The 111,905-nt window shown below is 71.5% G+C and carries 106 protein-coding genes and 1 pseudogene (2 of these 107 cut by a window edge); 55 read left to right on the top strand and 52 right to left on the bottom strand.

The genetic code is table 11. The features are described from left to right. Both G3I78_RS04795 and G3I78_RS04790 read left to right on the top strand, forming a co-directional pair. On the top strand, window positions 1-2,792 hold the 3' portion of the coding sequence (locus tag G3I78_RS04795) for an AAA family ATPase (protein WP_164421519.1). It extends 91 nt beyond the left edge of the window; the window shows 2,792 of its 2,883 coding nt (coding positions 92-2,883); the start codon falls outside the window, past its left edge; its stop codon occupies window positions 2,790-2,792. 102 nt (window positions 2,793-2,894) lie between these two features. Then, complete coding sequence (locus G3I78_RS04790; RefSeq protein ID WP_164421518.1) at window positions 2,895-3,389, top strand: hypothetical protein; 495 nt, start codon at window positions 2,895-2,897, stop codon at window positions 3,387-3,389. Window positions 3,390-3,431: 42 nt separating this feature from the next. Here G3I78_RS04790 and fxsT read toward each other — a convergent pair whose 3' ends face one another. The 7 genes from fxsT to G3I78_RS04755 form a co-directional block, all read right to left on the bottom strand. Continuing rightward, window positions 3,432-7,631 (bottom strand): FxSxx-COOH system tetratricopeptide repeat protein, encoded by a 4,200-nt coding sequence (gene fxsT / locus G3I78_RS52770; RefSeq protein WP_275424784.1) that lies wholly within the window; start codon window positions 7,629-7,631, stop codon window positions 3,432-3,434. Further along, entirely contained in the window at window positions 7,628-8,443 is an 816-nt protein-coding gene (locus G3I78_RS04780) for an AAA family ATPase (protein ID WP_343243647.1), read from the bottom strand. The genes fxsT and G3I78_RS04780 overlap by 4 nt, the downstream gene beginning before the upstream one ends. Before the next feature lie 348 nt (window positions 8,444-8,791). After that, complete coding sequence (locus G3I78_RS04775) at window positions 8,792-10,333, bottom strand: hypothetical protein (protein WP_239157656.1); 1,542 nt, start codon at window positions 10,331-10,333, stop codon at window positions 8,792-8,794. Window positions 10,334-10,879: 546 nt separating this feature from the next. Further along, window positions 10,880-12,790, bottom strand: a complete 1,911-nt coding sequence (locus tag G3I78_RS04770) for an HEXXH motif domain-containing protein (RefSeq protein ID WP_164421514.1) — start codon at window positions 12,788-12,790, stop codon at window positions 10,880-10,882. A gap of 15 nt (window positions 12,791-12,805) precedes the next feature. Continuing rightward, on the bottom strand, window positions 12,806-13,015 hold the full coding sequence (locus G3I78_RS04765) for a hypothetical protein (protein ID WP_164421513.1): 210 nt from the start codon (window positions 13,013-13,015) through the stop codon (window positions 12,806-12,808). A 263-nt stretch (window positions 13,016-13,278) separates the two neighbouring features. Continuing rightward, on the bottom strand, window positions 13,279-15,252 hold the full coding sequence (locus G3I78_RS04760) for a peptidoglycan recognition family protein (protein ID WP_164421512.1): 1,974 nt from the start codon (window positions 15,250-15,252) through the stop codon (window positions 13,279-13,281). Between the two features lie 290 nt (window positions 15,253-15,542). Further along, window positions 15,543-16,682, bottom strand: a complete 1,140-nt coding sequence (locus G3I78_RS04755; protein ID WP_164421511.1) for an aminoglycoside phosphotransferase family protein — start codon at window positions 16,680-16,682, stop codon at window positions 15,543-15,545. A gap of 253 nt (window positions 16,683-16,935) precedes the next feature. On the opposite strand from G3I78_RS04755, the gene G3I78_RS04750 reads away from it, so the two are divergent. Then, entirely contained in the window at window positions 16,936-18,429 is a 1,494-nt protein-coding gene (locus G3I78_RS04750; protein ID WP_164421510.1) for a hypothetical protein, read from the top strand. A 142-nt stretch (window positions 18,430-18,571) separates the two neighbouring features. On the opposite strand, the gene G3I78_RS04745 is transcribed toward G3I78_RS04750, so the two are convergent. Then, a complete protein-coding gene (locus G3I78_RS04745; RefSeq protein ID WP_164421509.1) occupies window positions 18,572-20,002 on the bottom strand; it encodes a PP2C family protein-serine/threonine phosphatase in 1,431 nt (476 codons plus the stop codon). 425 nt (window positions 20,003-20,427) lie between these two features. Here G3I78_RS04745 and G3I78_RS04740 point away from each other — a divergent pair, with 425 nt between their 5' ends. Continuing rightward, window positions 20,428-20,841: an SsgA family sporulation/cell division regulator gene (locus tag G3I78_RS04740; RefSeq protein ID WP_164421508.1), complete on the top strand. Its 414-nt coding sequence runs from the start codon at window positions 20,428-20,430 to the stop codon at window positions 20,839-20,841. An 83-nt stretch (window positions 20,842-20,924) separates the two neighbouring features. On the opposite strand, the gene G3I78_RS53105 is transcribed toward G3I78_RS04740, so the two are convergent. Together G3I78_RS53105 and G3I78_RS04730 are read right to left on the bottom strand one after the other, a co-directional pair. After that, window positions 20,925-21,110 carry a hypothetical protein gene (locus G3I78_RS53105; RefSeq protein WP_203614696.1) on the bottom strand — a complete coding sequence of 62 codons (186 nt, stop codon included), beginning with the start codon at window positions 21,108-21,110 and terminating at the stop codon, window positions 20,925-20,927. 58 nt (window positions 21,111-21,168) lie between these two features. Continuing rightward, a complete protein-coding gene (locus tag G3I78_RS04730; protein ID WP_164421507.1) occupies window positions 21,169-22,266 on the bottom strand; it encodes a chemotaxis protein in 1,098 nt (365 codons plus the stop codon). Window positions 22,267-22,355: 89 nt separating this feature from the next. Between G3I78_RS04730 and G3I78_RS04725 the strand changes: the two genes are divergently transcribed. Then, the gene (locus tag G3I78_RS04725) at window positions 22,356-23,777 is read left to right on the top strand and encodes a basic amino acid/polyamine antiporter (RefSeq protein ID WP_164421506.1); all 1,422 of its coding nucleotides are present in this window, start codon (window positions 22,356-22,358) and stop codon (window positions 23,775-23,777) included. A gap of 56 nt (window positions 23,778-23,833) precedes the next feature. Then, window positions 23,834-25,078, top strand: a complete 1,245-nt coding sequence (locus tag G3I78_RS04720) for an arginine deiminase (protein ID WP_343243646.1) — start codon at window positions 23,834-23,836, stop codon at window positions 25,076-25,078. Window positions 25,079-25,105: 27 nt separating this feature from the next. Here the strand turns inward: G3I78_RS04720 and G3I78_RS04715 are convergent, their stop codons facing one another. Continuing rightward, entirely contained in the window at window positions 25,106-25,579 is a 474-nt protein-coding gene (locus tag G3I78_RS04715; RefSeq protein WP_164421504.1) for a PaaI family thioesterase, read from the bottom strand. A 67-nt stretch (window positions 25,580-25,646) separates the two neighbouring features. Here G3I78_RS04715 and G3I78_RS04710 point away from each other — a divergent pair, with 67 nt between their 5' ends. Next, the gene (locus G3I78_RS04710) at window positions 25,647-26,078 is read left to right on the top strand and encodes a MarR family transcriptional regulator (protein ID WP_164421503.1); all 432 of its coding nucleotides are present in this window, start codon (window positions 25,647-25,649) and stop codon (window positions 26,076-26,078) included. 48 nt (window positions 26,079-26,126) lie between these two features. Here the strand turns inward: G3I78_RS04710 and G3I78_RS04705 are convergent, their stop codons facing one another. Next, window positions 26,127-27,905, bottom strand: coding sequence for an alpha/beta hydrolase (locus G3I78_RS04705; RefSeq protein WP_164421502.1), 1,779 nt, complete (start codon window positions 27,903-27,905; stop codon window positions 26,127-26,129). 272 nt (window positions 27,906-28,177) lie between these two features. On the opposite strand from G3I78_RS04705, the gene G3I78_RS04700 reads away from it, so the two are divergent. After that, a complete protein-coding gene (locus G3I78_RS04700; RefSeq protein WP_203614369.1) occupies window positions 28,178-28,921 on the top strand; it encodes a chaplin in 744 nt (247 codons plus the stop codon). Between the two features lie 66 nt (window positions 28,922-28,987). Here the strand turns inward: G3I78_RS04700 and G3I78_RS04695 are convergent, their stop codons facing one another. Next, window positions 28,988-29,467, bottom strand: a complete 480-nt coding sequence (locus G3I78_RS04695; RefSeq protein WP_164421501.1) for a nucleoside deaminase — start codon at window positions 29,465-29,467, stop codon at window positions 28,988-28,990. Between the two features lie 33 nt (window positions 29,468-29,500). Beyond that, complete coding sequence (locus tag G3I78_RS04690; RefSeq protein ID WP_164421500.1) at window positions 29,501-30,700, bottom strand: MFS transporter; 1,200 nt, start codon at window positions 30,698-30,700, stop codon at window positions 29,501-29,503. A gap of 58 nt (window positions 30,701-30,758) precedes the next feature. On the opposite strand from G3I78_RS04690, the gene G3I78_RS04685 reads away from it, so the two are divergent. Genes G3I78_RS04685 through G3I78_RS04675 form a run of 3 tightly spaced genes read left to right on the top strand, consistent with a single transcriptional unit; the run spans window position 30,759 to window position 32,931 of the window. After that, complete coding sequence (locus tag G3I78_RS04685; protein ID WP_164421499.1) at window positions 30,759-31,136, top strand: MerR family transcriptional regulator; 378 nt, start codon at window positions 30,759-30,761, stop codon at window positions 31,134-31,136. Window positions 31,137-31,177: 41 nt separating this feature from the next. Beyond that, entirely contained in the window at window positions 31,178-31,954 is a 777-nt protein-coding gene (locus tag G3I78_RS04680) for a GNAT family N-acetyltransferase (protein ID WP_164421498.1), read from the top strand. A 53-nt stretch (window positions 31,955-32,007) separates the two neighbouring features. After that, entirely contained in the window at window positions 32,008-32,931 is a 924-nt protein-coding gene (locus G3I78_RS04675; RefSeq protein WP_164421497.1) for an NAD(P)-dependent oxidoreductase, read from the top strand. Here the strand turns inward: G3I78_RS04675 and G3I78_RS04670 are convergent, their stop codons facing one another. After that, a complete protein-coding gene (locus tag G3I78_RS04670) occupies window positions 32,932-33,813 on the bottom strand; it encodes a GNAT family N-acetyltransferase (RefSeq protein WP_164421496.1) in 882 nt (293 codons plus the stop codon). Between the two features lie 257 nt (window positions 33,814-34,070). Continuing rightward, window positions 34,071-34,334: a GlsB/YeaQ/YmgE family stress response membrane protein gene (locus tag G3I78_RS04665; RefSeq protein ID WP_164421495.1), complete on the bottom strand. Its 264-nt coding sequence runs from the start codon at window positions 34,332-34,334 to the stop codon at window positions 34,071-34,073. 232 nt (window positions 34,335-34,566) lie between these two features. Here G3I78_RS04665 and G3I78_RS04660 point away from each other — a divergent pair, with 232 nt between their 5' ends. Then, complete coding sequence (locus G3I78_RS04660) at window positions 34,567-36,006, top strand: hydrolase (RefSeq protein ID WP_164421494.1); 1,440 nt, start codon at window positions 34,567-34,569, stop codon at window positions 36,004-36,006. On the opposite strand, the gene G3I78_RS04655 is transcribed toward G3I78_RS04660, so the two are convergent. Both G3I78_RS04655 and G3I78_RS04650 read right to left on the bottom strand, forming a co-directional pair. After that, entirely contained in the window at window positions 35,999-36,544 is a 546-nt protein-coding gene (locus tag G3I78_RS04655; RefSeq protein WP_164421493.1) for a hypothetical protein, read from the bottom strand. The genes G3I78_RS04660 and G3I78_RS04655 overlap by 8 nt on opposite strands. A 43-nt stretch (window positions 36,545-36,587) precedes the next feature. Beyond that, window positions 36,588-37,169: a GNAT family N-acetyltransferase gene (locus tag G3I78_RS04650; protein ID WP_164421492.1), complete on the bottom strand. Its 582-nt coding sequence runs from the start codon at window positions 37,167-37,169 to the stop codon at window positions 36,588-36,590. 29 nt (window positions 37,170-37,198) lie between these two features. Here G3I78_RS04650 and G3I78_RS04645 point away from each other — a divergent pair, with 29 nt between their 5' ends. After that, entirely contained in the window at window positions 37,199-37,924 is a 726-nt protein-coding gene (locus G3I78_RS04645) for a phosphotransferase (RefSeq protein ID WP_164421491.1), read from the top strand. Between the two features lie 55 nt (window positions 37,925-37,979). Continuing rightward, window positions 37,980-38,747 (top strand): metalloregulator ArsR/SmtB family transcription factor, encoded by a 768-nt coding sequence (locus tag G3I78_RS04640; RefSeq protein ID WP_164422092.1) that lies wholly within the window; start codon window positions 37,980-37,982, stop codon window positions 38,745-38,747. Between the two features lie 66 nt (window positions 38,748-38,813). Here the strand turns inward: G3I78_RS04640 and G3I78_RS04635 are convergent, their stop codons facing one another. Both G3I78_RS04635 and G3I78_RS04630 read right to left on the bottom strand, forming a co-directional pair. Next, window positions 38,814-39,254, bottom strand: coding sequence for an SPW repeat protein (locus tag G3I78_RS04635; protein WP_164421490.1), 441 nt, complete (start codon window positions 39,252-39,254; stop codon window positions 38,814-38,816). Between the two features lie 155 nt (window positions 39,255-39,409). Continuing rightward, window positions 39,410-40,033, bottom strand: a complete 624-nt coding sequence (locus tag G3I78_RS04630; protein ID WP_164421489.1) for a sigma-70 family RNA polymerase sigma factor — start codon at window positions 40,031-40,033, stop codon at window positions 39,410-39,412. A gap of 137 nt (window positions 40,034-40,170) precedes the next feature. On the opposite strand from G3I78_RS04630, the gene G3I78_RS04625 reads away from it, so the two are divergent. Beyond that, complete coding sequence (locus G3I78_RS04625; protein ID WP_164421488.1) at window positions 40,171-41,214, top strand: MerR family transcriptional regulator; 1,044 nt, start codon at window positions 40,171-40,173, stop codon at window positions 41,212-41,214. Here G3I78_RS04625 and G3I78_RS04620 read toward each other — a convergent pair. Next, entirely contained in the window at window positions 41,189-42,562 is a 1,374-nt protein-coding gene (locus tag G3I78_RS04620; RefSeq protein ID WP_164421487.1) for a deoxyribodipyrimidine photo-lyase, read from the bottom strand. The genes G3I78_RS04625 and G3I78_RS04620 overlap by 26 nt on opposite strands. Before the next feature lie 78 nt (window positions 42,563-42,640). Further along, window positions 42,641-44,155 carry an SDR family oxidoreductase gene (locus G3I78_RS04615; protein ID WP_164421486.1) on the bottom strand — a complete coding sequence of 505 codons (1,515 nt, stop codon included), beginning with the start codon at window positions 44,153-44,155 and terminating at the stop codon, window positions 42,641-42,643. Between the two features lie 108 nt (window positions 44,156-44,263). Between G3I78_RS04615 and G3I78_RS04610 the strand changes: the two genes are divergently transcribed. From G3I78_RS04610 to G3I78_RS04600, 3 genes are all read left to right on the top strand, one after another. Beyond that, the gene (locus tag G3I78_RS04610; protein ID WP_164421485.1) at window positions 44,264-44,767 is read left to right on the top strand and encodes a MarR family winged helix-turn-helix transcriptional regulator; all 504 of its coding nucleotides are present in this window, start codon (window positions 44,264-44,266) and stop codon (window positions 44,765-44,767) included. A gap of 136 nt (window positions 44,768-44,903) precedes the next feature. After that, window positions 44,904-46,994 (top strand): MMPL family transporter, encoded by a 2,091-nt coding sequence (locus G3I78_RS04605; protein WP_164421484.1) that lies wholly within the window; start codon window positions 44,904-44,906, stop codon window positions 46,992-46,994. A gap of 74 nt (window positions 46,995-47,068) precedes the next feature. Beyond that, window positions 47,069-47,236 (top strand): hypothetical protein, encoded by a 168-nt coding sequence (locus tag G3I78_RS04600; protein ID WP_203614368.1) that lies wholly within the window; start codon window positions 47,069-47,071, stop codon window positions 47,234-47,236. Between the two features lie 9 nt (window positions 47,237-47,245). Here G3I78_RS04600 and G3I78_RS04595 read toward each other — a convergent pair whose 3' ends face one another. Further along, complete coding sequence (locus tag G3I78_RS04595) at window positions 47,246-48,223, bottom strand: LysR family transcriptional regulator (protein ID WP_203614366.1); 978 nt, start codon at window positions 48,221-48,223, stop codon at window positions 47,246-47,248. Window positions 48,224-48,556: 333 nt separating this feature from the next. Between G3I78_RS04595 and sfnG the strand changes: the two genes are divergently transcribed. The 6 genes from sfnG to G3I78_RS04560 all read left to right on the top strand — a co-directional run bounded on the left by sfnG (window position 48,557) and on the right by G3I78_RS04560 (window position 54,750). After that, the gene (gene sfnG / locus G3I78_RS04585; protein ID WP_164421481.1) at window positions 48,557-49,669 is read left to right on the top strand and encodes a dimethylsulfone monooxygenase SfnG; all 1,113 of its coding nucleotides are present in this window, start codon (window positions 48,557-48,559) and stop codon (window positions 49,667-49,669) included. A 13-nt stretch (window positions 49,670-49,682) separates the two neighbouring features. Next, on the top strand, window positions 49,683-50,900 hold the full coding sequence (locus G3I78_RS04580; RefSeq protein WP_164421480.1) for an acyl-CoA dehydrogenase family protein: 1,218 nt from the start codon (window positions 49,683-49,685) through the stop codon (window positions 50,898-50,900). Window positions 50,901-50,963: 63 nt separating this feature from the next. Then, window positions 50,964-51,518 (top strand): NADPH-dependent FMN reductase, encoded by a 555-nt coding sequence (gene ssuE, locus G3I78_RS04575; protein WP_164421479.1) that lies wholly within the window; start codon window positions 50,964-50,966, stop codon window positions 51,516-51,518. Between the two features lie 5 nt (window positions 51,519-51,523). Next, a complete protein-coding gene (locus G3I78_RS04570; RefSeq protein ID WP_164421478.1) occupies window positions 51,524-52,708 on the top strand; it encodes an SfnB family sulfur acquisition oxidoreductase in 1,185 nt (394 codons plus the stop codon). A 32-nt stretch (window positions 52,709-52,740) separates the two neighbouring features. Then, window positions 52,741-53,886 carry an LLM class flavin-dependent oxidoreductase gene (locus tag G3I78_RS04565; protein ID WP_164421477.1) on the top strand — a complete coding sequence of 382 codons (1,146 nt, stop codon included), beginning with the start codon at window positions 52,741-52,743 and terminating at the stop codon, window positions 53,884-53,886. 48 nt (window positions 53,887-53,934) lie between these two features. After that, window positions 53,935-54,750, top strand: a complete 816-nt coding sequence (locus tag G3I78_RS04560) for an alpha/beta hydrolase (protein WP_164421476.1) — start codon at window positions 53,935-53,937, stop codon at window positions 54,748-54,750. On the opposite strand, the gene G3I78_RS04555 is transcribed toward G3I78_RS04560, so the two are convergent. Then, on the bottom strand, window positions 54,747-55,793 hold the full coding sequence (locus tag G3I78_RS04555; RefSeq protein WP_164421475.1) for an acyl-CoA dehydrogenase family protein: 1,047 nt from the start codon (window positions 55,791-55,793) through the stop codon (window positions 54,747-54,749). The two genes, G3I78_RS04560 and G3I78_RS04555, sit on opposite strands and share 4 nt — an antisense overlap. Window positions 55,794-56,011: 218 nt before the next feature. Between G3I78_RS04555 and G3I78_RS04550 the strand changes: the two genes are divergently transcribed. The 4 genes from G3I78_RS04550 to G3I78_RS04535 all read left to right on the top strand — a co-directional run bounded on the left by G3I78_RS04550 (window position 56,012) and on the right by G3I78_RS04535 (window position 59,665). Beyond that, window positions 56,012-57,334: an aldehyde dehydrogenase family protein gene (locus G3I78_RS04550; RefSeq protein WP_164421474.1), complete on the top strand. Its 1,323-nt coding sequence runs from the start codon at window positions 56,012-56,014 to the stop codon at window positions 57,332-57,334. A 142-nt stretch (window positions 57,335-57,476) separates the two neighbouring features. Continuing rightward, window positions 57,477-58,220, top strand: coding sequence for a tRNA-dependent cyclodipeptide synthase (locus G3I78_RS04545; RefSeq protein WP_164421473.1), 744 nt, complete (start codon window positions 57,477-57,479; stop codon window positions 58,218-58,220). A gap of 98 nt (window positions 58,221-58,318) precedes the next feature. Further along, entirely contained in the window at window positions 58,319-59,203 is an 885-nt protein-coding gene (locus tag G3I78_RS04540; RefSeq protein ID WP_164421472.1) for an NAD(P)-dependent oxidoreductase, read from the top strand. 39 nt (window positions 59,204-59,242) lie between these two features. Further along, complete coding sequence (locus G3I78_RS04535) at window positions 59,243-59,665, top strand: PPOX class F420-dependent oxidoreductase (RefSeq protein WP_164421471.1); 423 nt, start codon at window positions 59,243-59,245, stop codon at window positions 59,663-59,665. Between the two features lie 37 nt (window positions 59,666-59,702). Here G3I78_RS04535 and G3I78_RS52765 read toward each other — a convergent pair whose 3' ends face one another. Further along, window positions 59,703-60,497: an IclR family transcriptional regulator gene (locus tag G3I78_RS52765; RefSeq protein WP_164421470.1), complete on the bottom strand. Its 795-nt coding sequence runs from the start codon at window positions 60,495-60,497 to the stop codon at window positions 59,703-59,705. Between the two features lie 357 nt (window positions 60,498-60,854). Between G3I78_RS52765 and shiA the strand changes: the two genes are divergently transcribed. From shiA to G3I78_RS04510, 4 genes are all read left to right on the top strand, one after another. Beyond that, a complete protein-coding gene (gene shiA / locus G3I78_RS04525; RefSeq protein ID WP_164421469.1) occupies window positions 60,855-62,195 on the top strand; it encodes a shikimate transporter in 1,341 nt (446 codons plus the stop codon). A gap of 146 nt (window positions 62,196-62,341) precedes the next feature. After that, complete coding sequence (locus G3I78_RS53100) at window positions 62,342-63,391, top strand: alcohol dehydrogenase catalytic domain-containing protein (RefSeq protein WP_164421468.1); 1,050 nt, start codon at window positions 62,342-62,344, stop codon at window positions 63,389-63,391. Beyond that, window positions 63,384-65,162: a sugar phosphate isomerase/epimerase and 4-hydroxyphenylpyruvate domain-containing protein gene (locus G3I78_RS04515; RefSeq protein ID WP_164422091.1), complete on the top strand. Its 1,779-nt coding sequence runs from the start codon at window positions 63,384-63,386 to the stop codon at window positions 65,160-65,162. The genes G3I78_RS53100 and G3I78_RS04515 overlap by 8 nt, the downstream gene beginning before the upstream one ends. A gap of 53 nt (window positions 65,163-65,215) precedes the next feature. After that, window positions 65,216-66,121 carry an aldo/keto reductase gene (locus tag G3I78_RS04510; protein ID WP_239157628.1) on the top strand — a complete coding sequence of 302 codons (906 nt, stop codon included), beginning with the start codon at window positions 65,216-65,218 and terminating at the stop codon, window positions 66,119-66,121. Window positions 66,122-66,125: 4 nt separating this feature from the next. Here G3I78_RS04510 and G3I78_RS04505 read toward each other — a convergent pair whose 3' ends face one another. Both G3I78_RS04505 and G3I78_RS04500 read right to left on the bottom strand, forming a co-directional pair. Next, window positions 66,126-66,581 carry a pyridoxamine 5'-phosphate oxidase family protein gene (locus G3I78_RS04505; RefSeq protein ID WP_164421466.1) on the bottom strand — a complete coding sequence of 152 codons (456 nt, stop codon included), beginning with the start codon at window positions 66,579-66,581 and terminating at the stop codon, window positions 66,126-66,128. Window positions 66,582-66,700: 119 nt separating this feature from the next. Continuing rightward, window positions 66,701-67,228, bottom strand: a complete 528-nt coding sequence (locus tag G3I78_RS04500; RefSeq protein WP_164421465.1) for a DUF1062 domain-containing protein — start codon at window positions 67,226-67,228, stop codon at window positions 66,701-66,703. A 323-nt stretch (window positions 67,229-67,551) separates the two neighbouring features. Between G3I78_RS04500 and G3I78_RS04495 the strand changes: the two genes are divergently transcribed. After that, window positions 67,552-67,944 carry a VOC family protein gene (locus G3I78_RS04495; protein WP_164421464.1) on the top strand — a complete coding sequence of 131 codons (393 nt, stop codon included), beginning with the start codon at window positions 67,552-67,554 and terminating at the stop codon, window positions 67,942-67,944. 35 nt (window positions 67,945-67,979) lie between these two features. Continuing rightward, window positions 67,980-69,053, top strand: a complete 1,074-nt coding sequence (locus G3I78_RS04490) for an adenosine deaminase (RefSeq protein WP_164421463.1) — start codon at window positions 67,980-67,982, stop codon at window positions 69,051-69,053. Here the strand turns inward: G3I78_RS04490 and G3I78_RS04485 are convergent. Together G3I78_RS04485 and G3I78_RS04480 are read right to left on the bottom strand one after the other, a co-directional pair. Continuing rightward, window positions 69,041-69,550 carry a DUF664 domain-containing protein gene (locus tag G3I78_RS04485; protein ID WP_164421462.1) on the bottom strand — a complete coding sequence of 170 codons (510 nt, stop codon included), beginning with the start codon at window positions 69,548-69,550 and terminating at the stop codon, window positions 69,041-69,043. The genes G3I78_RS04490 and G3I78_RS04485 overlap by 13 nt on opposite strands. A gap of 28 nt (window positions 69,551-69,578) precedes the next feature. Then, on the bottom strand, window positions 69,579-70,466 hold the full coding sequence (locus G3I78_RS04480) for a LysR substrate-binding domain-containing protein (RefSeq protein WP_164421461.1): 888 nt from the start codon (window positions 70,464-70,466) through the stop codon (window positions 69,579-69,581). Window positions 70,467-70,616: 150 nt separating this feature from the next. Between G3I78_RS04480 and mgrA the strand changes: the two genes are divergently transcribed. From mgrA to G3I78_RS04465, 3 genes are all read left to right on the top strand, one after another. After that, on the top strand, window positions 70,617-71,612 hold the full coding sequence (mgrA, locus tag G3I78_RS04475; RefSeq protein WP_164421460.1) for an L-glyceraldehyde 3-phosphate reductase: 996 nt from the start codon (window positions 70,617-70,619) through the stop codon (window positions 71,610-71,612). A gap of 144 nt (window positions 71,613-71,756) precedes the next feature. Continuing rightward, the gene (locus G3I78_RS04470) at window positions 71,757-73,013 is read left to right on the top strand and encodes an aminotransferase class III-fold pyridoxal phosphate-dependent enzyme (RefSeq protein WP_164421459.1); all 1,257 of its coding nucleotides are present in this window, start codon (window positions 71,757-71,759) and stop codon (window positions 73,011-73,013) included. A gap of 14 nt (window positions 73,014-73,027) precedes the next feature. Then, window positions 73,028-74,485: an NAD-dependent succinate-semialdehyde dehydrogenase gene (locus G3I78_RS04465; protein ID WP_164421458.1), complete on the top strand. Its 1,458-nt coding sequence runs from the start codon at window positions 73,028-73,030 to the stop codon at window positions 74,483-74,485. Between the two features lie 32 nt (window positions 74,486-74,517). On the opposite strand, the gene G3I78_RS04460 is transcribed toward G3I78_RS04465, so the two are convergent. Beyond that, on the bottom strand, window positions 74,518-74,901 hold the full coding sequence (locus G3I78_RS04460; protein ID WP_164421457.1) for a nuclear transport factor 2 family protein: 384 nt from the start codon (window positions 74,899-74,901) through the stop codon (window positions 74,518-74,520). 332 nt (window positions 74,902-75,233) lie between these two features. Here G3I78_RS04460 and G3I78_RS04455 point away from each other — a divergent pair, with 332 nt between their 5' ends. From G3I78_RS04455 to G3I78_RS04440, 4 genes are all read left to right on the top strand, one after another. Continuing rightward, the gene (locus tag G3I78_RS04455; protein ID WP_164421456.1) at window positions 75,234-75,644 is read left to right on the top strand and encodes a hypothetical protein; all 411 of its coding nucleotides are present in this window, start codon (window positions 75,234-75,236) and stop codon (window positions 75,642-75,644) included. Window positions 75,645-75,721: 77 nt separating this feature from the next. Further along, entirely contained in the window at window positions 75,722-78,055 is a 2,334-nt protein-coding gene (locus G3I78_RS04450; protein WP_164421455.1) for an FHA domain-containing protein, read from the top strand. Window positions 78,056-78,062: 7 nt separating this feature from the next. Beyond that, window positions 78,063-78,608, top strand: a complete 546-nt coding sequence (locus tag G3I78_RS04445) for a hypothetical protein (protein WP_164421454.1) — start codon at window positions 78,063-78,065, stop codon at window positions 78,606-78,608. Then, window positions 78,598-79,599, top strand: a complete 1,002-nt coding sequence (locus G3I78_RS04440) for a serine/threonine-protein kinase (protein ID WP_164421453.1) — start codon at window positions 78,598-78,600, stop codon at window positions 79,597-79,599. Before G3I78_RS04445 ends, G3I78_RS04440 begins: the two co-directional genes overlap by 11 nt. A 51-nt stretch (window positions 79,600-79,650) precedes the next feature. Here G3I78_RS04440 and G3I78_RS04435 read toward each other — a convergent pair whose 3' ends face one another. Beyond that, complete coding sequence (locus G3I78_RS04435) at window positions 79,651-80,928, bottom strand: streptophobe family protein (RefSeq protein ID WP_164421452.1); 1,278 nt, start codon at window positions 80,926-80,928, stop codon at window positions 79,651-79,653. 171 nt (window positions 80,929-81,099) lie between these two features. Between G3I78_RS04435 and G3I78_RS04430 the strand changes: the two genes are divergently transcribed. Together G3I78_RS04430 and G3I78_RS04425 are read left to right on the top strand one after the other, a co-directional pair. Then, window positions 81,100-82,395, top strand: coding sequence for a DUF6777 domain-containing protein (locus tag G3I78_RS04430; RefSeq protein WP_164421451.1), 1,296 nt, complete (start codon window positions 81,100-81,102; stop codon window positions 82,393-82,395). Window positions 82,396-82,482: 87 nt separating this feature from the next. Next, window positions 82,483-82,941, top strand: coding sequence for an ATP-binding protein (locus G3I78_RS04425; RefSeq protein ID WP_164421450.1), 459 nt, complete (start codon window positions 82,483-82,485; stop codon window positions 82,939-82,941). A 91-nt stretch (window positions 82,942-83,032) separates the two neighbouring features. Here G3I78_RS04425 and G3I78_RS04420 read toward each other — a convergent pair whose 3' ends face one another. Both G3I78_RS04420 and G3I78_RS04415 read right to left on the bottom strand, forming a co-directional pair. Next, entirely contained in the window at window positions 83,033-83,929 is an 897-nt protein-coding gene (locus G3I78_RS04420) for an RNA polymerase sigma factor SigF (RefSeq protein ID WP_164421449.1), read from the bottom strand. Window positions 83,930-84,149: 220 nt separating this feature from the next. After that, on the bottom strand, window positions 84,150-84,929 hold the full coding sequence (locus G3I78_RS04415) for a class I SAM-dependent methyltransferase (protein WP_164422090.1): 780 nt from the start codon (window positions 84,927-84,929) through the stop codon (window positions 84,150-84,152). Window positions 84,930-85,017: 88 nt separating this feature from the next. Between G3I78_RS04415 and G3I78_RS04410 the strand changes: the two genes are divergently transcribed. Beyond that, window positions 85,018-85,461 (top strand): helix-turn-helix transcriptional regulator, encoded by a 444-nt coding sequence (locus tag G3I78_RS04410; protein WP_164421448.1) that lies wholly within the window; start codon window positions 85,018-85,020, stop codon window positions 85,459-85,461. Between the two features lie 18 nt (window positions 85,462-85,479). Here G3I78_RS04410 and G3I78_RS04405 read toward each other — a convergent pair whose 3' ends face one another. The 3 genes from G3I78_RS04405 to G3I78_RS04395 form a co-directional block, all read right to left on the bottom strand. Further along, a complete protein-coding gene (locus G3I78_RS04405; RefSeq protein ID WP_164421447.1) occupies window positions 85,480-86,082 on the bottom strand; it encodes an ATP-dependent Clp protease proteolytic subunit in 603 nt (200 codons plus the stop codon). Window position 86,083: 1 nt separating this feature from the next. After that, window positions 86,084-86,707, bottom strand: a complete 624-nt coding sequence (locus G3I78_RS04400; protein ID WP_164421446.1) for an ATP-dependent Clp protease proteolytic subunit — start codon at window positions 86,705-86,707, stop codon at window positions 86,084-86,086. A gap of 110 nt (window positions 86,708-86,817) precedes the next feature. Continuing rightward, window positions 86,818-88,020, bottom strand: a complete 1,203-nt coding sequence (locus G3I78_RS04395; protein ID WP_164421445.1) for an epoxide hydrolase family protein — start codon at window positions 88,018-88,020, stop codon at window positions 86,818-86,820. Between the two features lie 124 nt (window positions 88,021-88,144). Between G3I78_RS04395 and G3I78_RS04390 the strand changes: the two genes are divergently transcribed. After that, window positions 88,145-88,627, top strand: a complete 483-nt coding sequence (locus tag G3I78_RS04390; RefSeq protein ID WP_164421444.1) for a VOC family protein — start codon at window positions 88,145-88,147, stop codon at window positions 88,625-88,627. 7 nt (window positions 88,628-88,634) lie between these two features. Here G3I78_RS04390 and G3I78_RS04385 read toward each other — a convergent pair whose 3' ends face one another. The 3 genes from G3I78_RS04385 to G3I78_RS04375 all read right to left on the bottom strand — a co-directional run bounded on the left by G3I78_RS04385 (window position 88,635) and on the right by G3I78_RS04375 (window position 92,008). After that, window positions 88,635-89,534 carry an SGNH/GDSL hydrolase family protein gene (locus G3I78_RS04385; protein ID WP_164421443.1) on the bottom strand — a complete coding sequence of 300 codons (900 nt, stop codon included), beginning with the start codon at window positions 89,532-89,534 and terminating at the stop codon, window positions 88,635-88,637. Window positions 89,535-89,616: 82 nt separating this feature from the next. Further along, window positions 89,617-91,278, bottom strand: coding sequence for an ATP-binding protein (locus tag G3I78_RS04380; protein ID WP_164421442.1), 1,662 nt, complete (start codon window positions 91,276-91,278; stop codon window positions 89,617-89,619). Window positions 91,279-91,333: 55 nt separating this feature from the next. Beyond that, complete coding sequence (locus G3I78_RS04375; protein ID WP_164421441.1) at window positions 91,334-92,008, bottom strand: response regulator transcription factor; 675 nt, start codon at window positions 92,006-92,008, stop codon at window positions 91,334-91,336. A gap of 235 nt (window positions 92,009-92,243) precedes the next feature. Between G3I78_RS04375 and G3I78_RS04370 the strand changes: the two genes are divergently transcribed. After that, window positions 92,244-92,639, top strand: coding sequence for an STAS domain-containing protein (locus G3I78_RS04370; RefSeq protein WP_164421440.1), 396 nt, complete (start codon window positions 92,244-92,246; stop codon window positions 92,637-92,639). Between the two features lies 1 nt (window position 92,640). On the opposite strand, the gene G3I78_RS04365 is transcribed toward G3I78_RS04370, so the two are convergent. Genes G3I78_RS04365 through G3I78_RS04355 form a run of 3 tightly spaced genes read right to left on the bottom strand, consistent with a single transcriptional unit; the run spans window position 92,641 to window position 96,052 of the window. Continuing rightward, window positions 92,641-93,519 carry a geranyl diphosphate 2-C-methyltransferase gene (locus G3I78_RS04365; protein WP_164422089.1) on the bottom strand — a complete coding sequence of 293 codons (879 nt, stop codon included), beginning with the start codon at window positions 93,517-93,519 and terminating at the stop codon, window positions 92,641-92,643. 50 nt (window positions 93,520-93,569) lie between these two features. Next, window positions 93,570-94,619 carry a family 2 encapsulin nanocompartment cargo protein terpene cyclase gene (locus tag G3I78_RS04360; protein ID WP_164421439.1) on the bottom strand — a complete coding sequence of 350 codons (1,050 nt, stop codon included), beginning with the start codon at window positions 94,617-94,619 and terminating at the stop codon, window positions 93,570-93,572. Continuing rightward, complete coding sequence (locus G3I78_RS04355) at window positions 94,616-96,052, bottom strand: family 2B encapsulin nanocompartment shell protein (RefSeq protein ID WP_164421438.1); 1,437 nt, start codon at window positions 96,050-96,052, stop codon at window positions 94,616-94,618. Before G3I78_RS04355 ends, G3I78_RS04360 begins: the two co-directional genes overlap by 4 nt. A gap of 287 nt (window positions 96,053-96,339) precedes the next feature. Here G3I78_RS04355 and G3I78_RS04350 point away from each other — a divergent pair, with 287 nt between their 5' ends. Further along, window positions 96,340-97,140 carry a VOC family protein gene (locus G3I78_RS04350; protein WP_164421437.1) on the top strand — a complete coding sequence of 267 codons (801 nt, stop codon included), beginning with the start codon at window positions 96,340-96,342 and terminating at the stop codon, window positions 97,138-97,140. Here the strand turns inward: G3I78_RS04350 and G3I78_RS04345 are convergent. Then, window positions 97,137-97,946, bottom strand: coding sequence for a class I SAM-dependent methyltransferase (locus tag G3I78_RS04345; protein ID WP_164421436.1), 810 nt, complete (start codon window positions 97,944-97,946; stop codon window positions 97,137-97,139). The genes G3I78_RS04350 and G3I78_RS04345 overlap by 4 nt on opposite strands. Before the next feature lie 74 nt (window positions 97,947-98,020). Here G3I78_RS04345 and G3I78_RS04340 point away from each other — a divergent pair, with 74 nt between their 5' ends. Together G3I78_RS04340 and G3I78_RS04335 are read left to right on the top strand one after the other, a co-directional pair. Then, a complete protein-coding gene (locus G3I78_RS04340; RefSeq protein WP_164421435.1) occupies window positions 98,021-98,602 on the top strand; it encodes a TetR/AcrR family transcriptional regulator in 582 nt (193 codons plus the stop codon). Window positions 98,603-98,625: 23 nt separating this feature from the next. After that, on the top strand, window positions 98,626-99,321 hold the full coding sequence (locus tag G3I78_RS04335; RefSeq protein WP_164421434.1) for a ribonuclease H: 696 nt from the start codon (window positions 98,626-98,628) through the stop codon (window positions 99,319-99,321). A gap of 60 nt (window positions 99,322-99,381) precedes the next feature. On the opposite strand, the gene G3I78_RS04330 is transcribed toward G3I78_RS04335, so the two are convergent. The 3 genes from G3I78_RS04330 to G3I78_RS04320 form a co-directional block, all read right to left on the bottom strand. Continuing rightward, the gene (locus tag G3I78_RS04330) at window positions 99,382-99,834 is read right to left on the bottom strand and encodes an SRPBCC family protein (protein ID WP_164421433.1); all 453 of its coding nucleotides are present in this window, start codon (window positions 99,832-99,834) and stop codon (window positions 99,382-99,384) included. A gap of 82 nt (window positions 99,835-99,916) precedes the next feature. After that, complete coding sequence (locus tag G3I78_RS04325) at window positions 99,917-100,741, bottom strand: tyrosinase family protein (protein ID WP_164421432.1); 825 nt, start codon at window positions 100,739-100,741, stop codon at window positions 99,917-99,919. Between the two features lie 53 nt (window positions 100,742-100,794). Continuing rightward, window positions 100,795-101,139: a tyrosinase cofactor gene (locus G3I78_RS04320; protein WP_164421431.1), complete on the bottom strand. Its 345-nt coding sequence runs from the start codon at window positions 101,137-101,139 to the stop codon at window positions 100,795-100,797. A 334-nt stretch (window positions 101,140-101,473) separates the two neighbouring features. Here G3I78_RS04320 and G3I78_RS04315 point away from each other — a divergent pair, with 334 nt between their 5' ends. From G3I78_RS04315 to G3I78_RS04305, 3 genes are all read left to right on the top strand, one after another. Beyond that, window positions 101,474-102,688 carry an FAD-dependent monooxygenase gene (locus tag G3I78_RS04315; protein ID WP_164421430.1) on the top strand — a complete coding sequence of 405 codons (1,215 nt, stop codon included), beginning with the start codon at window positions 101,474-101,476 and terminating at the stop codon, window positions 102,686-102,688. A 96-nt stretch (window positions 102,689-102,784) separates the two neighbouring features. Then, entirely contained in the window at window positions 102,785-104,263 is a 1,479-nt protein-coding gene (locus tag G3I78_RS04310) for an MFS transporter (RefSeq protein ID WP_164421429.1), read from the top strand. Next, the gene (locus G3I78_RS04305; protein ID WP_164421428.1) at window positions 104,260-104,844 is read left to right on the top strand and encodes a TetR family transcriptional regulator; all 585 of its coding nucleotides are present in this window, start codon (window positions 104,260-104,262) and stop codon (window positions 104,842-104,844) included. Before G3I78_RS04310 ends, G3I78_RS04305 begins: the two co-directional genes overlap by 4 nt. Here G3I78_RS04305 and G3I78_RS04300 read toward each other — a convergent pair. Beyond that, window positions 104,841-106,487 (bottom strand): cholesterol oxidase substrate-binding domain-containing protein, encoded by a 1,647-nt coding sequence (locus G3I78_RS04300; protein WP_203614511.1) that lies wholly within the window; start codon window positions 106,485-106,487, stop codon window positions 104,841-104,843. The genes G3I78_RS04305 and G3I78_RS04300 overlap by 4 nt on opposite strands. Before the next feature lie 202 nt (window positions 106,488-106,689). Here G3I78_RS04300 and G3I78_RS04295 point away from each other — a divergent pair, with 202 nt between their 5' ends. Both G3I78_RS04295 and G3I78_RS04290 read left to right on the top strand, forming a co-directional pair. Beyond that, window positions 106,690-107,673, top strand: a complete 984-nt coding sequence (locus G3I78_RS04295; protein WP_164421427.1) for an aldo/keto reductase — start codon at window positions 106,690-106,692, stop codon at window positions 107,671-107,673. A 75-nt stretch (window positions 107,674-107,748) separates the two neighbouring features. Further along, window positions 107,749-108,234: a DUF6328 family protein gene (locus tag G3I78_RS04290; protein ID WP_164421426.1), complete on the top strand. Its 486-nt coding sequence runs from the start codon at window positions 107,749-107,751 to the stop codon at window positions 108,232-108,234. Here G3I78_RS04290 and G3I78_RS04285 read toward each other — a convergent pair. The 4 genes and pseudogenes from G3I78_RS04285 to G3I78_RS04270 all read right to left on the bottom strand — a co-directional run. Then, entirely contained in the window at window positions 108,155-108,838 is a 684-nt protein-coding gene (locus G3I78_RS04285) for a DUF2238 domain-containing protein (protein ID WP_164421425.1), read from the bottom strand. The genes G3I78_RS04290 and G3I78_RS04285 overlap by 80 nt on opposite strands. Window positions 108,839-108,937: 99 nt before the next feature. Then, window positions 108,938-109,375, bottom strand: coding sequence for an SsgA family sporulation/cell division regulator (locus G3I78_RS04280; protein WP_164421424.1), 438 nt, complete (start codon window positions 109,373-109,375; stop codon window positions 108,938-108,940). A 61-nt stretch (window positions 109,376-109,436) separates the two neighbouring features. Further along, window positions 109,437-110,459 carry a hypothetical protein gene (locus G3I78_RS04275; RefSeq protein WP_164422087.1) on the bottom strand — a complete coding sequence of 341 codons (1,023 nt, stop codon included), beginning with the start codon at window positions 110,457-110,459 and terminating at the stop codon, window positions 109,437-109,439. Between the two features lie 192 nt (window positions 110,460-110,651). Then, window positions 110,652-111,113 (bottom strand): annotated as a pseudogene (locus G3I78_RS04270) (LLM class F420-dependent oxidoreductase); the annotation flags it as partial. Window positions 111,114-111,125: 12 nt separating this feature from the next. Between G3I78_RS04270 and G3I78_RS04265 the strand changes: the two are divergent. Continuing rightward, window positions 111,126-111,662, top strand: a complete 537-nt coding sequence (locus G3I78_RS04265; RefSeq protein WP_239157627.1) for a hypothetical protein — start codon at window positions 111,126-111,128, stop codon at window positions 111,660-111,662. On the opposite strand, the gene G3I78_RS04260 is transcribed toward G3I78_RS04265, so the two are convergent. Then, on the bottom strand, window positions 111,654-111,905 hold the 3' end of the coding sequence (locus G3I78_RS04260; RefSeq protein ID WP_164421423.1) for a serine/threonine-protein kinase. 1,368 nt of this gene lie beyond the right edge of the window; the window shows 252 of its 1,620 coding nt (coding positions 1,369-1,620); the start codon falls outside the window, past its right edge; it ends in the stop codon at window positions 111,654-111,656. The two genes, G3I78_RS04265 and G3I78_RS04260, sit on opposite strands and share 9 nt — an antisense overlap.

Below are 111,905 nucleotides of genomic sequence, written 5' to 3'. Positions count from 1 at the left end.
GGCTGCGCACGGACGGCGCCGAATCGCACGGGCGGCCCCGGGGTGCCCTGCTCGCCGTCGCGGGCCGTGCGGGCATCGGGAAGACGTCCCTGCTCACCGAGGTCCGCCGCCGTGCCGCCGCCAAGGGCTGCACCGTGCTGGCCGCACGCGGCGGCGACCAGGAACAACGGGTCGCCTTCCACGTCGCCCGGCAACTGCTCCAGCCGCAGTTCGCCGGCGCCGCCGAAGTCGATCTCCGGGCACAGCTGGGCAGTTGGTACGACATCGTCGGCCCCGCACTCGGCCTGTGCGCCCCGACCGACGGAGCGCCGCCCGACCCGCAGGGCCTGCGGGACGGCCTCGACTGGGTGCTCACCCACCTCGCCGTGCTGCGCGCCCCGATGGTGCTGGTGCTGGACGACGCCCACTGGGCCGACCCCGAATCCCTGGGCTGGCTCGCCGCGTTCGCGCCCCGTGCCGAGGAACTCCCGCTGCTGGTCGCCGTCGCCTACCGGCCCGACGAACTCCCCGAGCACGCCGAGTCGTTCAGGGCCCTGCCCGGCCGGGCAGGGGGACGCCCGCTCGACCTCGAACCGCTCAGCGCGGTCGCAGTCGCCCGTCTCGTGCGGGAGGCCCTCGGGGCCCACGCCGACGACGCGTTCTGCCGTGAATGCTGGGCCGTCACCGCGGGCAACCCCTTCGAGACGGTCGAGTTGGCCGCCAAGGTGCACGACCGCGGGGTCACCCCGACCGAGGACGCGGCCCACCTGCTCCGCGATCTCGCTGCCGCCGTCAAAGGCAGCGGCCTGGTCGCCCGCCTCGAACGCCTCGGCACCTCGACCGTCCGCTTCGCCTGGGCCTGCGCGGTCCTCGGCACAGAGATCCATCCGCTGCTCGCCGCCGCCGTCGCCGGACTCGGCCAGGAGGAGGCCGCCGACGCCGCCGACGCCCTCCGCGGGGCCCGCATCCTCACCGGCGTCGAGTCCCTGGAGTTCGTCCACCCGCTCATTGCCACCGCCGTGTACCGCGCCATCCCGGCCGGCGTCCGGGTCGCCCTGCACGGCCAGGCCGCCTGGTGCGTGGTCAACGACGGACGCGGCCCCGCCGCAGCCGCCCGCCACCTCCTGGAGACCCACCCCGACGGCGACCCCTGGGTCGTCCAGCAACTGCGCGCCGCCGCGGCCGAGACGCTCCGCTCCGGCGCCCCCGACGCGGCCCGCGGCTATCTCGCCCGCGCCCTGCGCGAACCCCCGGCCTTCGAGGACCGGGCCACCGTCCTGTACGAACTGGGCAGCGCCTCCCTGCTCACCGAACCGGCCACCACGGTCAACCACCTGCGCGCCGCCCTCGAAGAGCCCATCACCGCACCGGAGTTGCGCCACCACATCGTCTACCGGCTCTCGCAGGTCCTCGCCCACAGCGACCGCCTCGCCGAGGCCACCGACACCCTCGCCCGCGAGATCAAGGTCACCGGCGACGCCCGCGTCAAGCTGCGCATGGTCGCCGAGCAGTTCATGTGGGACGCCTTCCGCGCCGACGAACCCGACCACCCCTCGCGCTCCCGCCGCATGGCCCGCCTCGCCGACCGGCTCACCGGCCGCGATCTCACCGAGCGGTACATCATCGGCCTGCGCACCTGGGACGCCGTCCTGCGCGGCGAACCCGCGCACATCGCCCTCCACCACGCCGAGCGGGCCCTCGCGGGCGGCCTCGGCTGGGCCGAACCCGACCGCGGCTTCGAGGTGCCCGTCCTGGTCGCCCTCGCCTTCATGTACGCCGACCGACCCGGCCGCACCGAGGAACTCTTCGCCGCCGGGATCGCCGACTTCGAACGGCAGGGCTGGCGCGGCGCCCACCTCTCCTTCGCCTACACCCTCCTCGCCTACGTCCGCTTCCGCCGCGGGCGCCTCGCCGAGGCCGAGGACTTCGTCCGCGCCGGGCTGCGCCTCGCCGCGCGCGTCGGGCCCGGCACCCCGGCCCACTGGTACGCCGTCGGCATCCTCATCGAGGTCCTGCTCGCACGCGGCCGGGTCGACGAGGCCGCCCGGACCGGCGAGGACTACTCCTTCAACGCCCCCTTCCCGGCCGCCGTGGTCTTCCCCGACGCCCAGACCGTGCACGGCGAACTGCTGCTGGCCCGCGGCCTCACCAAGGACGCGGCCACCGAACTCGCGGCCGCCGGACGCCGACTCGAACCACGCGGCGTCCGCAACCCCTCGTGGTGCCCCTGGCAGCTCCACCTGGCCCGGGCCGAGAGCCACGACGCCCCGGAGCGCGCGGTGGCCACCGCACTCGAAGCGGTCGCGCGAGCCCGCCAGTTCGGCGCCCCTTCGGCCGTGGGCCAGGCACTCCGGCTGGCCGCCGAGGTCTCCCCGGGCTCGGCCCGCGTGAAACTCCTGGAGGAGTCCGTCACCCAACTCGAACGCTCCCCGGCCGCCTACGAGCTCGCCTGCGCCCTGGTCGCCCTGGGCACGGAACTCCGCCGCACGGGCCATACCCGCGAAGCCGCGGAACACCTCTACCGGGGCCTCGACACCGCCGTCCAGTGCGGCGCCGACGGACTGATCGAGACCGCCCGCGACGAACTCACCGCGGCCGGCCTCCGCCCCCGCCGCCTGCACAGCACCGAGACGGACACCCTCACGTCCCGCGAGCGCACGGCCGCGAACCTGGCGGCGCGGGGGCACACGGACAGGGAGATCGCGAAGGAGCTGAACACCGACGAGCCCTCGGCGGTCCGCCTGCTGTCGGCGGTCTGCCGCAAGCTCGGAACGGACCGCTCAGGGCTGACGCCGGCGACCGGCCGCACCTGAAAGGGCACGGGCCGTACCCACATGTGGCCGCACCACATGAGGCGATCAGCTCCGCGCACCCGCGGTCGCCCGACGACCTGCACACCCCGTTACCATGGGCGCATGTCGTTCCTCCGCCGTCGCGCCACTCCCGCCGGTCCAGACTTCGACGTTCTGGCCATGGACCCGGGCGACTGGCCCGGCAACCTCGGCGCCGGGCTGCTGCCCGCCCCCGACGGCACCTGCCAGGGCGTCTTCCTGCGCTACGACCTCTTCGGCGGCCGCGGCCCCGCGATGGTCATCGGCAACCTCCCCGAGGGCTCCCCGGCCCGCGAGGTCCCCGAGGGCCAGGTCCCCTTCGAGGTGGCCCAGCTCCTCATCGCGCTGGAGAACGACGAGGAGGTCACCGTCGTCGGCGCCGAGGACGTCCCGGTCATGCAGGGCGACAACCTCCTGATCGTGCGCCGCCTCAAGCTCTCCGAGAGCCGGATCTCCTGCGTCCAGTTCGACCGCAGCGACAACGTCCTGGTGACCATCGCCGCCTGGGACCGCCCCATCACGGACGACCTGTACGCCCTTCTGAAGCCGCTGCCGGCGGAGCTGTTCCAGCAGGGCTGATGCCCACGGCGACAGCGCTCGTCACCGTACGCGTCCTCGCTGTCACAGCGGCATCGGATCGACGTCGCAGTTCGCCGGAATGTTCGCCCGGGCCGTCGCGAGAGCAGGGTGGTCCGGGCCGAGAGTGCGTTCGTAGCGGGCGAGGGTGTCCTCGTAGAGCTCGTCAGCCTCGCCCGCACGGCCCAGCAGCCGTAGTCCGAGGGCCAGGTTCACCGCGGTGGCGAGAGTCGCCGGATGATCCTCGCCGAGCCGTCGGCGGCCCTGCTCCAGAATCTGTGTGCTGAGGTCGACAGAGGCCTGGGTCTCGCCCAGCTCGTACAGATCTGCCGCGAGATTGCTGGTACACGCGAGAACGTTGGGGTGCTCGGGTCCGAGCCGATCTGCCAGAGCGTCGCGGATCTGTTCGTTCAGACGGCGCGACTCATCGACGTGGCCCAGGAGACGCAGACAGACTGCGTGGTTGATGCGCGCTCCCAGGGTGTGCGGATGATCCGGACCGTAGAGCCGGGTGTAACCCTCGCAGCCCTGTTCACTCAACTCCAGGGCCTGCTGGAGTTCTCCGCTGTACCGCATGTCGATGGCATGCGTGAGGAGCGCCTCGGGTGTCAGCGGATGCCTGTCGCCGTACCGGTTCCGGAACAACTCCAATGCCCTGCCGGAGAGTTCCAGCGCCCGCGCGTGCCGACCCATGCGTCGCTCGGCCTGCGCCAGCGCCTGCTGACTCGCGACGGTGCTGGGGTTGGTGGCCCCGAAGTGGTATTCGTAACGGCGCGAGACGTCCTGCTGTTGCCTGTACGCGTCGGCGTATTCGCCGGCCTGCCGCAGGTCCATGGCGACGCCGGCCAAGGTGTGGAGAGTGGACAGCGCGTTCTCACCGAGTTCCTCCACCTTGCGCAGGTGGGTGTCCCGGTCGAGTTGCAGCGCCTGGCGGAAGTCTCCGGTGAGCCGCAGATTCAGTGCGACGCGATGGGCGAAGGTCAGCGTGGAGACGTCATTGGGGCCGAACAGCCGTCGGCTCGTCTCGAAGGCCTGGCTGTCCAGCGCGGAGGCACCCTCGTAGTCTCCCCGCATGCGCAGATCCCAGGCGAGTATGGAGGTGATCTCCAGCGTGGTCTCGTGTTCCGTGCCCATCGTCTCGGTCATGGCCTCGCGCGTACGCTGGTCGAGTTCGTAAGCGGCTTGATGATGACCGAGCGACCTCAGCGCGTCTCCGAAGAGTTTGGCGGCACGCAGGGCGTGCTCGTTGTTCTCGCCGTCGGCCCGGGACCACATCGTGTACGCGTCCTGGGCCAGCTCCCGGCAGCCTTCATAGTCGCCCCAGCCGAACATGTACTCGATCTCGTTCAGGACCAGTTGGCGGACCCATCGGTCCTCCGACATCACGGCCCTGCTGTTGAGGACGTGGGGGAGCAGTTCGCCGTACCGCTGCCACTGCTCAGGTGAGGACGGCTCCACCGGATCGCCATGAGCCAGCAACGTGTGGGCTCCGGCACGCAGTTGTGCCTTCTGCTCGTCGGACATCTGATTGATCAGGACTCGTTGGATGAGCCGGTGCAGCTGGATCGTGTTGGCGCTGTGGTTGATGCGGGCGAGCCCGTAGCGGTTGACGCCGCGAATGGCGCGCCCCAGCCGGATCGGATCGCTGAGGGCGAGGGAGAGTTCGGCGGGCACCGGTGCGTCCCGGATGCCGGTGAGCAGACGTCGGGAGATCGGCTCGGGAGCGAAGAAGGAGCAGACCTGCAGAAGTTGCAGTGCCGCGGGATCGTCGCGCTGGAGGCGTTCGAGGGAGAGGTTCCAGGCCGCGGCCACGGACAGTGGGTAGTCCGGAGGAGGATCAGCGGCCATCAACTCGTAGGCGTGCTGCTCGAACAGCCGTAGATATTCGTCTGCCTGCATCCCCGTCTCGGCGAGCCACACGGCGGACTGCTCGACGGCCAGCGGCAGATCCCCGAGGGTCTCCGCGAGCCGATCCGCGGTGGCGTCATCGAGGTCCGGGGCGCGCAGCTGGAGCAGCTGACGACTCTCGGCCCGTGTGAACACATCGACTTCCAACGGCCTCGCGGCGGTGGCCCATTGGGCGTTGCGGGAAGTCACCAGAATGCGTCCCGGCCCGTTGGTGGGGAAGAAGTCGCGGACGGTCTCCGGGGTTTCCGCGTTGTCGAAGACGAGGAGCCAGCTCTTGTCCGGTTCGCCGATCCGCAGGGCCTCGATGACCGCGGGGATGGCCGCACCGGCTTCGCCACCGCTGATGTCCAGTTCGAGTCGCCCCGCCAACTCCACGAGGGACTGACGGATCTGCTGCGGCTGCTCGGACGGGATCCACCAGACGATCTGATATTCGTGCATGTGGCGGTACACGTACTCCACGGCCAGTTGGGACTTGCCGACGCCTCCCATGCCTTGCAGGGCCTCGGGGATGACAGCGGTGGTGCCTTCCTGAAGGCGCCGGTGCAGCAGATCGAGAAGCTGGACCCGGCCGGTGAACGCACGGTTGCGCGGAGGCACGTTTCCCCAGACCGGTGGAGGCCTCAGCGCCTTCTCGCCCTGTTGCGCGGCTCGCCTGCGCCGCTCGTCGTCCATGGACACGTTCCCTCCCAACACGGTGCCGGTCGCGGCGTGCTCGCCCTGGTGGGCGGGTGCGGTGTCCGAGAGCTCCTCCCGTCCTGCTGGTGCGAGACGTGCTTCGAACAGGCGCGCGACGGTGCCGTATCGTCCGCCGAGGGCGACGAGAGCCGGCAGAACCGGCACGAGCCACGGTCGGATCCGAGCTGCGGACAGGTGGGCGGCACGGCTGGGATCCCGCACGAGCGCGCCCATCTGACGCAGTTCCGCCCCCACGGGACCCTGTACCACCTCCGCCAGGTAGTCGAACACCGTCTCCATGGCGAGTGCTGTCTCATGGCGTGTCCCTTCGGCCAGCAGTTCGTCGCGCACACCGTCCACGAACTCCAGCTCGACACGGGCACCTGCCGGTTGGGCGTCGTCCGGGGGAGTGGGCCGGAACACCCCACTCAGTAGCAGCTCCGCCAGGTGCCAGGTGTGTGCCTCGGGGAGCACCCGCGTCCGCAGAACCTCGAGGATGTGTGCGTTGAGCGGAGCGGCAGCGTACAGCCGCGCCAGGTGATAGGCGGTCGGGCTGAGTTGGGCCCGCAAGTGACGTACCCACTCGATCGCCGAGGCGGGCCGGGCACGGGTGCGCCGATGCTGCCCGGGTACCGGTGTCGGTTCTCCCGAGGCGGCGACGACTCTCACGTCGTACCGTGGTGGCCCGGTGCGACTGATGAAGTGGGACCAGCGGTTGAGGGCCTGTGGGGTGAGTTCGAGGACGGGGACCGGCAAGGCGTGCGGATCGGCTACGTCCACATCCTCCTGCCAGGCAGGTGCGAAGTCGTCGGGCAACCATGACCAGGAGCGGTTGGGGGCCATCGGACCGGGAGACATCAGGGACGCTCTGCGCGGCGGCAGGGCGCTCCGTGACCACAGGCGCTCTGGAAGGACGTTCACGATGGCGACCGAGGCAGTGCGCGCCCAGCGGGCGAGTCTGAGCTGGGCGCTTCCGTCAACCCACTTGTCGGCGTGCATGTCGGTCAGGACCAGGACGAGGTGCCGACCGGGTGTACCGGACCGGGCCGGGGCGCAGTCTCCTCCCACCCCGGCGGCTGTCGGCCAAGGGAACACCCGGACATCGGTGAACGCTCGGGACCGGGTTAGCACACCTGCGAAGCGCTCTGCTGCCCGGTGCCACAGAGTCATGGAATACCCGCTGTCCACGACAAGGGACACCACCGGCCGGCGCCCCCGGTCTGTCGGGCCGCGAGCGGAGGTTGAGCTGCCACCGCCGAACAGTCCGGTGTTGATGCGCTCGGCCGGGGATCTCGGGGAAGGCACGGTCAGCCGCCCGTGCAACGGGCGGAACGCGGTTTCCCAGGCACGGGCCTCGTCTCTTGCGGACGGCTCCGAAGCGACGGTCGGAAAAGCGTCGGAAATGTTTGATCCTGGGAGGGTGTGCTGTGCCGCTGGCGACTCCGATCCGTACCAGGCCCCGTTCCCACGCGGGAGTCGCACTCCGCTCGATGCGGCGGCGCTTGCGCCCCTGGGTGTGTGCTGCTCCCGCTGGACCGCGAACCACAGCGCCTCGCCGACCTCGAACGACGTCGGAGCGACGCGTGCCCGACCACCGGAGGCGGTGCCCGACCCCGCGTCGGCACGCTCCCCGTCGTGCGAGGAAGGCGGCTCGGTCATCCGGGACCTGCTCCGTCGAGCCGCTGCCACAGGGCGTGCAGCACCCTGCCCCAAGCCGCTTTGTCGGGACCGGAGGGCGCTGTCCTCAGATACTCGGAGTCGAGCAGATGGTCCGGGGTGAGTGTGGCGCCGGACAACGACCGGGCGAGGAAATCGCGGATCATGGTGAGCCGTTCAGCGCCGTCCCCGGTCGCGAACTGAGCGGCCAGAACCTCGGCGAGGTGCTCGGCGTCCGGTGCGGGAAGCTCCAGTGACACACAGTGGCGGAGCAGATCGGCGGGAAGAATCCGCTCGCCCGTGCACGTGATGACCACGACGGGGAAGGCGCGACACCGAACCCGCCCTTGATGGACGACAGCCGTGCCGTCCGGGTCGTCCGTGTGCACCACCGCATCCGGCGTCCGCGAACGCAGCCGGGCCAACTCCGGTATGCGGAACTCACCGTCGGCGATGATCCCGGTGAGACCGTCGCAGAGATCCAGATCCGCTTTCTCGAAGTCGTCGATCAGCAGGACACGCGGGACCTCACGAGGAACCAACGCGGTGCCCAGAGGGCCGAGTTCGAAGAATTCGCCAAGGTTCTGGTCCTCTGTTCGCAGTACGGATGTGCGCAGTACGGAGGATTCATGTAATCGGCCGATCGCGTCGTACTCGTACAGCCCTTCCCGAAGTGTGGAGTTGCTCGTGATACGCCAGTGCAGTACTCGCCCGAGGCCCAGTTCACGGCTGATGCGATAGGCCAGGCTGGATTTGCCGCTTCCCAGCGGGCCGGTCACGACGAGTGGGCGCCTGAGGAACAACGCGGCATTCACAAGGTCGGCCTCCTGGGCGGACACCGGCCATGACGACGAGTCGGCTGGGCCCAGCCAACGGAGAGCGGTGGCCTCGTCGCTCGGAGCCGGATCCGCCAGCGCCGGTCCGCCGTCGAAGTCACGCCACGGCGGCGGGGGCGGCAGCCGCTCGGTGAGCGGTGTGGCGGGGGGCGCTCCCGCGGTGCCCCGGTAGATCCACCACTCCCGATTCGCGCTCTCGGAGCCGGGAGCCGATGTTCCCCGCGACGCGCGGGCCTCTTTCCCACCGCTGCCCCTCACAGCCAATGTCCTCCTCCAATACAAGGTCCAGGTGCGGCAGCCGGCGTCGGAACACTGACGGCCCGTCGGCTACAGGTCGAATTTCCTCTCCGCAGGCGCTTCCTGCGTACTCGAAAGGACGGGCTCCGGGAAATCCGGGAGCCGATTCGGATCGTCCCAGAGAACCGCGATCCCGGCGCTGGTGTCACCACCGGCGTACCCATCGTCTTTCGGCCCGGGAACGGCACGCAGGCGCACCATGTGGTCCAGCAGCCGGTCCAGAGGATCGCTGAGGGCAGACTCCATGGCATGCTGCGTCTGCTCCGGCAGCGGGCCGTGATGGCTCCACACCAGCAGTGGCAGACCGGCCTCCAGCCCCATGAGCAACTCCCGTCTGCCTTGCTGTTGGTCGGGTGGTGCGCCGAGGGCCATGAGCACCACGGCCGGATTCTCCTTGAGGTGCAGATAGAGCCGATGGCTCTCCTCCTCGCGACGAACACCGCAATGATGAGCGCGTGCCTCTCCCGGGCGTGCCGCCAGAACGTGCCACCGTTCGTTCCAGACCCTGTGGAACTGCCGTGCCTCGATGCGCTCCAGACTGCGTACGACCACGGTGTAGTCCTGCCAGAACGGTGGGCCACCGTGCTCGCTCGGCCACAGGGGCCTACTGTCCGGCAGCCCGATCCTGGGCCACTCCTCCACCGGCTCGTTGAGCAGGGGCACGGGCAGGATGAACTCGAGCACGATGCCGCCCCGGTGGTTGCGCAGCTGGATCTCCTCCCGGTTCACTAGCATGGCGACATGACGGCGCAGCTGTTCGCGCGGGACGGACCTCTCGTCACGACGACGCGGTTCCCACCTGCTGCCGACATTGATCCAGCAGGTGACGTCGACGAATTCCGGTGAACTCATCGACGGATTGAGCCGGAGCACGAGATGGGCCGGGCGAGTCTCACCCGCCCTCGGACGCCCCGCGTCGGAGTGGGCGGGCGCCAGAATGCGTCGGGCGACTTCTGGGTCGTCGGCGATGCTTCGCACCTGTCGACCGATCCAGGTCCGTATCGCTTCTCTCTGCTCCTGTGACAGGCCGGCGGCCAGGTCCTGGAGAAAGCGCACCGAACGCGGCACGCCGTCCGACGGCTGGTTGATGTGCGCCAGGAGTTGGTGGGCGTCCCAGGCGGTGTTCACGGGGTCCGGGAGAGGACCGAAGTGCGCACCGGACGCGGCTCGGTAGAGCTCGGCCAGTTCCGGCACACTGGTGCGATCCAGCCCGGCCAACAAGGCCTGCAATTCGTGTTCCGCGACATCGGTGAAAACAGGGAGCGCGACCGGTTGCACCAAAGAGGCGGCATGTACGGATGGCAGGTCGTAATCGGCCAGAAATTGCACGGCATCGGTCAGCGCCTGCCAGCCGCGTGGAACGGAACCGAACTGCCGGACCATGGAGACGACATGGATCTTCTTCTGAGGGGACTCCGTGACAGAGACCTGTAACTGGAGCCTTTCCATCGTCTCTTGGACACAGAGACGCCGGTGCTCCAGGTCGTTGAGCACGGTGACCTTCATCAACGCGTCCGCGAGGCGTGCGACGGTCGCCGGTTCCGGGACCCCGTACGGCTCGCGGTCAGGCATGGTCACGCGGCCCGTCCGGCCAGGCCCGCTCGGCCAGTCGTGAGCGACACACGGCCATGGTCTCCCCCTCCATGCCCCGAAGTGCCGCGAACAGGGCGGTCGGCCCCTCCTTGAAACCACCGATCCGGCGTATGACATGGAGAAGCTTTGAGCCTCGGCCGACTGCGCCGTGGAACTCCCCGGGCGTTCCTGCGCCAGGCAGTAGGGCAATCCAAGAGCGACTACGGAAGGCTGCTGAGCGCGTGCTCATTCCTTGCTGTTGTCCGGTAGGTGGATTCCCGGAGTGAAGAATCCCAAAACGGGTTCCGTCCCATACACCGAACGGGATCATTCGGATCCCTCCGCTCGATTCGTTCCGCTGCGTGCCGAACGCGGAAGCGGGCATCCCGGCCATCCTGCCGTCGCCGTCGTGCCGGGCTTCCGCCGCGCTGACATCTCTGACCTGCTTGAGCGCAGAGGTGTGTTCCCGAGTGGCGAGCTGACGGAGGCAGAGCCGGTCAGGGGCACCAGGGTAGGGCGGTCGGAGAGCTTTGGGTACGGGGCCGATCAGCCGTGATCCGGACCGGAAGCCGTCTCACGCACTATCGGCGTCCGCCCGACCCAGTCGCTGAGTGCGAGTGGGTCCGGCGCAGCGCCCTGCCGCAGCAGAACGAGATGTACCGCCCGGACGACCTCGGGGCGTCCCAACAGCGCTTCCGCTGCTGCCTGATGGCCGCTCGCCGAGAGCGCAAGACCCAGACCGGCCCAGGCCGAAGGAGACTCGGGCCGGTCGACGAGAACGTCGCGGTAGGCCTGAGCGGCGAGTACCGGGTCACCGCCGACCAGCGCGAGGTCGGCGGCGACCAACGCGGGGTCACGCGAAGCGGTGTAGCTCTCGCCGGACGAGTGGGCTAGCAGCGCATCGGGCCCGTGGAACAGTGCCCGCCGCAGCTCACCACGCGGATCGGGTGGTCCGAACCGTGGATCGGGACGAAGCACGGAACGGACGCGCCCAGCCGCCGACGGGTCGACTCGGGCCAGCCAGTCGTGGGCCAGGGCCTCGGTCTGCGCGGCGTCCGGACAGGTGTGCCGGGCGCGCCAGACCGCCCGGAGGTCGGTGGCCTCGTCCCGCGCGAGCGCATCGGATGGAGCGGGAACGGACTCCCGGAACCATGCGGCCGTCTGTTCGGTCATCGCCGCGACGAACCGCAGGCCCAGAGGGGTGAGCTGTTGTTCTCCGCACGACGTCAGCGTGTCCAGCGCCTCGCCGACCGCCGCGCGCCACAGCGCGAATTCGAAGTGCGCGAGGCTTGCTGAGGCACCGGTCAGCGCATGGCGCTCGATCCGCCAGAAGTCGGCGACACCCGCGAAGGAATAGACCCCGTGCAGAAGGCCCGTGGCCGGGCGAGGGTCACCTCGCCACGGCGCGTAGAAGAGGGGTGGATCGATGCCAGGCAACGGGTCCTGGCACAAGGGCAGTTGATGCAGCAGGGCGTTGAGTACGGAGTGACGAGCCTCGTGCACCAGGGTCGCCGCGACTTCGGCGGCATCCCGGAGCGGTGACATCAACGCGCTCCCGAACGCCTCGTTGTACGTGGCGCTCATCGGCCGGTACAGAGGAGCGGCCGACAGTGGAACGACCACTCGCAGAGCGGTGGCCCGCAGCGCGGCCGCGTGCGGATGTCGACGCACGAGTGACGTGTCCGCCTCGCGAAGCGTGAACTCCCAATGCTGCACGTCCTCTTGGGTGAGGTCCGTGGCGGACTGCTGTGGAGGGCTCCGGAAATCCCGGTACGGATCGCTTTCGTCCAGCACCAATTCACGAGCGGAGTGGTTCGCGCTCACCGTGACGCGTGGCAACGGTTGCCAAAAACCCTGAACGCCGCTCAAGTCGGTGGGCAGGGCGAGCTGTTGACCGGCCACCGTGAGAACGGGGTGGGCCGGGGGAGCGATCTCCAGGACCGCGACCTCGGCCGCGAGGGCGATCGGCAGTGCTACCCGCCCCAGCGTCGGCAGGGGAACCCCGGCCCCGATCACGGGCAGGTCGATCGTGCCGGCGACGCCGGCGCGCAGAGCCGCGGAGGCGGCTACCGCATGCAGATAACCGAGTTCACTCCACAAGGAAGCGACGGCCCTGCTGGAGCGGCTCTCGTGACGGAGACGCTCCAGCATCCGAACCGCCCACACCCCCAGCCCCGGATGGTCCAGGAGGTCGATCACCACATCGGGTCTGACCCGCTCGATCCGCATGAGCAGGTCCAGCGCGGCGGTGACCGGAGAAAGAGGCGATTCCGACTCCGCCCGGACCTGCTGGGCTGCCTCGACCACCGCACGCAGCATCAACATGCGACGGCTGCGCTCGACTTCGTGGATCCGCCGTGCGGTGGCCGGGAGGACATGTCCTGTGGCCAGCGCGTCGAGATCCGACAGAGGAATGCGATGTCTGACCGGCGCGGCGTCCGGGGCGACGGGGGACATGGGTACGGACCGGCCCTAGTGCTGAGGGGCACTGCAGTCGACGGCGAGGTGCGGGCTTCCGGCGCCTCCGCTTGCGCTTTGCGCGGCAGTCCTTTCACCCAGATGCCGCACCAGTGCGGACATCGCGTCGACGACCGCGGGGTCACGAAGGGCCATCACCTCTTGGAGCCCGCAGCGGCTGAGATCGATGAGATCGGTCTCGAACTCGGTCGCATACGTCGTCACGTCGTGTCTCTCCCTATCGCTGTGCCGAACCCGGCCGGCGCCGTCTCCGCGGCTACCGACTCGGGGCGCGGAGCTCAGGAGGGCGCGCCGACCGGCTCTTGTTGCAGGCTTGTGATGCGGATTGTCCGCGTCGAGAAGGACATCCAGACATCCGCCACGCGACGGTACCGCATCACTGAGGTCGCTGATGCGCGGAGCGATACCTGGCGTCGGCCTGACGGTTCCCGGAGTTGACGCTCCGCCAGACCGACGTCGACGCGCGCCTACGTCCGCGAGCGCACCACATCCACATCCGCCGCCCGCACGAACGCCACCCGATGCCCGTACTGGATCTCGTAGTACCGGTCCTGCCCCACCACGACCTTGTGCGAGTCCGTCGTGAAGGTGACCGCGTAGTAGTACTCGCCCGGCACCCTGTCACCGACCACGTACCGCTGGCCCTTGAGCACGGTGTACGGCAGTGGGGACACCGCCTGGACGGGAACGCCCGCCGGGTAGGCGGCGGCCTCGGGGTACGCGCGGCCGTACACCGGGACCGTGGCGAGGCCCTTCTTCGGGGTCACTACGAGGCCGGAGGCGTTCACCGCCGTGGGGTTCTTCCTGGGGTTCTTGAACCAGGCCTTCTGGCCCAGGTACCAGATCGCCGTCCAGTCGCCGTCGCGGCCGGCGAGCGCGTACTGCTGGCCGGTGGAGACCCGCGAGGACAGGTCGTTGACGTCGATGGTGGGGGCCTTGCCCAGACCGATGTCCTTGATCAGGGGGGCCGTCTCGTCAGGGGCGGAGTAGAGGCGCACCTCGCTCGAACCGTGGGACGCGCAGGGCACGTCCTTGGTCACGCAGCCCGTGTACCGCGGCTGGTTGGTGGCGTAGTCCGGGCGGATCGTCACCAGGCCGCCCTGCCGGCCGGCCGTGGACTTGAACGGGCGGCCCAGCAGCTCGAAGTAGTGCCGCCAGTCCCAGTACGGGCCGGGGTCGGTGTGCATGCCCGCGACGGTCGAGGTCGTCGGACCCGGCACGTTGTCGTGGCCCAGGATGTGCTGCCGGTCCAGCGGGATGCCGTACTTCGCGGAGAGGTACCTGACCAGGCGCGCCGAGGACCGGTACATCGCCTCCGTGTACCAGGCGTCCGGGTTCGCCAGGAAGCCCTCGTGCTCCAGGCCGATCGACTTGGCGTTGACGTACCAGTTGCCCGCGTGCCAGGCCACGTCCTTGGCCTTCACATGCTGGGCGATGTGACCGTCGGTCGAGCGCAGGGTGTAGTTCCACGACACATAGGTCGGGTCCTGCACCAGGTTGAGGACTCCGTCCCAGGTGCCCTCCGTGTCATGGATGACGATGTACTTGATGCTCTGGGAGGCGGGGCGGTCGGCCAGGTCGTGGTTGCCGTAGTCGCTCTCCCCGAACTCCTCGTACGGCGCCGGGATCCACTCGCAGGACACGGTCCTCGGGCACTCGGTGCCACCGGTGCCGAGCGTGCGCAGTCCCGTCCGGGTGAGCTGCGCGGTGTCCGGGGCGAGGGCCGGCTGGGCGGCCAGGGCGAGTCGCTGGCCCGCGTCCGTGGTGCGCTCCTCGCCGGTGCGGAGCACGTCGAAGACGTCGTTCGCGTACGCCGCCGCGGTGGCGGTGTCGTCCGCGCCGGAGAAGCGGGCCACCGCGCCGTACCAGTCCGCCGGGTCCTGGCTCGGCGGCTCGCCCAGGTCCTTCTGGGCGGCGGCGAGCAGGGCGGCCCCGCCGGCCACGTTGGCGGCTGAGTCGCCGCGCAGTTCCTCGGCGCTCAGGCCGGTCAGCTCGGCGGCCTTCGGCAGAGTCTCCAGCCGGGCCGGGAGTTCGGCGGGCTCCGGCACCTTCGTCCTCGGCAGCAGAGCCGCTCGGGCGCTGTCGCCGCGGGCGTCCTCCGTGCCCTCGCTGTGGTGCGGTGCCGAGGCCAGTGCCGCACGGGCGTCGGTGAGGTGCATCGGGCCGTAGCCGCCGGTCACGCTTGGCGCGCCGGCGTGGGTGTCCCAGCGGGACTGGAGATAGGAGACGCCGAGCAGCACGCTCTGCGGGACGTGGTACTTGGCGGCCGCCGAGGCGAAGGCCCGCTGAAGCCCGGCCGAGGAGTCCCCGGACACGGACGGTCCTGCCTCGGACGGGGCCGCACCGAGCAGCGGCAGCAGCAGAGCCGCGCCCGCCAGGGTGCCAGCCACTTTCCGGGCGGGGCCGGCGGCTCTGTTGGGGTCGGTCGTGGATCCTCGCAATGCAGCCTCCTGGGACGGTCGGGCGAGATGAGCCGTACGGGGCCGGGCGTGCGTCAGTGGTACCGGCTTGCCGACGATCCGTCAATCATGCCCAGGGGCAGGGGATTTCCCACGTCAATCGGGGTCTACGGGAGTTTCGTGGCGGAGGCTTCCGGGCCTGCGGGGCGTCAGTGGCGTACACCAATGAGCCGACGCCCCGCCGGGTCGTACGACGCGGCGACGCGCCGCCTGGGCATACGAAGGTCCGCGGCACGCCGCTGTCCAGGGCGCACCGCGGACCGCCATCCCCGTCAGCGAGTGCCGACCGCCGCTCGGACGGCCCGTCGGGCCAGCTGGCAGTCGTCGTGCAGCCGCCTCAGCAGCAGCCGCTGTTCCTCGCCGGACGGCGCAGCACCAGGGTGGGCCGCGCCCGGTGCCGCCGGGGTCGAGTCATGCATCGAACGCTGCACGGCCGTCTCGTAGGTACGGATCTCACGGGTGAGCACCAGCATCAGGTTCACCAGGAAGGCGTCCCGCGAGGCCGGGCCCGCCGACTGGGCGATCTGGCTGATCTGACGGCGGGCCACCGGGGCGTCGCCGAGGACCGACCACAGCGTCGCCAGGTCGTAGCCCGGCAGGTACCAGCCCGCGTGCTCCCAGTCCACCAGCACTGGACCGGCCGGTGAGAGCAGGATGTTCGAGAGCAAAGCATCGCCGTGGCAGAACTGGCCCATGCCCTGTCGGCCCGCAGAGTGCGCGATGCCGTGCAGCAGCTTCTGGAGGTCGCCCATGTCCCGGTCGGTCAGCAGTCCCAGTTCGTGGTACCGGGAGATCCGCGCCGCGTAGTCGAGCGGGGCGTCGAAGGTGCCCGCCGGTGGCCGCCAGGCGTTGAGCCGGCAGATCGCGCCGAGCGCCGCTCTGATGTCGGCACGCGGCGGGGCCTCCGCCGGGTGCCGGTGCAGCGCCGCCACCCGGCCGGGCATCCGCTCGATGACCAGAGTGCAGTTGTCCGGATCCGCCGCGATCAGCCGGGGCACCCGCACCGGGGGGCGGTGCCGGACGAACGAGCGGTATGCCGCTATCTCGTGCCGGATCCGCTCGGCCCATACCGGGGAGTGGTCGAGTAAACACTTGGCGACGGCCGTGCTGCGTCCCGTCGTTCCGACCAGGAGCACGGCGCGTCCGCTGCGGCGCAGCACCTGCACCGGGGCGAACTCCGGGCAGATCCGGTGCACCGACGCGATCGCCGTGCGCAGCTGGGCGCCCTGGGGGCCGGACAAGTCGAGTCTCCCGCTGAGCGGTTGGGTGCCGAGCCCCGGAACGCGCCGCGTCCTGCCCGTACCCGGTACGGGGGCCGTCGGCCGCGCGGGGTCGAGGTAGGGGCCGCCGCCCGCCGGACGGAGATGCGGCGACCGGGGCGGGGCGGACACGGAGGACGATGCTGCGTACATGGGCGAGACAGATCCCTTCGTGTGCCTGCTGTGCCTGGAGAAGCAGTGCGCTGCCCGACCCGGCCGCCCGGGTGCACCCTGGGGAATGCACCCGTCATATGAAGCGGAGGCCGGGTCGGGGTGGCGCGTTCCTACCTGACACCAGATGTGCAGTGGCACACCATCTGGCGGACCCTGGCGAACCCTGGCGAATAGTCCCGGAGCAACTGACGCCGGGCTACTGTCAACTCAGCCGAGTACCTGGGGGCTTGACGTGAGTGGACAACCCAACACCCGTCTTTCGGACCTGTTCGGCCTGGCCGGCTGGTCCAAGGGCGAACTCGCGAGGCTGGTCAATCGGCAGGCGGCGGCCATGGGCCACCCCCAGCTCTCGACCGACACCTCGCGGGTACGGCGTTGGATCGACACGGGAGAGATCCCGCGCGATCCGGTGCCGCGGGTGCTGGCGGCTCTGTTCACCGAGCGTCTCGGCCGTGTCGTGACCATCGAGGACCTCGGTCTGGTCCGGCACGGGCGTACGGGGAAACGGCAGGGCGACGGGAACGCTGAGAATCCCGACGGCATGCCGTGGGCGCCCGACCGAACCGCTGCGGTCCTCACCGAATTCACGGGAATGGACCTCATGCTCAACCGACGCGGCTTGGTGGGCGCGGGTGCCGCGCTCGCCGCGGGATCCGCACTCACCAGTGCCATGCACGACTGGCTGCACACCGATCCGGCCCTCACCGCCGATGCCCCCCAGTTCGACGACCCCCTGCACGCCGACCCCGCTGGGTTCGACCGTTACGAGGCCGCCCCCATCGGGTCGCAGGAGATCGAGGAGCTGGAGCGCTCGGTCGAGGTGTTCCGGGCCTGGGACGCGGCCCGCGGGGGCGGGCTGCAACGCAAGGCGGTCGTGGGCCAGCTCAACGAAGTGGGCGGCATGCTCGCCTACCGGCACCCCGACCATCTCCAGCGGCGCCTGTGGGGCGTCGCCGCCAACCTCGCCGTCCTCGCGGGCTGGATGTCCCACGACGTCGGCCTCGAACCCACGGCCCAGAAGTACTTCGTCATCGCCGCCCATGCCGCGAGAGAGGGTGGCGACCGGCCCCGCGCGGGCGAGGCGCTCTCCCGGGCGGCCCGCCAGATGGTGCACCTCGGCCGGCCCGACGACGCACTCGACCTGATGAAGCTCGCCCAGTCCGGCTCCGGCGAACAGGTGCTGCCCCGCACCAGGGCGATGCTCTACACCATCGAGGCCTGGGCACAGGCCTCCATGGGCAAGGGCCAGGCCATGCGCCGCACCCTCGGACAGGCGGAGGACCTCTTCGTCTCCGACAAGAGCGACGTGCCGCCGCCCAGCTGGATGCAGACCTTCAAGGAGGAGGACCTCTACGGCATGCAGGCCCTGGCCTACCGCACGCTGGCGGAGCACGAGCCGGCCGCGGCCGCGCACGCCCAGCACTACGCGGACAAGGCCCTGGCCCTGCGGGTCGACGGACGGCAGCGCTCGAAGATCTTCGACTTCCTGTCGATGGCCTCGGCCTGCTTCATCGCCGACGACCCCGAACAGGCGGACCGGTACGCGCGGTTGGCGCTGGTGTCCATGGGCTCCAACTCCTCCCACCGCACCTGGGACCGGCTGCGCCAGATGTACCGCCTCACCGCCGAGTACTCGGGCTACCCGAAGATCAACGAGCTGCGCGAGGAGATCAGGCTGGCCCTGCCGAAGCCGAAGGGAAGGGGTGGCAACAGCGCACGGGCCTGAGCGGCACGGGTACAGGAGGCCCGTACGGTCGTAGCAGTCCCTTCATGACGGCACACCTATGGCCTTGATGACGTCAGACATCTATGGCTAGGACGTACGTCACCTTGCCTAGGACATCACCTTGCCTAGGACATCACCTTGCCTAGGACGTCACCTTGGCGACGAGCACGCAGGCGTCGTCCTCGCGCTCGGTCTCGCCGAACTCCTCCACGACCATCCGCACACAGTCCTGCGCGGTGCGCGCCCCGCCGAACCGGGGGGCCAGGCCGAGGAGTTGGTGCACGGCATCCGCGTTGTCGCGTCCGGGCACGAGTCCGTCCGTGTGCAGCAGGAGCAGGTCGCCCGGTTCAAGGGTCTCCTCGGCCTGCGCGTACACGGCTCCGGACGTGGCGCCGAGGAGCACGCCGTCGGGTGAGTCCAGTCGGCGTCCCGTCCCGTCGCGGAACAGCAGCGGGGCGGGGTGTCCGGCCTGGGCCCAGACGAGGGTGCGGGTCGTGGGGCGGTAGCGGCAGCAGACGGCGCTGCCGAGGGCCGGCTGCACGGTGGCGTCGAGCAACTGGTTGAGCAGGGACATCAGTTGGCCGGGTTGGGTGCCCGCCATCGCCATGCCGCGCACGGCACCCAGCAGGGTCGCCATGCCCGAGGCGACGGCGACGCCGTGCCCGGTGAGGTCGCCGACGCTCAGGAGTGTGTCGCCGTCGGCGAGTTGGAGGGCGTCGTACCAGTCGCCGCCGATCAGGGTGCTCGTCGACGAGGGGAGGGAGTGGGCGGCCAGGTCCAGGGTCTCGGTGCCCCGGTGCGGGAGCCGCAGGGAGCCACGCCACGGCGGCAGCACGGCCTCCTGCAGCTCGACCGCGAGCCGGCGCTCGCTCTGCGTGCGCTGCCTGTGGCGTTGTAACGAGTCACGGGTCTCGCTCACCACCCGCTCGCTGCGCCGCAGTTCGCTGACGTCCCGCAGCACGGCCCACATCGAGGCGGTGCTGCCGTCGGCGTCGAGCACGGGCTCGCCCATCATGTGGACCGTGCGCGTGGCGCCGTCCGGGCGCACGACCCGGAACTCGCCGTCGATGCGCTTGGCGTCCACGAGACAGTCGGTGACCATCGCCGTCAGCCCCGGCCGGTCCTCGTCGAGCACCAGGGAGGGGAGTTCGTCGAGGGTGAGCGGGGGAGCGGCGGGGTCGCGGCCCAGGATCTGGTACAGCTCACCGGACCAACTCGCCTCGTCCGTCAGGAGGTTCCACTCCGCACTGCCGACCCTGCTCAGCAACGAGCCGCGCCGGGGAGCGGGCGGCGCGGTTCGCGCGGCGGTCGGTGCGCCGGGTTCCGACGGCACGGGCGGCGGGCCGTCCCGTAGCTGCGCCAAGTGCGCGTCGAGGTCGCTGAGTTGGTGCAGCGCGAGGTCGTACAGCGCGCGCTGCCAGCGCTCCTGGGGGTCCGAACCGTCACCGGGAGCGTCCCGTCGTACGGCGTCCACGTCGCCCTTGAGCCGCCGCGCCTGCGATATGAGCGCGTCGACCGAGCCGCTTCCCGACGGCTGGGCCGCGGGGCGGTCCGCGGAGAGATGGGACGGCATGACGCACTCCGATGCGGGGACGGTTCGACCAAGGCGGGACGGAGGGACCGTTACGACTGTTGCACAGGCCGCGACGCGCTGTAAGGGATTCGACGACACACGATACGGTGGTGCTTCTGGCATATGCCACAGTCTTCACAGAGCGGTCGTGCCGGGCGGTTCGTCTACGTCGTCCGCCATCTCAAGTCGTAAGTGGCATACGTGACTTGACGGGCCGTGGGGGTGGTCGGCCCGATGTCCATTTATCTGTTCGACGGTCCTGTGTTCTATGGAGTTTGGCATACCCGGATCGGGCCTGATCGTGGGTGTGTGATGCAGGTCACAGTAATTCACCCCCGCTCAGGCGTAATGCAAACGGCACCTGCGAGGTCGTAAGAACACATCGGCACAACCGGCCGACCTCTCACCCGCAGTGGAGACCGACCATGGACACGACCCTCGAGCAGCCTGCACGCGCCCGTCTGATCACCGCGGAGAACCAGGAACTGCCCGTCCCCGCCACCCTGCGCTACAGCTCCACCGACCCGCTGGCCGTGTGCGTCGACTTCCCGGCCGATGTCTCGCTGGACGGGCAGGGGGTGACCTGGACCTTCGCCCGCGGCCTGCTGGAGGAGGGGCTGCGCGGGCCGGCCGGCGGCGGGGACGTGCACATCTGGCCGTGCGGCCGCGACACCACGGTCGTGGAGTTCCACTCGCCGTACGGCCTCGCCCTCCTCCAGTTCGACACGCCCACCCTGCGCGACTTCCTGCTGCGGACCTTCGCCGTGGTCGGCGCCGGACAGGAGGACCTCGGCGAGGCCGTCGAGCGAGGGCTCAGCGCCCTCTTCGGGAGCGTCTGAGCGGCGTACGGCACCTCAGCGGCCGTCCTCGGCGTACAGCGCGGGGCGGGCGGCGAACTCCACGGCCGTCCGCGTGCCCGACTTCAGGGCCCGTACGCCGGCCTCGGCGACCGCGGAGGCCGCGTAGCCGTACCGGACGCGGGGCCCGTGACCTGACCGCGCAGGGTGTCGTCGACCCTGGCTCCGCTCACCACCCGGTCCAGGCGCCGTATGTGGTCGGCGCCCATGTGTCCGGCACCCAGTACTGCCACGCCCGGCAGCTCGCTCACGCGTGATCCTTCGTCGCTGTGGGGCCCAGCGTGGCGCAGGCAGCCCGGCGCGGTGGGCTCAGTAGCGCAGTACCCCGGCGATCCCGTCGGCGCCGCCGAGGGCGCCGTCCGGCACGAACCGGACGTCGGCGCCCGTCTCCAGGCACTGCTCGACGATCTCGTCCACGATGTCCTCGCGGGCGTCGAGGTCACCGCTCTCGGCCGGGATCAGATGGTCGCCGCCGTCGTCGCGGACCGTCACCCGGTAGTTCTCCTCGACGGCCAGCAGCCGTACCCGGCCGTCCCGGGCGTTCTGCCAGATCTCGTCGACACCGGCGGCGAACGCCCGCCGCCCGCGCGCCGATTCGAGCTCCCGGTTCACGGCGTCCGTGCTCTTGCGCGCCTCGGCGGCGATCAGCGGCCGGACCGCCTGCCACACCGCGTCCGGGGTGCCGTGCGCGAGCCCACCGTGCGGGACGTGCACCGCCTCCTTGGCGAGGTTGCCGACGTCGTCCAGCGCGGACAGCGCCGCGGTCTCGCCGGTGATGTACAGCGGTCGCGGGTCCCGGCGCAGGACCTTGACCATCGCGGTGTCGGCCTCGCGCAGGAAGTGGCGCGTGTCCTCGTCCCGGAACGTGCTCGGGAAGTCGCCGACCTGCTCCAGGCGCTCAGCGTCGAAGTTCTCCCGGCTCCTGGTCATCGGGAAGCCGCCGGCGTGGTGCTCGCCGACCCGGTCGATGCCGCCGTTCCACAGCGTGGCGCGGTCGGCGGAGACCGAAAGCACCCAGAACGGCCGCTCGGAGGCCTGCGCGGAGACGAGGTTGCGGGTCAGGAAGGTGTCCGAGAGGACCACCCGTTCCGGTACGGCACGGGCCAGGGACCACACCTGGTGCTCGCCAGGCGCGGCGAAGATCACCAGCCCGTCCTCGGCGTGCGCCAGGTCGACCTCGGCGAGGGCCTGGTCGAGCTGGCGGGCGACGTCGATGCGCCGCTCCCGGGGGACCGCCGGGTCCGCCTCCAGCTGTTTCTTGGCCTCGGCCACGACATTGCGCAGCCGGACCGGATCCTGGGCGTTCTCGGGTTCACGGCGGTGGGTCGGCGTCAGCACGGACACCGCCGGATAGGCGCGCGGACGGCGCAGTTCGGAGAGGGTCGCAGGGCTGAGTGCGTGCTCCATAACAGCACCATAGGACTGATTCACCGATCAGGCATTTGGGGCAACTTGATCGGGCATATGGGGTATTTCGTTGTTAACGTGATGATCTCATGGCGAAAAACGACACGGAATCCGAAGTCCGCGCCACCACCGCGAAGCTGAGCCTCCCGACCCTGACCACCATGGTCGTCGGCTCCATGGTCGGGGCCGGCGTCTTCTCGCTGCCCCGCCGGTTCGCCCAGGAGACGGGCGTGGCCGGAGCGCTCATCGCCTGGGCCGTCGCCGGCACCGGCATGCTGATGCTGGCCTTCGTCTTCCAGAACCTCGCCGTACGACGGCCCGACCTGGACGCGGGTGTGTACGCGTACGCCAAGGCCGGGTTCGGCGAATACCTGGGCTTCTTCTCGGCGTTCGGCTACTGGGCCAGCGCCTGCGTGGGCAACGTGACGTACTGGGTGCTGATCATGTCGACGATCGGTACCCTCGCGCCCGCGCTCGGCGAGGGCGACACCGTGCTCGCGGTGCTGCTCTCCTCGGTGGGCCTGTGGCTGTTCTTCGCGCTCATCAGCCGGGGCGTGAAGGAGGCGGCGGCGATCAACCGGATCGTCACCGTCGCCAAGGTCGTGCCGATCCTCTTCTTCGTGATCCTCGCGCTCTTCTACCTCAAACCGTCCGTCTTCGCCGACAACTTCGGCGGCGCCGACTACGCGGGCTCACTGTTCCAGCAGGTCAAGGGGACCATGCTGGCCACGGTCTTCGTGTTCCTCGGAGTCGAGGGTGCCAGCGTCTACTCCCGGCACGCGCGCCGCCGCGAGGACGTCGGCCGCGCCACCGTCCTCGGCTTCCTCAGTGTCTTCGCGATCTTCGCCTCGGTGACGATCGTGTCGTACGGCCTCATGCCGATGAGCGAGATCGCCGAACTGCGTCAGCCCTCCATGGCGGGCGTCCTGGAGCACGCGGTCGGCACCTGGGGCAAGGTCTTCGTCAGCGTCGGCCTGATCGTCTCCGTGCTCGGCGCCTACCTCGCCTGGACGCTGATGGCCGCCGAGGTGCTGTTCGTCGCGGCCAAGGACGACGACATGCCGCGGTTCCTGAAGCGCTCCACGGCGGCCGACGTCCCCGTGCCCGCCCTGGTGATGACCACCCTGCTCAGCCAGCTCTTCCTCGTCGTCACGCTGTTCTCGGACGACGCCTTCAACTTCGCCCTCGACCTGACCAGCGCGCTGACGCTGATCCCGTTCCTGCTGGCCGCCGCCTTCGCGGTCATGGTCGGACGGGCGGGCAGACGGGGCGAGTTAACGGTCGCCGTGCTCGCCACCGTGTACACCGCGTTCCTCATCTACGCCGCGGGCCTGAAGTTCGTGCTCGTCTCCTTCATCGTCTACGCCCCCGCCACCGTGCTGTTCGTGATGGCCCGCAGGGAGCAGGGCAGACGGCTGTTCTCACCGCGCGAGCTGGTGATCCTCGCCGTCTCGATTGCCGGCGCGGTCCTCGGGATCGTCGCCCTGGCGCTGGGCTGGATCAGTCTCTGACGTTCTCAAGTCCCCGGAAATCCCGACCTCTTCAAGTCCCCGGAAAGGTGCCCCTCGTGACCAGTTCCGCATACGGCGTCCACTCCGAGGTCGGCAGGCTGCGCAAGGTCCTGGTGTGCGCCCCGGGGCTCGCCCACCGCAGGCTCACCCCGACCAACTCCGACGACCTGCTCTTCGACGACGTGATGTGGGTGGAGAACGCCCAGCGCGACCACGCCGACTTCGTCAACAAGCTGTGCGAACGGGACGTGGACGTGGTCGAGTTGCACGACCTCCTCGCGCAGACCATGGCGGTCCCGGGCGCCAGGGACTGGCTGCTGGACCGCAAGATCGTCGCCAACGAGGTCGGCCTCGGCCTCATCGACAGCACCCGCGCCTACCTGGAGTCCCTCGAACCCGACCGCCTGGCCCGGTACTTGATCGGCGGCCTGGCCACCACCGACCTGCCGGAGGACCACCGCAACGGCTATCTCTCGCTCGCCCGCGAGTCGACCGGCGTACGCGAGTACCTGATGCCGCCGCTGCCCAACACCCTCTACACCCGCGACACCACGTGCTGGCTCTACGGCGGGCTCACCCTCAACCCGCTGTACTGGCCGGCCCGGCATGACGAGACGCTGCTGATGAAGGCCGTCTACAGCTTCCACCCCGACTTCACCGGCGCCACCGTCTGGTGGGGCGACCCCGAACTCGACTGGGGCCAGGCGACGTTCGAGGGCGGCGACATCATGCCGGTCGGCAACGGCGTCGTCCTCATGGGCATGAGCGAGCGGACCTCGCGCCAGGCGATCACCCAGGTGGCCGCCGCACTGTTCGCCGACGGCGCCGCCGAGCACGTGATCGTCGCCGGCATGCCCAAGCTGCGCTCCGCGATGCACCTGGACACCGTCTTCACCTTCGCCGACCGCGACCTGGTGACCCTGTACCCGGCCATCATGGACGCCGTCCACACGTTCTCCCTGCGGCCCTCCGACAAGGCGCCCGGCGTCGACCTGGTCGACGAGGGCTCGACCCCCTTCGTCGACGTCGTCGCCAAGGCCCTCGGCCTGCCGGAGCTGCGGGTCGTGGAGACCGGCGGAGACGTCTACGCCTCGGAGCGCCAGCAGTGGGACAGCGGCAACAACGCCGTCGCCCTGGAGCCGGGTGTCGTCTTCACCTACGACCGCAACACCCAGACCAACACCCTGCTGCGCAAGGCCGGCATCGAGGTCGTCACCATCGTCGGCGCCGAACTGGGGCGCGGGCGCGGCGGCGGGCACTGCATGACCTGCCCGATCGTGCGGGACCCGGTGGACTTCTGAACGCCTACGGGGCGGACGTCTGCAAGCTCACACGGTGGAGGCCCGGCCGCTCACCGGTGGAGTGCCGGCCGCGAACCCGGCGCGGGGCTCCAGCACGGCGATCGAGCCCTGGGCCACCGCGCACAGGGTCTCGGCGCCCTCGGTGTCCACGGTGCTCAGGTCGCAGCGGCACACCACACGGGTACGCCCTGCCCGCACCACCTGGGCACGGGCGCGCAGCAGTTCACCGCGCGCCGGGCGCAGGAAGTCGATGGAGAAGCCCGCGGTGGTCACCGCCGAACCGGCCACGGAACCCGCGGCGAAGGAGAGCGCGTTGTCGGCCGCGTAGCCGAGCACCCCGCCGTGCACGGTGCCGTGCTGCTGGAGCAGATCGCCGCGGATGTCGAACTCCAGCGTGGCCTCGCCCTCGCCGAAGGCGCTCAGCCGGGCACCGACGAGAGTGCTGAACGGCTGTGCCGAAAGGACCTTCCGGGCGAGCTCCAGGTCCAGGTGCTGATGCATGTCCCCACCTCACTTCACTGGTGAAGTGAGGGTGGCGCGCACCCCTCCCGTCTGTCAACATCGGGCCATGCCCGACCCCGACGACCAGCGCCTCTACTTCCTCCTCCAGCGGGCGGCACACCGGCTGCGCACCACCGCGGACCGGCGAGTCCTGGCCGCCGCCGGGATCACCACGGCCCAGCTGGGTGCCCTGTTCGCGGTGCAGGACGAGCCCGGGATCACCCAGCAACAGCTCGCCCGCACGCTCGGGCTGCGTGAGTCCGCCGTGACCGGACTCGTCGGACGGCTCACCTCGGCGGGGCTGGTCGGCAAGCGGCCGCACCCGCGCGAACACCGGGCCGTCGTCCTGGAGTTGACCAGTGCGGGAGCGGACGCCCTGCGGGCCGCCCGGCCGGAGATCGACCGCTTCAACACCGAACTCCGCGCGCTGCTGGGCGACGACGGCTTCAGCGGGGCGGCGACGGCCATGCACCGGCTCGCTCACTGGGAGTCCCAGTAGTGCTGGACGCCATAGTGATCCAAGAAGTCCGGGGGCACCGCCCGCGTCTCACTCCTCGCGCTCCGGCCCGCAGGAACTCCCGCTCGGCGGCAGGCTGCCGTACAGCAGGAAGTCGTCGACCTTGCGGTGCACGCACTTGGAGGAGGCGTAACCGGTGTGGCCCTCGCCCTTGTTGTCGAGGACCACGGCCGAGTCGCCGAGGCGCTTCGCGGTCTCCACGGTCCAGCGGTACGGCGTCGCCGGGTCGCCGCGGGTGCCGACGAGGAGCATCTTCGGGGTGCGGAGGTCGCGCACCTCGTCCCGGATGAAGTCGGTGCCCTTCGGGCGGCCGTAGCACATCAGGTACTCGGTGAGCCGGTACCGGCCGAAGACCGGGGACGCCTGCTCGTACTCCTCGCGCAGCCGCCCGAGGTCCTCGGCGATCCGGTCGGCGCCGGGGCGGTCGGGATCGTCCGCGCAGTTGATCGCCATCAGCGCCGCGGGGAGGTTGTCGAGCGGCACGTCCTCGGCGTCGGCGAGTGCACCGTCCGTCGGGTCGCCGGTGGGGGCGGTGGTCTGCGCGGAACGGGATGTCGGGGTGCCGGTGCCGGTGCCGGTGTGGGGCGTCGGGCTGCCGGTGCCGTCGTCGGTGCGGGGCTTTGTGGAGCCGGTGCGATGCGTCGGTGTACCCGTGCCGTAGGGAACGCGATGCGTCGAGGCCCCCGTGCCGTGACCGCGGCCGGCGGAGTCGTGGACACGGGCGTGCGTGCCCGCCAGGAAACCCGAGCCGCCGCCAGCGAAGCCGAGGACGCCCGTCGCGTCGCCCTGCTCCACCAGCTCCGCGAGCGCCCGCTCCAGGGACGGCCACAGATCCTCGCTGTAGAGGGCCTGGCTGATCGCGCCCACGAGGTCCTGTCCGGTGAAGTCCGGGCCGAAGCCGGTGGGCAGCGGGTCCTCGTCCAGGGACGCGACGAGTCGTACGACCTGTTCCCGCCCGGTACGCGCGTCGGTGCCGAACGGACACGCGATGTCCTTCGCGCACCACGCGACGAAGTCCTCCAGCGCGGTCTGCTGCCCGGCGGCGCCCGCCACGCCCTGCTCGGCCAGCGGCTCGGTGAGCGTGTCGACCCCGTCCAGCACCAACCGGCCCACCTTCTCGGGGAATTGGGCCGCGTACACGGCGCCCAGCCGGGTGCCGTAGGAGAAGCCGAGGTAGTTGAGCTTCCTGTCGCCGAGGGCCTGGCGCATGACGTCCAGGTCGCGTGAGGCGTTCACGGTGCCTATGTGGGGGAGGACGGGGCCCGAGTGCTTGGCGCACTGGTCGGCGGCCTCGCGCAGGTGTCCGAGCACGGCCCGTGGATCGTGGTCGAGGGCCGTCTCGTCGTCTGTGGCCTCCAACGCCTCGTCGGTGCCGTCGCCGCAGCTGACCGGGGAGGACCTGCCCACCCCGCGAGGGTCGAAGGTCACCACGTCGTACTCGTCGGTGAGACCCATGAAGTCATGCCCGCCAGCCGCGAGTTGGGGCACTCCCGCGCCGCCGGGGCCGCCGAAGTTCAGCAGGACCGAGCCCCGCTTGTGCTTCGTGGTGGCCCGGTAGCGGGCGAGAGCGAGGTCGAGGGTGCCCGCCGAGGGCCTGGCGTAGTCGAGCGGGACGGTGACCTTGCCGCACTGGAGATCGCGGGGCGCCTCCATGCCCGTGCACTTCGACCAGCTGACCTTCTGCCGGTAGAAGCGGGACAGGTCGGCCCCGGGACCGTCCGCGGCCACTGCCGGCAGCCCGGCACCGAGCAGCGCGAGACCCACGGCTCCGGAGATCGCGTACCGCCCCGTCGACAGCTTGGCCAGCATCCATGCCTCCAGGGACGCCCGCCGTGGACCGGCCGACGGCGCCCTCGATCACGATAAGCGGCCCCCCGACGGCACGCCTCCGGGCGGGCGGGGCCCTGGAATGTGCCCTACCCTGTGCCCGCTCGGTGCCCATGAGTCGTTTTTGCCGCAAGTTCGACAACCATGTCGCTCGATGGGGTGAAAGGCCGATTAGCCATAACTCTGATGGTTCGCCTGCGTTTTATGCGATGCGGGCGACTGCTCGCATCCATGTCTGGAAGGCAGGGAAACCTATGAGACGGGCCACCCGAAACGGAGTGATCGCCGTCGCCGCCGCATCCGGGGCGATGGCCGTGACGATGCCGGCGTACGCCGGTGGCGCGGCGGACGGCGCCGCGGCAGGCTCGCCCGGGCTGATCTCCGGCAACACCGTCCAGCTCCCGGTGCACGTGCCGGTGAACGTGTGCGGGAACACCGTCGACGTGGTGGGGCTCCTCAACCCCGCCGCGGGCAACACCTGCGTGAACGCGGACTCCGGCGGCCACGGCCGGCCGGCGTCCCGGGGTGCGGCGGGGCGGGGCGCCGAGGGCCACGGGGCGACGCGGGGCCACGGCCACGGCACCAGTCCGGGCGGCGGCACGGCATCGAGCGCCGGCGCGAACGCCGAGGGCGCCGGGAAGGACTCCCCGGGCCTGCTCTCCGGCAACGCGCTGGAGCTTCCCGTCCAGCTCCCGGTCAACGTGAGCGGGAACTCCGTGAACGTGGTCGGCATCGGCAACGCGTCCGTCGGCAACGAGTCCGTGAACACGCCCGGGGACCGCCCCGACACGCCCGGCCGCCCGACCCGGCCCACGCCCAGCACCCCGCCGAAGCACCACCCGGGCCCGAAGCCGCCCGCGTACACCCCGCCGGCCGCCGGACCGGCCCTCGCCCACACCGGCGCGGACCAGACCGTGCCCGCCGCGATCGGCAGTGCCGCGCTGGTCCTGGGCGGAGCCGCGGTGTACCGGCGCTTCCGCCCGCGGGGAACCCGCTGACGCAGCACGAAAGGCCCCGCCGGCCGGCTACCGGTGGGGCCTTCGCCGTACGGTGGCCAGGGCGCCCTAGCGCCGGTGGAACCGGAAGTGCAACTCCCGCACGCTCTCCGTCAGTTCGGGCACCGGACCCGCCACGACCACGTCGGGGGCGACCTCGTTGACCGGCAGCGCCCTCACCGGTGCGGTCGGTACCCCCAACTGGGTCAGCCACTCGACCAGTTGCTCGAACGAGGCGACGTACACGATGCGTCCGAGGCCCACCCAGGCATGCGCGGCCGCGCACATCGGGCAGTGCTCGCCGGAGGTGTACACGGTCGCCGCCGCGCGCTCCTCGGGCGTCATGTGGGCGGCCGACCAGCGAGCCAGCTCGAACTCGGGGTGCCGGGTGCGGTCGCCGGAGGCCACGCGGTTGTGGTCCTCGGCCAGCACTTCGCCGTCCCCGCCCACCAGGACCGAACCGAACGGTTCGTCCCCGGCCTCCAGCGCCTCGCCGGCCAGCTCCACGCAGCGGCGGAGATAAGGGAGTTCGGATTCCTTCACGACCATGGGATGCGGCCCTCCTCACCAGGAAGCCTAAGGTCACCGCCGCCGCGGCGGAAACGCGGCGCGACGGCCCACCGCCACCACCACGAGGGCGGCCACGACCAGCGGCAGCGCCGTCCAGGGCAGCGCCCCGGCGCCCAGCCCGTCCAGGATCACACCGCCGGTGAGCGAACCCGCCGCGATCCCCGCGTTGTACACCGTGGTCTGCAACGAGGTCGCCACATCCGCGCGCTCCGGCCCCGAGGCGTCGACCAGCGCCGTCTGGATCAGCGTGGGCGCACCCCCGAACGCCACACCCCACAGCGCGACCGAGACCAGCAGCACTCCGGGTGCCTCGGCGGCAAGCCCCAGCATGAGCATCACGGCCGCGCACAGCCCGAGCGCACCCAGCAGCGTGGCCCGCGGGCGCCGGTCCACCAGCGCTCCGGTGATCCAGATCCCCACCACGGTGGCCGCCCCGAACACCAGCAGCACAAGGCCCGTGCGGCCGAACCCGGCATGCGCCGCGAACGGGGCGACGTACGTGTACATCACCTGGTGCCCCACCAGGAGGAACAGCGTGACCAACAGGATCGCCGGCACACCCGGCAGTACGGCGACCCGGGCGAGCGGCACGCGCGCGTGCGGGGCCTCGCCGGGGAAGCCGGGCACCCGCCACCGCACCCAGCAGGCCAGCAGCACCGCCGACCCGGCCAGCGCGGCGAAGACCGTACGCCAGCCCACCGCCCCGGCGAGCGCCGTGCCCGCCGGGACGCCCAGCGACAGCGCGAGGGTGATCCCGGCCAGCACGATCGCGATGGCCCGGCCTCGCCGCTCGGACGGCACCATCCGGGCCGCGTAGCCGGCGAGCATCGCCCACAGCGTCCCGCCCATGACCCCGGCCACCAGCCGCGCCCCGAACGTCAGGGCGTACGACGAGGACAGCGCCACCACCGCGTTGCTCAGCGCGAAACCCAGCAGCGCCCCGACGAGCACCGGCCGCCTCGGCAGCCCGCGCAGCAAAGCGGTGACCGGGATCGCGGCGGCGAAGGACGCGAGCGCGTACCCGGTGACCAGGAAGCCGATCCGGGCCTCGGACACCCCCAGCGCCGGGGCCATGCGGGGCAGCAGTCCCGCGGGGAGCAGCTCGGTGAGCACAGCGGTGAAGGCGGCCGTCGACAGGGCGAGCAGCCCGGCCCACGGCAGCGGGGCGGGCGCGGGCAGGGCTGTGCCCTTGGCCGGGGAGGTGGTGGACATGGGACCATGCTCGGACGTTCACATCAGTGTGAAGGCAAGGGCGAACGGGGAGCAGGTCATGAGGATCGGTGAACTGTCCCGCCGTACCGGAGTCCCCACCAGGCTGCTGCGCTACTACGAGGAACAGCGCCTGCTGGACCCCGCGCGGACCGACAACGGCTACCGCGACTACGGCGAGGCCGCCGTCCGGGACGTCCAGCAGATCCGCGGGCTGCTCGACTCGGGGCTCACCACCGAGATGATCCGCGCGATCCTGCCCTACCTCTGCGGGCCGGAGGAGATCCTGCTCCCGCCGGAGCACCTGACGCCCGGGACGGCCGCCCTTCTGGAGGCCCACGTCGACCGCATCCAGGCCCGCATCGACTGCCTGGCCCGCAACCGCGACCGGCTCAGCTCCTATCTGGCGGCGGTGCGCGCGGAGGCCGGGCGGCCGTAAACGCCGTTGCCGCGGAGGCGTTCCGGTGATGAAGTGAGCCCATGGATCATGCCGCGGTACTCGCTCTCTACGACCGGGACATGCGCGAGGGCGCACAGCCCGACGGTCCCGGTGCCCGTGTCGAGCGGGTCGGCGGGGTGGTGCGCCAGGTCGCGGCGGAACACGGCTGGAACGGCGTCGTCTGGTCCGACCTGGACGGGACGAGCGCCGAGGCGGCGATCGCCGAACAGGTCGCGTACTACACCGGGCTCGGCCGTGAGTTCGAGTGGAAGCTGTACGGGCACGACCTGCCCTTCGACCTGGGGGAGCGGCTCAGAGCGGCCGGGTTCACACCCGAACCCGAGGAGACGCTGATGATCGCCGAGGTCGCCGACCTCACCCTGGACGCCGACCCGCCCGAGGGTGTCGACTTCCTGCCGGTCACCGACCGGGCGGGCGTCGACCTAGTGGCCGACGTCCACGAGAAGGCCTTCGGGACCGACAGCTCCCGGCTGCGGCGCCAGCTCCTCGCCCGGCTGGAGGACGACCCCGACTCGGTCGTCGCCGTCCTCGCGCTCGCCGGTGACGTTCCGGTCAGCGCGGCCCGCATGGAACTCGTGCCCGGCACCCGCTTCGCGGGACTGTGGGGCGGCGGCACCGTCGAGGAGTGGCGCGGCCGCGGCATCTACCGCGCCCTCGTCGCCCACCGGGCCCGCGCCGCAGTGGCCCGTGGCTACCGCTATCTCCAGGTCGACGCGATGGCCACCAGCCGCCCCGTCCTGGAACGCCTCGGCTTCGAACCGCTGACGACGACCCAGCCGTACGTGTACGTGCCGTAGCGTCCCGGCGGCCGCGATGTCACGTCCGCGGTCACTCGATCCGTCGCAGCGGTATGACGACGAACGAGAACCAGAGCATCCTCCTCGCGGGCGCGAGCGGAGTCCTAGGCCGGCACATCGCCCAGGCCCTCACCGACGCCGGCCACAAGGTCACCGGCCTCGGCCGGAGCGCGGGCAACGGAGTCCGGGCCGACCTCATGGACCGCGACGCCCTGCTGCGCGCCGTGGACGGACAGCATTTCGACACGGTCGTCCACGCGGCGACCGCCCTGCGCAAGCCGCCCATGCGGCACCGCGACATGTACGCCACCGACGCCCTGCGTATCGACGGCACCGCCCATCTGATCGAGGCCGCCCGGGCCACCGGAGCCCGGCGCCTCATCACTGAGTCGATGGTCTTCGGATACGGCTACGGCGACTTCGGCGACCACGAGATCACCGAGGACGACGACTTCGGCCCGCGCGGCACCGACCCCCAGCTCGAACGGCACCTCGCCGGAATGCGCACCAAGGAGCAACTAACCTTCGGCGCACCCGGGTTGGAAGGCATCGCCCTGCGCTTCGGCCTCTTCTACGGCCCAGGCGGCACCGACGCCGTACTTGACCTGCTCCGCAAGCGGCAGCTGCCCGCGCCCGCCGACCACGGCAGGGTCCTGCCCTGGGTCGAACTCACCGACGCGGCCCGCGCGGTGGCCGCCGCGGTCGCACACGGACGCCCCGGCCAGGCGTACAACGTCGTCGACCCCACGCCCCTCGGCTTCCGCGGCCATCTGCTGTGCGTGGCCGAGGAGTTCGGGCTGCCGAGGCCGATGACGGTACCGCTGTGGCTGACCAGGCCGCTGTCGTACGCGCACGCGATGTTCGCGTCGAGCATGCGGGTGTCGGCGGCCAAGGCCGAGCGGGACCTGGGCTGGACGCCCGCGTACCCCTCGGTCCGTGAGGGACTGGCCGCGCTGCGGGCCACGGCCGGTCGGTGATCACAGGTCGAGCTGGTACTCCACGGCCTTGTGCGTCGGTACGTATCCGAGGGCGTCGTTGACGGCACGCATCGGGGCGTTGCCCTCGGCGGTGTCGGTGCACAGCCCGGAGAGTCCCGGGTGCCGTCGGCGTGCGTGCCGGATGGACGCGGCCTTCATCCAGCGGGCGATGCCGCGGCCGCGGTGCTCCGGCAGCACCGCCGTACCGTAGTGCTGGCCGTCGCCCAACCCGTCGCCGGGCACGACCAGTTCGGAGAACCCGACCACTGTGCCGTCCGCCTCGTGCACGGCGGCGACGGTGTGCAGCAGATCCCCGCGCCGCGCGACCGCCTCCGCCGCCGAGACCACCCGGTCCACGTCCCAGACGACCGTGCCGAAGTCGGTGCCGTCCATCGGCATGTCGTCCATCGCCCGTCGCGAGTCGGCGAACGACCGCGCCAGCGCGCCCGGCACGGTGCCCTCCCACTCGGTCAACCGGTAGCCCGGGTGGGGCAGTTCGACGAGTGCGTCGATCGCGGCACGATCCAGGTCGGGCAGTGCGAGCCGGGCGTAGACGAGGGCCAGCACCTGCCGGAAGCCCCGTGCGGCCAGGAACAGGTCACCGGGGGAGCCCTGTACGGCCTGCGCGATCACCGACCGCCGCCGCTCCGCCTTCGCCGCGCCCACGGCGGCCTCCAGCAGCCGGGTCCCGACGCCCTGGCGGCGCTCGGCACCGTGCACCGCGAGCTCCAGCTCGGCGAGGTGGTCCTGCCCCTCCTTGGTGAACAGCCGCAGGAAGGCGGAACCGAGTGGTATCCCGTCGTCGCCGGAGACCAGCCAGGCCAGTCGGCGGCTGGAGGCGGCGGCCTCGGGATCGGCGAGCGGGGTGACATGGAAGGACAAGCGGGTCTCCGGCACGGCGAGGCGGGGGTGGGGGCCGTTGAAGCCTGCCGCCGGGGTCCGGTGGCCGCAACAGGATTTGCGGCCATCGCACTTGGAGGGACGCGGCGGAATCCTGCCGGACTCCACAGCGGAGTCTCACCGGGCTCCGCAACAGCGCCCCGGCGTGCCCCACATGCCGCAGCGCGCCGCACTCCCACCCGCACTGTGTCCCGCATCCTCCGGCCGTGTGCCGCGAGGACCCCTCTCTCGAAGGCCCGTCAGCGGCGCGCCTTCGACCGGTCCAGTGCCGCCACGCCCAGCGCGGCGAGACCGATCTGGATGAGCCACTCGACCCAGTCGATGCCCTTGGTGTCGGCCACGTCGAAGGCCCCGGCGATCGCCGAGCCGATCAGCGCGGCGATGATGCCGACCAGAATGGTCCACAGGATCCCGATGCGCTGGCGGCCCGGTACCACGAGCCGGCCCAGGACACCGATCACGATGCCGATCACGATGGCGCTGATGATGCCGCTGATCTCCATCTCCGCCCCTTTTCAGATGACTCCCTATGCATTGCGTCTGCCCGCTGGAGGCGGAGACAGTCCGGTTCCGCCCCAACCGTCGGTCAACACCCGGTCAATCCTGGGCGGGTGGGCCGGATCGATCCTGTTCGGCCCATTGGATGTCATGTACCGTTCAATTCGATCGGCTATCTATGCGCGTAGTTCCCGTCCCCGCATCACCCTTCCCCAACTCCTCACGGAGGTATGCCGGATGCTCGGACTCACCGGACCCCGCTACAGACTCGGCGCGGTCCTCGCCGGATTCACCCTTGTCGCCACAGGCGTGGCCGTGCAGGTCACCGCCACGCCCGCCGCCGCTGCCACCCCGCACCGGATCCTCTTCGACAACGGCCACGCGGAGACGGCGGGCAACGCCGACTGGATCATCTCCACCAGTCAGCCCGACCCGCTCGGCGAGGACTCCTCGCCCTCCGCCGAGACCGACTGGACCGGCGCGATCTCGTCGTGGGGAGTCGCCCTCCAGAAGACCGGCGACTACAGCCTCAAGACCGCGACCGGCGCCCTCACCTACGGCGGTTCCTCGACCACCGACCTGTCGAACTTCGACACCCTGGTCCTGCCGGAGCCCAACACGCTGTTCACGACCGCCGAGAAGACGGCGATCATGACCTTCGTGAAGAACGGCGGCGGCCTCTTCATGGTCTCCGACCACACCGGCGCCGACCGGAACAACGACGGCTACGACGCGGTCGAGATCCTCAACGACCTGATGACCAACAACAGCGTCGATTCGACCGACCCGTTCGGCTTCTCCATCGACTCGCTGAGCATCAGCTCGGACTACCCGTCCGCCATCAGCGACAGCAGCGACCCCGTGCTGCACGGTTCGTTCGGCACTGTCACCAAGAGCCTCATCGCCAGCGGCACGACGGCCACTCTGAAGCCCGCCGACAACGCGAACGTCAAGGGCCTGCTCTACCGCACCGGTTACTCGGGCAACACCGGCGCCTTCTTCGCGACCAGCACCTTCGGTAGCGGGCGCGTCGCGTTCTGGGGCGACAGCTCACCCATCGACGACGACACCGGCCAGTCCGGCAACACCCTGTACGACGGCTGGAACGACTCCGGCGCCACCAACGCGGCCCTCGCCCTCAACGCCACCGAGTGGCTGGCCGGCGGGAGCAGCGACGGCGGCGGAGGTGACGACGGCGGCACCTGCACCTCCGCCCAGCTCCTCGGCAACAACGGCTTCGAGTCCGGCAGTTCGACCTGGACCGCGACCAGCGGAGTGATCACCGACTCAAGCGACGAGTCCGCCCGCACCGGCTCCTACTACGCCTGGCTCGACGGCTACGGCTCCGCGCACACCGACACCCTGTCCCAGTCGGTGACCGTCCCGTCCGGGTGCACCACGGCCGCGCTCAGCTTCTACCTGCACATCGACACCGCCGAGACCACCACCAGCACCGCCTACGACACCCTCAAGGTGCAGGTGCTCAACAGTTCGGGCACGGTGCTGAGCACCCTGGCGACGTACTCGAACCTGAACGCGGCCTCGGGGTACACCCAGCGCGGTTTCAGTCTGGCGAGCTACGCGGGCCAGACCGTCACCCTCAAGTTCACCGGCACGGAGGGCTCCACCCTCCAGACGTCGTTCGTCATCGACGACACCGCCCTGAACGTCAGCTGACCGGCGCCGGGACCCACCCGGTGGCGGCCGTCACCTCGGCCGCTATGTCGATCACCGTGCGCCCGTCGGTCGCCACGCGCAGCGTGCCGGCGGGCGCACGCTCGTCCAGCATCCGTGCCTTGCGGACGCCGCCGCGCAGCTCGTGCTCCAGCTCGGAGCCGAGTTCCCGTCCGGTCAGCCGCCGTTCGGCCGTCTCGTCGGTCGCGGTGAGCAGGACCCGGACGATCCTCACGTCGTCGCCCATCGCCCGCCGGAACATGCCCGCCGACTCCTCAAGGACGCTCACGGTGTTCACATAGACAAGGCGCCGGTAACCGAGGTCGGCGTAGTTCCCCCACACCGCGGCCAGGTTGCGCTCGGCGACGGCGGCCCGGTGCGGATCGCCCTCGGGTGCCGGATGCACCTGACCTATGAAGTCCCCGTCGATCACGGCATGCGCCACCCGGGCGGCCCGCAGCCGCGCCGAGACCTCCCACCCCACGGTCGTCTTGCCGACCCCGGCCCGGCCTCCGACGAGCAGTACCTCCGCGTGATCCATACGGCGAGAGTGGCACGCCGAGTCCCCGTCGGGCCATGGGGTTTCAGGTAGGCAGACGCGAGGTGCGCAGAGGCGAGGTACGCAGACGCCAGGTGCGCAGGACGACCTCCCGGCCCCGCGACACCCTCCGGACCGGCGGTTCGTCCGCGAGCTCGAACGCGCAGGACCGGGCGACCGCCTCGCTCGCCGCGTTGCCTGCGGCGATGCACAGGACCACCCGGCGGGGCCGTATCTCCCGCAGGGCGTACTCCGCCGCCAGCCGCACCGCCCGCCCGGCCAGACCCTGACCTCGATGGGCGGGTCCCACGCCGTAGGCGAGCTCCAGGTCCCGCTCGTTGGCCGCGCTCCGGAAGAGCAGTACCTCGCCCAGGGGGAGGACCCCGTCGGTGGTGATGGCCAGCTGGACCTTCCGTCCCTCGGCCTGTCCTTCCTGCGCGCCGGCGAGATAGGCACGCGCCGCCTCGGTGTCGAAGGGGGAGGCGACAGGGGTCCAGCGGGCCATCTCGGGATCGTCGTAGAGCGCGACCAGGTCGGCGAGGTCGCCGTCCGCCCAGGGGCGCAGCCGGACGCCGTAGCCTTCAAGGCGTGCGGGCGGGACGAGGGTGAAGGTCCTGTTCGTGTCCATGAGTCGATCCTGCCTCGGGAGGCGGTCCGGTGGAGGAGTCGGTGCTCGGTGGCGGGGCGGTCAACGAGGTCGTCCGGATCGGCGCGACCGTGCGCCGCACTCCGGGCCAACGGTCCGGCTTCGTACGTGAGTTGCTCGCGCTGTTCGAGAACGCGGGCTGGCGGGGCGCGCCCCGCTTCCTCGGTGTCGACGAACTCGGCAGGGAGACATTCGACTACCTGCCCGGCCGGGCGGCCGTGACCCCGGGCGAGCGCGCCGCCGCCCGTACCGACGAGGCCCTCGGGGAGGTGGCCCGGCTCGTCCGCGCCTTCCACGACCTGACCCACGGAACCCCGCTGGCCGGCGACCGGGACGTCGTCTGCCACAACGACCTCGCGCCGAAGAACACCGTGTACACGGCGTGGCGGCCGTCGGCCTTCATCGACTGGGACCTGGCCGCGCCGGGCGAGCGGATCCACGACGTCGCCCATGTGTGCTGGCAGTACCTCGACCTGGGGCCTGGGGTCACGGACGTACGGGACACCGCCCGCCGCCTCCGGCTGATCTGCGACGCCTACGGCCTCGACACGCGGGACGGGTTGCTGGACACGGTGCTGTGGTGGCAGGACCGGTGCCGGCGGGGGATCGAGGCCGGGGCGGCGCGCGGCGAGCCCGCCATGGTCGGGCTGTGTGAGCAGGGGGCCGTGGACGAGGTGCGGGCCGCCCGGAAGTGGGTGGCCGCCCACCGGGAAGAGCTGGGAGCTTTCCTGGATTGACATGCAGGTGATTGCCTGCATAACGTTGAGTGTGCGATCAGAGGACGACTCCGGGATGGACAAGGTCTTCAAGGCGCTGGCCGACGAGACCCGCAGACGGTTGCTCGACCTGCTGCACGAGGACAACGGCCGGACGCTCGGGGAGCTGTGCGAGCACATCGACATGGCGCGCCAGTCGGTGACCCAGCACCTCGCCGTCCTGGAGGCCGCCAACCTGGTCGCGACGGTGCGGCGGGGGCGGGAGAAGCTGCACTACCTCAATCCGGTCCCGCTCCACGAGATCCAGGAGCGGTGGATCGACAAGTTCGAGCGCCCGCGCCTGAGCGCGCTCGGTGCCGTGAAGCGACGAGCCGAGGAAGCCATGACCGACAAGCCCACCTTCGTGTACGTCACCTACATCCACAGCACGCCCGAGAAGGTCTGGGACGCCCTCACCGACGCCGACCTGACCGCCGCCTACTGGGGCCACAGCAACGTCTCCGACTGGCGGACGGGCTCCCGCTGGGAGCATGTCCGCACCGACGGGTCGGGCGTCGCCGACGTGGTCGGCACCGTCGTCGAGAGCGAACGCCCGAGCCGGCTCGTCACCACCTGGGCCGCGCCCGAGGACGAGGGCCGAGAGGACCGGCACTCCCGGGTCACCTTCGACATCCGGCCGCACGGCGAGATCGTGCGCCTCACCGTGACCCACGAGGACCTCGCCGACGAGGGCGAGCTCGCCGACGTCTCGGGCGGCTGGCCTGCGGTGCTGTCCAACCTCAAGTCCGTACTGGAGACCGGCAGTCCGCTGCCGCAGGAGCCCTGGCTGATGCCGGGCGCCTGAGCGTGCGTGAGGGCCGGTCCACGGGGCGTGGACCGGCCCTCACGTCTTTCGTGTCGAGGGAACTTCCTACGGCTTGGGGGCGCTCTTCGCCGCCGTGCCCGCGCACATCAGCCCCAGGATCACCGCGAGGGCGCCAATGATGATGTTGTTCAGCGCGACACCGGCGTCGGGACTGTCGCCGACGATCCAGGGCGCGATGATCATCCAGACACCTACCGCGCAGAAGGCCCAGCTGAGGCCGTACATGCGCTCGGGAGCCCGGGTGAATCCGAGGGCCAGCAGACCGATCGCGATCCCCACGATGAGGTTGTGGGTCACGAGGGCGGGCTGGCTCGTCGTGTAGTGGAGTATCCACGGGGACACCGCGCAGTACAGACCGAGGAGGAACACCGGTCCGTCCACGAGTGCCACATCGCGACCGCCGAGCATGCGGGCGTAGCGTTCCCGCATTTCTGAAGCATCAGGGTGACTGGTGATGTCACCTCTGGTGGGCGAGACGTTGGCCATGACTCGTCTCCTTTGACTCGCAGGCCTGACCGCGTCTGATGCGGTTGTGCGGTAAGCGCCGCCTGCATACATTCTGCGCCTGATCCTCCTGTATGTGTAGAGATCCCTGGGATCGTCCTGGGGAGAGCGTGTCCGTGCGGCGAAGTCCCGGACGGTCATCGCACCGTTTCTGCGTCGAAAGCGAATTCGAGCCCACGCCGCAGCCGGTACAGCCCGCGCCGCGCGTGGCTCTTGACCGTGCCCAGCGGCCACCCCGTGCGCTCGGCGATCTGGGTCTGGCTCAGATCCTCGTAGAACGTGAGGCGGAGCACCCGCTGCTGGGCCGACGGGAGTTCGGCGAGTGCGGCGCGGACCACCACGCGGTCCAGTGCCTGCTCGGTCCGGTCCCCGGTGCGGTCGCCGAGCACGAGACGGGAGCCCGCCGAGACGACCAGCTCGAACCGGCGCGTGCGGGCGAGCAGGGCGTCGGCGATCTTGCGCCGGGTGATGCCCACGATCCACCCGGCGAGCGTGCCGCGTTCGGGCCGGTAACCCCGTCGTCCGCGCCACACGCCGATGAACACCTGCTGGGTGACGTCCTCGGCCTCCTTCGCGTCGCCCAGGGAGCGCCTGGCCAGCGTGTGCACCAGGGGTGACCAGCGGTGGTACGCGACGGCCAGGCACTCCTCGTCGCCCGCCACCAGGCCGAGGGCCAGCTCCTCGTCGGGTACGGTCCACCCGGACGCCTCGGCCGCCGCGCCCGGGGGCCCGGCCGGGAGGGTGCTCGACTGCGCGTTCATGGCGGTGGCTCCTCGCACTGGACGACTCCGGCGGGCGCCGGGGGACGCGTGGGCCGGAGCATGTGACCTGCGGTCATCGTCCGAGGCCGGGATCGGCGGCCACAACTCGCATCGGTTGTGCGTCGTATAGTCGACCCATGTCCGACGAACCGGACGGCGAGGGGACGCGGACCCGGCCGGAACAGGTCTCCCAGGACCCCGCGACGGGCCTCACCACCGGTGCGCTGGCCCGCCGGCTAGGGGTCTCGCCCACCACCCTGCGCTCCTGGGACCGCCGCTACGGCATCGGCCCCGCCGTCCGCGCCGACGGCCGCCACCGCCGCTGGACGCCCCGGGACATCGCCGTACTGGAGGCGATGTGCCGGCTGACCTCTGCCGGAGTCCCGCCCGCCGAGGCGGCGCGTGCGGCGAAGGGGCGAGCGTCCCCGGAGCAGGGCGGTGACCCTCTCCCGTCGGCGACACCCCGCGCACGGTCGAGGGCAGCCGGCACCCTGCCCCTCGGCGATGTGCGCCAGGAGTGCCGGGGCCTCGCCCGGGCCGCCGTACGGCTCGACGCGCCCGCCGTGGAGGAGCAGCTGACCGCGGCGGTCGACACCCACGGCCTCGCCGTCGCCTGGCAGGAGGTGATGGTGCCCACGCTGCACGCGGTCGGCCGCAAGTGGGCCTCGTCGGGGGACCGTTACGTCGAGGTCGAGCACCTGCTGTCCTGGCACATGTCCACCGCGCTGCGCCGCCGCACCCTGCCACCGGCCCGGCACGGCGACGCCCTCGGCCCCGGCCCCGTGGTGCTGGCCTGTGTCCCCGGTGAGCAGCACACCCTGGCGCTGGAGGCACTCAACGCCGGACTGAGCGAACTGCGCCTGCCCACCCGGATGTTCGGGTCCGCCGTCCCCGCGGAGGCGCTGACCGCCGCGGTCGAGAGGACCGGCCCGGCGGCAGTCGTCCTGTGGGCACAGGCCCGCTCCACGGCGAGCCTGCCCCTGGCCCGGCACGTCGCCGGCGCCCAGTGGGGAGTCAAGGGCGCACGCAGACGGCCCCTGGTGATGCTGGGCGGCCCCGGCTGGCTCGGCCGCTCCGGACACGGGATGCTGCGGCCGACCGCTTTCGAGGACGCCCTGGACACGCTGGCCGGTCTCTACGCGGCCGAGCCGCCGGTCACTCCCGCCCACGGGCCCGCTTGAACCGGGCCAGCCCGTCGGACAGTTCGACGATCGGGTCCGGGTAGTCGAACGCGGCGCGGTCCAACCCCCGCAGTTTCCACGGCTCGTGCACCGCGGACCCCTCCAACTCGGCCAGTTCGGGCACCCAGCGGCGGACGTAGACGCCCTCGGGGTCGTACCGCTTGGCCTGGGTGACCGGGTTGAGCACCCGGTTGGGCCGGGTATCGGTGCCGGTGCCCGCCATCCACTGCCAGTTGAGCTGGTTGTTGGCCACGTCCCCGTCGACCAGCAGGTCCAGGAAGTGCCGGGCACCGACGCGCCAGTCCACGTACAGCGTCTTGGCGAGGAAGCTCGCGGTCAGCAGCCGGCCGCGGTTGTGCATCCAGCCCTCGTGGCGCAGTTGGCGCATCGCCGCGTCCACGATCGGATAGCCGGTGCGGCCCTCCTTCCACGCCTCGACGTCGGCACGGGCGGCCTGCCCGGACCGCCAACAGTCGTGCTGGGTGCGGTAGTCGGCCCCGGCCGCTGCGGGACGGGCCGCGAGGACCTGCCGGTGGAAGTCGCGCCAGGCGAGCTGCCGTACGAAGGCCTCGGCGCCCGGACCACCGGCCCGGCGCGCCCGGTGGACGAGTTCGACGGGGGAGAGGGTGCCGAAGTGCAGGTGCGGGGAGAGCCGGGAGGTCGCGTCGCCGGCCAGGTCGTCGTGGCGGTCCTCGTACGCGGCCACACCCGTCCGCAGCCAGGCGGTGAGCCGCTTGCGGCCCTCCGTCTCGCCACCCGCGGCGAGTCCCTCCGACAGCCCCTTCGACTCGTCACGGGAGGGCAGGGGTTCGGAGCCCACGCCGTCCGGGACCCGCACGCTCCTCGGTGCCGGGAGCGGCTCCCGCAGCCGCTCCTGCGACCAGTGCCGGAAGTAGGGCGTGAAGACGGCGAAGTGGTCCGAGGACGCCGGGACCACCACGCCGGGCGCGACGGCCGTGGTCACCGTGTCGTGCACGTGCAGCCGTACGCCCGCCGTCTCCAGGGCCCGGCGCAGCCGCTCCTCCCGCCGGTGCGCGTGGGCGCTGACGTCGGACGCCATGTGCACCTCGTCGGCGTCCGCCTCCACGGCGACCTTGCACACCTCGTCGACCAGGTCGCCGGAGCGCACGACCAGCCGGCCGCCCCGCTCGCGCAGACCGGCGTCCAGGTCGCGCAGACAGTCGGCGAGGAACGCCAGCCGGTTGGGCACCGCGAACCCGGCGGCGGCCACGGCCCGGTCCCGCACGAACAGCGGCACCACCTGCTCGGTGCCGTCCAGGGCCGCCCTGAGCGGCGGATGGTCGTGCAGACGCAGGTCGCTGGTGAACAGGACGACCGAGATGCTCATGGCGCGTAACTCCGTGGAGGGGGTCGGGGGTTCGGGAACCGGTGAACGGGAAGGGCAGGGGACCGACGGATTGGAAGGTCAGGGAACCGGCGCGGGGACCGGCGTACTCGCCGCGGCCTTGGCGATGTTGCGGGCCATGCCGCCGAACACGACCGCGTGGAACGGAGAGACGCCCCACCAGTACGCCTGGCCGAGCAGACCGCGCGGATGGAACAGGGCGCGCTGCCGGTAGCGGGTGCGGCCGTCCTCGTCCGTGGCCGCCGCCATCTCCAGCCAGGCCAGACCCGGCAGCCGCATCTCGGCCCGCAGCCGCAGCAGCCGGCCGGGCTCGATCTCCTCGACCCGCCAGAAGTCCAGCGAGTCGCCGACCCGCAGCCGCGCCGCGTCCCGCCGCCCCCGGCGCAGCCCGACCCCGCCGACCAGCCGGTCCAGCCAGCCACGCACCGCCCAGGCGAGCGGGAAGGAGTACCAGCCGTTCTCCCCGCCGATGCCCTCGATGACCCGCCACAGCGCCTCGGGCGAGGCGTCGACCGGCAGCTCGCGGTGGTCGGTGTAGAGACTGCCTCCGGCCCAGTCCGGGTCGGTGGGCAGCGGGTCGCTCGGCGCACCCGGCACCGACGCCGACGACCACCGGGTCGTGACCCGCGCCTCCCGCACCCGCTGGAGAGCGAGGCGTACGGCGTCCTCGAAGCCGATCGGACGGAAGGGCGGGCCGGGGAGCAGCCGGGCGATGTCGTCCTCGCGGCAGACCACCTCGTGCCGCAGCGACTCCGTGAGCGGCCGGGCGAGCGACGCGGGCACCGGCGTCACCAGGCCCACCCAGTGGCTGGAGAGCCCCGGCGTGAGCACCGGCACCGGAAGCACGATCCGGCGCGGGAGTTCGGCGACCGCCGCGTACCCGGTCATCATCTGGCGGTACGTCAGGACGTCGGGGCCGCCGACGTCGAAGGCCCGGCTGACGTCCGGGGGCATCCCGGCGCTGCCGACGAGGGCCCGGAGCACATCGCGGACCGCGACCGGCTGGACACGGGTGTGCACCCAGCTCGGGGCGACCATCACGGGCAGGCGTTCGGTCAGGTACCGCAGCATCTCGAAGGAGGCCGAGCCCGAGCCGATGACGACGGCCGCCCGCAGGACGGTGGTCGGCACCCCGGAGTCCAGCAGGACACGGGCCACCTCGGCGCGCGAGCGCAGATGCGGGGAGAGCTCCGCCTCGGGCACGTCCGCCGGGGTGAGCCCGCTGAGGTGGACGATCCGCCGTACGCCCGCGGCCCTGGCCTGCTCGCCGAAGATCCGGGCGGCCCTGCGGTCGGTCTCCTCGAAGTCCTTGCCCGAGCTCATCGCATGCACCAGGTGGTACGCCACGTCCACCCCCTCCATGGCCCGGGCGACCGACGCGGCATCGGTGACGTCACCGCCGACCACCTCGGCTCGGTCGGCCCAGGGGTGGTCGCGCAGCCGCTCGGGGGAGCGGGCCAGGCACCGGACCCGGTGGCCCGCGTCGAGCAGTTCGGGCACCAGGCGCCCGCCGATGTACCCGGTGGCACCGGTCACCAGGCACCGCGGCCCCGCGCGCGTGTCGTCGTGGTCCATCGCTTCCCTGTCCTTCCTGGCGGCCCCCTGGTGATCACTTCCACCGCCGGGGGCTCTTCGGATGCGGCCCCGGCCCGCGAGGGCGCGGCCCTTCTATACGCTGATCACGTGGCCACAGCGAACGAGCGGGAACAGGACGCGCACCGGGACTCCGGACCGGGCGAGGCACCGACCGACCTGTACTCCTTCGCCGTACGACTGCGCCGCATGAACGGCGAGATCAACCGTCTCGTCCAGGGTTTCGCAGGTGACCACGGTCTGCACGCCACCGACATCCAGGCGCTCGCGGCGATCATGGACGCCGACGAGCCGATGACACCCGGCGGGCTGCGCCGGCACCTGGGACTCACCTCGGGCGCGGTGACCGCGTGCGTGGACCGGCTCGAGCGGGCGGGGCACATCCGCCGGGTCCGGGAGAGCGCGGACCGCAGGGTCGTCCACCTGCACTACGAACCGGACGCCCGGGCCGCCGCGCGCTCGTACTTCCGCCCGCTCGCCGAGGCGACCGAGGCCGCCCGCTCCCGCTTCGGCGAACAGGACCTCTCCGTGGTGGTGCGCTTCCTGGAGGCGCTGAACGAGGAACTCTCCGCGGTACGGCCGGGCGGCGGCTGAATCCGCCCCCTGCGGGCGCATCCGCGGACCGGTCTCCGGGAGAAGAACAGGCGTCGTCTACGATCACCGACACGATGTAACTCAATGATTGAGATTGTTTTTCATTGAGGTACCTGTCATCGAACCCTGGAGACCGATGTCCCCCGCCCGACGCACCCGTGCGCTCGTCCCTCTGCTCCTGCTGGCCGTCTGGCTCGTGGCCGGGGGCGTCCTCGGCCCCTTCGCCGGCCGGCTGGGCGAGGTCGCGACCAACGACCAGGCGGCCTTCCTGCCGCGCAGCGCCGAGTCGACCGCGGTCGTCGCGGAACGGAGGAAGTTCCGGCAGAGCGAGACCCTGCCCGTGATCGTCGTCTGGACCGGCGCCGCGGTGGTCGACCGGAAGACCGAAGTCGCGGTGGCCGACCGGAAGACCGACGCCGACCGGGTGCTCGGCTCCCTCGCCGGCACCCCGGGAGTCGCCGGCGAGATCTCGCCCGCTGTTTCCTCCGAGGACCGGGAGGCGCTCCAGGGCGTGGTCCCGCTGCGCCCCGACGTCGGCGACGCCCTCCCCGACACCCTCGAACGGATACGGTCCGCCGCCGAGCGCGTCCCCGGCACCACCGTGCGCCTCGCCGGACCGGCCGCCACCCAGGCCGACCTCTCCGACGCCTTCGCCGGCATCGACGGACTGCTCCTCGCCGTCGCGCTCGCCGTCGTCCTGGTCATCCTGCTGCTGGTGTACCGCAGCCTGCTCCTGCCGCTGGTGATCATCCTCGGCTCGGTCTTCGCGCTCGGCGTCGCCTGTGCCGTCGTGTACGCCCTGGCCGACCACGACGTCGTCCGCGTCGACGGACAGGTCCAGGGCATCCTCTCCATCCTCGTGATCGGCGCGGCCACCGACTACGCCCTGCTGCTCACGGCCCGCTACCGGGAGGAACTCGCCCGCGGCACCGACCGGTTCACCGCGGCGAGGGCGGCGCTACGACGGTCCTGGGCGGCGATCGTCGCCAGTGCGGCCACGGTCGCGCTCGGCCTGCTGGCCCTGCTGCTGAGCGACCTCACCAACAACCGCGCCCTCGGCCCGGTCGGCGCCATCGGCATCGCCTGTGCCGTCCTGACCTCGCTGACGTTCCTGCCCGCTGCCCTCGCCCTCCTCGGCCGCGCCGCCTACTGGCCCGCCCGCCCCCGCCCCGCCGACGAACACCGCGAGGGCGTCTGGCACCAGGTCGCCGCCCTCGTCGACCGGGCGCCGCGCAAGGTCTGGGCGCTCACCCTCGTGGTCCTGCTGGCCGGTGCCGCCTTCGCACCCGCCCTCGCCTCGAAGGGAGTTCCCCTCGACGAGACCTTCGTCGACGACGCCCCCTCCGTCACCGCCCAGCAGACCCTGAGCCGGCACTTCCCGGCCGGTGCGGGCAACCCCGCCGTGGTCGTCGCGGACGCCGACCGGCTCACCGAGGTCGTGCGGGCGGCCCGGGACACCGAGGGCGTCGCCGACGCCACGTCGGTGACCGGTTCAGGGCGCCCAGGTGCCCAGCCGCTCGTCGTCGACGGCCGGGTCCGGGTCGACGTCACCCTCACCGCGGCCCCCGACAGCGACACCGCGAAGGAGACGGTCGGGCGACTGCGCACCGCCCTGCACGAGGTGCCGGACGCCGACGCCCTCGTCGGCGGCTACACCGCCCAGCAGTACGACACCCTGCGCACCGCGGAGCACGACCGCACCCTCATCGTCCCCGTGGTCCTCGCGATCATCCTGTTCATCCTGGTCGTGCTGTTGAGCTCGGTGCTGCTGCCCGTGCTCCTGGTGGCCACGGTCGCCCTCAACTTCCTGACCGCACTGGGCGTTTCGGCCCTGGTCTTCCGCCATGTCCTCGGCTTCACCGGCACCGACCCCTCCGTGCCGCTGTACGGGTTCGTGTTCCTCGTCGCCCTCGGCGTCGACTACAACATCTTCCTGATGTCCCGGGTCAGGGAGGAGTCCCTGCGCCACGGCGTGCGCCAGGGGACGGCACGCGGACTCGTCACCACCGGCGGGGTCATCACCTCGGCCGGCGTGGTACTGGCCGCGACCTTCGCCGCCCTCGGGGTGATCCCGCTGGCCTTCCTCGCCCAGATCGCCTTCATCGTGGCCTTCGGCGTCCTGCTCGACACCCTGGTCGTCCGGTCCCTGCTCGTGCCCGCGCTGGTGCGGGACATCGGGGCCCGGGTCTGGTGGCCGACGCCGGTCGGCGAAATGCCGAAGTCGTGAACATGTCCGGCGCGATCCCGGGCAACCGCACTGGTGGAGACGGTTCGTCAGCGACGCTGGAGGTGTCCGCCACTATGAGCGCGAAGGTGTTGGAGAGGTTTCCTGCGGGGGCTCCGCGCGGATCGTGGCCGGCAGAGGAGTACGCGGCACAGAGGCGCGCGCAGGGAGAGCCCGCGACCGTGGTGATGGACCTCCGTTCGGACGCGTTCCTCGTGGTCGTCCCGGGGCGCGACGAGGACTGAACGGGCGGCTCATCCCGGCGGGTCGAGGGCCGGGGCGAGCGGTGGAGCGGACGCCGGGTCGAGCGGGGTGGACGCCGGGGTGAGTGTCCCGCCCAGCTGCCGGGCCCGGCGTACGAACACCTCGTGCAGATCCCGTGCCGCCCGCGGTACCGACTCGGCCTTGCGGCGCTGAAGCATCAGCAGCACACGCGTGGAGTCACCCTCGATCGGCCGGTGGGTGAGCGTGCCCTGCCGCTCCAGCGGATCCCCGACCACGCTGAAGTCGGGGAGCACCGTCACTCCGAGACCTTCGGCCACCATCAGCTTGCCCATCTCGGCGCCGTCGGTGGAGTACGCGAACGACGAACCGCGTCCGTCCAGCAGCCGGTGCACGAACCGGTTCATGACATAGCCGGTGCGCATCGCGATCAACGGCTGGGCCAGCAGATCGTCCACCGACACACAGGTCCGCGCGGCCAGCGCACTGTCCGGGCGCAGACACACCACCGGCCGCCCGTGCAGCAGTTGGGTGGACTCGAAGCCGGCGGGCGTGTCGTCGCCGTCGAGGTGGTTGACCAGCCCGAGGTCGAACCCGCCCTCGGACAGCGCCCGGTGGATGTCCGACTGCTGCGCGCCGACCACCTCGACCTGGGTCACCGGATGCGCGGCCCGGAAGTCCTCGACCGCGGGGATGAGCAACGGCACGGTCGCCGCGTTCACCGTCCCCACCCGGACCATACGGCTGATGCGGTGCTGCTCGCCCGCCGCCGACCGCAGCCGGTCCACCGCCTCCAGCACACCCACGATGTGCGGCAGCAGCTCCCGGCCCTCCGCGCTCATCGTCGCCCCGGACCGCTTGCGCTCCAGCAGGTCGACCCCCAGCTCCCGCTCCAGGTTCCGCACGGTCTCGCTCAACGCGGGTTGCGAAAGGCGCAGTTCCTCCGCCGCCCGGCGCAGTGAACCGAGCCGGGTCACGGCGGCTATGTATTCCAGCTGTTCCGTCCGCATGCCCGCAGAATGCGGCTCGCCGAACGCCGGGTTCAAGGGTTTCCCTGTCACACGTTCGTGAAATTCAATGGTCCGCGATACGAGACCGGTCGGGTTTTCCTTGACGCCTCTCACGGGCGACTGCCAGGATCGACGACATGAAGATGCGACTGGACCTCACGCGGCGACGCCACGTCGACCTCGCGCGCGTCTCCAGCGCCTCCTGTTGCGCCGCGGCCTGATCAACCCTCTGCGATCCGCCGCTTTTCCCGCCTGAATTCACCGCACACGCATCACACCTGTGCCCTCTCCGAATTCGGCGCGCCCGAAAACATTCCGCACCAGGAGTTCCGCATGCCCGCGCCCGTGAAATTCGCCTATTGGGTCCCCAACGTCAGCGGGGGACTCGTCACCAGCAAGATCGAGCAGCGCACCGACTGGGGGTACGACTACAACCGCGAACTCGCCGTCCTCGCCGAGAACAACGGCTTCGAGTACGCCCTCAGCCAGGTCCGCTACATGGCCAGCTACGGCGCCGAGTACCAGCACGAGTCGACCAGCTTCAGCCTCGCCCTGCTGCTCGCCACCGAACGTCTGAAGGTCATCGCCGCCGTCCACCCCGGGCTGTGGCACCCCGGCGTCCTCGCCAAGCTCGGCGCCACCGCCGACCACCTCTCCAAGGGCCGCTTCGCGGTGAACGTCGTATCGGGCTGGTTCAAGGGCGAGTTCACCGCCCTCGGCGAGCCCTGGCTGGAGCACGACGAGCGCTACCGCCGCTCCGAGGAGTTCATCACCGCACTCCGCAAGATCTGGACCGAGGACCACACCGAACTCGCCGGTGACTTCTACCGGTTGCGCGACTTCTCCCTCAAGCCCAAGCCCCTCAACACCGAGGAGCGCCCGCACCCGGAGATCTTCCAGGGCGGAAACTCCACCGCCGCACGGCAGATGGCAGGCAGGGTCTCCGACTGGTACTTCTCCAACGGCAAGGACTTCGACGGGGTCACCGAGCAGATCACCGACGTCCGCAAGGCCGCCGCCGAAGTCGGGCGCACCGCTCCGAAGTTCGGCCTCAACGGCTTCCTCATCGCCCGCGACACCGAGGCCGAGGCCCGCGACACGCTGAGGGAGATCGTCGCCAAGGCCGACCACGAGGCCGTCGAGGGATTCGGCGCCGCCGTGAAGCAGGCGGGCCAGTCCACCTCCGACAAGAAGGGCATGTGGCAGGACTCCTCCTTCGAGGACCTCGTCCAGTACAACGACGGCTTCCGCACCGGCCTCATCGGCACCCCGGAGCAGATCGCCGAGCGGATCGTGGCCTACAAGAAGCTCGGCGTCGACCTGCTGCTCCTCGGCTTCCTGCACTACCACGAGGAGGTCGAGTACTTCGGCAGGCGGGTGCTCCCGCTGGTCCGTGAACTGGAGGCCCAGCTGCCCGACGACGAGTCCGTCCCCGCCCGAGTCTGAGGAGGCCACCGACATGAGCACCGCCACGAACACCGACTGGCAGACCCGTCCCGCCCCCGAGACCGCCCAGGACTGGATCGCCCGCGCCGCCGAGGTCGCCGCCGTCCTCGCCACCGATGCCGCAGCCCGCGACCACGCCGGCGCCACCCCGTACGCCGAGGTCCAGCTCCTCAAGGACTCAGGCCTCGTCACTCTCCTCGGCCCCACCGCACACGGCGGCGGAGGCCAGGACTGGCCCACCGCCTACCGGGTTGTCCGCGAGATCGCCAAGGCCGACGGCTCCATCGGCCAGCTCCTCGGCTACCACTACCTGTGGTTCTGGGCCGCCCGCCTGGTCGGCACCCGCGAGCAGTGGGAGCACGTCGAGGCCGAGGCCTCCCGGGGCCGCTGGTTCTTCGGCGGCGCGGTCAACCCACGCGACCAGGACGTCGTCGTGACCGAGGACGGCGACGACCTCGTCTTCACGGGCCGCAAGACCTTCTCCACCGGCAGCAAGGTCTCCGATGTCACCGTCCTCGAAGGCGTCCTGAACGGCACGGACAGCCACGTCTTCGCGATCGTGCCCTCCGACTCCGAGGGCCTGACCTTCCACGACGACTGGGACAACATCGGCCAGCGCCTCACCGAGAGCGGCGGGGTCACCCTCGACGGCGTCCGCACCCCGTGGACGAACGCGGCCGGATACGTCGACAAGGTGTTCCAGCCCCGGATCTACAACACCCTCAACGTCCCCACCATCCAGCTGGTCTTCGTCAACTTCTACCTGGGCATCGCGGGCGGCGCGCTGGAGACGGCCGCGACCTACACCCGCGAGAAGTCCCGTTCCTGGCTGCACGGCGGCTTCGAGCGCGCGGTCGACGAGCCGTACGTCATCGACACCTACGGCGACCTCACCGCGAAGCTCTGGGCGGCCGAGGCCCTCGCTGACGCCGTCGCCGCCGAGGGACAGAAACTGCACGACGACCCCGACGCAGTCACGGAGAAGACCCGCGGCGACTTCGAGGTCCGGGTGGCCGCGGTGAAGGCACGGGCCACCGATGTGGCCCTGGAGATCTCCAGCCGGATCTTCGAGGTCACCGGCGCCCGCTCCACGGCCACCTCGGAGGGCCTGGACCGGTTCTGGCGCAACGTCCGCACCCACACCCTGCACGACCCGGTCGCCTACAAGCGGCGCGAGGTCGGCCGCTGGGTCCTGGAAGGCGAACTGCCCGAACCCACCTGGTACTCCTGACCGCTTCCCCAGGGGCGCCCCCGCCTGAACCGGGGGCGCCCCTCCTCCCCGAAAGAGGACCCCATGGCCACCGTCCTGTCCGTCTCCGGCAGCCCCTCCGCCTCCTCCCGCACCAACCGCCTGCTCCGCCACCTCGACCGGCGCCTGACCGCGCAAGGACACGAGGTGATCCCGCTCGACGTCCGCACCATCCCCGCCGAGGCCCTGCTCGGCGCCGACTTCAAGCACCCGTCGATCGTCGAGGCCACCGAGCTGTTCGCCCGCGTCGACGGCGTGGTCGTCGGCACACCCGTCTACAAGGCGTCCTACTCCGGAGTCCTCAAGGCACTGCTCGACCTGCTCCCGCAGTACGCCCTGGCCGGCAAGACCGTGCTCCCGCTGGCCACCGGCGGCTCCACCGCCCACGTCCTCGCCATCGACTACGCCCTCCGGCCCGTCCTCAGCTCCATGGGCGCGGCCCACATCGTGCAGGGCTGGTTCACCCTCGACAAGGACATCACCGTGCACGAGGACGGTTCGCTGTCCGTCGCACCGGTGGCGACCGAGGCCCTGGACCAGGTCGTCGACCAGTTCTCGGCCGCGCTGGGCCACCGGCCGGTCCTGGCGGCGGTGAGCTGACGAACATGTCCGCCCATGTGATCGCCGACGACGCGGAGGCCCTCGCGGTCGCCGCGTCGCTCGCCGAGGAGTTCCGCACGGGCGCCGCCGCGCGCGACGCCGAACGCAGGCTGCCCCGCGCCGAGTTGGACCGTCTCTCGCAGTCCGGCCTGCTCGCCGCCACCGTCCCCGCCGAGCACGGGGGCGCGGACGTCGGCGCCCTGACCCTCGCCGAGATCTTCCGCCTGCTCGCCTCCGCCGACGCCAGCCTCTCCCAGATCCCGCAGAGCCACTTCGTCTACGCCAACGTGATCCGCCGTCAGGGCACCGAAGAGCAGCGGAAGTTCTTCTTCGCCGAACTGCTCGCGGGCTGCCGCTTCGGCAACGCCCAGTCCGAGGCCGGCACCAAGCACGTCCAGGACATCCGCACTCGTCTGCGCCCCCGGCCGGACGGCTCGTACCGTCTCGACGGCGTCAAGCACTACTCCACCGGCGCCCTCTTCGCCGACTGGATCCCGGTGCTGGCCCGCGCCGACGACGACGAACTGCACGTCGCCTACGTGCCGAGGGACGCCCCCGGCCTCACGGTGATCGACGACTGGGACGGACTCGGCCAGCGTACGACGGCCAGCGGCACCGTCCGACTCGAAGGCGTCGACGTCCCGGCGGACCGGGTGCTGCCCCACCACCTCACCTTCGAGGGACCCCAACTCCACGGTGCCGTCGCCCAGTTGCTGCACGCTGCCATCGACACCGGGATCGCCGGTGGAGCGCTCGCGGAGGCGGCGGAGTTCGTCCGGACGAAGAGCCGGCCGTGGTTCGAGAGCGGTGTCGAGACGGCCGCCGAGGATCCGCTGCTGATCCAGCGCTTCGGTGAACTCGCCCTCCAGGTCAGGGCGTCCGAGGCGCTCCTCAGGGAAGCTGCCCGCGCGGTGGACACGGCCGGGGTCGACCTCACCGACGACACGGCGGCCGAGGCGTCCCTCGCGGTCGCCGCGGCCAAGGTGCAGGCGGCCCGGGCCGCCGTGGAGGTGTCGAGCGCCCTGTTCGAGGTCTCCGGCACCCGTGCGGCCCTCAACTCCCTCAACCTGCACCGCCATTGGCGGGACGCCCGCACCCACACCCTGCACGACCCGACCCGCTGGAAGATCCAGCACATCGGCAGGTACGTGCTCAACGGCACCCGGCCGCCCCGGCACGGCCTTCTCTAGCGAACAGCGGACCTTCCGATCGGAGACCCCCCATGTCCCTCACCTTCCACTGGTTCCTGCCCACCAACGGCGACAGCCGCCATGTCGTCGGCGGCGGCCACGGCACGCCCGCCACCGTCTCCGGACGGGACCGGCCGCCGACGGTCGCCTACCTGAGCCAGATCGCCCGCGCCGCCGAGGAGCTGGGCTTCGTCGGGGCGCTCACGCCCACCGGCGCCTGGTGCGAGGACGCGTGGCTGACCACCGCCATGGTCAGCCAGAACACCGAGCGCCTGAAGTTCCTGGTCGCCTTCCGGCCCGGCTTCGTCTCCCCGACGCTCGCCGCCCAGATGGCGTCCACCTTCCAGCGCCAGTCCGGCGGACGGCTGCTGCTCAACGTGGTCACCGGCGGGGAGAGCCACGAGCAGCGGGCCTACGGGGACTTCCTCGACAAGGACGCCCGCTATCGCCGTACGGGTGAATTCCTGGAAATCGTACGGGGGTTGTGGGAGGGCAAGACCGTCGACCTGCGGGGCGAACACCTCCAGGTCGAGGACGCCAAGCTGGCCCGGGTGCCCGACCCGGTGCCCGAGGTGTACTTCGGCGGGTCCTCACCCATCGCCGGGGAGGTCGCCGCGAAGTACGTCGACGTGTACCTCACCTGGGGCGAGCCGCCCGCGCAGGTCGCCGAGAAGATCGCCCGGATCCGGGGGCTCGCGGCCAAGGAGGGCCGCACCCTGCGCTTCGGGATCAGGCTGCACGTCATCACCCGGGACACCTCCGAGCAGGCCTGGGCCGAGGCGAACCGGCTCCTGGCCGGTTTCGACCCCGAGACGGTCAGGTCGGTGCAGGCAGGGCTCGCCCGCAGCGAGTCCGAGGGGCAGCAGCGGATGCTCGCCCTGCACGGTGGCGGCGGCCGGGACGGTCTGGAGATCCACCCCAACCTCTGGGCCGGCATCGGCCTGGTGCGCGGCGGCGCGGGCACCGCGCTGGTCGGCAGCCACGACGAGGTCGTCGAGCTGATCAAGGAGTACCACGCCCTCGGCATCGACGAGTTCGTGCTCTCCGGGTATCCGCATCTGGAGGAGGCGTACTGGTTCGGCGAGGGAGTGCTGCCGAGGCTCGCCGCGCAGGGGCTGTGGCGGCATCCCTTCGGTGAGCGTTCCGTCGCCTCGGCGCAGGTGCCGTTCGCGAGCTAGGTGTGGCACGACGTACGCTCACGGGCCCGGCGACGAAAGGAACGGCCCGTGAGCGACTGGCAGTTGACCAGGACCTTCCGCAGTGGCTCCGGCGAGGTCCGCTGGGACTCCCTCGGAGACCCCGGCCGCGACCCGGTCGTCCTCCTGCACGGCACCCCGTTCTCCTCCTACGTCTGGCGTGCCGTCGCCCGTGCCCTCGCGCGCCGCCATCACGTGTTCGTGTGGGACATGCCCGGCTACGGGACCTCGGAGATGTCCGCCGGCCAGGACGTCTCCCTCGCGGCCCAGGGCAGGGTCCTCACCGAACTCCTCGCGCACTGGGACCTGGCCGAACCCCGGGTCGTGGCCCACGACTTCGGCGGCGCGGTCGCCCTGCGGGCCCACCTGCTGCACGACGCCCGCTACCGCTCGCTCACCCTCGTCGACCCGGTCGCGCTGGCCCCCTGGGGCTCCCCGTTCTTCCGGCTCGTCGGCGCGCACTCCGACGTCTTCGAGCAACTCCCGCCCGCCCTGCACCGGGCACTCGTGCGCGAGTACGTCGGCTCGGCCAGCAGCCCCGGCCTGCACCCCGCCGTCCTCGACCGGCTCGTCGAACCCTGGCTCGGCGAGACCGGTCAGGCGGGCTTCTACCGCCAGATCGCCCAGGCCGACCAGCGGTACACCGACGAAGTGCAGGACCGCTACGGCGAGATCACGATCCCGGTCCTGGTCTGCTGGGGCGAGGACGACACCTGGATCCCCGTCGGCAAGGCGCACGAACTCGTGGCCCGCATCCCGGGAGCACGCCTCGAACTCATCCCGGGCGCAGGCCACCTCGTCCAGGAGGACGCGCCCGCACACCTCATGGCCGCGCTCCTCGGCTAACCCCGCGCCAGGGCGTCCAGATGCGCTCGGCGCACCTCGTTCGTCTGCCCCTGCACCAACAGGAACATCCCCTCGCGGAACAGCCGTTGGGCCGTCCCGTCGAGCCCCATGGCCCGGCCGCCTCCGGCCACGACAGCCGCGGTCGCGGCCGCGCGCATGACGTCGTACGACCGAGTCTTGAGCGCCAGCCGTTCGGCGATCCGCTCGTGCGGGACGGGGTGGTCGGCGAGGTCGTACACCTGCCGACGCACCTCGTCGACGCGGTCGCGCAGGACAGCCGCGGTGCCCGGCTCCCCGGAGTCCTCGAGCACCTTGAGCGCCGCGTACGCCACGCCGAAGACGGCGGGGGAGGCGTTGGTGTTGCGGGGCCGGTCGACCAGCGCGAACTTCTCCTGCGGGGTGCGCAGCACCACCGACTCCTCGGGCAGCCACAGGCCGTCCAGCTCCAGGGAGACCGTCCGGGCGGCGGTGAGCGCGGCGAGTCGCATCGGCTCCGACGGCCGCAGCCCCGGCTGCTCGCGCGCCTCGGTGAACGCGAAGACCACCTCGTCCGCCTCGGTCACCCCGGCCAGCAGCATCACGTCGTTCAGACCCCAGCCCGTGTACCAGGGCACCCTCCCGTCGAACCGCCACCCGTCGCGCGCGGCCGTCGCCCGCACCGGCACCCGGGGAAAGGCACGCACATGTGCGAAGGCGATGCCCGCGAGCAGTTCACCGGTCGCCAGCGGGCCGAGCAGCCGCTCCCGCACCGGCAGGTCGGACTTGGCGAGCATCCTGACCGGAGTGTGGTGCTGGGTCTGCACGAACCACGTCGAGCAACAGGCCCCGGCCAAGATCTCCTGCACCTCCCGCGCCACCGAGTCGGGAGCGCCGGCACCGCCGTACGCCTGCGGAGCGCTCACCCCGAGCAGGCCCGAGCCCCGGATCGCGTCCAGGTGTCCCACGGGCACGCCTTCCTGATCGGTTCGTGCCGCGTGCGGGGCGAGGAGGTCGTCGGCGAGGGCGCGGGCGGTGGCGAGGAGCGGGTGCGGTGCGGTGGTCATGGAGAGGATTCTCCCGATCGCATCGCCTGTGTTCGATCTCAGCGCGCGCATCGGGTCTCAGCGCGCGTCTGCCGGAGCGTCGCCGCCCGCCCGCTGTCATCCGGTCACGGAAAGTAGTTCCCGCGGTCCGGAATTTCCCTGGACCCCGAAAAGGTTGCAATATACATCTGACTGTCGAGATCCAGGCCGCGAGGCCCGCCCACCCCAGCGAGGCACCTGTGAACCACCCCGCCCCCGAGCAGCCCGCCGACGTCGTCGCCCGGCTGCGCGCCACCTTCCGTACCGGCCGCACCAAGCCCGTCGAGTGGCGCACGACCCAGCTGCGCCGCCTGCGCGAACTGCTCACGGAGCACGGCACCGACCTGGCCGAGGCCCTCCACGCCGACCTGGGCAAGAGCTCCACCGAGGCCTTCCGCACGGAGATCGACTTCACCATCCGCGAGATCGACCACACTCTCGACCACCTCGCCGACTGGCTGCGCCCCGAGTCCGCCCCGGTCCCGGCCCACCTCGGCGCCGACGCCACGGCCTGGACGCAGTACGACCCGCTCGGCGTCGTCCTCGTCATCGCCCCCTGGAACTACCCCGCCCAGCTGCTGCTCGCCCCCGTGGTCGGCGCCCTCGCCGCGGGCAACGCGGTGGTCGCCAAGCCCAGCGAGCTGGCCCCGGCCACCTCCGCCGCCGTGGCCCGGCTGCTCTCCGCCTATCTGGACCCCGACGCCGTCGCCGTCGTGGAGGGTGGCATCCCGGAGACCACCGCCCTGCTCGCCGAGCGCTTCGACCACGTCTTCTACACCGGCAACGGCACCGTCGGCCGGATCGTCCTGCGCGCCGCCGCCGAGCACCTCACCCCGGTCACCCTCGAACTCGGCGGCAAGTCCCCGGCGTTCGTCGACCGCGACGCCGACCTCACCGTCGTCGCCGACCGCCTCGCCCGCGGCAAGTTCCTCAACGCCGGCCAGACCTGTGTCGCCCCCGACTACGTCCTGACCGACCCGGCGACCGCCGCCGCGCTGGAGCCGCTGCTCGCGGGCGCTGTCAAGAGCCTCTACGGCGACGACCCCGCCGTCTCCGGCGAGTACGGCCGCATCATCAACGAACGCCACTTCGACCGGCTCACCGGCCTGCTCGACTCCGGCCGTACGGTCGTGGGCGGCACCAGCGACCGTACGACCAAGTACATCGCGCCCACCGTCCTCGCCGACGTCGACCCCGAGGCGCCCGTCATGGCGGAGGAGATCTTCGGCCCGATCCTGCCGATCGTCACCGTGCCCGGCCTGGACGAGGCGATCGACTTCATCAACGACCGCGACAAGCCCCTCGCGCTGTACGTCTTCACCGACTCCGACACCACCCGCGACCGCATCGCCGCCGAGACCTCCTCCGGCGCCCTCGGCCACGGCCTGCCCCTCGCCCATCTCACCGTCTCCGACCTGCCGTTCGGCGGGGTCGGCGCGAGCGGCATGGGCAACTACCACGGCCGCTACTCCATCGAGACCTTCAGCCACCGCAAGGCGATCCTGGAGAAGCCGCTCGGCTAGTCACCGGCAAGCGGCGCGTGGGCCGTCCGCGGGAGTTCCTCCCCGGACCGGCCGACGGCCGCCACCGGCTGCTTCTACTCTCGATGGGGACGACCGGAGCACCACGGCGCACCGAGTGCGCGGAAAACGGGGGAACGCAGAGATGAACGACTGGGCGATGCCTACGGCCCGGGCCTCCTCGATCGTGGCCCGCCAGGGGGACGGCTTCGTCGCCACCCCGTTCTCCGAGCGCTGCGCGGGGCTCGTCGACGCCGGGCACCACGTGTTCCTCGGGATCAGCCCCGGCAACGGCTACTTCTCCGAGGACCGGCTCGTCGCGCTGCTGCGCTGGGCCGCCGCCCGCTTCACCCGGGTCGAGATCGCCCACCCCGACACCGGGACCGTGGTCTGCACCTACCTCGGCCGCGGCTACGAACCCCGGCACGCCCGCGCCCGCGCCTACCGCGACGTACGCCAGACGGCCAACCGGATCTCCCGCGCCGTGGCCACCGCCGGGATCGACCCGGACCGGCTCGGGGTCGCGCAGTTCTCCGACTTCTACGACACCCCCGGGTACCGGGCCGCCCGCGAACGCCTCGCCCGCGCGCACCGGGACCACCCCGAGTTCCACGCCACCTGCGTCCGCATGGTCACCGGCGTCCTGCGCACCACCATGCCCGCCGACTGGACCCCGACCGCCGACCAGCTGGCCGCCGGCGCGGAGTACCTCGACAGCGAGCTGCCCTTCCTCCTCGACACCCCGGCCGTCCTCGGCGTACCGGCGTCCGTCTTCGCCTACCGGGCCACCCCGGCCCTCGCCGGGTTCCTCTACGGCCCGGACGCACCGCTCCCGGCCGCGGCGACCCAGGGCTTCGTCACGGTCGAACCGCTCCCGGAGACGCGGTAGCGGCGGTCGGGCGGCGTGGCCGGACAGCATGATCCGGGCCGCGTCGGGCAAGCTCGACGCCTGACGGTACATTCGCACCCCCGCAGAGAGTTGACGTCATGACCGACAAGCTCACCGTGAGCGTCCTGGGCACCGGCATCATGGGCGCCGCGATGGCCCGCAACCTCGCCCGCGCCGGACACACCGTCCGCGCCTGGAACCGCAGCCCCGACAAGGCGAGGCCGCTGGCCGCGGACGGGGTGCGGATCGCGGACAGCCCCGCCGAGGCGGTGCGCGGCGCCGACGTCGTCCTGACGATGCTGTACGACGGTCCCGCCGCCCTGGACGTCATGCGCCAGGCCGCCGAGGCGCTGCGCCCGGGCGCCGCGTGGGTGCAGTCCACGACCGCCGGCATCGAGGCCGTCGCCGACCTCGCCGACTTCGCCCGCGCCCACGAACTGGTCTTCTTCGACGCCCCCGTCCTCGGCACCCGCCAGCCCGCCGAGGCCGGTCAGCTGCTGGTCCTCGCCGCCGGACCCGTCGACGGCCGTGACGCGGTGACCCCGGTCCTCGACGCGGTCGGCGCCCGCACGGTCTGGACGGGCGAGGACGGCGCCGAGGGCAGCGCGACCCGGCTGAAGCTCGTCGCCAACAGCTGGGTGCTCGCGGTGACCAACGCGGCCGGCGAGGTGCTCGCCCTGGCGAAGGCCCTGGACGTGGACCCGCAGAGCTTCTTCGACGCCATCGACGGCGGCCCCCTCGACATGGGCTACCTGCGCGCCAAGTCCGGGATGGTCCTCGAAGACCGGTTGTCACCGGCGCAGTTCGCGGTGTCCACCGCCGCCAAGGACGCCCGGCTGATCGTCGAGGCGGGGGAGCGGGGCGGTGTCCGCCTCGACGTGGCCGCCGCGAGCGCCGAACGCTTCGAGCGCGCCGCCGCCCAGGGGCACGGCGACGAGGACATGGCCGCCGCCTACTTCGCGAGCTTCGACGAGAAGGCCTGACACCGAGACCGGAACGCCCGACCCGAGGAGGAACCCTCCATGTCGAAACCCCCGCTGCCGCCCGAGGCCGTAGAGCTGCTGCGCCGCCCCAACCCCTGTGTGATGGCGACCCTCCGCTCCGACGGGACACCGGTGTCCACCCCCACCTGGTACCTCTGGGAGGACGGCCGCGTCCTGGTCAACCTGGACGAAGGCCGGGTCCGCCTGAACCACCTGCGCAGGGACCCGCGCGTCACCCTCACCGTCCTGGACGGCGACAACTGGTATACGCACGTCACCCTCATCGGCCGGGTCACCGAGATGTACGAGGACAAGGACCTCGCCGACATCGACCGCCTCTCCACCCACTACGGCGGCCGCCCCTACCCGAACCGCGAGCGGGGCCGTACGACCGCCTTGATCGAGGTCGAACGCTGGCACGGCTGGGGCGAGATGAAGGACAACGACCAGGCCTCCGGCTGACCGCAGGGGCGTAGGAGAGGGTGAGCGACCGGAACGCTCAGACGTCGCTGCTCAGCGGATGGCTGAAGCCCTGGTCGGAGATGAGACGGGCGCCCTCGCCGAGTTCCGTGGCGAAGCGCTCGACCGCCTCGTACGGGAAGCGGTGGCTGGGGCCGCTCAGCGAGAGGGAGGCGACCACCTTGCCGGTGCGGCCCGTGACCGGGACGGCCACGGCGGTGAGTCCCTCGTCGAACTCGCTGCTGCTGACCGCGTAACCGCGCTCGGCCGCCTCCGCGGCCCAGGTGCCGAGGCGCCCGGCCAGCGCCTCGCCCTGCGGCGATACGGCCGCGACCCGGCGCAGGAACGCCGTGGAGGCGTCCCGCAGCAGGATCTTCGAGGACGCGCCCGCCCACAGCGGCTGCTCGTCGCCCACGTCCACGACATGGCGCAGCGGGTGCGGGCTCTCCTCGTGGGCCACGCAGATGCGGTGGACACCCCGGGCGACGAAGAGGTTGACGGTCTCGCCGAGCCGGTCCGCGAGGTCGCGCATGACCTTGCGGGTCTCCTGCGGGACCTCCCACTGGCCGCGGGCGAGATAGGCCCAGCGCCACAGGGCGGGCCCCGCGGTGTAGCCGGACGGGTGCGAGCCCAGCAGCCCGGTCTCCTCCAGGGTCTGCACCAGGCGCAGCGCGGTCGTCTTGGCGAGCCCGGTCGTCTCGGTGATCTCCCGCAGGGTGATCACGGGCCGGTCCTCGCTGAGCAGGGTGAGGATGTCGAAGGCCCGCCGCACACTGCGCACCCCGCCCGCCTGCTGGTCCGCGTCGCCCGCCGCCCGCGTCTGTTCCTCGCTCACCCGCTGCCTCCCCGTGTCCTGGTGCCACCCGGCCGCTTCCGACCGTAGTCCGCTCTGCGGACCAGGGAAACCGCGACATCCGAAAAATCTTGTCACACCCCTTGAAGCCTCCCGAAGTGTCGCCTTATCGTGCCGCTCACTGGACCTTGAGTTCCGCACAGTGGACCTGAGGTCAGGGTCGCCGCCCGAACCGCCGTGGCGATGGCCCGGTTCGTACGCGACGGCGCGCTCACACCCAGGCCGCGCCGAGGCGTCACGACCGTCCCCACCGCAGCCATCCCCGCAGTGGTCCCGTGCCGTGCACCGCTCGCACGGCACGGGAGACCACTGCCCAGCGCATCCGACGGAGTGTGTGAGATGAGCAGTACGCAGCAGGCGGCCGGAGGTACCGGCCTCGCCCGGCGGGCGGCGATCGCGAGCTTCATGGGAGCCGTCGTCGACTGGTACGACTTCTTCCTCTACGGCATCGTCGCCGGCCTTCTCTTCGGCGACCTGTTCTTCCCCGACGCCTCCCCGGCCGTCGGCACCCTCGCCGCCTGGGCCACCTTCGGCGTCGGCTTCCTCTTCCGGCCGCTGGGCGGCATCGTCTTCGGCCACTTCGGCGACCGCCTCGGCCGCAAGCGCATGCTCGTCCTGACTATGCTCGTGATGGGCCTGGCCAGCACCCTGATCGGCGTCCTGCCCACCTACGCCCAGGCCGGCATCTGGGCACCTGTCCTGCTGGTCGTGCTGCGCGCCACCCAGGGCTTCGCGGTCGGCGGGGAATGGGGCGGCGCCGCGCTGATGGCGGTGGAGAACGCGCCCCGCAAGTGGCGCTCTCTGTACAGCAGCGGCGTCCAGGTCGGCGCCTCGGTCGGTCTGCTCCTCGCCACTCTGATCACCAAGGTGATGTCCGGCACCACCTCCGACGCCGCCTTCCGGGCCTGGGGCTGGCGCGTCCCGTTCCTGATCAGCGCGGCCCTCGTGATCGTCGGACTGATCATCCGGGCCAAGGTGGAGGAGTCCCCGGTCTTCACCGAGAAGGTCGCCGCGATGTCCGAGACCACCAGGCCCCGGGTCCCGCTGATCGCCGCGGTCCGCTCCAACCCGGCCGGTTTCTTCGCCATCATCGGCCTGCGCTTCGTCGAACTCTTCACCTTCTACGGCGTCACCACCTTCGGCCTGTCCTACGGCACCGACGAACTCGGCATGAGTCGCGACGACCTCCTGAACGTCAACCTCGCGGTCGGCGGCCTGGCCGTCGTCACCATCCCGGCCTTCGCCTACCTCGCCGACCGATTCGGCCGCCGCCGGGTGTACTGCTGGGGCGCGCTGATCGGGGCGGCGGGCGCGGTGCCGTACTTCTGGGCGATGGAGTCCGGCTCGATGCTGCTCATCGTGGTCTGCGCGGTGCTGCTGGTGAACGTGGCCCACGACATGGCCGTCTCGGTCCAGCAGTCCCTGTTCACCGACATGTTCGGCGCCGAGTACCGCTACAGCGGAGCGGGCGTCGGCTACCAGCTCGCCAGCGCCGTGGGCGGCGGCTTCACCCCGCTGATCGCAGGCTCGCTGGTCATCTGGGCGGGCGGCGGCTGGTCGCTGGTGGCCGCGTACGTCGCCCTGGGCTGCCTCGTCTCCTTCGTGGTCGCGCTGCGGCTGCCGGGCGTGGACACCGCGAAGGCGTCGGCCGCCGCACCCGAGAAGGCCGCCGCGGTCTGACCTCGGCGCGAGGACGGGGCCGGTCCTCCTGTGGCCGGCCCCGTCGCCCTTTCCTTCGCCGCGCCCTTGTTCGAGTGGGCCATCGCACCCTAGGCTGACCGCACAGTGGATCGTAAGGACCGTCTAGTGGTCACTTTGGAGCTCCAGTGAAAGCAGCAGTCCTCACCGCACCCGGACGGATCGAGACGGTCGACGACTGGCCCGAGCCGTCCCCCGGACCCGGCGACGTGATCGTCGAGGTGCACGGAGTCGGGCTGTGCGGTACGGACCTGGCGGTGTTCCACGGCAAGCGGGTACCCCCGTCCACCCCGTGGGTCATGGGACACGAGGGGTTCGGCCGGGTCACCGCCGCCGGAGCGGACGTACCGGACCACCTGGTGGGCCGACGTGTGGTCGTCGAACCGAACTACGCCTGCCTCAAGTGCGCCGACTGCCTCACCGGCCTGACCTCCGCCTGCCCCCACCGTGCCATCGTCGGCCTGAACGCCCCCGGCGTCCTCGCCGAACGCGTCGCCGTCCCCGCGCCCTTCGTCCACCCGGTACCCGACGCCGCCGCCGACACGGACCTGGCCTGCGCCGAGCCGTACACCGTCGCCCGCGCCGCGGTCCGCCGCAGCGGGGTCGCCGACCGGGACCGCTGCCTGGTCGTCGGTGCCGGAGCGCAGGGCCTGCTGCTGTGCCTCATCCTGTCCCGCCTCGGCATCACACCCGTCGTCACCGAACCGCACCCCGAGCGCCTGGCCCGGGCGGTCCGGCTCGGTGCCGTCGCCGACGACGGCCGCACGGGATTCACCTACGTCTTCGAGAGCTCCGGACACGCCCCCGCCCTGCGTCCCGCCGTGGACCGGGCCGCACCCGGCGCCACGGTCGTGCTCGTCGGCCTCAACGCCGAGCGGCTGCCGCTGACCACCGACGACGTGGTCCGGCGCCAGCTCGTGCTGCGCGGCTCGATGATCTACGACCACCCCGGCGACTTCACCGCCGCCGTGACCGAACTGCCCGACGCCCGCCCCGGAGCCGTGATCGACGCCCGCTTCCCGCTCACGGGGGCGCAGGAGGCCTTCGCGGGGGCCGCCGGACGGGCCGGGAAGACCTGGATCGACCTCGGGAGTGAGTATGAGCAAGGCACCGGGAGCCATCGAGCGCGGGACGTCGGGAAGGACGGCGCGGATCACGCCGGGCGCGCCCATGCGTAAGTCCATCGCCACCGTCTGCCTCAGCGGCACCCTCACCGAGAAGCTGACCGCCGCCGCGCGGGCCGGTTTCGACGGGGTCGAGATCTTCGAGAACGACCTCCTCGCGAGCCCCCTCGCCCCCGAGGAGATCGCCGCCCGCACCGCCGACCTGGGCCTGAGCATCGACCTCTACCAGCCGATGCGGGACATCGAGGCGGTCCCGGAGGAGACCTTCGCCCGCAACCTGCGCCGCGCCCGCCACAAGTTCGACCTGATGCGCAGGCTCGGCGCCGACACCGTCCTCGTCTGCTCCAGCATCTCCCCGCAGACGCTCGACGACGACGCCCTCGCGGCGGAGCAGCTCAGCCGGCTCGCCGACCTGGCCCAGGAGTCCGGCGTCCGGGTGGCCTACGAGGCACTGGCGTGGGGACGGCACGTCAGCACGTACGACCACGCCTGGCGGATCGTCGAGAGTGCCGGCCACCCGGCGCTGGGCACCTGCCTGGACAGCTTCCACATCCTCTCCCGGGGTTCCGATCCCAAGGGCATCGAGGACATCCCCGGCGAGAAGATCTTCTTCCTCCAGCTCGCCGACGCCCCGCTGATGGCCATGGACGTCCTCCAGTGGAGCCGCCACTACCGCTGCTTCCCGGGCCAGGGCGGCTTCGACGTGGCCGGATTCCTGCGGCACGTCCTGAACGCCGGGTACGACGGCCCGCTGTCCCTGGAGGTCTTCAACGACGTCTTCCGCCAGGCGGACGCGGGCCGTACGGCACTCGACGGACTGCGCTCCCTGCTCGCCCTGGAGGAGAACGCCGGGGTCTCGCCGCTCCCGGCCCCCGTGATCCCCTCCGGCGTCGCCTTCGCCGAACTCGCCACCAGCGACCCCGAGCCCGTCGGCGAACTCCTCACGGCCCTCGGCTTCACCCGCACCGCCCGCCATCACGGAAAGCCCGTCGACCTCTGGGAGCAGGGCGAGGCCCGTGTCCTGGTCAACACGGGCTCCGCCGGCCGCCGCACCGACACCACCCTGGCCGCCGTAGGCCTGGAGACGGCCGATCCGGCGGCGTCCGCCCGGCGCGCCGAGGCCCTGCTCGCCCCGGCCCTGCCCAAGCGCCCTACCGCACAGGACGTACCGCTGGAGTCCGTCGCCGCCCCGGACGGCACCGAGGTCCTCTTCTGCGCCACCGGCCGTCCCGAACTCCCCAGCTGGACCGATGACTTCGCGTACACGGCCGAGAGCGGCCCCGCCGATGTGACGGCCATCGACCACCTCGCCCTCACCCAGCCCTGGCACCACTTCGACGAGTCGGTCCTCTTCCACCGCACCGTCCTGGGCCTCAGCCCGCACGACACCGTCGAACTCGCCGACCCCTACGGCCTGTTCCGCAGCAGGGCCCTCTCCGCCTCCGCCGACGGCCCCCGGCTGGTCCTCAACCTCGCGCCCACCCCGGAGGAGGACGGCGAGACCCGGGCCCGGCACGTGGCGTTCGCCGTCGAGGACGTCGTCGCCGCGGTGCGCCGCTTCCGGGCGGCGGGGGCCGGTCTGCTGCGCGTCCCGGCGAACTACTACGACGACCTGGAGGCGCGATTCGAGTTCGCGGAGGGGGAGTTGGAGACGTATCGCGCACTCGGCATCCTCTACGACCGCGACGAGCGGGGCGGTGAGTTCCGGCACTGCTACACCGAGACGGTCGGCCACGTCTTCTTCGAGTTCGTGCAGCGCACCGGCGGCTACTCCGGGTTCGGCGCGGCCAACGCGCCCATCCGGCTGGCCGCGCAGCGAAGGTAGGAGTTCGGAGAAGGCCGGAGTCGGCGGGTCCGTGGATGTGTCATCATCCGCCGATGACCTCCGAAACGATCACCGCGGACGCGGCAGGCACCTGGACACTCGGCGATCTCACCGTCAACCGCATCGGCTTCGGCGCGATGCGGCTGACGGGCAGCGCGGCCTTCCACCACGGCACCCCGAGCGACCGCGGGCGCTCGATCGCCGTGCTGCGCAGGGCGATCGAGCTCGGCGTCGACCACATCGACACCGCCGCCTTCTACTTCTCCTCGCTGCGCTCCGCCAACGAGATCATCAACAGCGCGCTGTCCCCGTACCCCGACGGCCTCCTCGTCGCCGCCAAAGTCGGGCCCTTCCGGGACTACGCGGGGGAGTGGGGGACCTCGGCCCGCCCCGAGGACCTGCGCGGTCATGTCGAGGAGAACCTGCGGCAGTTGGGGCGCGACCACCTCGACCTGGTGTACCTGCGCCGGATGCGCCAGGACTCGATCACCGAGCACTTCGGGGCCCTCGCCGATCTGCGCGACAAGGGCCTGATCCGGCACCTCGGCATCTCCGACGTCGAGCCCCGCCACCTCGCCGAGGCCCAGGCGGTCGCGCCGGTGGTGTCCGTGCAGAACCGGTTCGGGCTGGGCTCCGGCAACCCCGCCACCGACGAGGTGCTGCGGATCTGCGGCGAACAGGGCATCGCCTTCGTGCCGTTCTTCGCCATCGCGGGGGAGGCCGGATCGCAGGGCGCCACCGCCGACCACGACGAGAAGGTCCTGGCCGTCGCGCGGGCCCACGGAGCGAGCCCGGCCCAGATCCGCCTCGCCTGGACCCTCGCCCAGGGCCCGCACGTCCTCGCCATCCCCGGCACCGGCAACCCCGACCACCTCGCCGAGAACATCGCGGCGGGCGCGCTCCGGCTCACCGACGAGGAACTGCACACGCTCGACTCACTGCATCACAAGGCGGGTTGAGCGGTCATACGGCCCACACGCCGTCCTCCATGACGTACCGCCCGCGCATCTCGTGCACCCCGTGCAGCGCCTGCACCGTGCGCGGGCGCACCTGGAAGAAGGCGTAGGCCGCGCTGTCCTCGCGCGGATCCCAGCCCGTCTTGGCCCGGAAGGCCTCGATCGCCGCGGCCGGCACGTCCTGGCCGCCGTACGTCCGCACCTCCCCGTCGATCAGCACGACGTCCTGGGTGTCGCCGAACGCCAGCCGGGTCCGGGCGCCGTCGCGCAGATTGCGGCCCGTGGGATTGGTGATCCGCGTGGACACCCAGACGGACTCCCCGTCCCAGACGAACCACAGCGCGACGAGACACGGCATCCCGTCGCCGTCCGCCGAGGCCACCCAGATGTCCGTCTCCCGCTCCAGCCGGGCCAGTACGTCACGCTTGCGCTGTTCGAGGGTGCGGCTCTCGGTGATCGTCATGGGCGGGACGCTACCGGGCATCCGGGGCCGGTGCCTCGGTCCTGGGCCCTAAGACCCCGGACCGAGGCACCGAAGCCCCTCAGCGGTTCAGCCCGTCACGCCCTCAACGCATCAGCCCCTCAACGCTTCAGCGTGAAGGTGAAGTCCCCCGACAGCCGGCCGCCCAGCCGGACCGCCGAGACGACGTTCCCCTCCGCGACCAGACGCTCGACCTCGGCCCGGGAGAGACCCAGACCCTCGGCGATCAGCCGTACCGGCCGGACCGGAATCCGGGCCGCGAAGCGGACCGCGATGTCGATCGGATCGGGCGAGGAGTGATCCGAACCGCTGGTGTCGAGGCGCCAGGCGTCCGTCCAGTCGAGGGCGACGCGATTGCGGCGCCGCAGGAGCGGATCCTGGAGCAACTCCGCTGCCAGGGCAGGGTCGTTGTCGTGCATCCGGTCCAGCAGCTCCGGCCGTACGGAGCGTACGTTCGTCCGCTCCAGGACCGTGAGCTTCGCCGTCTCCCCGCAGCCGGTGCAGAGCACGAGCAGCCAGGCGTCGATGAGCTTGTGGTGCGCGTTGACACGGAACTTGCCGTTCGCGCGGAAGCGGTCCGACGCGCAGGTGTGGCAACGGCGGAGGACGAGCGGCAGGCAGGTGGGCATGACCACCCAGACATTGAGCACAGAAGGACACCGTTTCGGTGAGAAGTCCGCAGCAAGAAGCAGCGCGGCGCACAAGCGCGACGCGCGACCGATCAGCTCTCGGGGGGTCTCACACGGTGTACAACGGCACGTCCTCACCTGGGGAACTCGGTTCGGCAGCAAGGTAATCGCACGGGGCGGCGCCGTTCCACCGAATTTCCGCGGCCTCGCCGGTGATCACCGGCCTGTCGCACCCGCCTCGTGAGCGGCCTCCGGAGCGGACTGGCGTCCACGACGTTTTACGTATAACCTCTCCCGTCAACCGCACGTCCCGGAAGGTTTCGATGAGACGCATCGCCCTGGTCACCCTCGTCGTCGACGACTACGACGAGGCGATCCGCTTCTACACCGAGGCCCTCGGCTTCACGCTCGTCGAGGACACCCCGCGGCCCGACGGCTCCCGCTGGGTCGTCGTACGGCCCGACGAGCGCGAGGGCGGCACCGACCTGCTGCTCGCCCGCGCCAAGGACGAGGCCCAGCGGGGCCGGGTCGGGGACCAGACCGGCGGGCGCGTCGGCTTCTTCCTGCACACCGACGACTTCGCCCGCGACCACGCCCGCATGCTCGCCGCCGGAGTGACCTTCCTGGAGGGGCCCCGCCACGAGCCCTACGGCTCGGTCGCCGTCTTCCAGGACCTGTACGGAAACCGCTGGGACCTGCTCCAGCCCGCCGCCTGACCCTCCCGCCCCCCTGTTCGAGGAAAGACCCCGCCATGACCGCTACGCGCGTAGACGCCGATGTGATCCGCCGCCTCCCCAAGGCCGTCCTGCACGACCACCTCGACGGCGGCCTGCGCCCCTCGACCGTCGTGGAACTGGCCGCCGAGGTCGGGCACACCCTGCCCACCACCGACCCGGACGAACTGGCAGCCTGGTACTTCGAGGCCGCCAACTCCGGTGACCTGGTGCGCTACATAGCCACCTTCGAGCACACCCTCGCCGTCATGCAGACCCGCGAGGGCCTGCTGCGCACGGCCGAGGAGTACGTCCTCGACCTGGCCGCCGACGGGGTCGTCTACGGCGAGGTCCGCTACGCCCCCGAGCTGAACACCAACGGCGAGCTGACCATGGCCGAGGTCGTCGAGACCGTCCAGGAGGGCCTGGCCGCCGGTATGGCGAAGGCCGCCGCCGCGGGTACTCCGGTGCGGGTCGGGACCCTGCTGTGCGGGATGCGGATGTTCGACCGGGTGCGCGAGGCCGCCGACCTGGCCGTCGCCTTCCGGGACGCCGGTGTCGTCGGCTTCGACATCGCCGGTGCCGAGGACGGCTTCCCGGCCGCCGACCACCTGGCCGCCTTCGAGCACCTGCGGCGCGAGAACGTGCCCTTCACCATCCACGCCGGTGAGGCGCACGGCCTGCCCAGCATCCACCAGGCCGTCCAGGTCTGCGGAGCCCAGCGCCTCGGGCACGGTGTGCGGATCACCGAGGACATCCCCGACCTCGCGGCGGGCAAGCTGGGCCGGCTCGCGGGCTGGGTCCGGGACCGCCGTATCGCCCTGGAGATGTGCCCGACCTCCAACCTCCAGACCGGCGCGGCCACCTCGATCGCCGAGCACCCCATCACGGCGCTGAAGGACCTCGGCTTCCGGGTCACCCTCAACACCGACAACCGGCTGGTGTCGGGGACGACGATGACCCGGGAGATGTCCCTGCTGGTCGAGGAGGCGGGCTGGACCGTCGAGGACCTGCGCACGGTCACGGTGAACGCGGTGAAGAGCGCCTTCATCCCGTTCGACGAGCGCAAGGCCCTCATCGAGGACGTCGTTCTGCCCGGTTACGCGCTCTGAAGCAGCCCCCGCAGATAGGCGGCCTGCCCGACGTGCTCCCAGCAGTCGGACAGGACGCTCACCAGCCGGACGCCCAGCGTCACCGGCGGATCCCAGTTCGTGTCCACGACCCGTTCCAGGTCCTCGGCCGCCAGCCCGCGCAGGGCTTCGAGGGTCTGGGCCTGCACGGCGTCGTAGTAGCCGGTGAGCAGGTCCGCGGAGTCGACCCGCACCTCGGCGACCTGCGCCGAGGTGTGGCCGTACCCGATGTCGTGCGGTGCGAGGCCGAGGCCGAAGCGCTTCTCCCAGTCCTGGGTGAGCCAGACCTGGTCGAGGCCGAAGCCGCCGGCCACGTGGTCGTCCTGGACGCGGGTGAGATGCCAGATCAGCCAGGCGACGGAGTTGGCGTCGGGGCCGGGGCGATGGTGGAGGTCGTCGAGGGTCAGGCCCTCGACGGCGGTGTGGACTTCTTCCTGGATGCGGGTGTACGCGTCGATGAGGATGTCCTTTGCATGCATGGGGTCCACCCTCGCGCATTCCGGCCCGCTATGCCCCCTCACTCTCCAGAAGAGCCATCAGCGCCCGGGCCGCCGGGCTCGTGGCCTGCGCGGGCGGCAGCAGCGCGACCGTCTCGTACACCGACTCCCCGGCGCCCTTGACGGGCAGCGCGGTCAGCGCCTCCCGCTTGTGCCGGAAGTGCCGGGGCACGACGGCCACGCCCAGGTTCTCGTCCACCAGGTCGAGGAGGCTGTGCACGTCGTTGACCTCCAGCGCGACGTTCCGGCGCAGGCCCGCGGCGGCGAAGGCGGCGTCGGTGGTGTGGCGCGGACCCCAGTCGGGATGGAAGTCGACGAAGACCTCACCGCCCAGGTCCTCCGGCGTCACGGCCGCACCGGCGGCGGCGAGCCGGTGGCTCGGATGGCACAGCACGGTCATCGGCTCGCTCGACAGCGGTACGACTCGCAGCTGGTCGGTGTCCTCCTGCGCGGCCCGCACGGCGAAGGCCAGATCGAGCCGTCCGGCCGCCACCTCCTCCGCGAGCGCGGCCGACCCCGCCTGGCGCAGACAGATCTCCACGTCCGGGTGGCGCCGCCGGAACGCGGCCAGCAGCCCCGCCACGTGCAGCCCGGCGATGCACTGCTCGGAGCCGATCGCCAGCATCCCGCGCAGCACCCCCTGCACCGCGGCCACCGCCTCGTGCGCCGAGCGCACCTGGGCGAGGATCCGCTCGGCCTCCCCGAGCAGCGCCCGCCCGGCCGGGGTCAGCGTCACCCGGCGGGTGGTCCGCACGAACAGCGGGGTCTGGAGCTCCCGCTCCAGCGCCCGGATGGACGCGGACAGGCCCGACTGGGACACCAGCAGCCGCTCGGCGGCCCGGGTGAAGTGCTGGTCCTCGGCGACCGCCACGAAATGCTGGAGATGGCGCAGTTCCATGATTGAGAAGCCTATCCGCTGAATTCCATCGGATTCTTCTGTTGGACCAATGCCCCCAGGTCGCGAAAGAGTGGACACAGGATCTCGGACCCCGGCTCTCAGGCGACCGTGGTTCCCGAGGTAAACCGTGCCAACCCCTCTGGAGTCGCGTTGTACACCGCACACCCCGACCGCTACGCGGACATGCCCTACCGGCGCACCGGCCGCAGCGGCCTGAAGCTTCCCGCGATCTCGCTCGGCCTGTGGCACAACTTCGGTCCGGCGGACCGTACCGTCGAGACCCAGCGGGCCATCCTGCGCCGCGCCTTCGACCTCGGCGTCACCCACTTCGACCTCGCCAACAACTACGGCCCGCCCCCCGGCGCCGCCGAGTCCGCGTTCGGCGAGGCCCTCAAGGCCGACCTCGCGTCCTACCGCGACGAGCTGATCATCTCCACCAAGGCCGGCTATCTGATGTGGCCCGGCCCGTACGGCGAGTGGGGCTCCCGCAAGTACCTGCTGTCCTCGCTGGACCAGAGCCTCACGCGGATGGGCCTGGACTACGTCGACATCTTCTACTCGCACCGCCCCGACCCGGAGACTCCCCTGGAGGAGACGATGGGCGCCCTGCACACCGCGGTCCAGCAGGGCAAGGCGCTGTACGTCGGCATCTCCAACTACTCGGCCGAGCAGACCCGCGAGGCCGCCCGCATCCTGGGCGAGCTGGGCACCCCGCTCCTCATCCACCAGCCGCGCTACTCCATGCTGGACCGCCGCCCCGAGGACGGCGGCCTCCTGGACGCGCTGGACGAGCTCCAGGTCGGCTCCATCGTCTTCTCCCCGCTGGAGCAGGGCGTCCTGACCGGCCGCTACCTCGACGGCATCCCCGAGGACTCCCGCGCCGCGAGCGACAGCCCCTTCCTCAACTCGGACGCCCTCACCGAGGACCTGGTCGCCCAGCTCCGCGAACTCAACACCCTCGCCCAGGACCGCGGCCAGACCCTCGCCCAGCTGGCCCTCGCCTGGGTCCTGCGCGGCGGCCGCGTCACCTCCGCGCTGGTCGGCGCGAGCAGCCCGAAGCAGATCGAGGACAGCGTGGGCACGATCGCCAACCTGGACTTCGACGCGGAGGAATTGGCGAGGATCGACGCGATCATCAAGCGGTGACCTGCGCGCACGCGAGCGCGTGAGGTCGAACGGCCTGGGCACCGGTGTCGCGCCGGTGCCCAGGCCCCGTTGACCCTGGCGTCCCCGTGGCCACAGGGTGACAGGTGTACCCCGCACCTTCACCTGCCGTGGGAGAGCCGCCGTATGACCCAACTGTCCGAACATCTGCGCCAGGCCACCCCCGTCGTCGCCGAACGCGGCGAGGGAGTCCATCTGTTCGGCGCCGACGGCCGCCGCTATCTGGACTTCACCGCGGGAATCGGCGTCACCAGCACCGGACACTGCCACCCCAAAGTCGTGGCCGCCGCCCAGGAACAGGTGGCCACCCTGATCCACGGCCAGTACACGACGGTCATGCACCGCCCGCTGCAACGCCTGATCGAGCGGCTCGGTGACGTGCTGCCGGCGGGCCTGGACAGCCTCTTCTTCGTCAACTCCGGCAGCGAGGCCGTCGAGGCGGCACTGCGGCTCGCCCGTCAGGCCACGGGCCGTCCCAACGTCGTCGTGTGTCACGGCGGCTTCCACGGCCGTACCGTCGCCGCCGCGTCGATGACCACCTCGGGCACCAAGGTCCGCACCGGCTTCGGGCCTCTGATGGGCGGCGTCGTCATCACGCCCTTCCCGCACGCCTTCCACTACGGCTGGGACGAGGAGACGGCGACCCGCTTCGCGCTGCGCGAGTTCGACCAGCTGCTCCAGACCGTCTCCGACCCCGACGACACCGCCGCGGTCTTCGTCGAACCGGTCCTCGGCGAGGGCGGTTACGTCCCCGCCAACTCCGCCTTCCTGCAAGGACTTCGCGAGCGCGCCGATCGGCACGGCATCCTGCTGGTCCTCGACGAGATCCAGACCGGAGTCGGCCGTACCGGACGCTTCTGGGGCCACGAGCACTTCGACGTCCGCCCCGACATCCTCATCACCGCCAAGGGCCTGGCCAGCGGCTTCCCGCTGTCCGGCATCGCGGCCCCCGCCGAGCTGATGCACAGGGCGCGGCCCGGTTCGCAGGGCGGCACCTACGGCGGCAATGCCGTCGCCTGTGCCGCCGCCCTCGCCACGCTCGACGTCGTCGAGGAGGAGGGGCTGGTCGCCAACGCGGCCGCCATGGGCGCCCGGCTGCGGGCGGGCCTGGAGGAAGTCGCCGCCAAGACGCCTGGCATCGGGGACGTCCGGGGCCTCGGACTGATGCTGGCGAGCGAGTTCGTCACCGAGGCCGGGGAGCCGGACGCCGGGACGGCGTCGAAGGTGCTGCGGACCTCCGTCGAGGAGGGGCTGCTCCTGCTTCCCTGCGGTCCCTGGGGGAACGTCGTGCGCATGATCCCGCCGCTGATCGTCGACGCGGCGTCCATCGACGAAGGACTGCGTGCGTGGTCGGCGGCGGTCGCCGCGGCCACGGCCCGATGAGAGGTGACCCACACATGACCGACGTGATCGACACCGTCCCCAAGCAGCTCCACATCGCGGGCGGTTGGCAGGACGCCACCGACGGCGCCCGCTTCCCCGTGGACGACCCCGCGACCGGGAAACGCCTGTGCGAGGTCGCCGACGCCTCGCCCGCCGACGGCCGGCGCGCCCTGGACGCGGCCGTGTCGGCGCAGCGGGCCTGGGCCGCCACCGCACCCAGGGAACGCAGCGAGATCCTGCGCCGTGCCTACGACATCCTCCTGGACCGGCGCGAGGACCTCGCTCTCCTGATGACCCTGGAGATGGGCAAACCCCTGGCGGAGGCGCGCGGCGAGGTCGCCTACGCGGCCGAGTTCTTCCGCTGGTTCTCCGAGGAGGCCGTACGCATCGACGGCGGCCTGACCCGCACCCCCGACGGAGCCAACCGCGTACTGGTCATGCGCCAGCCGGTCGGCCCCTGTCTGCTGATCACCCCGTGGAACTTCCCCCTGGCCATGGGCACCCGCAAGATCGGTCCCGCGGTCGCGGCGGGCTGCACCATGGTCCTCAAACCCGCCCCGCAGACCCCGCTCTCCAGCCTCGCGCTCGCCGGCGTCCTCAAGGAGGCGGGTCTTCCGGACGGTGTCCTCAACGTGGTGACCACCACGGACGCGGCCGGGGTGATCGAGCCCCTGCTGCGCGGCGGGCGGGTGCGCAAGCTGTCGTTCACCGGCTCCACGCAGGTCGGACGGCTGCTGCTCGCCCAGTGCGCCGACACCGTCGTACGGACGTCGATGGAGCTGGGCGGGAACGCCCCGTTCATCGTGTTCGAGGACGCCGACCTCGACCGGGCGGTCGACGGCGCGATGGTCGCGAAGATGCGGAACATGGGCGAGGCGTGCACCGCCGCGAACCGCTTCTTCGTCCACCGCTCGGTCGCCGACGCGTTCGCCACCCGGCTCGCCGAGCGGATGTCGGCCCTGACCGTCGGCCCCGGCACCGAACCCGCCAGCCAGGTGGGCCCGTTGATCGACGAGGCTGGACGCGCCAAGGCCGACGGGCTGGTCCGGGACGCCGTGACGCGCGGGGCGAAGGTGCTCACCGGGGGTGAAGTCCCGGACGGGCCGGGGCACTTCTACCCGCCGACCGTGATCACGGGGGTCCGCCCGGAGTCGCGGCTGATGCAGGCGGAGATCTTCGGGCCGGTCGCCGCCGTCCTCACCTTCGACACCGAGGAGGAGGTCGTCGGCGCCGCCAACGACACCGAATGGGGCCTGGTGGGCTATCTGTTCACCCGCGACCTCGACCGTGCCCTACGCGTGGGGGAGCGGCTGGAGACCGGCATGGTCGGCATCAACACCGGTCTGGTCTCCAACCCGGCCGCGCCGTTCGGAGGGGTCAAGCAGTCCGGTCTCGGCCGTGAGGGCGGACGTGTCGGCATCGACGAGTTCCTGGAGTACAAGTACCTCGCCATCCCCGTCGTGGAGAGCTGATCAGGCGAGGGAGAACTCCTCGTGGCCGCCCCTCAAGCCCTCGCGGGCACCCGGTCCAGGAACCCGTGCACGGACCTGATCCGGCCGTCGCCGGCCAGCGTGATGACATCGGATCCGGCGACGGGTGCCGAGCCGTCCGCCTCGCTCACCAGCTCCCACGCGAACCGCGCGGTGTCGTGATGTCCCTCCACGGCGCCGGTGAGACGGAAGGAGAAGCCGGGGAACTGCTCGTGGGCCGCCGCGATCACCGCGGCGATCCGGTCGTGGCCGACCACGTCGGCGAGAGGGTCGGTGTAACCGCCGCCCACCGCCCAGGCGGCCGCCACGGCCTTGGCGCGGGCCTCCGGCTCCCGGGCGTTCCAGGCTTCGAAATAGCGGGCGACGGCGCTCTCGTGACGAGTCGTGTTCGCGGACATGGGACATCAGCCTCCATCGAGGTCATCCGTGCTGGTGGGACCTGGTGGGACAACCCTGCCCGTACGGATCGCGACCGTCGATTACCCCCCGGGTAATGATGTTTGGGCGTGTACCCGTCAGGTTTCGGCCAGGAGGGAGGGTGAATATGCCAGGAGACTGGCCAAAAAGATGTGGTGACAGTGTTTCTGTAGTGAACATACTCGACTGACAGGCCCTTCACATCGAGCGAAGTGCCCGTCACGTACCGCAGCGAGAGCCACGTACCGCATCTGAGCCGCACGGAAAGCGAGGCCCTGCCGGCAGTCGAACGGAGCAAGCGGGGGAGTGGATCGTGCACGACGAATTCCTGTGCCATGTCACGGGGTACGGCATCTGCGACGGGCGGCGCATCGGCGTACCCCTCGGAACCTACCGAGCGCCCACCCTCGCCCTCGCCCTGTGGTGGTTACGGGACCGGGCCTCCTGGATCGCGGACCGATTAGACCCGCAGCCGGAGGCCGAGCACTTCCCGGCGGGCGCCCTGGCCCCGGTGGGCGACGCCGTGCTCGACGTGCCCGCCGTCATGCGGGCCTGGTGCGCCGACATGTACCAACAGGAGCTGGTGGCCGACGAGTTGGCGGCGGGCCGGCTGGTGCGGATCGCCGCGAGCGACGACACCACCGAGTACGAACTGCTCGCCGAGTCCGTGGATGCCCTGAGAATGCACCGGATGGCGTCGACGCTGTTCACGCCCGTGGCCTGAGCCGCCGGTCCGGGCCGCGCGGTCGCCGCCCTCGCCGTCATCAGGCGGCCAATGGGGTGAATCGGTAGAATTCTGGCATGGTGGAGCGGCCGGTCGCACCGACGGCGCCCGAACTCGTCCTGGAGACCGACACCGGCTCCACGGTGATGAGTCCGGGCCACGACTACCACGTCGGGCGCGATCCGTTGAGCGACATCGTCATCGACGATGCCCGGGTCTCGTGGCACCACGCGGTGCTGCGACCCGAGGCCGACCATTGGACCCTCGAGGACGAGCACAGCACCAACGGCACCTTCGCCGACGGCCGCCGCGTCCATGAGTGGGACGTCGGCCCCGGCAGCGTCATCCGCTTCGGCAGCGCCTCCGACGGCCCCTGCGCCGTACTCCTCGGCCTCCCGGCCCCAGAGCGCCCCTCGGCGGTCTCGATGCCGGGCCTGACCGGCACCTTCCGGCAGCCCACCGCCGTACGCTCGCTGCCCACCCGCACGGTCCGCATCGGCCGCGCCGACGACAACGACCTAGTCGTCGACGACCTGGTCGTCTCCCGGCACCACGCCGAACTGCGCGCCCTGCCCGACGGCACGTACGAGATCGTCGACCTCGGCAGCCACAACGGCACCTACCTCAACGGCCGGCCCGTGACCGGCGCCCCCCTAGGCCCCGGCGACATCGTCGGCATCGGCCACTCGGCGTTCTGCCTGGTCGGCGACACGCTCCAGGAGTACGTCGACACCGGCGAGGTCTCCCTCGACGTCCAGGACCTCACGGTCGCCGTCGACCGCGGCCGCAAGACCCTCCTCGACCACGTCTCCTTCCCGGTGGGGGAGAAGTGCCTGCTCGCGGTGGTCGGCCCGTCCGGCGCGGGCAAGTCCACCCTCCTCAACGCCCTCACCGGCCAGCGCCCCGCCGACCACGGCACCGTCCTCTACGACGGCCGCGACCTCTACCGCGACTACGCCGAACTGCGCCAGCGCATCGGCCTGGTCCCGCAGGACGACATCCTGCACGCCCAGCTGACCGTCCGCAGCGCCCTGTCCTACGCCGCCGAACTGCGCTTCCCGCAGGACACCGCGAAGGCCGAACGCCGGGCCCGGGTCGACGAGGTCATCCGCGAGCTGGGCCTGGAACAGCGCGCCGGGCAGCCCGTGCACAGCCTGTCCGGCGGCCAGCGCAAGCGGGTCAGCGTGGCCCTGGAGCTGCTGACCAAGCCGTCCCTGCTCTTCCTGGACGAGCCGACCTCCGGTCTCGACCCCGGCATGGACCGCTCGGTGATGCACATGCTGCGCGGCCTCGCCGACGACGGCCGTACGGTCATCGTCGTCACCCACAGTGTCCTGAGCCTCGACGTCTGCGACCGCCTCCTCGTCCTCGCACCCGGGGGGAGGATCGCCTACTACGGCCCGCCCGAGGACGCCCTCGCCTACTTCGGCTTCGAGCAGTGGCCCGAGGCCTTCGAAGCCTTCGAGAGGGACCAGGACCGCGACTGGGCAGGCGACTTCGGCCGCTCGCCGTTCCGGCACCAGTACGTCACCGAGGCCACCGCACAGCCCCGTACTCCTCGCTCCGAGCCGGTCGTCATCGCGCCCCCGCCGAGGCCCCGCAGCAGAGGCGCCCAGCTCGGCACCCTGATCCGCCGCTACACCGCGGCCCTGAGCGCCGACCGCACCTTCCTCGTCATCATGATCGCCCTGCCGTTCGTGATGGGCGCCATGGCCAGGGCCCTCGCGGGCAGTCAGCTCACGCGCGACACCGCCATGAACGCCCTGCTCATACTCTGCGTCGGCGGCGTCCTCACCGGAGCCGCGAACGCCGTGCGCGAACTGGTCAAGGAACGGGTCATCTACCAGCGGGAACGAGCCGTCGGCCTGTCCAGATCGGCGTACCTGATGTCCAAGGTGGTCGTCCTGGGCACGATCACCGTCGTCCAGGCGGTGGTCCTGACCCTCGTCGCGCTCCTCGGCGTCGACCTCAACGCCCCCGGCGGCGAAGGCGTGTTGCTGCCACCCCTCGCCGAGATCACGATCGTCGTCGCCCTGTTGGCGTTCACGGCGATGATGCTCGGCCTGCTCGTCTCCGCGCTGGTCCGCAAGGAGGAGGTGACGATGCCGCTGCTCGTGCTGCTCGCCATCGTCCAAGTGGTCTTCTGCGGCGCCCTCCTGAAGCTCGACGGCGTGCCCGGCCTGGAACAGCTCTCCTGGCTGGTGCCCTCCCGCTGGGCGCTCGGCGCGATGGCCGGCACCATCGGCCTCGCCCGGATCGTCCCCGGCGACCTCACCGGCGACCCGCTGTTCAAGCACTCGGCGGGCGTGTGGCTGCTGAACATCGGCATGCTGATCGTGCTCTCCGTGCTCTTCGGACACGTCGTCTCCCGGCTGCTGCGCCGCCACGAACCCGCGGTCATGCGGAAGTAGGCCGCCGATGACGACCCCCGGCTTCCGGCCCACCCATGTCGTCCCCGGGCCCGGCATGCCCGCCTGGGAGGCCCCCGACCCGGCCCGCCCCACCGTCCCCCTCGACCCGCTGCTCCCCGTCCAGCTGGCCGAGCGGCGCGGCGACTGGGCCCACGTCCTGTGCGCCAACGGCTGGTCCGCCTGGGTCGACGGCCGCCACCTCATCGCCGTACCCCAGGACCCGCCCGTCCCCGAGGCCCCGCTCAGCCGCACCGCCGACCCGCGCCCCCTGCTGGCCCGCGCCGACGAGACCCTCGCCCGCTACCGGGCCGCCGTCGAGGAGTTGGCCGGCGGCGGCCTCGACACGGAGGGCTTCCAGGGGCGCACCCGGGGACTGCGGATCGGGGTGGTCGTCGAGGGCGAGCACGTGTGGCTGTACGACCCCCAGCACGGGCGCTGGGTCTACGCGGACGGAACCCGGCTGAGCACCTACGCCACCGACGACGCGCCCCGCGCCGCCGCCGACGGCCCCGGGCACGCCCCCACCCAGGTGGTGACCCCCGATGGCCCGTGAGACCAGCCTCTTCTCCGGGCGCCCCTCCGAGCCGGTCGGCCGGCAGGTCGCCGGCTACCGGATCGAGCAGGAGGTCGGCCGGGGCGGCATGGCGGTCGTCTACCGCGCCCGTGACCTGCGCCTGGACCGGACCGTGGCGCTGAAGCTCCTCGCCCCCGAACTCGCCCGCAACGACACCTTCCGCAACCGCTTCAGCCACGAGTCCCGGGTGGCCGCCGCGATCGACCACCCGCACATCGTCCCGGTCTTCGAGGCGGGCGAGACGGACGGCGTGCTGTACATCGCCATGCGCTACGTCTCCGGCAGCGACCTGCGTCATCTCCTGGACCGCCAGGGCCCGTTGCCCCTCCCCACGGCTCTCAGGATCGCCGCCCAGGTCGCCTCCGCGCTGGACGCGGCCCACGAGCACGGACTGGTCCACCGGGACGTGAAGCCCGGCAACATCCTGGTCGCCCGGGGCACCGACAGCGACCACCCCGAGCACACCTACCTCACCGACTTCGGCCTCACGAAGAAGTCCCTGTCACTGACCGGGTTCACGACGGTCGGCCAGTTCGTCGGCACCCTCGACTACGTGGCACCCGAGCAGATCTCCGGCCGACCGGTCGACGGCCGCTGTGACGTCTACGGGTTCGCCTGCGTGGTCTACGAGTCCCTCACGGGCCACCCGCCCTTCCGCCGCGACGACGACATGGCCCTGCTCTGGGCCCACCAGTACGACCCGCCTCCGGCCCTCTCCGAGGCCGGGCCCGGACTGCCGGCCCGGCTCGACGCGGTGTTCGCCAAGGCCCTCGCCAAGAGCCCCGACGACCGTCACGACTCCTGCCTCGCCTTCGTGGCCGCCCTCCGCTCGACGGCGACGGACACGCACCCACCGACCGAGGTGGCCCTGAGAGCCGTGGAACCGGCGGAGACGAGGCCGAAGCCCCCGCCCCGCTGGGCCCTGCCGGTGGTCCGGGGAGCGCACCCAGCGCCAGGGGAGCCTGCTTGAGCGCAGCTGGAACGGGCTGAGCAGGTTGCGCACACCGTGACACGCCCGGCGTCACACGGCAGTGCGTCCGACCTCCCCTTTGCGGCGCAGCGGCCGTGCCAACAGTGCGCCGAGGAAACCGGCGACCAGACCCCACAGCGCGCCCAGCCCGACCGCCGCCCACAGCTCCGGCTCCAGGAAGAGCTGCCCGCCCAGGTCGCCCCCGAGGTCGCCGATGCCGAGGACCGAGAGGCCGTAGTGGGCGGAGACACGGCCGACGAGGCAGATCATCAGGACCGTGAGGGCGAGGGCCACCGCCAGGTGGACGGCGTGCTGCCAGGCGCGGACGCGGGCCGGGGAGCGGGCGGCCGTCAGGAAGGCGACGGAGAGCAGCAGGACCGCGTCGACGGCCACCAGCCACCAGACACGGCCGTCGTGCTCGGCGAGGGTGTGCAGATTGAGCGTGGCGGTGTCCTTGGACCGCAGCACCTCGTCCAGGACGTGCGGCATGGGCAGCCCGAAAGGCCCTTCCACCCGGCCGTTCCAGGTGGCGCCGAGTCCGATGGTCAGAGCCAGCCAGACCAGGTTCGGCAGGCCCAGCAGGATCACCGCCAGCGTCTCGGGCGCGTGCCCCCGAGTCACGGCGACGGCCAGGGCGATCACGCCGCCGAGGACGACGTACGCGAGGAGGAGGACCACCATGGCGTGCGCGGCGGGACGCACCGACTCCTGGAACCGCAGCAGGCGGCCCGGAAGCGGCGCCCGGCGCGACACCAGCAGCGCCAGGACCAGCACTCCGGCCAGCCACAGCAGACCGAACAGGACGGTCTGCGGCACGTCCGTGGTGAAGCCGACCTCGGGGGAGACGCCGAAGAGATCGCCCAGGTCGCCCAGCGTGTCGTTGCCCAGCGGGAGCTTGAACTTCTGCCGGGCCGCGTAGGCCGTCGCGAGGAGGGCGAGCAGCCACAGGACGGCGATCCTGGCGGCCCATCCGGCGAGTTCCCGGCCGCCGGCGACCGCCCGGTGCCGCAGCGGGCGCAGGAATCCCGCACCGAGCACCAGCGCTCCGGTGAGGGTGACGGACAGCGGGATCACCGTGAGCCCCGCCTTGCTGTCGGCGAGTCCGCCCGCGCCGCCGGACAGCTTGACCGTGCCCCCGACCGCGGTGACGACGGTCGCCGTGACGACCCGGGGGAACGCGTGGTCCGGGAGGTCCGCCGCACCCGCCGCCCACAGTCCGAGCCCGGCCACCACCCCCATGGCGACCATCGCGCCCAGCACCGTGGCCACGGCCTGCGTCCAGCCGTGCCGCGCGACGACTGCCTGGTCAACGGGGGATCGCGGGCTCACCCTGCCACGCTAAGCAGCTCCCGGACGGCCCGCCTGCCGGGAGGTCCGTCCGCGTCCGCTTGCGAGCGGGGCCGGACCGGAGCAAACAATAGGTACGTCGCGGAAAAATGCGGCTTAATCGGGGCAAGCGCATCGCACGTCGCAGGAATCCCGCGTCGGGAAGAAGAGCTCGTGAGCGTCGAACCGCCGTCCTCAGGCCGCCCCACCGGACCGCCTTCCGGCCCCCTGTCGGGCCCCTCGCAGCCACCCTCGGGTCCGCCCTCGCAGCCCCCGGGCAGCAGCGGCGGTACCCCCACGCCGGAACCCGGCCGTCCGTGGTGGCGATCGGTGCCCCGGATCGCCCTGCTCGCCACCGCCGTGGTGGCCGCCGTGGTGCTCGCGGTCGTCCTGACCCGCCCGGACGGCGGCTCCGACTCGGCCGGCGGCGACGGCGAGGTCTTCCTCCAGGCCGCCGCCAAGACCGGCCCCGAGCCCTTCACCGAGTCGACCGCGCAGGACAGCTCCGCCCCGCCGGTCCCGGCCTCCCCGACCGGCGCGTCGGAACCCGCCAACGCCGTACGCGGTGTCGACGGCGCCGCTCCCGGCCTCTACGGCGGCACCCGCAACGTCTCCAGCTGCGACGTCGAGAAGCAGATCAAGGCCCTACAGACCGACCCCGCGAAGAACAAGGCCTTCGCCTCGGTCGCCGGCGTCCAGCCCGCCGGGGTCCCCGCCTACCTGCGCGCGCTCACACCCGTCCAGCTGCGCATGGACACCCGCGTCACCAACCACGGCTACCGCGACGGAGCCGCCACCAGCTACCAGGCCGTCCTCCAGGCCGGCACCGCGGTCCTCGTCGACGACCACGGCGTGCCGCGCACCCGCTGCGCCTGCGGCAACCCGCTCACCCCGCCGGTCGCCCAGCACACCACGCCGAAGCCCACCGGCGACTCCTGGTCGTCGTACCGCCCCTCGAACGTGGTGGTGGTCGCGCCCTCGACGACCGTCATCAACATCTTCGTGATCTACGACCCCGACCACGACGACTGGATCGCCCGGCACCGCGGCGACACCGGCCACAAGGACCACAAGACCGACCCGCCGGTCCGGCCCTCCCCGTCGGTGAGCGTGTCCACCCCGGCCCCGCCGACGACACCGAGCACACCGACGTCCCCGTCGACTCCGTCCTCCCCGTCGCCCTGTGTCTCCACGTCGTCCGGCGCCCCCGGCACGCCGACCGGGACACCGAGCGGCACCCCCTCCGGATCGCCGAGTCCGAGCCCGTGCCCGCCGACCTCGACCGCCCCGTCCACACCGGCCCCCAGCTCCGACACGCCCACCTCGGCACCGCCCACCAGCCAGTCCCCGGGCGAACAGCCCGTCGCGCCCGACTCCTCGGCCCCGCAGCCGCCCCTCGCCTCCGACAGCACGCCGGGGACGACACAGACGGCCTCGCTGTACAGCGGGACGGTGTCTCCGGCGGTGTGACGTGTCTCCGGGACTGCGACGCGCGGCTCGGGGTACGAGCACTGGTGCAGCAGCGTCCGGCCAGTCCGGCTTCCGAGAGAGAACCGCATGATCGATCACCTGGACGGGGCAGTGATACCGACTGGTTTCGACGTGCCCGTGGAACCCCTGCGGGAGGCAGCGCACTACACCGGAGAACCGGGATGCATAGCCGAGGCACGGTCCTTCGCCGCACAGTTCCTGGGCAGACTCAGAACCGAGTGGTGCGCCCCCATCGACGCCCGCGCGGAGAACGAGGTGCTCCTGGTGGTGAGCGAACTCGTCACCAACGCGGAGCGGCACAGCAACGGGCCGTACATCCTGGAACTCGAGGGCACCGACCTCGCGCTCGTCGTCACCGTCTACGACAGCAGTGCCGCCCTGCCGCGCAGGTTCCCGAGGGATCCCGAGCGCGTCGGACGGCACGGTCTGGAGATAGTGCACGCGCTCGCACTGGAGGTCGGGGCGGAGCGGGTACCGGTGGGCAAGCGGGTCCGCGCGGTGATCGGACTGAACGAGAAGCAGTGACGCTGACCTAGAGCGTTGGAGACACTGCCCCATTGACCGGAGAGCGGGTGCCGTCCCGGGACGGCACCCGCCTTGTCCGTGCAGGTCCGCGTCAGGCGCAGCCCAGCTCGCCCAGCATGCCCTCGCGCAGCCGCGTGATGATCCGCTTGATCAGCCGGGACACATGCATCTGCGAGCAGCCGAGCCGCTCACCGATCTCCGACTGGGTGGCCTCCTCCACGAACCGCATGTGGATGATCTGCCGGTCGCGGTCGCTGAGTTCGGCCATCAGCGGCGCGAGCGACTGGAAGTCCTCGACGAGCCGCAGCCCGTCCTCCTCCACACCGATGAAGTCGGCGAGGACCGCCTCGCCGCCCTCGGGGCCGTCACCGGTCAGGGCGGCGTCCAGGGACGAGGAGTTGTAGCCGTTGGAGGCGATCTGGCCCTCGACGACTTCCTTCTCGGAGAGGTTCATGAGGGTCGCGAGCTCGGCCACCGAGGGCTCGCGGTCCAGCCGGCTGGCGAGTTCCTCGCGGGCCTTGGCCAGCTCCACGCGCAGCTCCTGAAGACGGCGGGGGACGTGCACCGCCCAGGTGGTGTCACGGAAGAACCGCTTGATCTCGCCGACGATGTAAGGCAGCGCGAACGACGTGAACTCGACCTCGCGCGACACCTCGAACCGGTCGATCGCCTTGATCAGCCCGATCATGCCCGTCTGGACGATGTCCTCCATGTCGTCACCGCGGCCCCGGAACCTCCCGGCCGCGAAGCGCACGAGCGACATGTTCATCTCGATGAGGGTGTTGCGCGCGTACTGGTATTCGTGCGTGCCCTCCTCGAGTTCCGTCAGGCGCTGGAAGAACTGACGGGACAGCTCCCGCGCGTCCCGCGGAGCCACGGCCCGCGGTTGTTCGACTCCCGGCAGCGGTGTCTCATCCGTCCTGGTCCCGCTGGCGTGCCCGGTGACGCGTGTCTCCGAACGGTTCACGGCGGTGACGGCGGTATGCATTACCTCTCCCACGAAAGTCACGGCTCGACGTCTGCCTCTTCGGCCTGGGTTGTCTCGGGTCCTGCGGGGTTCGCGGCTTGCCGGGTACCCGGAACACGCTGACATATGCGTCCCCGGGCCACCGGCCTTCCGACGGCCCGCAGCTCCCTCACCTTGCGCGTACCCGAGGAGTGACGACGCATGCCCGCCCGGTGTCCCCGCGGCGTGAAATCGCCGGTCCTCAGGGGCCGACCCGGGTGGCCACGACGAGTTCGTGGAGGTAACGCTTGGTGATCCGGCCCTGGTGGCGCGTCTCGACGAGGTCCCGGAGACCGCCGAGCAGGCCCTCACGCCGGGCGCTGTCCAGGGCCCGGTGGCCCGAGTAGGTGAGGAGCACGTCGATGTACTCGTCGGCGGTGTAGACGATGTCCCGCTCGAAGCGGGCCACCGTGACGTCCGTGAAGCGCGGGGAGCTTTCGAACTCCTCGGTGCCCGAGGGGATCTCCGTCGACGGCCGCGGGCGCAGCCCCGGCGGAGTGGCCGGATCCCATCGTTCGTAGCAGTCCTGGGCCCGCGCGAAGAACTCGTTCGTGCCGCCCGCCACATGGTGGGTGGCGACGACGGCGAGGCGTCCACCGGGGCGGAGCGCGTCCGCAGGCTTCTCCATCCGGACCGCAGGGTCGATCCAGTGGAAGGCGGTCGCGCACGCGACCAGGTCGAAGGGCTCACCGGGCAGCGGCCAGCTCTCGAACTCCCCGGTGTGCACCTCGACCCGCGGGAATCCGGCCAGCCGACGACGCGCCACCGCGGCCATCTCCCCGCCCAGTTCCACGGCGGTGATCCGGCAGCCGAACTCCGCGAGGGAACGGGTGAGCTGACCGGTCCCCGGCCCCACCTCCAGCACCCGGCTGTCCCGGCCGAGCCCCGCCGACCGGGCCAACTCCTCGACCAGAGCCCGCGGATAGCGCGGACGCGCCCTGTCGTACAACTCCGCCACCTCGTCGAAGGTCTCGCGCAGCACCGGACCCGGCCCCTTTCCCGTCGGAGATTCCACCCAGGGCAGAATGCCGACCCCTTCCCAACGCGGCCACGGAATTTAGGCTGATCCGGTGAGCAACGAAGCGCCGAACCAAGCCCGCGTGATCCCCCTGCGCCCGCAGTCCGCGCGCCCGGGGACCGCCCGCCCGGTGTCCGAACGCCCCGCCCCGGCACCGCCGCGCCCCATCGCCCCGCGGAACCCCGCGGCCAGAGAACCCAGGGAGCCCCTGTGGCGCGACCTCGTCGGTGACGTCCTGCGCCGGGAACGCCTCGCCCAGGAGCGCACGCTCAAGGACGTGGCCGACGCGGCCCGCATCTCGATGCCCTACCTCTCCGAGGTGGAGCGCGGCCGCAAGGAGGCCTCCTCCGAGGTCCTCGCAGCCGCCGCCCACGCCCTGGGCCTCGGCCTCGGCGATCTGCTCTCGCTGGCCCAGGGCGAGCTCACCCGGCACTCGGCCCGCGGCCGCGGTCCGGTGCGCGGATCGTCGTACGACGGGATGTGCCTGGCGGCCTGAAGCGGCGCGGCCGGCGCCTCAGACCGTCACGAGGCGCCGGCTCACCACTTCGTCGGCCAGCCCGTACGCCACCGCCTCCTCGGCGGTGAACACCTTGTCGCGGTCCATGTCCGCGCGCAGCGTGTCGATGTCGTGGCGGGTGTGCCGGGCCAGCACCTCCTCCACCTGGGAGCGGATGCGGACCATCTCCTTGGCCTGGAGGGCGAGGTCGGAGATCGAGCCGCGGTTGCCGCCGGACGCGGGCTGGCCGAGCAGCACGCGCGCGTGCTCCAGCACGAGCCGGCGGCCGGGATCCCCTCCGGCCAGCAGAACGGCCGCCGTGGAGGCCGCCTGGCCCACGCAGAGCGTGGAGATCGGCGCCTGCACATAGGTCATCGTGTCGTAGATCGCCATCAGTGAAGTGAACGATCCGCCGGGCGAGTTGATGTAGATCGAGATCTCGCTCTCCGGGGCCGACGACTCCAGATGCAGGAGTTGCGCGATCACGACATTGGCCACGCCGTCGTCGATCTCGGTGCCGAGGAAGATGATCCGCTCGGACAGCAGCCGGCTGAACACGTCGGAGGAGCGCTCGCCGTGCGCGGTCCGCTCGACGACGTACGGAATCGTGTAGTTCCCCATGTCACAGCCCCATCCGTCGCTTCGAGGCGGCCGGGCGGACGTCCGCGAGGGACTCCAGGACCCGGTCCACCATGCCGTACTCCCTGGCCTCCTCGGCCGTGTACCAGCGGTCGCGGTCGCCGTCCCGGGCGATGGTCTCCGGTGTCTGGCCCGTGTTCTCGGCCAGGATCCGCTCCATGGTCCGCTTGCTGTGGTCCAGGTTCTCCGCCTGGATCTCGATGTCGGCGGTGGTGCCGCCGATGCCCGCGGACCCCTGATGCATCATGATCCGCGCGTTCGGCAGGGCGTACCGCTTGCCCGGTGCGCCGCCGCAGAGCAGGAACTGGCCCATGCTCGCCGCGAAGCCCATGGCCAGCGTCGAGACGTCGTTCGGGATCAGCCGCATCGTGTCGTAGATGGCGAGCCCCGCGTACACCGAACCGCCCGGACTGTTGATGCACAGCGCGATGTCGGTGCGCGGGTCCTCTGCGGACAGGACCAGCAGCTGCGAGCAGATCCGGTTCGCGGAGACCTCGTCGACCTGGGTGCCCAGCAGCACGATGCGCTGGGCGAGGAGCTGACTGGCCAGTTGGTCGTCGAAACGGGTGGGAGGAGTGTCGCCGTCCTCGGCCCGGATGGAAGTCATGGACTGTCCTCGTGGTCGTGGGGATGTCGTCGACCCCACTGTCGGCCTCACGGGACGCCCACCGGTGATTTCTCTGCCCGCGGCAGATTCGCCATGGGCAGAGCCTGCCCTCAGCCCGTCTCCCGCACCTCCCGGAAGAACGCCCGTACGTCCGCCACCAGCAGGTCCGGCTCCTCCATCGCCGCGAAGTGGCCGCCGCGCCCCAACTCGGTCCAGCGCACGATGTTCTCGGTGCGCTCCGCCCGGTGCCGCAGCGGGAGCTGGATCTCGGCGGGGAAGACGGCGAGGGCGGTCGGCACGGTCGACGGCTCGGTGGGCCGGGCCGCCCGCTCACCGGCGGCGTGCGCGCGCTCGTAATAGATCCGGGCGGCCGAACCGGCGGTCCCGGTCAGCCAGTACAGCATCACGTTGGTCAGCAGCCGGTCCCGGTCCACGGCCTCCTCCGGCAGCTCCGCCGAGTCCGTCCACTCCTGGAACTTCTCGACGATCCAGGCGAGTTGACCGACCGGGGAGTCGGTGAGCGCGTAGGCGAGGGTCTGCGGCCGGGTGGAGTGCAGAACCGCGTACCCGGTGCCCTCGCGCGACCAGGCGCTCCAGCGGCGCCAGGACTCCAGCGTGCGCTCCCGCTTCGAGGCTCCCAGCCCGGCGAGTTCCTCCTCGGTCGGTTCATGGGTGGCCTGCGCGCCCGGCAGCAGGTTGAGGTGCACGCCGACGACCCGCTCGGGGTGGGCCCGGCCCAGCTCCCGGGAGATCACCGAGCCCCAGTCCCCGCCCTGCGCGCCGAACCGCTCGTAGCCGAGCCGTGTCATCAGCTCGGCCCACGCGCCGGCGACCCGGCCGGCCTCCCAGCCGGTGTCGGCGGGCGGCCCGGACAGCCCGAACCCCGGAATGCTCGGTACGACGACGTGGAACGCGTCGGCCGCGTCGCCGCCGTGGGCCACCGGATCGGTCAACGGCCCGACCACGTCCAGGAATTCGACGATCGAGCCCGGCCAGCCGTGCGTGATGACCAGCGGGGTGGCGTCCGGTTCGGGGGAGCGGACGTGCGCGAAGTGGACGGTCGACCCGTCGATGACGGTCGTGAACTGCGGCCACTCGTTGAGCCGCGCCTCGGCGGCCCGCCAGTCGTAGGAGTGCCGCCAATGGTGCGCGAGGTCGCGCAGATAGCCGGCCGGCACGCCGTACGCCCAGCCCGCCGCCGAGAGGTCGTCGGGCCAGCGGGTGCGGTCGAGCCGGTCGTGGAGATCGTCGAGGTCGCTCTGCGCGATGTCGATGCGGAAGGGCCGGACGAGGTCCGAGGGTGATGACGTCATGCCCGGGATGCTAGTTCGTACGGATGTATGGGCCACCTGGATCAACCGGCCGGACCGACCGATGAGTTTCGCGGTGAGGATCGGTCGACACACATGACCGCACTTCACGCCTCAGGAGGAACCCATGGCGAGCAAGGCTTTCACCACGTGTCTCTGGTTCGACGGCACGGCCGAGGAGGCCGCGCACTTCTACGTCTCCGTCTTCAAGGACTCCAGCGTCGGCAGGGTCACCCGCTACCCCGAGGGTGCGATGCAGCCCGCCGGCACCGTCCTGACGGTCGACTTCACGGCCAACGGACAGAGCTTCGTCGCGCTCAACGGCGGACCGATGTTCAAGTTCACCGAGGCCGTCTCCTTCCAGGTCTTCTGCGCCGACCAGGCGGAGATCGACTACTACTGGGCCAAGCTCACCGAGAACGGCGGCGAGCCCGGCCCCTGCGGCTGGCTCAAGGACAGGTACGGCCTGTCCTGGCAGGTCGTCCCGGAGGGCCTTGCCGACATGGTCGGCGACCCGGACCCGGCGAAGGCGGCCCGGGTCACCAAGGCGTTCATGGCGATGCAGAAGTTCGACATCGCCGCGTTGGAGAAGGCCTACGCGGGCGAGTGAGCCGCGCTCAGGACGAGCCGATCACCCGCGTGATCTCGCGGACCATTCTCAGGATGCCGGGGGAGCGGACCGGACAGGGCTTCGGTGTGGACGTCGTGGGCGCCAGACAGAAGTGAAGATAGTCCTTGCCGAGGTGCAGGGCGGTCCGGTCGCGGTCCGGCTCGGTGCAGTAGGCGGGGTGCTCGTGCTCGTACGCCGTGCACGGCAGGTACTGCGTCCAGGTGTAGCGGGCCCCGGCGGGAGCCACCGTGCCGCCGGCGTCCGCGACCAGGTCGCCCGAGGCGGCCGCCCGCTCCTCGTAGAGCTCGTTCACGCGCCGGACCCGGTCGGGGGTGATCGGGTCCGGGCCCTGCGCCACCCACACGATCCGCGGCCGCCGCTCCCCGCCGGCCGCCGCGATCTGGTCGGTCAGCCGCTTCAGGTCCGCCCGGTACCTGCTGAAGTACCGCTGCGGCGCGGCCGCATGGCTGATCCCGTCCATGCACCAGGTGTAGCCCCACGCGTTCCCCCAGAACTGGAGCACCACGTAGTCCGGGTGCAGCGCGCGGACCAGCGCGGCCGCCTTGTCCCGGTCGGGCACCAGCGACCTCTTCCCGGTGCCCTCCAGGTAGTCGCACAGGGTCGTTCCCGAGTACGGCGCGCTCGTGTACGTCGCCCGCAGCCGTCGGCGCAGCTCCTGCCCGAGGACGTTCTGGGCCTCCATGGCGAGCGAGTCCCCGAGATACAGCACGCGCGGGGCGACCACCGCGGTGGAGGCGCTCGGCGAGGTCTGGGCCCGCTGGTGGGTGGTGGCCGCGCGGGAGACGTCCGGGGTCGGCGGCGGGGACTCCGGCCCCTCGGAGGGGTCCGTGCACGCGCCGAGCAGCAGGACTCCGGCCAGCACCCCCACGATCCACGGTGTCCGCATGCGCGACTCCCGACCCGGTCGCCGAAAAACGGTTCCCCAGGCAAGCACAGCCCGGCCGAAGGCGGAAGACGCGCGGCCCGCTTCAGTCGCCGCCGGGCCGCTCCAGGAACTCCGTCAGGTCGGTCAGCGGCAGCGGCTTGGTGAGATGGACGTCGAACCCGGCCGCCCGGGACAGCGCGCGGTCGGTGCCTTGGCTGAAGCCGGAGACCGCGATCAGCCGGGGCCGCTCCCCGTCCGGGCGGCCCCGCACCGTACGGGCGACGGTGTAGCCGTCCATGTCCGGCAGCCCCAGGTCGCACAGGACGACGTCGAAGACCTCGGCCTCGGTCGCGGCGAGCGCGTCCGTCCCCGTGTGCACGGTCCTCACCCGGTGGCCCTGCCGCTCCAGCAGGGTGTGATAGGTCGCGGCCAGGTCCTGGTTGTCCTCCACGATCAGGACGGCCAGCCGCGGCGGCGCCGGCCGGGTGACCGCGGTCCGGGGCCGCGGCAGAGCCGGCGAATCGGTCGCGGGCAGCACCACCGTGAACGTCGCCCCCTTGCCGGGCCCGTCGCTGTGCGCGCCGACCCGGCCGTCGTGCAGCTCCGCGATGGTCCGAGCGACGGCGAGCCCGAGGCCCAGGCCCTCAGGGGTGTCGGGACCGGCGGGCGCCGCCCGCATGAACACCCCGAACAGCTCCTCGGCCTGACCGGGGTCGAAGCCGATCCCGTCGTCCCGTACGCTCAGCCGCGCCTCGCCGTCCCCGGCCGTCAGCTCCACCTCGGTGCGCCCGCCCGGCCGGGTGTACTTGAGGGCGTTGGACAGCAGGTTCGTCAGCACCTGCGCGAGCCGCAGCCGGTCCCCGTCCACGACGAGGGGCGCTCCCGGCAGCCGTACGTCGAGCGTGCGGCCGTCGTGCGCGAACAGGCCGCGGATGTCCGCGCAGGCCCCCTCGACGACCGAGCGCACGTCGACCGGCTCCCGCACCAGTTCGAGGCGTCCGGTCACCGCCCGGGTGCCGTCCAGCAGGTCGTTGCTCATCCGGGCCAGCGTGCCCAGCTGCCGCTCCAGGACACCGAGCGCGGGATGGCCCTCGGGCATGTCCAGGGCCAGCAGTTCGGTGGCCGCGGTCGCGGCCGCGAGGGGGTTGCGCAGCTCGTGGGAGAGGGTGGCGATGAACCGGTCCTTGGCCCGCTGCTCCTCCCGGAGCCTGCGCCCGGCCGCGTCCAGCTCGGCGTTGGCCCGGCTCAGCTGCTCGTTCACCTCGCGGATCTCCCGGGCCCGCACGAACAGGTCGATCTCCATGCCCTCCGCGCGCATCTGCGCGTCGGCGGCGGCCCGCTGCTGCTCCCGGCCCACCTTGCGCAGATGCACGAACTCCGTGACGTCCTCGACCCGGTGGATGACGTGCGTGACCCGCCCCTCGGCGTCCAGGACCGGCGCGTTGACCGGGCTCCAGTACCGCTCGGCGAACGCACCCTCCTCGCCCGACGGGATGTCGTAGCGCTGGAGGGCCATGGTGTCCGTACGGCCGCTCGCCACCACCGTCTCCAGGGAGCGGCGCAGATTGGCCACACCGTCGGCGGACGGGTCCTCGGGGTTGTCCGGGAACACGTCGAAGACCGGCCGCCCCACGATGGAGCGCTCGGTGCGGGTGGCCGTCAGATAGGCGCGGTTGACCTCGACGATGACGAAGTCCGGGGTGAGGACCAGCAACGGGGAGAGGTTCGAGTCGAACAGGCGCCGGAAGTCCGGGGTGTCGGGCACGGGCGGACCTCCTGGCCGGGCCGGATCTGCTGGGGCTGGGACAGCGGTGAGCGCCTCAGGGGTCGAGGCGGTAGCCGTAGCCGCGGACCGTGGTGATCCGCGGTGCGGGGGCGGGCAGTTCGGCGAGCTTGCCGCGCAGCCGGTACACGTGCTCGACCACGGTCGCCTGCTGCTGCCAGGACGAACCCCAGATCCGCACCAGGAGCTGCTCCGCCGAGAACACCCGACCGGGCGCGGCCGCCAGCATCTCCAGCAGCGCGAACTCCTTCGGGCGCAGCGTCAGCACCACACCGTCGACGGAGGCCTGGCGCGCCGCCGTGTCGACCAGCAGCGAGCCGGCCTGGATCACCGCCGGCACGTCCGGCGGCTGCGAGCGGCGCAGCACGGCGTGGATACGGGCCACCAGTTCCCGCTGCGAGAACGGCTTGACCAGGTAGTCGTCGGCGCCGATCTCGAGCCCCGCCACCCGGTCCGCCTCCGCGCCGCGCCCCGTGACGACGATGACCGGGAGCCTGCTCGTGGACCTGAGCGCCCGCAGCAGTTCGAGTCCGCTGCCGTCGGGAAGGCCCAGGTCGAGGACGGCCAGATCGACGCGGCTCTCGTGGAGCACCGACTTCCCGGCTCGGGCGTCCATGGCCCAGGTCACGGTGAATCCGGCGCGCTCCAGATAGGAACGGCACATCAGTGCGAAGTCGGGGTCGTCCTCGATCAGGGCGAGGTGCGGGCGCATTCCGCATCACCTGGCCCGCCCGGCACCCGCCCGTTGTGTCGCTGATGAGCGGGCGTTGATGCCCAGACCATGTGGCGAAGGTAGAACAGTAAGCACCACGGTTCAAGGGGGAGCCGCCCGGGGGAGTTCCGGCGCGGACACGTGCGGTGCGGGCACACCGACACCGCCGCACGCGTCCGCGCCGGAGCGAGGGCCCCGGCGCGGACGGCAGGTACGACAGCGGGGACGGAACAGCGTGCACGACGACAGACTGAAACCCGCCCTCACCGCGACCTGGCCGCCGCCTGCGGAAGAGCTCGGACTCATGCGCGGCGCCGACGGACTGGTCCTCGCCGAACTGCACGGCGAGATAGACCTCGCGACCGCCCACCAGCTGCGCTGCTGGCTCGACTCGCTCGCGGCCCTCGCCGCCCCGGCCTACCTCGTCGACCTGCGACCCGTCTCCTTCGTCGACTCCACCGGGCTGAACCTGCTGCTTCGGCTGCGCCGACGGGTGCTGGAGGGCGGCGCGGCCTTCGCCGTGCTGTGCTCCCCGGGCACCCGCCGGCTGCTGCGGGCGCACGGCACGCTGGAGGTGCTGGACCCGGCGAGCACCCCGGCCGAGGCGGCCGTACGCCTGACGAAGGACTGACTCAGACCCGGTCGGCCGCGATGAGCAGGTACTGGAAACTGCCGTTGCGGTAGGCGCTCAGGAAGGTCTCCTCGATGCCCGTGACCAGGTGGTCGGCCTCCTTGCGCAACTCCCAGTAGGGCAGGGCCGCTTCGGTCAGGTCCTCCACGTGCACCGGCACCAGCCGGTTGCGGGCCATGGCCCGGAAGTACTCCGAGCGGGGATGGATGTCGCAGATGTAGTGGGCGTTGATGAGCGAGACCTCGCGGGACGCCCGCCCGTAGGTGTCGTTGTAGCAGCCGGTGATGACCACATAGCGTCCGCCGCGGCGCAGCAGCCGGGCGTGCTCGGCGAACAGCAGGTCCAGCTCGACGTACATGGTCGACTCGTTGTTCCAGGAGGCCGCGTACGCCCCCGAGGCGAACCCGGTGTCCAGCATGTTGCGGTGGTGGTAGCGGACATGGTCGTCGATACCGCGCTTGCGGGCCTGCGCGTTGGCGAACTCCGCCTGCTTCTCGGAGAGGGTCACGCCGTCCGCGCGGCAGCCGTGGCGCAGATGTGCCACGACACTGCCGCCGCCGCGCCCGCACCCGGCGTCGAAGACCCGGTCCTCGGCGGTGAGCGGACCGAGCCGGGCGGCGAGGATCTCGGCCTGGGCGTGTTCGAGACGGTGCAGTTCGGCGGTGATGCGTTCCCGCCGCCGTACCGGATCGGGCTCGTCGAGGACCGTGCGGTCGGCCGCCCCGATCCCGTAGTGGTGGTGGTAGAGGTCGTCGAGCTTTCCGAGTTCGAGGTTGACCGGGTTCTCCTCGGCGTTCCAGTAGTCCGCGACACGGGTCTGGTACGTCGACTGGGTCGGCACCTGGGCTGCCCTGGTGCCGGCGTCGGGGGCGATGGTCAACGGTGACTCCTCGTGCTGGTGCTGGTGACGTTCCGTCATGCGACCGCGCTTTACCAGTAGTTGGGCAGGTGGTAGCGGTGGCTGTTGGTGGCGTGCCACTCGTGGTTCCCGGCCACCCAGTCCGACAGGCTCCGGGTGTAGCGCCCGACGAGCGGCGAGGTGGCGGACAGCAGGGCCGACTCCTCGTCGAAGGCCGTCATGATCCGGTTGTGGATCTCCACGGACTTCAGATAGGCGGCCTTCAGCCCGCACCGGTCGTTGGCGGCGACTACCTGCGGAAGGTTGAGATGGGTCGGGTCGCTCGCCAGTTCCTTGGTGAAGGAGTAGAGGTCGTTGACGATGGTGGTGGCGTTGCAGGCGAGCGCCGTGACCCGCTGGATCTCGGGCCGTGCGTAGAGCGCCTCGGGCAGTTCGTAGCCGTCGACGGCGTCCACGATCGACAGACAGGGCCGGAAGTTGTTGAACTGCCGCATCACCAGGTACTCCCAGACCCGGGGCGTGTACCGGGTCTCCGCCCAGGCGGCCTCGGCGAGATAGCCGAGGTGGAGGCGGGCGATGTCGTGCACGAACCGGTCGGTCTGGCTCGGCGTGGCGAGGGCGGCGTAGTCCTGGAGGGCGAAGTGGTACGAGCGCAGCGGACCGTCGGCCCGTACGCCCTCGCGCCACTCCTCCTCCAGCTCCGGGACGCCGTGGTACGGGTCGATCGCCGACTGGGCCATGATCAGCCGGCCCCCGAGCCCCCGGCGCGCACCGCCCCGGCCCTCGTCCTCCTCGCAGTAGCAGGAGTCGACGACGTTCTCGGCGAGCAGCAACTCCCCGGCCACCGTGAGGCGTTCGAGGTCGGCCGCCTCCGGGTGCTGGAGCACCACGGCCCGGCCGAACTGGAACCCCGAGAAGTCCCCCTGCCACGCCTCCGGGAACAGATCCAGGCGCCGGGCCCAGGCCTCCAGCCTGCGGTCGACCTCCGCGGCCCGCACGGGGTCGGCCGGGGCGACCTGCCGGTGTCTGAGGCCGGGGATCGCCCCGCCCTGCCTCGGGGTGCGCAGGGTGCTCGCGATGTCGGGCGGTCCCGGCAGGGACCAGCTGCTCGTCGCGGTCACTCGGCCGTCCGGCCGATCTGCGCGTTCTCCAGGACGCCGACCGCGTCCGGGACGAGGATGGCCATCGAGTAGTAGGCGGTCACGAGGTAGCGGATGATCGAGTTGGTGCCGATCCCCATGAACCGTACGTTCAGGCCCGGTTGGTACTCCTCGGGGATCCCCGTCTGGTAGAGCCCGATGGCGCCCTGGTCGCCCTCCCCGGTGCGCAGCGCGATGATGCTGCTGGTGTGCTGGGAGCTGACCGGGATCTTGTTGCACGGGAAGATCGGCACCCCCCGCCAGGCCGGGATCTCGTGCCCCTCGACGTTCGCCGTGCCTGGCACCAGACCGCGCCGGTTGCACTGCCGGAAGAACGCGGCGATGGCCTTCGGATGGGCGAGGAACAGCTTGGTCTTGCGGCGCATGGCGAGCAGTTCGTCCATGTCGTCCGGGGTGGGCGGGCCGGTGAAGGTGCTGATGCGCTGTCCGTGGTCGGCGTTGTGCAGCAGCCCGAACTCCCGGTTGTTGACCAGTTCCCACTCCTGCCGCTCGCGGATCTCCTCGACGGTGAGCCGGAGTTGCTGCTCGGTCTGGTCCATAGGGTTGTTGTAGAGGTCGGCGACCCGGGTGTGCACCCGCAGCACGGTCTGGGTGAGGGACAACTCGTACTCGCGCGGGGCGAGTTCGTAGTCGACGTACCCGCCGTTGATGGTGGGCTCGCCGACGTGGCCCGCCTGGACGGGGACGTCGGCCTCGCCCTTGCGGTTCATCGGCAGGCTCTGCCGCCGCGCGTACTCCTCCAGGTGGGCCGCGAGGGACGGCACCCGCTCGGTGAACTCCGTGACCACGGACCAGGGCAGGGCCAGCACCACGCCCGCGGTCTCGGCCCGGACCGAGCTCAGCCACAGCGGGTCGGGCTGCCCTATGGCCTCGTCGCCCATCTGGGCGCCGTCGGTCACGACCCCGACGATCTCCTCCTCGCCGTACTTGCCGGCGGTGAAGCGGGTGAAGCGGCCGTGTACGACGAGATAGGCCTCGGTGACCGGCTGCCCGGCCTCGACGAGGACCTGGCCCGCGCGGATCTCCCGGACCCGGAAACGGGTCGCGACCTCCTTGAGGACGTCGAGGTCGGAGTAGCCGCGCAGGGCGGGGAGTTCGGTGAGCGTCTGGGGGATCACCCTGACGTCGTCCGCGCCGTTCTGCTCGAACTGCACCCGGCCCCGGCCCACCCGCAGCTGGAGCCGCCGGTTGACCCGGTAGGTGCCGCCCTTCACGTCGACCCAGGGCAGCATGCGCAGCAGCCAGCGGGAGCTGATGGCCTGCATCTGGGGTTCGGACTTGGTGGTGGTGGCGAGCTGCCGGGCCGCCGAGGTGCTGAGACTGGTGAGCTGGGCTTCGGAAGGGGGTTCGGGTTCGTCCACTGCGGAACCGGTGGCGCTGTCCGGTGAGGACACATTCCCTCCTGGGAGGTGAGCGGGCTGGCCATGCGCGTGTATTAGCCAAACAGCCCGGCCGACCACCCGATCAGGGCGTGAAGGGGGCGGCTTCACGACCTGGACGGTGTAAACCTCGCTGGTGAGGCAGTGGACGCACTATGAGTGCCCCCGCGCTCCTCGAACAGCGCACCGGAACGTCGCTTCTGCCCGAACTGAAGCGGAATCGTCCGTTCGACGCGCGGTCGGGCGCCCTCGTGACTAGCGTGAGGAAACGGACCGACCACCGAACGGGAAGGGCCGTGATCATGGCCGTACAACCTGAGGGAACCCCCTGTTGGGCCGATGCGATGTTCAGCGACGTCGAGGGAGCCAAGAGCTTCTACGGTGACGTCCTCGGCTGGACCTTCGGCGAGTCGTCGTCGGAGTACGGCAACTACACCCAGGCCTACGCGGACGGCAAGGCCGTCGCCGCCGTCGTCCCGCCGATGCCCGGCCAGGAGGGACAGTCGCAGTGGTGCCTGTACCTCGCCTCGCCGGACGCGGCGGCCACCGCGGGCAAGATCCGTGACCACGGCGGCGAAGTGCTGATGGAGCCGATGCAGGTCGGCGACTTCGGCACCATGTGCCTGGGCCGCGATCCGAGCGGTGTGGTCTTCGGGGTGTGGCAGGCGGGCACCCACGAGGGGTTCGAGGCCCCGCCCGAGCAGCGCGGCGCGTTCTGCTGGGCCGAGGTCTTCACCCGTGAGCCCGAGAAGTCCGACACCTTCTTCCCCGCCGTCTTCGGTTACAGCGCGAAGCAGATGCAGGACGACGCGATGGACTTCCGCATGTTCAACCTCGGCGACAACACCGTCCTCGGCCGCATGAAGATGACCGACGACTTCCCGCCCGAGGTGCCGGCGTACATCAACGTCTACTTCACGGTCGACGACTGCGACGACGCCGTCGCCCGCGCCACCAAGCTGGGCGCCGTGCTGCGCTTCGGCCCGATGGGCTCCCCGTTCGGCCGGCTCGCCGCGCTCAGCGACCCGCAGGGCGCGAGCTTCTCGGTGATCGACGTGACGACGACCGAGGGCGAGATGCCCCAGATCTCGGACGTGCCCTAGCCGGTCCGCACCGCCGTGACCACCACGGCCGTGCAGTGCATGCGCAGGCTCCCGCCCAGCCCGTCGACCGCGTCGCCGAGAGCGGCGAGCAGGGCGTCGAGCCGCTCCGCGGGCAACTGCGCGTGGCCGCCGAAGGTGGGCACCTGGTCCAGCCACTCCTCGCGGGTGTGGACCCGGTCCCACCCGAAGCGCCACTGCTCCGGCTCGCTGAACGCGGACGCCTCGCGGATGCCGTCGGCGGCCGTGGCGCAGACACCCGCGTAGACGTCCGGGCCGGTCATCCGGCGCCAGTCCATGCGCCGCCAGTCGGACGGCAGGCCGGCCAGCGCCCGGGCATAGGCCGCCGTGAGCGCCTCGGCCACCTCCGGCGCGGGCTGGAAGGCGTTCCAGAACAGGGCCAGACGTCCGCCCGGCCGCAGCACCCGGGCCGCCCGGTCGGCGCCGAGCACCGGATCGACCCAGTGCCAGACCGTCCCTGCGGTGACCGCGTCGAAGGTCCGGCCCGCCGGCTCCCACTCCTCGAACCGGGCGATCTCCACTTCCAGGCCCTTGCCGCGCGCGAACGCGGCCATCCGCGCGTCCGGCTCGACCCCGAGCACCTGGCAGCCGCGCTCCCGGAACGCCAGCCCGGCGATACCGGTGCCGGTGCCCACGTCCAGGACGTCCGGGCCGGGGCTCCCGGTGACGATCCGCTCGACCAGGGCGTCGGGGTAACGGGGGCGGGTCCGGTCGTAGCGCTCGGCGTCGGAGCCGTACGACTCGGCGATCTCTCGCTGTTCCCGGGGGTCCGGAGCTGGAGTGGGCATGCGCCCACTCTAAGTGGGCACGTGCCCACTCGACAAGAATCAGGGAGGATGTCCGAGGACGAGTGAGGTGGGCCGTGCCGACAGGGATCGCCATCCGCGATGTGCGGGAGCAGTTGTTCGACGCGGCCGAGCGGATCCTGCTCAGGGACGGGGCGAACGCGCTGACCAGCAGGGCGGTCACCACCGAGGCGGGGGTCGCCAAGGGGGTGCTGCACCGCCACTTCGAGGACTTCGACGCGTTCCTCGCCGAGCTGGTGCTGGATCGCATCGGCCGGGTCGAGGCCCGCTCCCGCGCCCTGATCGAGTCCGCGGGTACCGGTGCGGTCGTCGACAACCTCACCGCCGCGCTGACCGACCTCTTCGGGACGATCGCCCTGCGCATCGTCGGCCTGGTCATCGCGCGGGACGCCCTGCGGGCAAGGCTGCGCCAGGCGCGGGGCGGGGGAGTGCCGGTGCTGCGGGAGGCCACGGCGATGGTGGCCGGCTACCTCGGTGCCGAGCGCGACCTGGGGCGGGTCCCGGCCGGCGCCGACGTGGCCCTCCTCGCGCCCACGCTGATCGGGGCCGCGCACCTGCTGTTCGCCGACGCGGAAGGGTCGGGACCCGGGGACGGCGAGGTCCGCAGGGTCGTGGCCGGAGTCGTCCCGGTGGAGTGAACGGACGTCCTCGGCGGCATGGCATGATCGGGCGCATGCGTGAACGACTGGTGGCCGCGTGCGACGGCGCTTCGAAGGGAAATCCGGGACCCGCGGCCTGGGCCTGGGTCCTCGCCGACGAGAGCGAGACACCGGACCGCTGGGAGGCGGGCCCGCTCGGCAGGGCCACCAACAACGTCGCCGAACTCACCGCCCTGGAACGGCTGTTGGCGGCGACCGACCCGGACGTGCCGCTGGAGATCCGGATGGACTCCCAGTACGCCATGAAGGCGGTCACCACCTGGCTGCCCGGCTGGAAGCGCAACGGCTGGAAGACCTCCGCGGGCAAGCCGGTCGCCAACCAGGAACTCGTCGTCCGCATCGACGAACTCCTCGACGGCCGCAAGGTCGACTTCCGCTACGTCCCCGCCCACCAGGTCGACGGCGACAAGCTCAACGACTTCGCCGACCGCGCGGCCAGCCAGGCGGCGATCGTCCAGGAACCCGCGAGCAGCGCCCTCGGCTCCCCGGAGCCGCCGCCGTCGCCCGACACCCCTAAGACCGACCGCTCCGCCCGGGCCAAGTCGCCCAGGCGGAGCGGCGGTTCGTCCTCCCGTACGCTCAAGGCCAAGTTCCCCGGCCGGTGTCAGTGCGGACGCTCCTACGCGGCCGGTGAGACCATCGCCAAGAACGCCCAGGGCTGGGGGCACCCGGAGTGCCGTACGGAAACGGCGGGTTGAGAGCGCGGGCTGAGACCGTGGCTTGAGGGCCGGGCTGTCCCAAGACCCGGGCCGTGACGGTCAGATGACCGCCCCGCGCCACTCACCGGTCTCCCGGCCGCGCTCCTCGATGAACGTCTTGAAGCGCTCCAGGTCGCCCTTGGTCTGCCGCTTCACGAACCCGAGCTTGTCGCCCACCTTCTCGGTGATGCTGTCCGGATGGAAGTCCATCTGGAGCATCACCTTGGTGTGGCTCTCGTCGAGCCGGTGGAACGTGACCGCACCGGCCTGACGGGTCTCGCCGGCGATCGTGGTCCACGCGACCCGCTCGTCCGGGATCTGCTCGGTGATCTCCGCGTCGAACTCCCTGTGCACCCCGTTGACGTTGGTCACCCAGTGCGTGAGCGTGTCGGTGCGCTGTTCGATGCGCTCGACCCCGCTCATGAACTCGGGGAACGTCTCGAACTGCGTCCACTGGTTGTAGGCGGTGTGCACCGGCACGCCGACCTCGATGGATTCCTCGACCTGCGACACGGGTGAATCCCTCCTTCGTCCTCTCGGTGTGTCCGGCGCGGGTACCGCACGACCTGGTGGGCAAACCGGCGCAAGACGACTCCTATTCGGTGTCGAAGGTGTAGTGGCGCGTGTGGTCCAGCAGGTCCGCCGGGCGCACGTCGTTCCACGGCTTCATGGTCTCGCCGAGGTCGACGACGTCGGGCGTCCCGGCGGCCGGCACATAGCGTGAGTCCGGGTGCCGGCGCTGCCACCGGGCCCACAGCTTGTCCACGTAGGCGTGGTGCAGCCAGAACACCGGGTCGTTGGGGGAGACCCCGGTCGCCATCTGCCCGCCCACCCAGACATGGACCCGGTTGTGCAGATTGACCCCGCGCCAGCCCTCCAGATGGTTGCGGAACCCGTCCGAGGCGCTGTTCCAGGGCGCCATGTCGTACGTCGCCATGGACAGCACCGAGTCCACCTCGCCCCGGGTCGGCAGCTCCCGTACCCCGGCGCCCAGGGTGCGTCTGAGATACGTACGGCCGTCGACGCGCACGCTGATCGGCCAGTCGCCGGTGGACTCCGCGAACGGGCCGTCCATCACCCGTCCGTCCCGGCTGCGCCCGGTGCCGCCGAGGAAGTCGGGGCCCCACAGCGAGGCGCGCGTCGAGCGGTCGGTGCTCCAGTCCCAGTAGGGGAGCGCGACCGAGGAGTCCACCGACTGGAGCGCCCGCTCGAAGTCCAGCAGGAATCTGCGGTGCCAGGGCAGGAAGGAGGGCGAGCGGTGGCCGGTGCGCTCGCCGTTGTCGGTGTCGGCCATGATGAAGCCGTTGTGCGTGGTGACGAACGCGTCGTAGCGGCCGCTGCGCTTCAGCTCCAGGACGGCGGCGACGAAACGCCGCTTCTCGTCGGCGGTCAGGTTCGCCTGGTTCTTGCGGACGGTCATGGGTGCGGATGCTCCAAGAAGAAGTGCGGGGCCGAAGCGGCCCGCGGGAAGGGTCAGTTGGCGGGGAACGGCAGCAGCGGGGCACCCTGGAGCTCGTCCACGGCGGCCCGGGCCGCGGCGCGCGGGGTGGGCACCGGGTCGTAGTGGCTGACCACGCTGATCCAGCTGCCGTCGGCGTTGCGCATCACGTGCAGCTCGACGCCGTCGACCGACACGCGGTAGCCGCCGTGGTGACCCCCGTTCGACCGGCCCTGTATCCGACGGCCCCGGTAGACCTCGTCGAAGCCCTCCGGCGATCCGTGGTGGTGGTCCTCGGCGGACGCCCGCGGGGCGGCGACGGCGATCGTGGCGAGGGCTGCCGTCGCGGTGAGCGCGGTACGGCGGGTGAGTTCCGGCATGCGGTGAACCTCCTGTGTTGACGGACTCCGCATGCCTATCGGCCCCGCCGAGAGCGGGAGAAATCCCCCGCGACCGGTTGGCTCCGATCCAGACAATTACCTACATGTCGTACAGCGTTGAACGAAGACGATCTTGCCGGAGAGAGGGCTTTCGGATCCCCGGACGGAGGAATTCCTTCCCGCGCCGACCGTGATCCTGGTGATCCTTTGCGGGCGAACGCGCTGGCAGTGGCCCGCCTCACACGCGGAAACCGGCGCGATCGCAAGGGCGGGTCGCACACCCCCGGACTGCTACTCTGCGTTGCCAATCGACCGCTTTGGGTAATTTCTAGGGGTGCGCGTGAAGGTCGCCTGTGTCGGCGGCGGGCCCGCCGGCCTGTATCTCTCGATCCTGCTGAAACGTCAGGACCCGTCCCACGACATCACTGTCCACGAGCGCAACCCGGAGGGATCGACCTACGGCTGGGGCGTCACCTACTGGCGCGGACTGCTCGACAAGCTCCACGCCCACGACCCCGAGTCGGCCCGCGCCGTCGAGGAGGCCTCGGTCACCTGGAGCGAGGGCGAGGCCCGGGTCCGCGACCTCGTCACCCGGCGCCCCAGCGACCTCGGCCACGGCATCGGACGCCACCGGCTGCTGGAGATCCTCGCCGCCCGGGCCCGCTCGCTGGGCGTACGGCTGGAGTTCGAGCACGAGATCACCGAAGGGAACCTCCCCGAGGCCGACCTCGTCGTGGCCGGCGACGGTGTGCACAGCGTCCTGCGCGGCCGGCACGCCGAGGCATTCGGCGCCGAGACCAAGGAGGGCCGCAACCGCTACATCTGGCTCGGCACCAGCAAGGTCTTCGACTCCTTCACCTTCGCCTTCGTCGAGACCGAGCACGGCTGGATCTGGTGCTACGGCTACGCCTTCAGCCCCGAGCGCAGCACCTGCGTCGTCGAGTGCGCGCCGGAGACCTGGACCGGCCTCGGCCTGGACGGCGCCGACGAGGCCGACGGACTGGCCCTGCTGGAGAAGCTGTTCGCCGACATCCTCGACGGCCACCCGCTGATCGGCCGCTCCGCGAACTCCGGCAGCGCCCAGTGGCTCACCTTCCGCACCCTCACCAACCGCACCTGGCGGCGCGACAACCTCGTCCTGCTCGGCGACGCGGCCCACACCACCCACTACTCCATCGGCGCCGGCACCACCCTCGCCCTGGAGGACTCCATCGCCCTCGCCGACGCCCTGCGCGAGCACGGGGAACTCCCGCAGGCGCTCGCCCGCTACGAGCGGCGCCGCAAGTCGGAACTGCTGTCCGTCCAGAGCGCGGCCCGCTACAGCGCCCAGTGGTACGAGAACCTGCCCCGCTACATGGACCTCCCGCCGGAGCAGATGTTCGCCCTGCTCGGCCAGCGCCACTCACCGCTGCTGCCGTACATCCCGCCCCAGCTGTACTACCGGATCGACAAGGCGGCCGGACAGCTGGAGGCGCTGCGCCGGTTCAAGCGCTGGCTCGGACCGAGGCTGGCGCGGAGCGTGCACGCCCGGGAACTCTCCGGCAAGTAGCCCCCAGAACCGGAGACGGTATTGGGTGAATGACGATTCACCGATAGAGTGAATTGTCATTCACCCGCCGTTTTCCGCGTCGTCCCCGGAGTGCAGATGGACCAGCAGGGCCCGATATCCCCGCCGCGCGGAGCGACTCTGCGGGCCCGGCTCACCGTGCCGGTGCTGGCGATGTGCGGTGTCCTGATGGCCGTCATGCAGACCGTGGTCGTCCCCCTGCTGCCCGACCTGCCCCGGCTGACGAACTCCTCGCCGGGCGCCGTCTCCTGGATGGTCACGTCGACCCTGCTGGCCGGGGCCGTCCTCACCCCGGTGCTCGGCCGGGCAGGGGACATGTACGGCAAGCGCAAGGTGCTCACGGCGTCCCTCGCCCTGATGACCGTCGGCTCGGTGATGTGCGCGCTGTCGTCCGACATCACCGTGCTCATCGCGGCCCGCGCCCTCCAGGGCGCCGCCGCCTCCGTGGTGCCGCTGTCGATCAGCATCCTGCGCGACGAACTCCCGCCCGAGCGCCGGGGCTCCGCGGTCGCGATGATGAGCTCCACCGTCGGCATCGGCGCCGCGCTGGGCCTGCCCCTGGCCGCGATGGTCGTGCAGTACGCCGACTGGCACACCATGTTCTGGATGACCAGCGCCCTCGGCGCCCTGGGCGTGACGGCCGTGGCCTGGGCGGTCCGTGAGTCGCCGGTACGCCAGCCCGGCCGCTTCGACGTACTGGGCGCCCTGGGCCTGGCCGTAGGACTCGTCTCGCTGCTGCTCGGAGTCTCCCAGGGCGGGCAGTGGGGCTGGGGCAGCCCGCGGGTCCTGGCCCTGTTCGCGCTGTCCGTCGCCGTCCTCGCCCTGTGGTGGTGGCGCCAGCTGCGCACCGAACAGCCCCTGGTCGACCTGCGGCTCGTCACCCGGCCGCGCGTGGGCCTGTCCCATGTGGCCGCCCTGCTCACCGGGTTCGCGTTCTACGCCAACTCCCTGGTCACGGCCCAGCTGGTGCAGGCGCCGAAGGCCACCGGTTACGGACTCGGCCTGTCGATCGTCGCCACCGGCCTGTGCCTGCTGCCCGGCGGCGTCACCATGCTGCTGTTCTCGCCGCTCTCGGCCCGGATCTCCGCGTCCCGCGGCCCCCGCATCACCCTCGCCCTCGGCGCCGCGGTCATCGCCTGCGGCTACGCGGTACGCATCGCGGACAGCCGCGACCTGTGGATGATCATCCTGGGCGCCACGGTGGTGGCCACCGGCACCACCCTCGCCTACTCGGCGCTGCCGACCCTCATCCTGCGCGCGGTACCGGCCGAGCAGACGGCCTCCGCCAACGGCGTCAACGTCCTCATGCGGACCATCGGACAGGCCACCTCCAGCGCGGCCGTCGCGGCCGTACTGGTCCACCACACCAGCCTGGTCGGCGGCGCGCCGGTGCCCACCCTGCACGGCTATCTGCTGGCCTTCGCCATGGCAGGCGCCATCGCCCTCGCGGCCTGCGCGGCGGCCCTCACCATCCCCGGCGACGCCACCCCCGAGAAGACCCGCCCGGCCGGTGACGGCACCCGGGGCGCGCGGAACGAGGCGATGGAGGGAGCATGAGTGCCGTGAGCACAACGCCCCCCGCCGCCGCCCCCGCCCGCCGGGACGCCGAGGCGACCAAGGCCGCCATCCTGCGGGCGGCCCGCTACCTCCTGGCCCGCACCCCGCACGCCGACATCACCCTCAAGGCGGTCGCCGAACGCGCGGGAGTCAGCCCGCCGTTGATCGTCAAGTACTTCGGCAACAAGGACGCCCTGTTCGCCCGCGTGATGTCCTTCGAGTCGGACGCGACGGCCCTGCTCGACGCGCCCCTGGAGGAGCTGGGCCGCCACATGGTCCGCCATGTCCTCACCGGCCAGATCGAGCGGGGCGCCGACCCCCTCCTGCGGATCGCCTTCGCCCCGGTCCAGGGCGAACACGGCGACATCCTGCGCGTCAACTTCCGCACCCAGGTGGTCGACCGCCTCGCGCAGCGCCTCCAGGGCCCCGACGCGGGCCTGCGGGCCGAACTGGCCGTCGGCACACTCCTCGGCCTCGGCGTGATGTACGGCATCGCCCGCGGCACCGACCTGAGGGCGAGCGCGGTGCGGGACGTGGTGGACCGGTACGCCCCCACCGTGCAGGCCCACCTGACGCCCTAGCGGAACAGCCGGTCCAGGAACGCGTTGCCGAACACCCCGTGCGGATCGAGCCGGTCCAGCACCCCGGCCGCCTGCCCCCACACCGCCTCCCCGAACGACCCGGGGATCGTCGTCCCCAGCACCTCCTCGTCCGCCCACACCGCGTCGTCGGTGTAGGCCCACCCCTTGGACCACTCGACGCGGGTCCCCTCGAAACCGTCGAACAGGAACCGCTCGATCTCCCGCAGGAACGCCTCCGCGTACGGCGTCCCCGGCAGCGTCAGGATGTCCAGCCACACCGCCGTGTCCCACTCGGGACGCGCCCCGCCGGCACGCAGCGCCGACAGCAGCGGGGCCCGCGCGCCCGCCACCTCGGCCTCGTCCGGATCGTCGAGCCCGGTCACCCGGATCTCCACCGTGCCGTTGACCGGGAACCGCCCCTTCGCCGCGTACGCCGCGAGCCGCTCCCGGTAGAACTCCGTGAACTCGGACACGACCCGCTGCACCCCGTCCCGCGAGGTCGGCACCGCGTACCCGTTCGCCGTCACCCGCAGTGTCGTCGGCCTGATGTACAGCAGCGTGTTCTTCGACGGCCCCCAGAGGTCCGCCGACAGCGTCGCCGTCAGCCCCACCGTCGCCACGTCGAGCTGCGCGTTCCCGAGCACCGGCGCCAGGTACCAGGCCGCGTCCGACACCATCCGCCCGGCCAGATCGGCCACCAGGGTCGGTACGTTGTCGGAGAAGGGATAGTTGTACGGCGAGGTCACGCGCCGTGAGGTCAGCGGCTTGGTGGGCGCCACGCTCCACACCTTCAGCCACGGGAACTCCGTGAACGCGAACCAGATCGCCTCGACCCGCCCCGACTCCTCCAGGAAGCTCGCGAAGGTCCGCCCGTCACCACCGGGCGCGGCGAACAGCTCGGCCGCCGGAATGTCGACCCGGCTCATGCACCGGAGATTGCTGTTCGCCCCGACCCGCAGCACGACCTCGGTGACGAAGGCCCGCCCGAGATGGGTGAGCAGCACGGCGCTGTCGGCCTCGTCCCGGTGGAACGTGCGCAGGCCGTACGCCCCGCTCTCCTCGTCCCACACCACCGCCGTCAGCTCCACGACACGATTGCTGAGCGAGCCGTACGTCTGCCCCGGCAGCCGCTCCTCCCCGGCGGCCGGAACGGCGGTGCCGTGCGCGTCGATCGCCAGCGCCCCGCCCAGGGTGAGGTCGCCGGGAGCGGGCGCGGCCGTGACCCCGAGCCCGTGTCCCTCCAGGTAGGTGAGCAGCGCCTCCAGGGTGACCCCGGTGCCCGCGCGCACGGCGGAGGCGGAGTCCAGGGACAGCCCGGTGAGGTGGGAGGCGGTGTCGACGAGGAGGACGGGCACGTCAGACGTGGTGCCTTCCGTGACGGTCAGGGGCGACCAGCCGTGCGAGGAACCCCGGGCACGCACCCGCCAGCCGTGCCGCCAGGCCCAGTCGACGACCTCGACCACCTGGTCCGGGCCCGTCGGCGCACAGGCCCACAGCCCGTCGGCGGTGATCTCGCCGACCCAGTTCCGGTAGGCCGAACGGTAGAGGTCCACGTCCGCCGGGAAGCCGGGCAGCTCCTCCGCCGCGGCAGCCGGATCGGCGGGCAGCAGAACCGGTACGGCGGTGAGGGCGGCGGCACTCATGAGGAAGCCGCGACGGGACCAGGAGGGCTTGTCCTGGGGGTGGTTGCTCACAAAACGATCAGTCACCCGGTCACGGTAGGCGGCCGTTGACACGTGCATGCCCCACGTCGATTCGTGTCACCCGTGTGAGTGAACGATTCACAGGTGTCGGCCCGGAGCGGCCGGTTCCGCGCAGGTCGGCGACGGATGACAGACTGACGCCATGGACGAGCGCACATTCGGCAGGTCTCAGCAGCACGCATCCGTCGTAGGACTCGGCACCTGGCAACTGGGAGCCGACTGGGGGGACGTCGACGACAAGGAAGCCCTCTCGGTGCTGGAGGCGGCGGCCGAGTCGGGGGTCACCTTCTTCGACACCGCCGACGTGTACGGCGACGGACGCAGCGAGCAGACCATCGCCGCCTTCCTCAGCGGCCGCCCCGACCTGCATGTGCTGGTCGCCACCAAGATGGGCCGCCGTGTCGACCAGATCCCCGAGAACTACGTCCTCGACAACTTCCGCGCCTGGAACGACCGTTCGCGCCGCAACCTCGGCGTCGACCGCATCGACCTGGTCCAGCTGCACTGCCCGCCCACCCCCGTCTACTCCTCCGACGAGGTGTTCGACGCCCTCGACACCCTGGTCGAGGAGGAGCGCATCGCCCACTACGGCGTCAGCGTGGAGACCTGCGAGGAGGCGCTGACCGCGATCGCCCGGCCGGGCGTGGCGAGCGTGCAGATCATCCTCAACGCCTTCCGCATGAAGCCCCTGCTCCAGGTGCTCCCCGCCGCCCGGGAGGCGGGCGTCGGCATCATCGCGCGGGTACCGCTGGCCTCGGGCCTGCTGTCCGGCAAGTACACCGAGGACACGGTGTTCCCGGAGAACGACCACCGCGCCTACAACCGGCACGGCGAGGCCTTCGACGTCGGCGAGACCTTCTCCGGCGTCGACTACACGACCGGCGTCGAGGCCGCCGCGGAGTTCTCCGCGCTCGCCCCCGAGGGCTACACCCCGGCCCAGCTCGCCCTGCGCTGGATCGTCGAGCAGCCCGGCGTCACCACCGTCATCCCCGGCGCCCGCTCGCCCGAGCAGGCCCGCGCCAACGCGGCCGCCGCGAAGCTGCCGCCGTTGTCCGAGGAGACTCTCGTGGCCGTCCGTGACCTCTACGACCGCCGGATCAAGGGCCAGGTGGAGAGCCGCTGGTGACCACGCGGCGCCGGGAGCTGTCGTACGGCAGCTCCCGGCTCGTTTCAACTCTCACATGAGGGTTACCTGGCTTCCATGACGCAGGCAGCCGAGCGCACCGGACGCGACGAGACCCAGGAAGAGCGCGCCGACCGCATGTGGGGCGAGCTCATCCAGGAGATCCGCGTCGCGCAGACCGGTGTCCAGATCCTCTTCGGCTTCCTGCTCACCGTCGTGTTCACCCCGAGGTACGACGACCTGGTCCACACCGACCAGGTCATCTACATCGTCACCGTCGTCCTCGGCTCCTGCGCCACCGGAGCCCTGATCGGACCGGTGTCCCTGCACCGTCTCGTCTCGGGTCGGCGCATCAAGCCCCAGGCCGTGCGGATCGCGTCCCGGCTGACCTTCGTGGGGCTGGTCCTCCTGCTGACCACCATGACGGCCGCCCTCCTGCTGATCCTTCGGGTGGCGACCCACGACGACTGGGTGCCCTGGCTCGTCACGGGTGTCGTGGCCTGGTATCTGACGTGCTGGTTCGGGGTGCCGATGTGGACCCGGCGCCGCTATACGACGAAGTGACGGCGAGCTGCCGGTCGTGCGGCCGGGACAGCACCAGCACCGAGACCGTGGCGCCGATCAGCGCGCAGAACATGTCCCACTGGGTGTCCCACACATCGCCCTGGGTGGCCAGGAAGGCGTCCGCCGCCTGACCGCCGGTCACCGCGGCGGCCCACTCCAGCATCTCGAAGACGGCACTGAACGCCAGACACGCGCACACGGTCAGCGGCGCCAGCCAGCGGCTGCCCCGCAGCGGCGACGTACGGCTCAGCAGCTCCCGTACCAGGACCGCCGGCACGAACCCTTGCATGAGGTGGCCGAAACGGTCGTACGGATTGCGCTCCAGACCGAAGGTGTCCCGCACCCAGTCGCCGAGCGGCACCTGCGCGTAGGTGTAGTGGCCGCCCACGATCAGCACGAGCGCGTGCGCCGCGAGCAGACAGCACAGCAGGTCGGTGAGCGGGAAGCGGCGCCAGGTCAGCACGATCAGCGGGAGCCCGACCAGGACCCACACGGTCTCCAGGAACCAGGTGGTGCGGTCGCGCGGGCCCCAGGCGGACAGGGCCAGCGCGGCGGCCACGGCCCACGCGAGCAGGACGGGCAGCGGCCGTCGCACAGTGGTCATCGGGTGCTCCTTGTCGTAGGAGCCCTCATCGTCGGGGCAGCCGGCCCGCGGTGGCATGAGTACGGCTACTCAACCCGAGCCGGTGTCGGGGAGCCGGTGTCAGCCCCCGGCGATCACCGAGGCCAGGAAGTCGTCGACGCTGACCTCCTCCTGCCCTGGTGGCACGATCTCCCGGGTCTCGCTGAGGAAGGTCGCCAGCGCCGGGGCCCACGCGTAGACCACGGCGTGCTGGCGGCCGCCGTCGGAGCGGGCGTCGCCGTAGAACTCCATGCGCAGCTCCTCCCACACACCGGTCGAGACGGGGCTCAGCCGTACGTCCCCGACCCCGACCGGACCGCGCAGCCCCTCGGCGAGCATCTCCCGGTCCAGCCGCCACCGGGCCAGCACCCGGCCGTCGTGGCTGAACACCGCGGTGACGGCGAACGGGTCCGTCGCGTCGTACCCCAGGTGGGCGAGCACGGGGCACCGGCCCGTGCCGCCCGCCTGGAGTTGCACGACCAGAGTCTTGTGCGCGGTCCTGTGGACGAAGGAGTTCACCTGGAGGCCTCCGGGGAGAACGACGTAGAGCCCTCTAGTACCCCTACCACGCCCAAGATGCTCAGCCTTCCGGGTGATTGCCCTTCGCGCCGCGCAAGGACGTGATGCACGAGGCGATGGCGCGCTGGAGTTCCTCCAGTTGCTGGACCATGTCGTCCTCGTAGAAGTCCTGGGCGTCGTCGAAGGTCAGCTCCTCGAACGCCTTGGTCGCCTTCTGGAGGCTGCTGTAGAACTTCGTCCGCCGCTCCTGCACCCGGAGTTCGGGATCGGACTCCACGGCCTCGGCGACGAGGGACTTCATGGTGTCGAAGGCCTCGGCCGCCCACTCGCCGGTGTCCTCGTCGTCCTCCAGCTCCTCCAGGAGGGACAGGTGCCGCTCGGCCTCCTGACGCAGGTCCACCGGCGCGTCGATGGTCTGCCCGGCCGGGGTCTTCACCTGGCCGGACTCGGCGATCTGGCGGACGTACCCGATCCGGTCGGCGGCCCGGCTCTCGGTGGCGACGGCCTTCTTCAGGTCGTCCGTGCGTACGACGTCCCGGGCCAGCGAGGCCTGGAGCTCCGGGTCCTCCTTGATCCGGTCGAGCAGCGCGCTGCGCGCGGCCCGGGCGGTGGAGGGGTCGGCGAGGATCGCGGCCCGCAGGGCGGTCGGGTTCTCGGCGACCTCCAGGGCCTTCGTCGGGCGGATGCCCTCCGCCTCCGCGGCCTCGGCGATGGCGGTGCCGCGCTCGGAGGTCGCGCTGTTGCGGGAGACGTAGTACGTCAGCCACACGTCCGCGTCCGGCAGCTCCACCTCCTGGCCCGGCGCCAGCGTCTCGAAGTGCGGGACCATGCCGTCGTCGGCGGCCCGGTCCCAGGCCTTGTAGTAGCGCATGACACGCTCGGGCGAGCAGCCGGCGAGTTCGGCGAACTCCTTCGCGGACACCTTCGGCGTCTCGTCCGCGCTCTGGCCGCCGGGACGCACGCTGCGCGCCACCATCAGGCCGAAGGCCCAGCCGCCGGTCCGCGCGTACACCCCGAACTCACGGGCGTCCCGCGCGACGAGGTCGGACAGGGGCGCGGCGGGCGTCTCGGCCGAGGTCTCCACCGGCGCCTGGAGCGGCGTCTCAACCGATGTCTCGACCGGTGTGTCCTCGCCCGAGGTCTCGGCGGACGTCTCGGACGGGTCGATCGCTAGGGTCACGGGTGTTTCTCCTGGTCAGGCTCGTTCGGACCGCACGATGTGCAGGGTCGGAAGCCTATTGCACCCCCGGGTACCGGCTCGGCAGCACGGCCCCGCTCAGCCGAACGCGTCGCGCAGCGCGGGCAGCAGCGTCTTCGCCGACCAGTCCAGGAACTCCGGCTGCGACTCCCCGCCGATCTGCACCAGGGCGATCTCGGTGAAGCCCGCCTGCGCGTACGGCCGTACGGCCTCGACGAAGTCGTCCGGATCGTCGCCGCACGGGATCGACTCCGCGATGTCGTCGCGGGTGACGAACCGGGTGGCCGACTCGAACGAATCCGGGTGCGGAAGCTCGGAGTTGACCTTCCAGCCGTTCCCGAACCAGCGGAACTGCGAGTGCGCCCGCTCGATCGCCGTGTCGCGGTCGGGGTCGTGGCAGACGGGCAGTTGGCCCACGCGCGGCTTGCCCGCGCCGCCGTGCCGGTCGAACGCGTCGAGCAGGCCCGCCTCGGGCTCCGTGGCGATGACCAGGTCGGCGAGACGGCCGGCGAGCGCGCAGGACTGCTTGCCGGAGACGGCCGGCAGGACGCGGTGCTGGCGATCACCTCGGAGACCCTTGACCTGCAGAAGGTCCTGAGTCTGGTCGGGGAGCACCTCCTGCCCGCCATCGGCACCGGCCCGCTGCCCGGACGCGAGGCCGCGGACACGGCCCTGGCCGGCCGGCTGGCCCGGCTCGCGCTGCCGCCCGCCGAGGGCAGGGCGGCCCCCGTGGCGAGCGGCACCGTGTGCACGCCTTCCGGCGGCACGTGCACCGACCAGCCGACCCTCACCGCGGTCGAGGTGGACGCGGAGGGCCGGGTGACCCTGGTCGACGACGGGGATCGGCTGGAACTGCGGTACGAAGCCGGGGCGGAAGCCTGGACGGTGGTCGACGGGGCCGTGCCCGCGGCGGTGAGCGGCGGCTGGACCGACGCGGACACCCTCGTCGTGGACGTGGCGTTCCTGGAGACGCCCCACCACCTGCTGGTGACCTGCTTGCCCGGCGCCGGGACCTTCACCGCGCGCTGGCGGACACAGCCCCTGCACCGGGGGCCGCTGCGCCGGATGCGGGCGCCGCGCTCAGTCTGAGGGCACGCGGAAGGTGCTCAGGAAGGTGTCCAGCGCCTTCTGGTTGGCGGCGTCGCTCCAGTCGTCCGCCGGGGTCGTCCAGCGCAGCGAGTAGCCGCGCCCGTCGCCGATGAGGAAGCCGCGGCCGAAGGTGCGCACCCGGGCGCCGTCGACCTGCTCGATCCACTGCATGTCGGCGGCCTCACGGCCCTGGTAGGTCGTCGCGCGGATGTCGCCGAGCCGTTCGTAGCCGGGGTTGTCCCG

The sequence above is a fragment of the Streptomyces sp. SID13726 genome (assembly GCF_010548375.1).
Classification (GTDB): domain Bacteria; phylum Actinomycetota; class Actinomycetes; order Streptomycetales; family Streptomycetaceae; genus Streptomyces.
The sequence above is the reverse complement of the archived record's forward strand: the minus strand, read 5'-3'. Positions and strand labels throughout refer to the sequence as shown.

Excerpts from the sequence above, each read along its gene's own strand:
- G3I78_RS04490 (WP_164421463.1), top strand. The coding sequence starts at position 67,980 with ATGACCGCTACGCGCGTAGACGCCGATGTGATCCGCCGCCTCCCCAAG.
- G3I78_RS04685 (WP_164421499.1), top strand. The coding sequence starts at position 30,759 with ATGAGGATCGGTGAACTGTCCCGCCGTACCGGAGTCCCCACCAGGCTG.
- G3I78_RS04420 (WP_164421449.1), bottom strand. The coding sequence starts at position 83,929 with ATGCATACCGCCGTCACCGCCGTGAACCGTTCGGAGACACGCGTCACC.
- G3I78_RS04715 (WP_164421504.1), bottom strand. The coding sequence starts at position 25,579 with ATGCATCAGCACCTGGACCTGGAGCTCGCCCGGAAGGTCCTTTCGGCA.
- G3I78_RS04385 (WP_164421443.1), bottom strand. The coding sequence starts at position 89,534 with ATGCGGACACCGTGGATCGTGGGGGTGCTGGCCGGAGTCCTGCTGCTC.
- fxsT (WP_275424784.1), bottom strand. The coding sequence starts at position 7,631 with ATGACCGAGCCGCCTTCCTCGCACGACGGGGAGCGTGCCGACGCGGGG.
- G3I78_RS04470 (WP_164421459.1), top strand. The coding sequence starts at position 71,757 with ATGACCCAACTGTCCGAACATCTGCGCCAGGCCACCCCCGTCGTCGCC.
- G3I78_RS04290 (WP_164421426.1), top strand. The coding sequence starts at position 107,749 with ATGACGCAGGCAGCCGAGCGCACCGGACGCGACGAGACCCAGGAAGAG.
- G3I78_RS04635 (WP_164421490.1), bottom strand. The coding sequence starts at position 39,254 with ATGGCCAACGTCTCGCCCACCAGAGGTGACATCACCAGTCACCCTGAT.
- G3I78_RS04285 (WP_164421425.1), bottom strand. The coding sequence starts at position 108,838 with ATGACCACTGTGCGACGGCCGCTGCCCGTCCTGCTCGCGTGGGCCGTG.
- G3I78_RS04570 (WP_164421478.1), top strand. The coding sequence starts at position 51,524 with ATGTCCGCCCATGTGATCGCCGACGACGCGGAGGCCCTCGCGGTCGCC.
- G3I78_RS04440 (WP_164421453.1), top strand. The coding sequence starts at position 78,598 with ATGGCCCGTGAGACCAGCCTCTTCTCCGGGCGCCCCTCCGAGCCGGTC.
- G3I78_RS04620 (WP_164421487.1), bottom strand. The coding sequence starts at position 42,562 with ATGAGCATCTCGGTCGTCCTGTTCACCAGCGACCTGCGTCTGCACGAC.
- G3I78_RS04495 (WP_164421464.1), top strand. The coding sequence starts at position 67,552 with ATGAGACGCATCGCCCTGGTCACCCTCGTCGTCGACGACTACGACGAG.
- G3I78_RS04740 (WP_164421508.1), top strand. The coding sequence starts at position 20,428 with ATGGACACGACCCTCGAGCAGCCTGCACGCGCCCGTCTGATCACCGCG.
- G3I78_RS04755 (WP_164421511.1), bottom strand. The coding sequence starts at position 16,682 with ATGTACGCAGCATCGTCCTCCGTGTCCGCCCCGCCCCGGTCGCCGCAT.
- G3I78_RS04400 (WP_164421446.1), bottom strand. The coding sequence starts at position 86,707 with ATGACTTCCATCCGGGCCGAGGACGGCGACACTCCTCCCACCCGTTTC.
- G3I78_RS04660 (WP_164421494.1), top strand. The coding sequence starts at position 34,567 with ATGCTCGGACTCACCGGACCCCGCTACAGACTCGGCGCGGTCCTCGCC.
- G3I78_RS04630 (WP_164421489.1), bottom strand. The coding sequence starts at position 40,033 with ATGAACGCGCAGTCGAGCACCCTCCCGGCCGGGCCCCCGGGCGCGGCG.
- G3I78_RS04445 (WP_164421454.1), top strand. The coding sequence starts at position 78,063 with ATGACGACCCCCGGCTTCCGGCCCACCCATGTCGTCCCCGGGCCCGGC.
- G3I78_RS04535 (WP_164421471.1), top strand. The coding sequence starts at position 59,243 with ATGTCGAAACCCCCGCTGCCGCCCGAGGCCGTAGAGCTGCTGCGCCGC.
- G3I78_RS04665 (WP_164421495.1), bottom strand. The coding sequence starts at position 34,334 with ATGGAGATCAGCGGCATCATCAGCGCCATCGTGATCGGCATCGTGATC.
- G3I78_RS04325 (WP_164421432.1), bottom strand. The coding sequence starts at position 100,741 with ATGACCGTCCGCAAGAACCAGGCGAACCTGACCGCCGACGAGAAGCGG.
- G3I78_RS04600 (WP_203614368.1), top strand. The coding sequence starts at position 47,069 with ATGAGCGCGAAGGTGTTGGAGAGGTTTCCTGCGGGGGCTCCGCGCGGA.
- G3I78_RS04505 (WP_164421466.1), bottom strand. The coding sequence starts at position 66,581 with ATGACGATCACCGAGAGCCGCACCCTCGAACAGCGCAAGCGTGACGTA.
- G3I78_RS04745 (WP_164421509.1), bottom strand. The coding sequence starts at position 20,002 with ATGCCGTCCCATCTCTCCGCGGACCGCCCCGCGGCCCAGCCGTCGGGA.
- G3I78_RS04595 (WP_203614366.1), bottom strand. The coding sequence starts at position 48,223 with ATGCGGACGGAACAGCTGGAATACATAGCCGCCGTGACCCGGCTCGGT.
- G3I78_RS04710 (WP_164421503.1), top strand. The coding sequence starts at position 25,647 with ATGCCCGACCCCGACGACCAGCGCCTCTACTTCCTCCTCCAGCGGGCG.
- G3I78_RS04775 (WP_239157656.1), bottom strand. The coding sequence starts at position 10,333 with ATGCCTGACCGCGAGCCGTACGGGGTCCCGGAACCGGCGACCGTCGCA.
- G3I78_RS04485 (WP_164421462.1), bottom strand. The coding sequence starts at position 69,550 with ATGCATGCAAAGGACATCCTCATCGACGCGTACACCCGCATCCAGGAA.
- G3I78_RS04450 (WP_164421455.1), top strand. The coding sequence starts at position 75,722 with ATGGTGGAGCGGCCGGTCGCACCGACGGCGCCCGAACTCGTCCTGGAG.
- G3I78_RS04295 (WP_164421427.1), top strand. The coding sequence starts at position 106,690 with ATGGACGAGCGCACATTCGGCAGGTCTCAGCAGCACGCATCCGTCGTA.
- G3I78_RS04395 (WP_164421445.1), bottom strand. The coding sequence starts at position 88,020 with ATGACGTCATCACCCTCGGACCTCGTCCGGCCCTTCCGCATCGACATC.
- G3I78_RS04770 (WP_164421514.1), bottom strand. The coding sequence starts at position 12,790 with ATGTCCCCCGTCGCCCCGGACGCCGCGCCGGTCAGACATCGCATTCCT.
- G3I78_RS04510 (WP_239157628.1), top strand. The coding sequence starts at position 65,216 with ATGACCTCCGAAACGATCACCGCGGACGCGGCAGGCACCTGGACACTC.
- G3I78_RS04460 (WP_164421457.1), bottom strand. The coding sequence starts at position 74,901 with ATGTCCGCGAACACGACTCGTCACGAGAGCGCCGTCGCCCGCTATTTC.
- G3I78_RS04320 (WP_164421431.1), bottom strand. The coding sequence starts at position 101,139 with ATGCCGGAACTCACCCGCCGTACCGCGCTCACCGCGACGGCAGCCCTC.
- G3I78_RS04565 (WP_164421477.1), top strand. The coding sequence starts at position 52,741 with ATGTCCCTCACCTTCCACTGGTTCCTGCCCACCAACGGCGACAGCCGC.
- G3I78_RS04730 (WP_164421507.1), bottom strand. The coding sequence starts at position 22,266 with ATGGAGCACGCACTCAGCCCTGCGACCCTCTCCGAACTGCGCCGTCCG.
- G3I78_RS04405 (WP_164421447.1), bottom strand. The coding sequence starts at position 86,082 with ATGGGGAACTACACGATTCCGTACGTCGTCGAGCGGACCGCGCACGGC.
- G3I78_RS04345 (WP_164421436.1), bottom strand. The coding sequence starts at position 97,946 with ATGCCCACTCCAGCTCCGGACCCCCGGGAACAGCGAGAGATCGCCGAG.
- G3I78_RS04335 (WP_164421434.1), top strand. The coding sequence starts at position 98,626 with ATGATCGGGCGCATGCGTGAACGACTGGTGGCCGCGTGCGACGGCGCT.
- G3I78_RS04605 (WP_164421484.1), top strand. The coding sequence starts at position 44,904 with ATGTCCCCCGCCCGACGCACCCGTGCGCTCGTCCCTCTGCTCCTGCTG.
- G3I78_RS04425 (WP_164421450.1), top strand. The coding sequence starts at position 82,483 with ATGATCGATCACCTGGACGGGGCAGTGATACCGACTGGTTTCGACGTG.
- G3I78_RS04305 (WP_164421428.1), top strand. The coding sequence starts at position 104,260 with ATGAGTGCCGTGAGCACAACGCCCCCCGCCGCCGCCCCCGCCCGCCGG.
- G3I78_RS04540 (WP_164421472.1), top strand. The coding sequence starts at position 58,319 with ATGACCGACAAGCTCACCGTGAGCGTCCTGGGCACCGGCATCATGGGC.
- G3I78_RS04545 (WP_164421473.1), top strand. The coding sequence starts at position 57,477 with ATGAACGACTGGGCGATGCCTACGGCCCGGGCCTCCTCGATCGTGGCC.
- ssuE (WP_164421479.1), top strand. The coding sequence starts at position 50,964 with ATGGCCACCGTCCTGTCCGTCTCCGGCAGCCCCTCCGCCTCCTCCCGC.
- G3I78_RS04690 (WP_164421500.1), bottom strand. The coding sequence starts at position 30,700 with ATGTCCACCACCTCCCCGGCCAAGGGCACAGCCCTGCCCGCGCCCGCC.
- G3I78_RS04375 (WP_164421441.1), bottom strand. The coding sequence starts at position 92,008 with ATGCGCCCGCACCTCGCCCTGATCGAGGACGACCCCGACTTCGCACTG.
- G3I78_RS04350 (WP_164421437.1), top strand. The coding sequence starts at position 96,340 with ATGGCCGTACAACCTGAGGGAACCCCCTGTTGGGCCGATGCGATGTTC.
- sfnG (WP_164421481.1), top strand. The coding sequence starts at position 48,557 with ATGCCCGCGCCCGTGAAATTCGCCTATTGGGTCCCCAACGTCAGCGGG.
- G3I78_RS04465 (WP_164421458.1), top strand. The coding sequence starts at position 73,028 with ATGACCGACGTGATCGACACCGTCCCCAAGCAGCTCCACATCGCGGGC.
- G3I78_RS04615 (WP_164421486.1), bottom strand. The coding sequence starts at position 44,155 with ATGGACCACGACGACACGCGCGCGGGGCCGCGGTGCCTGGTGACCGGT.
- G3I78_RS04680 (WP_164421498.1), top strand. The coding sequence starts at position 31,178 with ATGGATCATGCCGCGGTACTCGCTCTCTACGACCGGGACATGCGCGAG.
- G3I78_RS04640 (WP_164422092.1), top strand. The coding sequence starts at position 37,980 with ATGGACAAGGTCTTCAAGGCGCTGGCCGACGAGACCCGCAGACGGTTG.
- G3I78_RS04480 (WP_164421461.1), bottom strand. The coding sequence starts at position 70,466 with ATGGAACTGCGCCATCTCCAGCATTTCGTGGCGGTCGCCGAGGACCAG.
- G3I78_RS04650 (WP_164421492.1), bottom strand. The coding sequence starts at position 37,169 with ATGGACACGAACAGGACCTTCACCCTCGTCCCGCCCGCACGCCTTGAA.
- G3I78_RS04555 (WP_164421475.1), bottom strand. The coding sequence starts at position 55,793 with ATGACCACCGCACCGCACCCGCTCCTCGCCACCGCCCGCGCCCTCGCC.
- G3I78_RS04625 (WP_164421488.1), top strand. The coding sequence starts at position 40,171 with ATGTCCGACGAACCGGACGGCGAGGGGACGCGGACCCGGCCGGAACAG.
- G3I78_RS04515 (WP_164422091.1), top strand. The coding sequence starts at position 63,384 with ATGCGTAAGTCCATCGCCACCGTCTGCCTCAGCGGCACCCTCACCGAG.
- G3I78_RS04580 (WP_164421480.1), top strand. The coding sequence starts at position 49,683 with ATGAGCACCGCCACGAACACCGACTGGCAGACCCGTCCCGCCCCCGAG.
- G3I78_RS04655 (WP_164421493.1), bottom strand. The coding sequence starts at position 36,544 with ATGGATCACGCGGAGGTACTGCTCGTCGGAGGCCGGGCCGGGGTCGGC.
- G3I78_RS04705 (WP_164421502.1), bottom strand. The coding sequence starts at position 27,905 with ATGCTGGCCAAGCTGTCGACGGGGCGGTACGCGATCTCCGGAGCCGTG.
- G3I78_RS04500 (WP_164421465.1), bottom strand. The coding sequence starts at position 67,228 with ATGCCCACCTGCCTGCCGCTCGTCCTCCGCCGTTGCCACACCTGCGCG.
- shiA (WP_164421469.1), top strand. The coding sequence starts at position 60,855 with ATGAGCAGTACGCAGCAGGCGGCCGGAGGTACCGGCCTCGCCCGGCGG.
- G3I78_RS04310 (WP_164421429.1), top strand. The coding sequence starts at position 102,785 with ATGGACCAGCAGGGCCCGATATCCCCGCCGCGCGGAGCGACTCTGCGG.
- G3I78_RS04695 (WP_164421501.1), bottom strand. The coding sequence starts at position 29,467 with ATGGTCGTGAAGGAATCCGAACTCCCTTATCTCCGCCGCTGCGTGGAG.
- G3I78_RS04700 (WP_203614369.1), top strand. The coding sequence starts at position 28,178 with ATGAGACGGGCCACCCGAAACGGAGTGATCGCCGTCGCCGCCGCATCC.
- G3I78_RS04390 (WP_164421444.1), top strand. The coding sequence starts at position 88,145 with ATGGCGAGCAAGGCTTTCACCACGTGTCTCTGGTTCGACGGCACGGCC.
- G3I78_RS04725 (WP_164421506.1), top strand. The coding sequence starts at position 22,356 with ATGGCGAAAAACGACACGGAATCCGAAGTCCGCGCCACCACCGCGAAG.
- G3I78_RS04675 (WP_164421497.1), top strand. The coding sequence starts at position 32,008 with ATGACGACGAACGAGAACCAGAGCATCCTCCTCGCGGGCGCGAGCGGA.
- G3I78_RS04300 (WP_203614511.1), bottom strand. The coding sequence starts at position 106,487 with ATGAGTGCCGCCGCCCTCACCGCCGTACCGGTTCTGCTGCCCGCCGAT.
- G3I78_RS04790 (WP_164421518.1), top strand. The coding sequence starts at position 2,895 with ATGTCGTTCCTCCGCCGTCGCGCCACTCCCGCCGGTCCAGACTTCGAC.